We start from the raw sequence: 115,343 nt of genomic DNA on the forward strand, positions 1-115,343 counted from the left end.
CAAGGACAAGAACGATTACCTGATCTACGACGCCAAGAAGGGCGTGCTGTATTATGACGCCGACGGCTCAGGTGCAGGCAAGGCGGTCGAGATCGCCACGCTCAAGAAGGGCCTCAAGATGACCTATGCCGACTTCTTCGTCATCTGAGGCAAAAAGGCCAAAGTATTGGCGGAGCAATATAAGGGCTGCCGGTGAATAACGGCAGCCCTTTAGTCTTCGGAGAGAGAATCGGCCGCTTGCGGCCGAGAAGATTGCAAATTGATAATTGCAAAAATGCAAAATCGATGCCGGGATCGCATTTCCCATTAGGCTGCATGCGAACGAGACTGCCAGAAGTCTTATTTTCCATCGATTGAGGCCATATCGAAGCTTGCTCTAAGGTCAAGACCCTTTATGATATTTCGCAACGTTATATCTTGTGATCGACGTTGCGATCGCACAAAGCGCAGCTAGGGGAACTGAATATGGCTATTACAAAATGGGGCGCATCCGACATTTTCGCCAGCACGACGACCAATAACGCCCGGGGAGATGCCAAAGTCGTCGGTCTGAAGGACGGCACGTTTCTGGTTGTATGGGCCGATGGGAGTGGGGCTTTCGGCTCCCCGGGCTGGAATATCCGTGGTCAGATCCTCCATGCCGATGGGACCAAAAAAGGTGGCGAGTTCCTGGTCAATGGTGTGGTCATAGGAGGCGTTCTCGATACATCCGGCGAGCAGACTGAGCCGGACGTCACGGTTTTGAGCAACGGCCGTTTTATCGTCACATATACAAATTCATCAAAGGTCGGGACGAGTGGCGTAAGCGCAAGAATCTACAATGCGGACGGCACGCCGGTCAGCGACAGCGAATTTTCAATCAAGGCGGAATCCGGCGCTGACAGTGGAGGAAATGCATCCATCTCGGCGCTGTCGAACGGCGGCTTCGTCGTCAGCTACACATCGCCGGATGGTAGTGCCAATGGTATCAGAGCCCAGGCTTTTGATACTGACGGAAAGCCGGTTGGCGGCGAGGTGCCTGTCAATACAACGACGGCAAATTCCCAAAGAGAATCTGCGGTCGTCGGTCTGACGGGCGATGCGACGGGCAAATACGCGGTTTTCTATTTCGATACCAGCTTGAGCCCCGACGACCCGAATCCGACGGTCCGCGGCCGGATTTTCAATGCAGATGGTTCGCAGGCTGTCGCCGAATTCCTTGTTCCAAGCTCCCGTCTGTCCAAAGGACCGCCCAAGGTTACGGCATTGACCAATGGCAAGTTCGTCGTTGTTTGGGAACATGAAAGCCCTGAATCGGGAGATGGCTCGGAAACCTCGATCAAGGGTCAGATTTTCAACGCGGACGGAACGAAATTCCGTGGAGAATTTCTAGTCAATTCGATGACGGATCGACATCAGGACAGCCCGTCCGTCGTAGCCCTGCCGAATGGAGGCTTTGCCGTCTCCTACACGAATGGCTGGTACGATAAGTTTGGCCCAGGGAGCTATTTCGACAGCTATGGCGTTGCCATGTTCAACAGCAATGGCGACCGGATCGGGGATGATTACTATCAGACGCGGGCGACCGGATCTCTATCGTCCCCCGATCTTACATCGTCCCTGGGGGTCCTGGAAGACGGCCGGCTCGTGCTGACATGGGCTGAGATCGGATCGAGCAGCCATGATATCCGCGCGCGAATTCTCGAGCCGCGCGACAAAGGCGTGACCCTGGTCGGCAAGGGTATGGACGATGAGTACTATGGCACGAAATTCGCGGATTCCTTGAGCGGCAAGATTGGTGCCGACCGACTGTCCGGTGATGCGGGAGACGATACGCTCATCGGCGGCGCGGGTGCCGATACGCTCGATGGCGGAGCCGGGATCGATACGGCTTCCTATGCCGATGCCAGCGCTGCCGTGATTGCGAGCCTGGCAACACCGATCGGAAATTCAGGCGATGCGGATGGCGATATCTATATTTCAATTGAGAACCTGACCGGATCGGCTTTTGACGATCAACTCACGGGCGATGACAAGGACAATGTCCTCGACGGTTCGGGAGGTAATGACGTCCTGGCCGGCGGTAAGGGTAATGATGTGCTGATCGGCGGCGACAGCACGCTCTCGGGAGCTGTCAACAACGACACCCTCGATGGCGGCATTGGGGCTGATACACTTGTCGGCGGCAAGGGCAACGATACGTATTACGTCGATAACGCCGGCGATAAGGTCGTCGAAGCAGTCGGCGGCGGCAAAGACATCGTCATTACCTCCATCAGCTATGCCCTGGACGCCGATGCAGAAGTTGAAGAGTTGAGGGCCGCTTCAGGAAGCGCCTCGATCAACCTTACGGGCAATGGCATCGCCAACAAGCTTATCGGCAACGATGCCGCCAATGAACTGAACGGCGGCGCGGGAGCCGACTATATGGATGGCGGCGCTGGCGATGACACCTATGTCATTGACGACGCAGGCGACACCGTTGTCGAAGCGGCAGGTGACGATAATGGATTCGACACGATTGTCATCGGCAAGGACTTTGCCGTCACCCATGAATACAACCTCACGGCATTTGCGAATGTCGAGGCCTTGAAGGCCCTCGACAGCGCGGGCAACGTCACCCTGATCGGCAATGGCATTGCCAATGTCATCACAGGTAATAACGGCGACAATACCCTGGACGGCGGCGATACCAAGGCTATCGATACGCTTGAAGGTGGCAAAGGTAACGACACCTATGTCATCCGCCATCAGGGCGACGTCATTATCGAGAAAGCGGGTGAGGGCACAGATACGGCGGACGTCAGGATCTCCAATTTTACTTTGGATGACGATCTCTCGATTGAGATCTTAAGGGCTGCCGCCGGTTCTGGCATCGCATCGTATACCTTGAAAGGCAACAATCTCGCCAACACGATCATTGGATCGACAGGCAAGGACGTGCTCGACGGCGGAGGTAGCGCAGACGACCCGGCCGACAGGTTGGACGGCGGTGGCGGCGATGACCTTTATCAGGTGCGTCACAAAAACGATGTGGTCGTCGAGGCAAGTGATGCCGGGAATGACAAGATCGTCGCCTATATCAGTTACACCTTGAAGGACGGCGTCGCCGTGGAAACGCTGGCAGCCGCGGCCGGCATCGAGAACCTGATCCTGACAGGCAACAAGTCCGACAATTTCATCCAAGGAAACGACCTTGCCAACACGCTGGACGGTGGCCTTGGCGCCGACGTACTGGACGGTGGCGCAGGCGACGATACCTACTATATCGACAACCCGAGCGACCTGGTGATTGAGGGCGCCGTGACGGGTGGGATCAGTCGGGACGTGATCGTGATCACGGCGGGTATCGACTACGTCCTCGATAACAGCGTCTATGTGGAGGAGTTACGGATCAAGGAAGGCATCGATCTCGTCAGTCTGACCGGCAACGCCCGCGCCAACACTCTCATCGGCAACAGCAGCGCTAACACGCTCGATGGTGGCGGAGGCGGAGATGCTCTCCAAGGCGGTGGCGGGGACGACACCTATATTGTGCGGACCGGCGACCAAGTTTTTGAAGCGTTGGGCCAGGGTATCGACACGATTAAGGCCCGCAGCTCATTTATATTGGCCGAAGGTTCTGAGATCGAGATTCTGCAGGCAGATAGCGCTTCCGGCCTGAAGCTGACCGGCAATAGCCTTGCCAACACAATCATCGGGAATGACGGCAACGACACTCTCGACAGCGGTGGAGGCTCCGACACGCTGCGCGGTGGCAATGGCGATGATATTTATATCATCAATGCTCTTGGTGCTGTCATTCAGGAGGATGCTGGGCCGCAATCTGGCACAGACACGGCGATCGTGTCGATCAACTATGACCTAAGCAGGAATCCACTCGCGAATGTCGAAATCATCCAGGCCAAGGCTGGTACGGATGCGATCAATCTGACCGGCGATAGCGGCGCGAATACGTTGATCGGAAATGCCGGCGACAACATCCTCGACGGCGGTGCCGGAGCCGATAAGCTCGTAGGCGGTGCCGGCAACGATACCTATTATGTCGACGACCAAAACGATCAGATCGTCGAGGCGGCAGGAGAAGGGACCGACACGATTGTCGCCTTGATCAGCTACACCCTTGGATCGGGGGCAGAGATTGAGATCCTGCGAGCCGGCGGCATCAAAGAACCGATCAATCTGACCGGCTCCGCAAGTGCAAACACTCTGATCGGCAATGAAGGTGACAACATCCTCGACGGCGGCGCCGGCGCAGATGTGTTGCAGGGCAATGCGGGCAACGATACATACATTGTCGATAACGTGTCTGACACAATCATTGAGCGGTCCGGAGGCGGTTACGATACGGTCCGGACAAGTGTCAGCTTCTCCATTGTCTCGACTGAAGTCGAGTATCTAGAGGCAACAGGGACCGCTGCTCTGACTTTGGTGGGAAATGCCCTCAACAACCAGATCGTAGGAAACGATAGCGGCAATACCCTCGACGGGGGAGCTGGCAGCGACTGGTTGGTCGGCGGGATTGGTAACGATACCTACTATGTCGACCACCTCCTCGACCAAGTGGCCGATGCGGGAGGAATCGACAAAGTCATCTCGTCAGTAAGTTATAATCTGGGGGCGTCTGTAGAAAATCTGATCGGGGCGGACGGCACCTCTAAGCTGGCACTCACGGGAAACACCCTCAACAATATGATCCGTGGAAATGCCGGAGACAATGCTCTCAAAGGTCTCGCCGGGAAGGACATCCTCTATGGGGGCTTAGGTAAGGATACGCTCTATGGCGGCAAGCATAAGGACGCATTCGCCTTCGACACAAAACTTGGCAAAAAGAACATCGATAAAATCGCTGATTTCAGCGTTAAGGACGACTCGATTTGGCTCGACAATGCTATCTTTAAAAAACTGGGCAAGAAGGGCACGGCAATAAAGCCCGCCAAGATGAATAAGAATTTCTTTGTCAACGGCGATAAAGCCCATGATAAGGACGACTATGTCATCTATGATAACAAGAAGGGCGTTTTGTACTACGATGCCGATGGCTCGGGTGGCGGGGCGGCAATCAAGTTCGCCACTATTAAGAAAGGCCTGAAAATGACGGCAGCAGATTTTTTTGTGATCTGAGGCTTCGTCTTCATGAAATCGTGAAAGGCCCTTCGGCGCAGAAGGGCCTTTCATTTTTGGTAATAGGCTTGATCGATTAGGTTCTTCGCTATTTGTGATATTGGTAACGCGAAAAGTTCCTATATGGCTGAACTGAATCGCGAAATGTCTTCTGCGCGAAACTGGTCAAATACCGCTGCAGCCAAACGGACAAAGGGGCGCCCGATTTCCGTTATTGAGATAGTGTGATTGTTCAGAGTGACGATACCGTCCGATACCAGTGGGCGCAGCAGCGCCAATTCGTCCGCATAGTTATCCTGACCGCTCAGCGTGCTGAGATCTACCCGGAAATTGCACATCAGCGACTCGATGATCGCGCCGCGGGCGCGGTCGTCCAGGGTCAGTCGATAGCCGCGAACTGTGGCTAGGCGTTTCTCCGCGATGCAGCGCAGATAGGTGCCGATATCTGTGGCGTTCTGGACATATCCGTCTGCCAGTTGCGAGATGGCCGAGGCGCCAAACGCGATCAAGGTCGAGCGGTCGTCGTCCGTATAGCCTTGAAAGTTGCGATGCAGCCGGCCTGATCCGCTCGCGAGAGCCAAGGGATCGTCCGGGCGGGCGAAATGGTCTAGACCGATGGCAGTATAGCCATTCCGCATAAAAGCCTCGGCGACCACACGAGCCTGCCGAAAACGTTCATCGAAATCAGGCAAAGCGGTTTCATCGATCAGGCGTTGGTTCGCCTTGCGCTGAGGCATATGGGCATAGCCGTAGCAGGCGATGCGGTTAGGCTTCAAGCTCGACACTTTGGCGCATGTCGCGCGTATAGAGGCCACGCTCTGATGCGGCAGGCCATACATCAGGTCGATGTTCAAGCGCTCGATACCGGCCGTACGCAGGGTTGCTGCCGCCTCGTTGACGATGTCGAAGGGCTGAATGCGGCCTATGGCGACCTGAACGTCGTCATCGAGATCCTGAACGCCGAGGCTCGCCCGGTTGATGCCGATGGCAGAAAGACCTCGAGCCAGCGCTCGATCCACAAAACGCGGGTCGAGTTCAATCGCGTGCTCGAAGTTCTCTTCGAAGGAAGCATGTCGTGAAAGAATGTCGAGGACGGATGCGAGACCTTCGGCGCCGAGGATGCTTGGCGTGCCGCCGCCCCAATGCAGACGGGCGATCTTGAGAGGTCCCGGGAGATGACCGGCGACAAGCGCGATCTCCGCTTCCAGCGCCTCCCGATATCGCTGCACCACATCGTCACGGTGCGCCACTTTCGTGTGACAGCCGCAATAAAGACAAAGCTGGCGGCAATAGGGAACGTGGAAATAGACCGATACACTATCCCGCAGATCGAGGCGATGCAGCCAGGCCTCATACTCCGTAGCCCCCACCGCCGCGACGAACTCGGCGGCGGTGGGATAGGAGGTATAGCGCGGCACCGGCAGGCCGCCGTAACGGCGCACAAGGTCATCGATCATAGTTGACGGTCCCGCTGTTTTTGCAGGCGGTCTTCGCGCATCTCGAACCACATGGCGTTCAGGATGGCAAAGCTACAAGCGAGGCCGATGCCAAGGATCCAGGAAAAGTACCACATGTGTCGTCCTCAGTAGGCGTTGGGATTGCGGCCGATGGTGTCGGCCGTCACGGTGCCACGCATGACCCGGTAGACCCAGGCGGTGTAGGCAAGAATGATCGGCAGGAAGATGCAGGTCGCGAGCAGCATCGTCCAAAGGGTAAGATGGCTCGACGATGCATCCCATACCGTCAGACTCGCCCGGGGATCGAGAGACGAGGGCAGCAGGAAGGGAAAGAGCGACAGGCCGGCCGTCGTGATGATTCCGATGATGGTGGTGCTGGTTCCGACGAGCGCCGTCTTCGGAGCTTTTGCCGTGAGGCCGAACCAGGCCAGGATACAGCCGGCAAAGCCTAGCGCCGGTGCGATCATCGTCCAGGGACGAGCCTTGTAACCGGCAAGCCATGCGCCCGTCGCGGTGGAGACGGATTTGGCCAGCGGATTCGATGGGCCTACCGTATCCTGCACGCTCGTCACCGTGTAGCCGTCAAGACCGAGGGCTACCCACAACCCGCCGATGCCGAACAGGACGGCGGTGACGAGAGTTGCGGCGCGGCCATAGGATCGTGCGCGTTCGGCCGTCGGGCCTTTCGTACGCACGGCGATGACGGCGGCGCCATGCGCCACGATCATCGACAGGCTCACCAGTCCACAGAGCAGAGCGAAAGGCGTCAGGAGACCGAAGAAATTGCCGTCGTAATGCGCCCGCAGGGTATCATCGAAACCGAAGGGCACACCGAGCAGAACGTTACCCACGGCGACGCCGAAGATCAGCGCGGGCACTGCGCCGCCGACGAACAGGGCCCAGTCCCAGGCGTCGCGCCAGCGCTGATCCTCGACCTTGCCGCGGAACTTGAAACCGACGGGTCTCAGGATCAGCGCGACGAGGACGACCAGCATCGCGAGATAGAAGCCGGAGAACGAAACAGCATAAAGCGGGGGCCAGGCGGCGAAGATGGCGCCGCCGCCGAGGATCAGCCACACTTGGTTTCCTTCCCAGACGGGGCCGACAACATTGATGAGAACGCGGCGCTCCTCATCGGTCCTGGCGGCGAAGGGCAGGAGGGCACCGATGCCGAGATCGAAGCCGTCCATGAGGGCGAAGCCGATCAGGAGGATGCCGAGCAGCAGCCACCAGATCACCCGGAGCGTTTCGTAGGAGAGGGGGATGAATTCCATGATGATGTTTCCTGAAGGACCGATCAGCGATCGGCCTGCGCCGCAGCCGTGACGGGGATGTAGGAGCCGGTAGGAGCATCGCTTTCGAGGATCGTTCTGTCGGATGGGCCTTTCCGGATAACTCTCACCATCAGGATCACCTCGATGATCGCCAGCACGGTATAGATGAGGAGGAACACGCCGAGGCTGATGGCGAGATCCATAAGGGTCAGCCCGGATGCCGCGTAGAAGGTCGGCAGAACGCCTTCGATGATCCAGGGCTGGCGTCCGTATTCCGCAACCAGCCACCCGGCTTCGATGGCGATCCATGGCAGCGGCAGGCTGAACAGGGCGATCTTCAACAGGAGACGGCTCTTGCCGAACCGATGCGTGCTCGCAAGCCAGAAAGCGACGGCGAAGAAGGCGATGAGATAGAAACCGATAGCCACCATCAGACGGAAACTCCAGAAGAGCGGTGGCACATGCGGGACCGTATCCCACGCGGCCCTCTCGATCTGCTCGTCCGTGGCCTGTGCGACATCGTCGCGATAACGCTTGAGCAGCAGGGAGTATCCGAGATCCGGCCATGTCTCGCTGAAGGTCTTGCGCGCGGCCTGATCGCTCGGGTTCGAGCGAATGGCCTGCAAGGCCGAGTAAGCCATCATGCCGTTCCTGATGCGCGCCTTGGCATGATCGACAAGCGGCAGAATGCCGGGCACTTCCTTGCTGAGCGAGCGTGTCGAAATCAACCCGAGCGCATAGGGAATGTGGACTTGGTAGGCGTTCTCGCGGGTCTCCTGATTCGGTATCGCGAAGATCGTGAAACCTGCAGGCGCGGGTTCCGTCTCCCACATGGCCTCGATGGCCGCGAGTTTCATCTTCTGGTGCTCGGTCGTCACATATCCGCTCTCGTCACCCAGGACGACGACGGACAGGGCGGAGGCGAGGCCGAAGCTTGCCGCGACCGCCATCGAGCGCTTGGCGAAGTCGAGATGGCGCCCGCGCAGCATGAAATAGGCGCTGACCGACATCACGAACATGGCGCCCGTCACATAGCCCGCGCTGACCGTATGCACGAATTTGGCCTGCGCGACGGGGTTGAAGATTACCGCCATGAAGTCGACGATCTCCATCCGCATCGTCTCTGGATTGAAGGTCGATCCGACCGGATTTTGCATCCAGCCATTGGCGATAAGGATCCACAGGGCGGAGAAATTGGCGCCGAGCGCCACGAGCCATGTTACCGCGAGGTGCCCGACCTTCGACAGACGATCCCAGCCGAAGAAGAACAGGCCGATGAAGGTTGCCTCCAGGAAGAAGGCCATCAGGCCCTCCATGGCGAGCGGCGCTCCGAATACGTCCCCGACATAATGGCTGTAATAGGCCCAGTTCGTTCCGAACTGGAATTCCATTACGATGCCTGTGGCGACGCCCATGGCGAAGTTGATGCCGAAACACGTGCCCCAGAACAGCGTCATACGGCGCCAGATCTCGCGGCCCGTCATCACATAGACGCTCTCCATGATCGCCATGAGGAAGGACAATCCCAGCGTCAGGGGCACGAAAAGGAAGTGGTACATGGCCGTTGCCGCAAATTGCAGCCGCGACAAGTCCACGACGGTGTAATCGATCATGATCGTTGCCTTGTTCGGAACCGGCTCGCGGCCGGGTTGTTCAAGCGGATACGCTCCGCCTCACGGGTCCGCTTTGATCCTAATCAATGCGGCATCCGTGTCCTGCCGGTCTAAGGAGGCATCGGTTTCGAAGGGTGGAGCGGCATGGACGACCGGCTTGCAAAGAGCCAGAGCGAATCCGAGCGAGCGAGGGTTCAGGCGCGCTGGATGATGGAATTGTGGCGTCAGGTGCGCATGTTGGCGGCTGTCGCCGTCTTGGCGCCGCTCCTTGGTGGCACCGTTCTCGTCGCCCAGGCTTACTATCTGTCGAAGATCCTGCACGCAGCCATCGTGGAAGGCATGCCGCGCGAGACCATGCTCCCCGCTGTGGTGCTGATCGCAGGCTTGATCGCTCTTCGCGCGGCCGTCGCCTTCGGGGGAGAGGTGGCAGGAGCACGCGCCGCCGAGGCGATCAAGTTCAGGCTGCGCGAGGCATTGTTCGCGCGCCTGCTTGCGGAGGATCCGTCCTGGTCGGCGTCGCGTGCCTCGGGGGCGCTTGCAAGCATGATGGTCGATCAGATCGAAGTAATCGAAGGATTTCTTGCGCGCTATATGCCGGCGATGGTCGCTGCCGCCGTCCTGCCGCTGGCTTTCGCCGTGGTTGCCATGCCCTTCGAGCCCGTGATCGGCCTTCTCTTTCTTGTGACGGCACCGCTCATTCCGGTCTTCATGGCTCTCGTCGGCTGGGGCGCGGAAGCGGCAAGCCGCAATCATGTTCAGGCTTTCGCGCGCCTCTCTGGCCTGTTCGGCGACCGCCTTCGCGGTATCGTGACGCTAAAACTATTCGGCTGCGCTGAAGCCGAGGCCGATAAGGTCGAAGCGGCGAGCGACGAGTTGCGGCGCAGGACACTTGGCGTTCTCAAGGTCGCGTTCCTCTCTTCGGCTGTGCTGGAGTTCTTCGCCGCGCTCGGCGTTGCCGGCGTCGCGCTCTATGTGGGCTTGACCTATCTCGGGTTGATCGATCTTCGCACGACCCCTCTGACATTACAGGCGGGCCTGTTCTGCCTGTTGATGGCGCCGGAGGTTTATTTCCCGCTTCGCCAATTGGCGATCCATTATCATGATCGAGCCGCCGCGAAGGCCGCGATTGCCGAACTCGATACCTTGTTCGGCAATCTGCCGGAGATCGGACCAGGACGATCCGGAAAGATGGCAGCCGCATCCGTCGAAGGCCCGGCCTTTGTCCCGGTCTCGGTGGTTGGGCTCACGCTGCATACGCCGGATAGCGCGCGCATCGTCCTCGATCATGCGGAATTCGGCGCGAAGCCGGGGGAGCACATCGCGATCCTCGGCGAGAGCGGCATCGGCAAGTCGAGCTTTCTCGAAGCCCTCGCACGACTGCGCGCCTATGACGGCGACATTCACCTGGGAGTGCGGCTCCTCCAGGAGATCAGCGAGGACGAGCTGCGCCGTCGCGTCGCTTTTCTCGGTCAGCGCCCGCGCCTGTTCCAAGGTTCCATTGCCCATAACATCAGGCTCGGGCGCATGAGCGCAACGGACGACGAGGTTCGCATCGCCGCCGATAGGGCCGGCGTCCTGGCCTTCGCGAGTAGGCTCGATGATGGCCTTGAGAGCATCATCGGCGAGGATGGCGCGGGCCTTTCCGGCGGCGAGGCGCATCGGGTGGCGTTGGCGCGGATCTTCCTGCGGGATCCGGAACTGTTTCTTCTCGATGAGCCGACTGCCCATCTCGATGCTGCCACCGAAGACACCGTACTGCAATCCATCCGTGAATTCGCACAAGGCCGCACGTTGATCGTTGCGACTCATTCTCTCCGCGTCGCATCCGCAATGGATTGCATCATGCGTATCGATGATGGCCGCATCGTTCCAACCGGACGGGTATCGGCCAAGCGTATACCTGAGAGGGATGCCGCATGAAAGCACTGCTCTCGTTCCACCCATTCTTCATGCGGCGTTCCGGCCCCTTCCTGGCGGCCTTGATCTTGTCCATCGTGACGCTCGCGGCGGGAATTGCGCTTCTCGGTGTCTCCGGCTGGTTCCTGACGGGGGCGGCGCTTACTACGGCAGGCATCACCTTCAATCTGTTCGGCCCTTCCGCCCTCGTGCGCGGCTTGTCGCTTTTGCGGATCGTTGCACGCTACGGAGAAAAGCTCGTCGGGCATGACGCCACCTTGCGGCTACTGGCCGACCTGCGGGGCTGGCAGTTCCGACAGTTGATCCCACGTGTTCCCTTCAAGACGAGGGAATGGCGGCGCGGCGATCTCGTTTCCCGGCTAACGGCCGATATCGATGCTCTCGACATGGTTTTCCTCACCGCCTTCGGACCTGTTCTCACCGCGCTCGCCGTGGGTTTCACGATGACAACGGTTCTGGCGTTCTCCTTGCCGGGGGGCGGCCTTATCTATGCTGTCGGCTTCTTCTCGGCAGCGCTCGTCACTCCAGTCGTCATGATCCTGGCCGCGTGTGCGCCGGGCCGAGCCTCGATGGCGGTTTCGTCCCAGATGCGCATGACCGTTCTCGACGGGATCGAGGGACATGCAGATCTGCGGGGGCTCGGCGCGTGCGGATGGGCACGGGGCGGCTTTCGTGCCGTGGCATATCAATTGTCCCGTATCAGAACACGGCAGGCTTCCATCAATGCGTTCGGCATCGCGGCCGTGCAATTGCTCGGCGGTCTGACCCTAGTCGGCCTTCTGTGGCGCGGGCTTGGGGCCCATGCCGAGGGTATTCTCGGCGGACCGCTTCTCGTGGGGTTGCTTCTGGCCGCTCTTGCGAGCTTCGAGGCAGCGGCCGCCATCGTGCGCAATGCGAGCCGCCTCGGCGCGGCCCAGGCTGCGGCCACACGGGTGAGGACGCTGTCGCAGATTGTGCCGTCTGTCCATGACCCTGCCATCCCGGTCCCTCTGCCCGATGGCAACGGCTTCTCCTTCGACAGAGTCCGTTTCGGTTACGACCCCGCACGACCTGTTCTAGACGACGTGACTCTAAAGGTTGCTGCCGGTGAGCGTATCGCCATTCTCGGCGCGAGCGGCAGCGGGAAATCAACGATCCTTCACCTGTTGCTGCGCCTCGCCGATCCGGACGAAGGCGTCGTGCGGGTGGCGGGCTGCAATACCGGCGATGTCGTGCAGGCCGATCTGCATCGCCGGGTGGCGCTGCTGACGCAGGACACGCCTGTCTTCCTCGGTACGATCCGCGACAACCTGCTCATCGGAAGATCCGACGCTACCGACGATGAATGCTGGCATGCGTTGAAATCCGCACGGCTCGACGCGTTCGTGCGTGGGCTACCGGACGGGCTCGATACCTGGCTCGGCGAGGCAGGCCGCACGCTCTCCGCGGGGCAGGCCCGGCGCGTGTGTCTCGCCCGCGTCCTCCTGTCATCGGCCGGCATCATTGCTCTGGATGAGCCGACCAGCGGGCTCGACCCTGAAACGGAGAGGGCCTTCCTGGCCGATCTGTCGTCAGCGAGTGACGGCCGGACAGTTATCCTTGTCACTCACGCGGAGCTTGCTCCCGGCATGGTCGACCGGATCTATCGCCTTGAGGATGGCGTTCTTAGTGAATCGTGATGCCTGCGACGGTGGACAGGCGCTCCTTGTCGACGATCTCGACCGCATGCGGATCGGGCAGGCGGATCAACCCTTGCGTCTTCAGCTTGGTAAAAGTCCGGCTGACGGTCTCGATGGTCAGGCCGAGATAATCGGCTATGTCCGTCCGTGTCATCGGCAGATGGACAGGGCTTTCTGGTTGCCCACGGGCGACGGCCCGGCTCGACATGATGAGAAGGAACGAGGCGACCTTCTCGGACGGAGCAAGCCGCCCGAGGATCATCTGCGTCTCCCTTGCCTGACGCAAAGCCGCTCGGGTCATGAGGTGCAGGCGATCCTTGAGGCGGGGGAACCGTTCGACGAGCCGATCCATGTCGCGAACCGAGAACGAGCACAGGCCGGAAGGAATGACGGCCTCTGCCGTCTGCGCGTAGGTGTCATCATCCGCAAGGCCGAGATAATCCCCCGGCATCAGGAAGCCCGTGATCTGGCGGCGTCCATCCGGCAATGCAAGGGAAAGGCGCAGCATGCCCGATGTGAGCGTATAGACCCTGCGGCGCGGTTCGCCTTCCTCGACCAGGGTGTTGTTGGCATCGAGGCCGATGAATGTCATCGCGCGTTCGAGTTCCCCCACCTCGTCGTCCTGAAGCGCGGAGCAGACTGCCATGCGCCGCGTATCACAATTGGTGCAGGCATTGCAGGGCGGGCGATAATGTGAGGTCATGGTTGCCAGCGGGAGATACTTTTTGGTCTGTCAGGCATATTTTCCGATAAAATCCGGCTTTTGTCTCGCCGCAAATCACCGCAGGCCGGCGAGCACGGAGTTGGAGAAATCGATGATGGCTATGGTGCATCCCTTAGGCACCGCGGACATATGGATAATAGAATCCATCAAGCCGGACCAGGGTGAAAGCCCTGGCGGAAACGCTTTTTGTGATACAATACTTCTTTCCCTGAGCCTCCTTTTCCTTATGCCTTCGTTCCGCCTGGACAAGGCGACGCAGGCCTCCTAAGTGAATCGCCATGTTCGAAGCGAAATCCCTCCCCCAGACCGCCAGCAAGCAAGAACTCTACGCTTCCCTCGCCCAGCAGCTTTCCGGGCTGCTGGAGGGCGAGCCCGATGCCATTGCCAATGCCGCCAACATGTCGGCCCTGATCTATGACCTGCTACCCGATCTGAACTGGGCCGGGTTCTATTTCATGCGCGGCCCCGGTCTGGTGCTCGGGCCGTTCCAGGGGAAGCCAGCCTGCGTGCGCATCCCCGTGGGGCGGGGCGTATGCGGCACGGCCGTGGAACGCAAGGCCTCCATCGTCGTGCCTGATGTCCATGCCTTCCCGGGCCACATCGCCTGCGACAGCGCCTCCCGCTCCGAGCTTGTGGTGCCTCTCGCCAAGGATGGGGTGGTGCTCGGCGTCCTTGACCTCGACAGCCCCCATCCGAACCGGTTCGACGAGGCCGACAGGCAGGGATGCGAGGAGCTCGTCCGGATCTATCTGAAAGCTTCGGACCTGTCGGAGTTCCAGGCCTGACGCTGCGCTTGAGTCTTGCGCATCCGGGAGACGGGTCGATCCCTTTTACGAAACGGGTTTCGGCGTGTTACTGATGCGGTAGATCGTCGTTCTGAGGGCAGGCAGCGGAAGCTTCTCATGGATGCAGTGTGATGCGGCAAGCGGAGCGAAAGGCCTTTCTCTGGTCTCTGCAGGCTGTCGTCGCGCTTGTCTTCACGCTGATCGTGCTCTCGATTTCCGGTGCCCTGATCGGCTTCAACCACCAGCAATTGACGGCGCTTACATTCCGTGACGCGGAGGAGGACTTCCAGCGGATCACGGGTAGCATCCGGGACGAGATTTCCGGCAGCCTTAAGGTCGCCAGTTCCGTTCTCGATACAGTCTCGCTCACTGTCGATCCGACGCTCCCTCCCGGACAGCTTGCAATCGTCCTGACCCCCGTCCTCAAGGATCTCGACAGGCTTTTGCCGGCCGCCATGGGCATTTTCATCGGCAGGGGCGACGGCAGCCATATCGTTGTCCAGTCTCTGGACGGAGGGCGGCCCCCGGAGATCGGGACCGGCCTCGAGAACGCGGCGCTCGCCTACATGATCGTGGAACCGTCGCCCGCGGGGCAGATGGCGGAATGGGTTGTCGTCGATAATCAGGGCCGGGAGCTGCGGCGCATCCCGCCCCAGCGGACGGATTTCGATCCGCGCAAACGGCCCTGGTATGAACCAAGCCTGGAGAGCAAGGGCACCATTCTCACGCCGCCCTACCGCTTCGCGAATGTGCCCGAGGCGGGCATCACGCTCGCGCGGCAATCGCGGCAGACACAGGATGCGGTCTTCGGCGTCGACATGACGCTGGCCAGCCTCGACCAGTACCTCGACAAGCTGCGCTTCCCGCCGGAGCTCGAACTTCTCGTCTTTGACAGCTCGGGTGCGCTGATCGCCCATCCGCGCGGTGGCTCGTACCGGCAGATCCGTCAGGCCGACCTGAGCAGTCGGCTCCTGACCGTGGACGATCTCAGATCGCCGCTGCTCAGCGGTATGTTCCACGCCTTTCAGGACACCAGCGGCCATCAAAGGCGGAGCGTGTCGTTCGTGGTCGATGGGGAAAACTATTTCGGCCGCACGGAACAGGTGGGGGAGGGGTTCGACAATCTCTTCATCAGCCTTGCCATCCCCTACCACACGATGTTGGCTCCCGCCGAGCAGATCCGCTCCAGCCTGCTCCTCATCAGCGCGGCGTCCGTGCTTCTCGCACTCCTCATCGTGTTGTTCGCCTCCCGTCGCTTGGCCCTGCCGCTGAGAACGGCGACGGACGATATCCGGCGGATCATGAAATTCGAGTTCGGGCATGTGCGCCGCGCTCAATCGCGCGTCATCGAGGTGCAGGAGCTGTCACGGGCCATCGACACCCTGGAACTCGCCTTGAGCAACTTCATGCGCTATGTGCCGACCGCTCTCGTGCGCGGTATCATCGGGCGCAGGTTTTCCTCGGATCTGGGTGGCACTCGCCAGCCGATCACGGTTCTGTTCTCGGATGTTGCCGGGTTCACGACCATGGCAGAGGCGCTCGATCCGGAAGCGGTCATGGCCAAGACCTCCCGCTATTTCAGCGAGGTTGGAAGCGAGCTGGTGCGCTCGGGCGCGACTATCGACAAATATATCGGCGACAGCATCATGGCGTTCTGGAACGCGCCGGAGGCAAGAGAGGACCACGTGGCGCTCGCCTGTCTCGGCGCATTGCGCGCCGCGCGTCGTCTCGACCGCCTCAATGGAGAGTTCATCGCGGAGGGCGGTGCGCCGATGCGCACCCGCTTCGGGCTTCATACGGGCGAAGCCGTGGTCGGCAATGTCGGTTCCGTCGACCGCATGAACTATACGGTTCTCGGCCACACGGTGAACATGGCATCGCGGTTCGAGAAGCTGAACAAGCGCTATGGTACGACAATTCTCGTCAGCGAGGATGTCCGTGCCGCGGCGGGTAGCGATTACCTCTTCCGCTTCGTCGATCGGACGGTGCCCGAAGGGGCGCATGCCGCGATCGCGGTCTATGAACTTCTCGGTGCGCATTTGCCCAACGAGCCGGAACTGGCACCATTTTCCGAACGGCTCGACACTCTCCCGACGTGGGACGAGGCGCTTTCGCTCTGCGAGGCGGGCGATTGGGAGAAGGCTGCCGCGCTGATCGAGAGACTGGTTTCCATCGCGCCCGACGACATGCTTTTCCAGGTTTACCTTCAGCGGTGCCGTGCTAACCTCCGCGAGCCTCAAGCCAGATGATCATGACGATCCCCGGTCCGGTTCCACCCCCGTCCAACTCCCTCGAAGCGATGTCTCAATCCTATATCGACTGCTATTACAGCCGGACGCTCGCCACATCCGAGACCTATCCAAGCGCTGGCGGCCGCATCGCGGCGGATGTGTGCATCGTCGGCGGCGGTTTGGCCGGGCTGACTGCGGCACTTCATCTGACGCGCGCGGGGCGCTCAGTGGTTCTGCTCGAAGCGCAGCGCATCGCATGGGGCGCTTCAGGGCGGAACGGTGGTTTCGTATCCGCCGGCTATGCGACGGGTTTGTCCAATATCGAGCGGCGCGTCGGGCCGGACCAGGCAAGGGAACTGTATCGGCTCTCCATGGAGGGCGTGGAAATCGTTCGCGGCCACATTGCCGATCTCAAGATCGCGGAGGCGCAGCCGGTGTCCGGGATCGTGAAAGCGGTTCGCTACGATACCCGTGGCGCCATGCGTTCCTCGCGCGACAAGCAGGAGCGTGAGTTCGGCATGAGACTGCGCTACCTGCCGCGCGAAGAGGTGACGGCGATGTTCGCCTCGCCCAAATATCGCGAAGGCGTGCTGGACGAAGGCGCGTTCCATTTCCATCCGTTGAATTATGGCCGTGCCCTCGCCCGTGAGGCCGTGCGCCTCGGCGCGGCGATCTTCGAGAACTCCGCTGTCGTGTCGGTCGATCTCGAGGGAGCGCGCAAGCGCGTGAAGACAAGGGATGCCGAAATCGATGCGGAGCAGGTTCTGTTCACGACGGGCGGTTATACCGGCGCCGTTCTGCCGGCATTGAAAAAGGCCTTCCTGCCGATTGCGACCTATGTGCTTCTCACCGAGCACGCTCCTGATCTTGTCCGAAGCGCCATTCGGACTACGGCCGCCGTTCTCGACGATCGCCGGGCCGGAGATTATTACCGCCTTGTCGATGGCGGAAGCCGCATCCTCTGGGGTGGGCGCATCACGACACGCACGACGGATCCGCGCGACATCGCCGCTTTGTTGCGACGGGAGATGGTCACGACCTATCCGCAGCTCTCCGCCTTGAAGGTCGAAGTCGCATGGTCGGGCCTGATGTCCTATGCGCGGCATCTGATGCCGCAGATCGGACAGTTACGGCCGGGCGTGTGGTTCTGCACCGCCTTCGGCGGACATGGCATGAACACGACCGCCATCGGCGGCACCGTAGTGGCGGAGGGAATGAGCGGCGAAAGCGACCGCTACAAGCTCTTCGCACCGTTCGGGCTGACCTGGAGCGGTGGCGTATTCGGCAAGGCCGCGGCCCAGCTCACCTATTGGAGCTATCAGGCGGCCGACGCGGCGCGGGAATATCGCTCGCACTGAGATGTGAGCGGCTAGGAAGCTGTGCGGAGACGAAAGGGGCAGGGCGATTCGCGCCGATCAGTGCCCCGCTGCTCAAAAAATAGCCTCTTATGGCGGTTCATCGACCATTCTTCGATATTCGGAGCGGTTTCACGAGATCGTCCACGAAGGGCTGCGGTCCCGGCACATCGACGCCCCATTTCGAAGGTCCCCTCGCGGCCTGATTCTTCTGGAAAGGAAGGGCCAACGATGAATCGTCGGAAGTCGCCTCGTATCGCGGAAAGACATCTCGTCGACGGCGCAACGCTGAACGAGCTAAAGGAGGCTGTGCGGAACCTGCGGGCTCTCACGCCCAACAGTGCGCTTGCCGATCTCGTGGAAGCCAGAATCACTGCCATAGAGGAACTCTGGCATCGGAGGGCATCCGAATCGGATTCGGAATAAGCCAAAAAGACGCGCAGGTCTGGGTGGTCAGCCGAAAATTTTATTTTTCAAAGGAAAAGATGGTGCTGCCAGAGAGGATTGAACTCTCGACCTCTCCCTTACCAAGGGAGTGCTCTACCACTGAGCTACGGCAGCATTCTTGGGCGCGCCGGTTACTGCCACAGGGCAGCGCCCGGCGCAAGTTTGAATATCAATTTTATTCTGCGGCCGCCGCTTTCGGCGCCAAAGTCAGGTTCAGCGCCGTCCAGACCTCGACCAGGGCCGCAGCCAGGGCGTCGATATGGGCATCCGTATGGAAGGGGCCGGGCGTAATGCGTAGACGCTCGGTGCCGCGGGGCACGGTGGGGTAGTTGATCGGCTGGATATAGATGCCGTGCCTGTCCAGAAGCCGGTCCGAGGCCGCCTTGCAGGCCTCCGCGTCGCCCACCATCACCGGGACGATATGGGTGGCCGTGTCGAGGAGGGGCAGGCCTGCGCCGGCGAGCACGGATTTGGTCCGGGCCACCTGACGATGCTGCTTTTGCCGCTCCGTTGAGGAGGCCTTCAGATGGCGGACCGAGGCGGTGGCGGCTGCGGCCACGGCCGGGGGGAGGGCGGTGGTGAAGATGAAGCCCGGCGCGAAGCTGCGAACCGCGTCGATCACCGCGCGGGAGGCCGCGATATAGCCGCCCATCACCCCGAAAGCCTTGCCCAGCGTCCCCTCGATCACGTCGATGCGGTGCATGGCGCCCTCGCGCTCGGCGATGCCGCCGCCGCGGGGGCCGTACATGCCGACCGCGTGGACCTCGTCGAGATAGGTCATGGCGCCGTAACGCTCGGCAAGGTCGCAGATCGAATGGATGGGGGAGACGTCCCCGTCCATGGAATAGACGCTCTCGAAGACGATGAGCTTGGGCCGCTCGCCCGCGTTCTTGAGCAGTTCTTCCAGGTGGTCGAGATCGTTGTGCCGGAAGATCGCCTTCTCGCAGCCGGACTGGCGCACGCCCTCGATCATTGAATTGTGGTTGAGGGCGTCGGAGAGGATGAGGCAGTCGGGAATCAGCTTGGCAAGTGTCGCGATGCCGGTCTGATTCGAAACGTAGCCGGAGGTGAAGACGAGGGCCGATTCCTTGCCGTGGAGATCGGCGAGTTCCGCCTCCAGCCCCACGATGGCGTGGCTGTTGCCGGAGATGTTGCGCGTCCCGCCGGCGCCGGTGCCGAGCCGCCAGGCGGTTTCCACCATGGCGCGGGTCACGTCCCGGTTCTGGCCCATGCCGAGATAATCGTTGGAGCACCAGACCGTGATGGGCTTCGGCCCGGCCGGGCCGTGCCAGATCGCGTCGGGATAGCGGCCCGCGAGGCGCTCGATATCGGCGAAGACACGGTAGCGCCGTTCGGCCTGAAGACGCTCGAGCGCCGATTTAAAGAACTCTTGATAATCCATCATCTCACCGGAGGCGGCCACGCGATGCCCCGATCCTGGGGATGCATGAACCAGACGACATTGATCCCAGTCAATGCCGAAATCATTAGATATTCTGGTTGAGGGCCGCTTGCGAAGCCTTTATCTGATTATGGCGACGATGGGTCGCGTGAACCATGTCCAACGTGAAATCGCAAGAGAAAGCCGACCGTCTGAAAGCGGCTTTGAAAGAAAATTTGAAACGGCGCAAGGCTCAAGCGCGGGGTCGGAAGGTTGCAAGCGCCTCCGGAACCGACAATCCTGCGCCGGACGTTTCCAGCGAGCGCGACAAGCCGTCCGACTAGCCCGGATGGGCCATAGACTGCATAGCGCTCGAAAATTTTAACAAGGGGATCCTCATGGACCGCATTCGAATCCGGGGCGGCGCGCCTCTTACAGGCTCGATTCCGATCTCAGGCGCCAAGAACGCGGCCCTGCCTCTCATGATTGCCAGTCTCCTCACGGAAGAGACCCTCGAGCTCGGCAATGTGCCGCGGCTGGCCGATATTTCTTCTCTTCTGCGGATCATGAGCAATTTCGGCGTCGATCACATGATCGCGGGCCGCCGCCCGGGCCAGACCACCGAGACCGGCCAGACGATTCGCCTGACCGCCCGTTCCGTCATCGATACCTGCGCTCCCTATGAGCTGGTCTCGACCATGCGGGCGAGCTTCTGGGTCATCGCGCCCCTGCTGGCGCGCTTCGGCCATGCCAAGGTATCCATGCCCGGCGGCTGCGCCATCGGCACGCGCCCGGTCGACCTGCTCATCATGGCCCTGGCCAAACTCGGCGCGGCTATCGAGATCGACGGCGGCTACGTTGTTGCGACGGCGGCGAAGGGACTGAAGGGAGCCGAGATCGATTTTCCCAAGGTGACGGTCGGCGGCACCCATGTGGCCCTGATGGCCGCGACGCTGGCCGATGGCACGACGGTGATCCGCAACGCCGCCCGGGAACCCGAGGTGGTCGATCTGGCCGAATGCCTCATCAAGATGGGGGCCAAGATCCAGGGCGCAGGCACCTCGGAGATCGTGGTGGAAGGCGTCTCCCGCCTCGGCGGCGCGACCCATGACGTGCTGCCCGACCGCATCGAGACGGGCACCTATGCCATGGCGGTCGCCATGACCGGCGGGGATATCGTGCTCGAAAACACCCGCCCCGAGCTTCTGCAATTCGCCCTCGACGTGCTTCAGCAATCCGGTGCTGAGGTCGTTCCCACCATCGGCGGCATCCGCGTGCGCCGGAACGGCAACGGCATCCAGCCCGTCGACGTGACCACCGATCCGTTCCCCGGCTTTCCCACCGACTTGCAGGCCCAATTCATGGCGCTCATGACCCGGGCGAACGGTACGTCGCGCATCCGCGAAACCATCTTCGAGAATCGCTTCATGCACGTCCAGGAGCTGGCGCGCCTCGGCGCGAAGATCCGCCTCGACGGCGACAGCGCCTATGTGGAGGGCGTTCCCGGCCTCAAGGGCGCGCCGGTCATGGCGACCGACCTGCGCGCCTCCGTGTCCCTGGTGATCGGAGGCCTCGTGGCCGAGGGGGAGACCACGATCAACCGGGTCTACCATCTTGACCGGGGCTTCGAGGCGCTCGAAACCAAGCTCGCCCGCTGCGGCGCAGATATCGAGCGGCTTAGGGGCTGAGGAGGCGCCAAGCCCTAAGAGGATGGCCTGAAATCTTTGCGGCCTCGGCGCGTGGGTAGGACATGTCTTTCACATGTCCACTCCGTGCGGAGGTTGCGCTTGCGGCATGGGCTCTCTACCTAGCCTTCAAAGCTCCACAACCGGTTGTCAGCCCATGGACCTCCTGAAACTCGTCGCTCTCGATCAGGACGATCTCACCGTCATCTCGATGCATCTCCAGGATGCCGTCGTCCGCGTCGGCGATATCGCCTATCTGCCGAAGGAGCGACGCTTCGCCATCGTCGCCCGCCGTTTCGATTGGGAAGCGGGGTCCGACGTGCAGCCGCAGCGCCGCCTGACGGGGATGCATTTCGAGCACGTCAAGGCCGTCCGCGTTCGCGGCATCGACCGGAACGATAAGGATGCGGTCCTCGACCTCCTCGCCATTTCTTTCGAGGAAGGCGATGCTCCCTCCGGCACGGCGACCTTGATCTTTGCCGAAGGCGGAGCCATTCAGGTCGATGTGGATTGCATCGAGATGCAGATGAAAGATTTAGGACCCGTCTGGGCCGCAGAGAGCCGCCCTTCGCACAATGAGCCCTCGGCGGAGCGCATCTGATGGCGCAAAGGCTCGATGCGCGGGATGCCGCTTTCCCGCAGGCTTTCGCCGAACTTTTGTCCGCGAAGCGTGAGATTTCCGAGGATGTGGATCAGGCCGTCCGCGCGATCATCGACGATGTGATCGCGCGCAGCGACGAAGCGCTGATCGATTACACGCGACGGTTCGACCATTTCGATCTTACCTCCGAGACCTTGCGGATTTCGGATGCGGAGATCGACGCCGCCGAGGCGCAATGCTCCAGGGAGACGCTCGACGCCCTCGCTTTGGCGAAGGAGCGGATCGAGGTCTATCACCGGACCCAGCGCCCGCACGATTCCATGACCACGGACGCCGTCGGCGTCACCCTGGGCTGGCGCTGGACCGCGCTCGAATCCGTCGGCCTCTATGTGCCTGGCGGACGGGCAAGCTATCCCTCTTCCGTGCTGATGAACGCGGTTCCGGCCAAGGTCGCGGGCGTGCCCCGCGTGGCCATGGTGGTGCCGACCCCGCGCGGAGAGACGAATCCGCTCGTTCTTGCCGCTGCCCGCCTCGCGGGCGTGGATGAAATCTTTCGCATCGGCGGTGCGCAGGCGGTGGCCGCGCTCGCTTATGGCACGGCCTCCGTGAAGCCGGTCGCCAAGATCGTCGGGCCGGGCAATGCCTATGTGGCGGCCGCCAAGCGCCGGGTCTTCGGGCAGGTCGGTATCGACATGATCGCCGGTCCCTCCGAAGTGCTCATCCTGGCGGATGGCCATGCCAATCCGGACTGGGTCGCCGCCGATCTGCTGGCGCAGGCCGAGCACGATCCGGTGGCGCAGTCGATCCTGATGACGGACGATGCGGCGCTGGCTGATGCGGTGGAAAAGGCCGTCGAGCGCCAGCTCCGGACCCTGCCGAAGGCGGAAATCGCAGGCGCCAGCTGGCGCGATTATGGCGCCATCATCCTCGTCCAGAGCCTTCACGATGCCGTTCCGCTCGTCGACCGTCTGGCGCCGGAGCATCTTGAGATCGAGACGGAGGACCCGGAGGCGCTTGCCGCCAAGGTCCGCAATGCGGGATCGATCTTCCTCGGCAGCCACACGCCGGAGGCGATCGGCGATTACGTGGGCGGGCCGAACCATGTGCTGCCGACGGCTCGCTCAGCCCGGTTCTCCTCAGGACTCGGGGTGCTTGACTTCATGAAGCGAACCTCGATCCTGAAATGCGACCCGGGCGCCCTGCGCGTGCTCGGGCCCGCCGCCATCGCTCTCGGACGGTCGGAGGGGCTGGAGGGACATGCGCGATCGGTGGCGATCCGCCTGAACCTGTAACGGATCGGAGGAGGAATGACGAGCGAAGCGAACGAGCGATGCCGACTGGTCGCCGTCACGCTCGACGAATCCTCCATCGGCCGAGGCAATCCCGATCAGGAGCATGAGCGGGCCATCGCCATCTACGATATCGTCGAGGCGAACTACTTCACGCTGCCGAATTACGAGGGCGGGCCTTACCTGCTGCATATCGGCCTCGTCGAAAAGAAGTTGTGCTTCGAGGTGCGCGCGCAGGACGGCGCGCCTCTCGTCACGCATCATCTCTCGCTCACGCCGTTCCGGCGGACGATCCGCGATTACGAGTTGATCTGCGACAGTTATTACAAGGCTATCCGTGACGCCTCGGCGGCGCAGATCGAGGCGATCGACATGGGACGGCGCGGCCTGCACAACGAGGCCGCGGAACTTCTGATGAAACGTCTCGAGGGTAAGCTCATCCTGGATTTCGACACCGCGCGGCGCATCTTCACGCTGATCTTCGCGCTGCACTGGAAAGGCTGACGGTGGAGGAGACGCAGCCCAGGCGGCTTCATTCTGTCTTGTTCGTCTGCGCCATGAACGCAGTGCGCTCGCCCATGGCCGAGGCGATCGCGCGGCACTATTTCGGCCGCTCGATCTATGTGCAATCCGCAGGTGTCCGCAAGGGCGAGCCGAGCAGCTTCATGGCCGCGGCGCTCGACGAGATCGGCATCGACGGCACCAGGCACAAGCCGCGCACTCTCGGAGAGCTGGAGGAATGGGAGGGGCTCAATTTCGACCTTATCATCTCCCTCTCGCCGGAGGCCCACCACGCGGCGCTCGAACTGACGCGCACCATCGCGGCCGACGTGGAATACTGGCCGACACCCGATCCGACCATCGTTCAAGGCACGCGCGAGCAGATGCTCGACGCCTATCGCAATGTGCGCGACGGATTGGCCTATCGCATCCGCATGCGGCTCAAGCAGGGATCAGAAGCCAATCGCCCTGATCAGGCTGAGAGTCCCTAGGCCGACGGCGAGCCCGGCCAGCTCCGCCCGGATCAGCGCCATCGTCACGATGCCGGTTGCTATGCTCACGATGGCGGGGATTCCGTTATCGATCGTCATGGGCAGGATCGTCGCCAGAATGATCGAGCCGGGCAGGGCGCGCAGACCCCGCTCCATCCGCGGCGTGATCGCGACGCGGCTCATCACCACCGCGCCCACGATGCGGCACAGAAAGGTTGCCACCGCCATGGCGGCGATGGCAAGCGCGGAGCCCCAGGGGCCCGCGGCGACGGCGGCAAGATCTGTCATTCGAGCAGCATCCCCGCGATGACGCCTGCCAGGGCTCCGGCGATGATGAAGAAATAACCGGGCACCAAAGCATGAACGATCAGCGAGACCAGCCCGGCGACGAGCCAGGGCAGCGCGGGTCTGGCGCCTTTCCACAGGGGCACCAGCATGACGCTGAAGAAGATCGGCATTACCAGATCGAGGCCGAAGCGCCGCGGCTCCGGGACCAGAGCGCCGGCGAAATAGCCGATGAGGGTCGAAACGAGCCAGAGCAGCCAGAGAGTCGTCCCCAGGCCGAGCAGCATTCCGGTATTGCGCCCGCCCTCGTTGTAATAGCGGGTGCCGATGAGCCAGCCGGCTTCGGTGACGAGGAAGAGATTGAGGGCGCTGCGGGCCTTGGGCTCATTCTTCAGCCATGGCTGGAGCGTCGCGCCGAGCAGGATCATGCGCGCGTTCACCACGGCGGTCACCGTCATGATGGTGAGGATCGTCGTGGGCGACCAGACCCTTTGCCAGACCTCGAGCCCGACCATCTGTGACGCGCCCGCATAGACGAAGGCGCTCAGGCCCAAAGCCTCGCCGAGGGACAGGCCCTTCTGCGCCGCAGCCGTGCCGAAGGCCATGGAGAAGACGATAAAGCCCGGAAAGGCTGGCAGGGCGGCGCGAGCGCCCTGGGCAAGACCGGAGAGGGTGAAATGGGGGCGAGGAGCGGACATGAGCATTGCGTATCTGGCAGTGCTCTGTGCCCCTCGTCCTTCCTTACGTCAACCGCATCCTTCGTGGCAGACGGGCTTTCAGGTCTTTGCCCCCTGGCCCGCATTGCGAGCGAGAATCCAGCCGACCACGATCACGAAGAGGGCGCCGATGGCGGCGGCGCCGTAGAGCACGGTCCCGATCGGCTTGAGATCGAGCGGCGGATGTCCCGGATCCGGAACGACGAGCTGCGGGTTTGTGGCAATCCAGCCGAGCACGACCGGATCGGTGACGATCATTTCGGCGGCGATATAGCCGAGCAGCGCCGCGCCCGCCCATACGAAGATGGGGAACCGGGTAATCAGGGTCGTGATCAGCGATGCGCCGACCATGATCAGCGGAATCGACAGGAGAAGACCGAAGATAAACAGTTCCGGGTGGCCCCGCGAGGCGGCGGCGATGGCGACCACGTTGTCGAGGCTCATGACGGCGTCGGCGATGGCAATCGTCCGCACGGCTTTCCAGAGAGAGTCGCTGGCGGCAACCTCATGCCCCCCGTCTTCTTCGCCCTGAATCAGCTTGAGCGCGATCCAGAACAGGAGAAGGCCGCCGATGATGCGCAGATACGGGACACCGAGAAGATAGGAGATGACCAGCGCGAAAATGATTCGAAGGCCTACGGCGACGCTTGCGCCGAGCATGATGCCCAGCTTGCGCTGATGCTTCGGCAGCGAGCGGCAGGCCATGGCGATGACCACCGCATTGTCGCCCGAGAGCAGGATGTCGATCCATATGACCTGAAGCAGGGACAGGAGAAACGTGCTGGAAAGAATATAGTCCATGCGTCAGGCCTTGGAGATCTTTGGGATGAGAGAGTCGAGGATGCGACTGCTTAGGTATATATGAAGCATCCGGTTTCAAAGATCTAATTTAACTAAATTTGCGGCAACATCGTCATGTGACGTCCGACTTGGCCAAAGGTCTTATTTCTATAGGCTTCGGTTTCCCGAAAGGGGCCTTGAAAACTTCGCGGGATTGCTTGATCCCATAAGGCGCTTTAGGCACAACTCGATATGAATAAAAAAGGGGAGCGCGCCAAGGCGCTTCATCGGGAGGCCCAATGTCCATTTCTCATGAACGCCGGCGGGGCAGTCGCGGGCTCATCCGTTCCTCGCAGAATTTTGTCGGCGGGCTGTCCCTGGTGGCGCTTGCGGCTTTGGCGCTCTGGCTGACGCAGGCCCTGCCGCAGGGCTCGCTGCGCGCCATGGGCCCGGCGATGCTGCCGGACTGGCTTGCCATTGGCGTCGGCCTGTGCGGCCTCGCCCTGATCGCAGCCGCCGTCCTGAAGGACGGCGAGGCGCTCGAGCGGTCGAGCCTGCGTGGGCCGGTCGTTGTGGTGCTGGCCATCCTGGCTTTTGCCGTTACCATCCGGCCGTTCAGCATCGGCGCCCTGTCGCTCCCGGGCCTCGGTCTCGTGGTGGCGGGGCCATTGGGGATTCTCATCAGCGGCTATGCCACGCCGGAGGTCCGCTTCCGGCCGCTCCTCGTCCTGGCGCTCAGCCTGACGCCGTTCTGCATGGTGCTGTTCGGCGATCTGCTGAACCTGCCGATCCCGCTCTTCCACCAGAGCCTGGCCAGCCTGTTTCCCGACGGCTGGTCGCAGAAGCAAATCCTGCGGCTCACCGCCGCCCTCATGGCCATGGCGGCCCTGGCGGTCGCTCTCACCGGGCGGGGCCGCAGGACCAGCCGCATCGACGTGGCCATCGGAACGGAGCAGGGCTGATGAGCGATCTCTTTGCCAATCTCAGCCTCGGTTTCGGGGTCGCGCTGTCCCTGCAGAACCTCGGCCTGGCCTTTCTCGGCTGTCTCGTCGGCACCCTTATCGGCGTGCTGCCCGGGGTTGGGCCGATCGCCACCATCGCCATGCTGCTGCCGATCACCTTCGGGCTAGATCCGGTCGGCGCGCTGATCATGCTGGCGGGCATCTATTACGGCGCCCAGTACGGCGGCTCGACCACGGCGATCCTGGTCAACATTCCGGGCGAGGCGACCTCCGTCGTCACCACCCTCGACGGCCACCAGATGGCGCGCCAGGGCCGCGCAGGCGTTGCGCTCGGCATTTCCGCCATCGGCTCGTTCTTCGCCGGCACGGTGGCGACCCTGGTGATCGCGGCGCTGGGTGCACCGCTGACCAAGCTGGCGCTGATTTTCGGCCCGGCGGAGTATTTCTCGCTCATGGTCATGGGCTTGGTCTTCGCGGTCGTTTTGGCGCGGGGCTCGATCCTCAAGGCGGTCGCCATGATCCTGGTGGGCGTGCTGCTGTCGACCGTCGGCACCGATCTCGAGACCGGCGAGGAGCGCATGACCTTCGGTCTGGCGTTCCTCTCCGACGGTATCGACTTCGCCGTGCTGGCGATGGGGATCTTCGGCGTGGCCGAGATCCTGCGCAATCTCGACCAGACCGAGACCCGCGACGTGGTGCGCCAGGCCATTGGCCGGCTGCTGCCGAACCGGGATGATCTCCGGCAATCCACGCCTTCGATCCTGCGCGGCACCGTCATCGGCGCGATCCTCGGCATTCTGCCGGGTAACGGCGCGGTGCTGGGGCCGTTTGCTTCCTACACGCTGGAGAAGAAGATCGCCAAAGATCCGAGCCGTTTCGGCCGCGGCGCCATCGAGGGTGTGGCGGGGCCGGAATCGGCCAACAATGCCGGCGCGCAGACCTCGTTCATCCCGCTTCTGACGCTGGGCATTCCGCCGAATGCGGTGATGGCGCTGATGGTCGGGGCGATGACCATCCACGGCATCGTGCCCGGACCGCAGGTGATGACCAAAAACCCGAACCTGTTCTGGGGCATGATCGCCTCGATGTGGATCGGCAACCTGATGCTGCTGATCATCAACCTGCCGATGATCGGCATGTGGGTGCGGCTGCTCAAGGTGCCGTACCACCTGATGTTCCCTGCGATCCTGATGTTCTGTTGCATCGGCATCTATTCGATCAACTCGCTGCCGAGCGACGTGATGTTCATCGGCCTGTTCGGGCTTGTCGGCTACCTGTTGATCAAGTGCGGCTTCGAACCGGCGCCGATGCTGCTCGGCTTCGTCCTCGGCAAGCTGTTGGAGGAGAATCTCCGGCGTGCGCTCATCCTCTCACGAGGCTCGATGGAAACATTCATCGATCGGCCGATCAGCGCGGGCCTGCTCGTGGTGGCGCTGGTTCTGCTGGTGCTCGCGCTGCTGCCTTCTATCCGTAAGGGGAGGGACGAGGTCTTCACCGAGTAGCTTGCCGCCACGGCCTGCTGTTTCACACTTTGTAAGGCGATAAATTTCCAGGGAGGAAACCATGACAAAGATCGCAATCGCCCTTGCCGCAACCCTCGGGATTGCCGCGACCGGCGCCCAGGCGCAAGGAAGCTATCCTCAGCGTCCGATCACGATGATCGTGCCTTTCGCGGCCGGCGGCCCCACCGACGTCATCGCCCGCATCGTCGGCGATCACATGTCCCGTACCCTTGGCCAGCAGATCGTGGTCGAGAACGTGGCCGGCGCCGGTGGAACCACGGGCATCACCCGCGGCGCGCAGGCTCAAGCGGACGGCTACACCATCATGATGGGCCATATGGGCACCCACGGCGCCGCGCCCGCCCTCTATCCCAACCTGAAATACGATCCGGCGAAGGATTTCGCGCCCATCGGCCTGGCCGCCGGCACGCCGATCCTGATCGTTGCCAAGAAGGATTTTCCGGCCAACGACCTGAAGGGCTTCCTGGATTACATGAAGGCCAATGGCGACAAGGTGAACATGGCGCATGCGGGCGTGGGATCGGTATCCCATTCCACGGGCATCTTCTTCAACTCCGTCATCAAGGCGAAGCCGACCATGGTCGCCTATCGCGGCACCGGCCCGGCCCTCAACGACCTGATGGGCAACACGGTCGATTACATGACCGACCAGATCGTCAATGTTGCGCCACAAATCCAGGGCGGCAACATCAAGGCTTTCGCCATCGCCACGGCCGAGCGCTCTCCAGCGCTGCCGAACGTGCCGACCACCAAGGAGGCTGGTCTCGACGGATATGAAGTCAGCGCCTGGAACGCGGTCTTCGCACCCAAGGGCACACCCCCGGAAATCGTGGCCAAGCTCAATGACGCCCTCGCGAAGTCGCTGGACGACGAGAACACCAGGAAGCGCCTCCTCGATCTTGGCGGCGTGATTCCGTCGAAGGCCGAGCGCACTCCCGAGGCTCTCCAGAAACTCGTGGAATCGGAAGTGGCCCGCTGGACCCCGGTCCTCAAAGCCGCCGGCGCTACGGCCGAATAAGCGTCCAATTCATTCTGCGCCTTGAAAACGGCGGGCTTCACGGCCCGCCGTTTGATTTTGGCGCAGAGACGTCAAAGAAGCCTTGAAATTGATCGCTCGGGCGATTACACCCTGCCGCGTGTGCAGCCGTAGCTCAGTTGGTTAGAGCACCAGATTGTGGATCTGGGGGTCCCCCGTTCGAGCCGGGGCGGCTGTACCACTTAAAAATCAATAGCTTAGACCTCGCAGGTTCGAGGGAGTGCTTACCAGAAACAGCTTGTGGTAAGCATGTGGTAAGCAGGAAGTGGTGCTTTCCCGAGTCTGGTAATCTGGTTGTGTCTAAGCAGAAGTTTGATGCCGCGTTCAAGTCGGCCCTCTGGGAAGTTCATGGCAAACGTTGCATTCACTGCCGTGAGCCCAAATTCTTCAAAGAAATAGAAGTAGATCATCTGGTGCCAGAGCGTTTGCTGGATCATCCAGATGAATTTGCACAAGTGCGCCTTGCCTACGGCCTTCCAAACGATTTTGACATCAAAGGCCGTGAGAATCTCGCTCCCTCATGCGATGGGTGCAATGAAACCAAGAGGGCAGGTATTCTGCCTCCGGGCATCCTTGGAATTATGCTCACCAACATTAAGGATGCCCTACCTAAACTGGAGGCCAAGCTCTCCGAAAAACGACAGGAAAAGGACCTCGATGACATCCTAAGGATGATTATGGTGTCTCTGGATAAGCAAAAATTCAGCCGGGAGCAGTTCCAAAATGGTCTCAAGGCCGCGAACCTTATGCACCTCCAGCGATCGGAATTCTCTGACCGAACTGTCTTGCGCGCAATTGTCGAGAATGGGGAAGCTTCGACTATCGTATTCACACGGCATGCCATGGAGAGGATGCGAGAGCGAGGTATCTCCAGCCATGATGTCATCCAATCCTTGAGGCATCCTACCTTTGCTGGCTATGAAGAGCGGATACTCGCCGGGCAGTCGCGCACTGTTTACAGGATCCAGGCTCGCGATGGCCTTGAGATCGTTTTCGCCAACGTAGAGGGCAGAACGGTGGTACTCAGTTGCCTTTGGCAGGATAGAGCTACTCAAAAGTCCTCTTAGTTCGGATAGTGATCGTTATTGGATCAGCCTTTGCTGCAGGGCCTCGGCTCCTGAGTAAGAGCAGCACAGGCGTCCAAATCCATTTTGAAAATCTCTCTTTTGTTGCTCGCTGGCATCGCCATGGGGCCCCAAAGTGGGTGGGGGGTGCGCAACAAAAAATTGCAACGATGTTTGTGGTTTGGGGCGCTTGGGCGACAGCTTATTCCTCACTAATCGAAGGGTGAGAGCCAAAGGTTCAGTTTGGGTATTCTCCCCTCTGCGCCAAATTCGGACTGGTTCAAAAAGGACAGCGCCGCTCAAGCCAAACTAATGTCTCCATTCTATGTGGCCTGAACTGTTCGGTTCCAATAGAGCCTGCCCTTGTGGAACGTTCCACAAGGGAAACTGTGCCGTTCCAATAAAATACTGTTTGACTTTCGGAACGGAACACTGTGGTATGTCTAAGATGCTATTGGAACGATCGAGGCGAAAATGCTTATTGGGTACGCTCGGACCTCAACCTTGGAACAAGAAGCCGGTCTAGAGGCTCAGCTCCGCGATCTCCGAGCTCTCGGCTGCGAGAAGCTCTTCCACGAGCGGACATCGTCCGTTGGTCCACGGCCAGTCCTTGAGCACGCCTTGGATTTCGCCCGAGAGGGCGATGTACTGGTAGTCACGAAACTGGATCGTCTCGCCCGTAGCGTTCCGCACATGTGGGAGATCATGCAGACGCTTCAGGCCAAGGGAGTTGCGGTTCGCATCATCAACATGGGCATCGACTCCAGCACTCCGACCGGCAAGCTGATGCTGAACGTTCTTGGCGGGGTAGCGCAGTTCGAGCGCGAGATGATGCTTGAACGCCAGCGCGAAGGCATTGCGAAGGCTAAAGGTGCTGGCAAATACAAGGGTAGGAAACCTACCGCACGAGCAAAGGCAAGCGAGATCAAAGCTCTAAAACAGCAGGGTCTCTCTATGGGAGAGATTGCCGTGCGTCTTGGAGTTGGCAAAGGCTCTGTCCATCGTGTCCTGAACTCACAGTAACCCTGGTGTCCCCAACTGGTGGGCCTTTTCTCTTGCTCATAAGAATGTAAGAACAAGAGCGGGTGGGGAGGCCATAATGCGTCTTAGTTGGAATGAGATCCGGGCACGAGCAGCACGCTTTGCGGATGAGTGGAGTGAAGCCTGTTACGAGAAAGGCGAAACTCAAAGTTTCTACAATGATTTTTTTGATGTCTTTGGGGTTAAGCGCCGACGGGTTGCAAGCTTTGAGCAGCCGGTAAAGCTACTTGGCAAAAAAAGGGGGTTCATCGACCTATTTTGGAAAGGTGTACTCCTTGTCGAGCAAAAAAGTGCTGGCCGAGATCTGAAGCCCGCTAAGGTTCAGGCGTTAGAATACTTTCCTGGTCTAAAAGAGAGTGAGCTTCCTCGTTACATTCTTCTCAGTGACTTTCAGAATTTTGAGCTGTACGACTTAGACGAAGATACCGAAGTTTGTTTCACACTGGCTGAACTCCCGAAGTACGTTGAAGCCTTCGGCTTTATCCTTGGCGTCCAAAAGAGGACTTTCAGGGACCAGGATCCAGTCAACATCGAAGCATCGGAGTTGATGGGAAAACTCCACGATGCGCTAAAGGCGTCCGGCTACGTCGGCCATGACCTAGAACGGTTTCTGGTACGTCTGTTGTTCTGCCTCTTCGCTGATGACACCGGCATTTTCGAGCCTCGCGACATCTTCGAGACATTAATTCGCGATCGTACCAACGAGGATGGAAGCGATGTAGGGCCTTGGCTCAGCAATCTTTTCGAGGTGCTTAACACACCTGAAGATAAGCGGCAGAAAAAGCTAGACGAAGACCTAAAACAGTTTCCTTACGTTAATGGTGATCTCTTCGCCGAACGCCTGCCTATTCCAGCTTTCGACTCTGAAATGCGGAAACGGCTCATAGAGGCTTGCGAGTTTTCATGGGACGCGATCTCACCGGCCATCTTCGGTTCATTATTCCAGTCCGTCATGAACGCGAAAGAGCGGCGCGCCTCTGGCGCACATTACACGACAGAACGGAACATCCTAAAGGTCGTAGAGCCTCTATTCCTTGATAATTTGTGGGCTGAGTTCAATAGACTCAAAGCTCGCCGTGACAACGGCCGCTCCAATGCACTCCGAGCCTTCCAGGCGAGGCTTGGTGGACTCAAATTCTTTGATCCTGCGTGCGGATGCGGCAACTTCTTGATTATTGCCTACCGTGAACTTCGATCGCTCGAACTCGCGGTACTAAAGGAGCTGAATCCCAAGGGGCAGCGGACACTTCTTGATGTAGCAACTCTCTCAAAAATTGACGTCAACCAGTTTTACGGGATCGAGATCGGCGAATTCCCGGCGCGTATTGCTGAAGTGGCATTGTGGATGATGGACCACATCATGAACAATCACCTTTCACTGGAGTTCGGCGAAAGCTACGCACGCATTCCGCTTAAGGCGTCTCCCCACATCCACCACGGCGACGCCCTAGAGACAGATTGGACGGCCGTGCTTCCGCCGTCAGAATGTTCGTATGTCTTCGGTAATCCACCATTTGTCGGTGCGAAGTACCAGACCGAGCAGCAGCGGGCACAAGTCCGCCAAATCGCCCAGCTTGGTGGGTCCGGCGGAACGCTCGATTACGTATCTGCATGGTTCCTAAAAGCAGGTGCCTATGTCCAAGGTGGTCAGGCATCAATCGGCTTTGTGGCCACTAACTCTATAACGCAAGGCGAGCAGGTGGCTCAACTTTGGCCACAGCTGTTTGATCGTTATGGCCTTGAGATTGCTTTCGCGCATCGAACGTTTGCCTGGGGGTCGGATGCGCGAGGCGTTGCACACGTGCATGTTGTGATCATTGGCTTGGTCCAACGTGCCCAGGAGCCGCAAGCTAAGCGGCTCTTCAGCTATGACAACATCAATAGTGATCCTGTCGAAAGCCAGCACGGAGCGCTCACAGCATACCTATTTGATGCAAGTCAGGTAGCAAATCGCCATCTTGTGGTCGAAGAGCGCGCTCGGCCACTCTGCGATGTGCCCAGGCTCGTGACAGGGACGCAGCCAATCGATGATGGTAACTACATTTTCAATGAGGAGGAGCGGCGCGCATTTCTGGCAGTCGAGCCAGGCGCTGCACGGTTACTTCGCCCTTTCCCTGGAGGGGTGGAGTACATCAACGGCATCAAGAGATGGATCTTGTGCCTGAAGGATGTGTCACCGAAAGACCTGCGCAATCTACCCCACGTCGTTGAGCGTATGCGCAAAGTGAAGGCATTTAGGGCTAAGAGTCAGCGAAAGAGTACACTAGCCATCGCAGATTATCCCGAACGTTACAATGTGGAGCTGATTCCGCAAAGCTCATTTCTTGCAATCCCAGAGGTTAGCTCAGAGCGGCGTGAGTACATTCCGATCGGTTGGCTAAAACCTCCAGCAATTCCGAGCAACAAACTGAGAGTTATTGTGAACGGAGACCTCTGGCTGTTTGGAGTGCTCACATCGCGGATGCACATGGCGTGGACGCGGTACGTTGGTGGAAGACTTAAAAGTGACTTCCAATACTCAGTCGGCGTAAATTACAACGCATTCCCTTGGCCAGAAGCTACGGAAGCTCAGCGCGAGAAGATCCGCAAATTGGCGAAGGCTGTTTTAGATGCACGCGCTAGTTTTGCTGGCGCTACACTTGCCGACCTCTACGATGCAGACGTAATGCGTTCTGAACTGCGCAAGGCGCATCGGGCGTTGGATGTTGCCGTCGATAAACTCTATCGATCCGCAGCATTTAGTAGTGACCGCGAGCGGGTGGAGCATCTCTTTGGCTTGTATGAAGAGTTGGTTTCGCCGCTGACGTCCAGTGTAAAGCCAACTAAGAAGCGCCGAGTGGCATGACTGAAATACACCCATCACAGCGTCAAGCGCTTAAGCAAAAACTGGCCTCGATGGGACTTGGAAATGCAATCCATCTTATTGAGCAAACGCAATTGCTTGGCGATGCTTGCGATCTTGAAGGATGTGTTCTGATTGAGCACCCTGACGGTACACTTCGCCGGATTAATGGACCGCAATTAGCGCAGCTTGCAGAGATCTTGCCGTACTTAAAGGACTGGCGCTTGGATCGTTAAAAGATGGGCTTTGGCTGTCTCGCCTAGTCGCAGGCGTAGCCCACAATGCGTCATTGCTAGTTTTTGGGGACACCAATACTGCGTCTATTCAACAGTCAAGGTTCTTCAGGCATAAAGCGGTGATCATTGGGGGCAAGCGCTTGAAGAAGACACCCTTAGAAAGGGCGGCGGAGTTCGCCCAGGCTTGTGTGGCAAAAACACCTGTAGTTATCCTAGGCAGTGGTGCGTCCGCTGCTCACGGGATTCCGGGAATGGGGCCGCTGGCGAAAAAATTGATGTCGGCTGCCCCGCCGCCAGCCATGACTGCTGAAGAGGCCTCACAATGGGATGCGTTCCTAACAGAGCTTACCTACACAGACCTCGAAAGCGCACTAACAAGAGTCCAATTCACGGAGCGGCAAACGCACCGTGTAGTAGAAGTCACAAGGGATTTTCTCCTTCCCTATGACCTCGAAGTCTTCAATAATGTCCTCTCGGATCGGCGGTGCCTGCCACTTGCGCGCTTATACAGGCATCTCTTTAAGAGCACGCATAAGACGATCGACGTGGTCACACCTAACTACGATCGAATCGCTGAGTATGCTGCGGACGTCGCGGAAGTTAGCCATCATGTCGGCTTCTCCTATGGGTACATGAATAAGCGCGCAAAAGATCCAAACACACGTGTTTATCACGGCGGGCAGCCTTCCAGGACGGTTTGCGTTTGGAAGGTGCATGGATCATTTGACTGGTTCAGAGATGCTGACGAAGTCGTCCTAGGTCTGCCAACTTGTCGTGAGACGCCCGTCGGGTTCACTCCGATGATGATTACGCCGGGCGTAGAGAAGTACCGACTGGCATACGATGAGCCCTTCAGGACAATTATGCGGTGCAGTGATGCTGCAATGGAGCGTGCACGTGCGTTCTTGTGCATTGGCTTTGGTTTCAATGATCAACACTTACAAACAAAGCTTATAGAGCGATGTGAAGCAGATTTGCTTCCCATAGTTGTGATCACGATGGAGCTAACGAAGCAAGCCAAAGCTGTTCTGTTCGGTGGTCGCTGTAGGCAGTTCCTTGCTCTTGAACGCTCAGCCTCCGGTACACGTATGTACATGAAGGATGAACCAGACGGAGTTGAGCTAATCGGCCAAGACATTTGGCAACTTGGGTCTTTCCTGAACATGGCGATTGGGGCTGAAGCATGAGTATCCTGAATTTCGAGGACGCAGAGGCCCTTGGCCATGTACTATCGGTCGACACGGCCACGGTTATCGTTAAGGTCGCCGATGTGGAAGCGCTGCGGTCATTACAAGTCAATCGGCTTGTGGCTCTCCAAAGCAGCCTGGCCGGACAGCACTTGATTGGCATTATCCAAAAAATTACCCGGACAGCGGTTGAAGAGCGAACTGAGGCGGCCGACGTCGAAGGGGCCGGAGGTGACCAGGCTCATCCTGAAGTGAATCTTGTGCGCATCACACTTATCGGCACGCTTATTGATCTAGCTGGTGCGAAGCCCAACGTATTCCGTCGTACGCTTGAGACAGTGCCCGAGATTGAGGCGAACTGCTTTGCTCTAGAGGGAGAGAGACTTACAAAGTTTATGCAAGTGATTTCAGCGGTCAGTGGTGACGGTCACCGTTTGTCATTGGGGCGGTACACGTTAGACGAGAAAGCTGAAGCCTTCTTAAATGGAAACAAGTTCTTCCAAAGACATGCAATTGTAGTTGGAAGCACCGGCTCTGGTAAGTCATGGACCACAGCTCGGATCCTCGAACAAGTGGCAGGTTTAGATAACGCCAATGCAATCGTGTTTGATGTGCATGGCGAATACCGCTCACTCGATGGTGCTGGTTTCCAGCATCTGAAAGTGGCAGGCCCGGCTGACATTGAGGCAGCCAGGACGATTGCTGATGGTGTGCTGCATCTGCCCTATTGGCTGATGGGTTACGAGTCTCTGATCTCGATGTTCGTGGATCGCAGTGACCAAAATGCGCCGAACCAATCAATGATCATGTCTCGCGCAATCACTCAAGCAAAGAGAAACTTTTTAGAGAGCGGCGGACACAGCGAGGTTCTTGCTAACTTCACGATTGACAGCCCTGTGCCATTCTCGATCGATGAACTCTTGGCGGAGTTGAATCGCCTGAACGAAGAAATGGTACCAGGAGCACGTGGCGAAAAGCAGGGCGACTTCCATGGTAAGCTCAGCCGTCTGATACAGAGGCTCGACAGCAAGCGGACAGACCGTCGACTTGGGTTCCTCTTTCCAGCCTCTAGCGAGGTGATGGCATACGGTTGGCTCGACAAGTTAGTCAGCACTCTGCTCGCTGGGAAGGCGGCGCTGGGAGGTAAAGGAGGAGTCAAAATTATTGACTTCTCTGAGGTGCCCTCTGACATCTTGCCGCTAATCGTTAGTATGGTAGCGAGACTGACTTTCTCGGTCCAGCAATGGGTAAGTATCGATCATCGCCACCCAATAGCTCTGTTTTGCGACGAAGCCCATCTCTACTTACCAGAGCGCGTTGAGTCTAGCGCTGCAGAAAATTCAATCTCTGTATTCGAGCGTATCGCTAAAGAGGGGCGCAAGTATGGTGTCGGGCTGGTTGTTATCAGCCAAAGACCGGCAGAGGTTAACCGTACAGTGGTCAGTCAATGCAATAATGTCATTACAATGCGATTGACCAACGGGGAGGACCAGGCAGTCGTTAGGCGTCTCCTTCCCGACAGTTTAGGCGGTTTCGGCGACCTACTCCCGATCCTAGATACAGGCGAAGCGCTCGTCGTTGGCGATGCCATCCTGCTCCCGACACGTATTCGAGTTATGCCGCCGGTTAATGAGCCTAGGAGCGGAACCATCGACTTTTGGGACAAGTGGGCAGACGCCAGCAATGAAGGGCAACTCAAGAGTGCTGTTGAAAGCTGGAGGCGGCAAACGATGGCATCTCCAAAGGCAGCGTGAGATAAGATCTCCAGTGGTGAGATCTAATCTCGGTCACTGGAGATCGTAAGCGCTTAAGAGAGCTTATCTACAGAAGTAGAACAGTATCGGTAGGCACCGTGAGCTTGATACGCCTGCCGGAAGTCTCGTCGCGGAGTGTCAGGACGGTGAAAGGCTCCGACTCAGGCTTGAGCTTCCCGTCTCTTGCTGCCCGCATCGCCGCCCATGTGGCCTGCCTTTCGGCAAGAGCCTTAGCAAAGGCCTGTCGCACATCCATGATTGCCTGGCACAGGCGCTCAATTTCAGTCTGCGGTTCGCGCGGGTTCTTCGACCATGCTGAAACGATGTCATAGGCTGCCGATAGGCAAAGGTCTCGTGAGCCGCGATGCCCCCAGTTAAGGCCTCGCTTCTCAGCCAGGCTCTTCGCGATTTGCTCGTTGAGATCCTTCTCTTTGACTTCCTGCTCGTATCTGTTCATGCGGCCACACCTGCCTGTGCTTTGAGCTTCGCGGCCAAGTCTTTGTCGAGGTTTTCGATGCGCATTTGATTGGTCAGGTTGCGCGTAGCCTTGCCCCAAGGGTTGCCCTTGGTAGCAATCTCGGCGGCCTGCTGTTTCCGGCCGTCGGTAGAACTCCGGGCCGCCACTTCAGCCATCATCTTGTCCGTGAACGTCATGCTCTGATGGCCGGAGGATGCCGCTTGCATGGTTTGCTTGATGTCCGGCTTCTGTGCCGGTGCATCCTTGAAGAGTTCGGGCCGCTGGCTCTGAATCTCGCCAAGTAACTCGGCAAATGTCATAGATTCACCGGCAGCACTCTTGCGGACACTGCCATAAGCGTCGACGACGCTAACGCCATCATTTGTGCGGCGGATGGAGTGCTCTACAATAGAAGAGAGTACCGCTTGATCGTCTGGATCGCCGTTTGACTTGGATAGGACCAAGGCAAGGATTTGCTCGATTGTTGGTGCTGACATGGTTACTTTCCTTCTGTTGGTTTGCTCTTAGCCAGCTCTTTGAGGATGGCGCGACGGAGCCAGCTTGCCCGGCTTATGAGTTCTCGATCTGCAAGCCGGTCGATTTCTCGAATGAGGGCAATGGGAAGGCCCAGGCCAACAACCTGTGTAGGTTCTGTCCTCATGAGGTTTGCTTTCGTGGCAATTGATAGGATGGGCCAAGGAGGGGCAGGCCATCGGCGGCGAGCTGCTTTAGGATTGCGGTTCGCACATACTGCGATGGATGAAGGCCTTGATGAGCCGATGCTTCAGCCACCCGCTTTTTCGTGCCGTGCGGCATTCGAGCAATGATGCTCTCGACAAGGAATTGCATGGTGTTCTCTGCGATGGACGCGAAGGGGCGTTCCGGCACCCGTCGCAGGGTGCAGGCTGTGATGGTCTGGCGATGTTGGAAGGCTTGAGTTCAGGCATCAAAAAAGCCGCCATGAAGGCAGCTTTATTTGTGGATACACCACTTTCAGTATGCCGTTTGTATAGCACGAAACCGACGAAATTGTCCAGAGTACAGTATAGCATACGGCGCATGGCCGTCATGTGCACAAAGCATAAACGTTTGAAGGGTAGCGGGTGCGTCTCGCGCGCCCGCGTTCTCTCTAGAGATTCTTCTGGTGGTTCTACTGATAGGTTAGGCGGCACGACGTGCCGGTGGTTTTTGGAACGACGTGCCGCTGGCTGCGGAATGACGTGCCGGTGGCTTCCATGCTCCATCGGCATGAGGTGCCGGTGGGTGCAGATCGGATCTTCGTTGAACTGCAGAAGGACGGTTGTAGAACCGTCTGACTGGCTCTTGGCTGGGGTAGTAGCTGGCCGCCCATCGAAGGGCATCAGGTGGCGAGATTTGCTGCCCTGTTGCGCCTGGATGTTGGCCGATGTTCTCGGTCAGATTGCGACGCGCTTTGTGCGCTCCTGCTTCTTCCGCTCCGTCTCCCGTCTGGTTGCCTCGATGCACCATGCCTCCCACGCAGCGAGCCAATCAGCATTCCGAGTGTCCTTGCTCCTGTGATGCGCTACGAAGGCAGCGTGAGTCGTCTCCAGCATGCTCCGATTCAATCCGGCCTTTGCTGCGATGTCGGCTTTTTCTTTGTCGAGGGTCCAATTATCAGGGAGTGACGTGAACGTGGCGCGCTTGGTCCTCCCAGGGGAGGATTTCTCTGTTTCGCCGGAGAAAGAGAGTTTCTTTCTAGTGTTAGAAGGATTCTGGTGTTTGTGGGAGGTATCCTTCCCTTCTGTGATGGGAAGTCCACTTCCCTTCGGGTGAGAAGTATAATTCCCATCATTGCCACCGGACCTCTGCCCCTCCGTTATCTTGACCTTATTCAGACGGTAGTTGCTGCTCCGGCCGGTCTTGGTGATCGTGATCCACCCAAACTCTTTGAGATTTGCGATAGCCGGAACGATGCTGCGCCGATCCAAGCCCAGGCCTTTGCCCAGAGTTTCAAGCGACGGATTGCACTGGCCGGTCGTGGCGTTGTGGTGATGGAGCGCTAGTTTAGTGACGACTGCCTTCGCTGTCGTAGTCAGCGATTTGTCAGCGTAAACATCTTTCAGCCACTCCACCTTGTCGAACAAGCCAGGATGAGAGTCGCCGCGTCGGATCTCTGAGGTGTTTACTGGGTCGGCGCTGTAGTCTTGAAATTCAGAGGTATAGTTGTTAGATGTATCGAGCATTCGTTATGTGTCCTATTTGCCCAAGGCGCGACGATTTCTTAGCCCCAGTCCTTCGCTGCATGATGGGCAGGGGCTTTTCTTTTGGGGCTAGTGTCTTCAGACGAGCTGAATCCTGTTTTCGTCTGCGGCGACCTCTGCCTTTATTTAAATGACAAATCCAGGGTGGCTGAAACCCTTGCTGTGCAAGGGAATCCCTGCTGCCAAGTGCATCAAAGGAAATTAATTCATTTCCTTTTTCAGCGACGAAAGCAGGCGTGTCACAGGCCTCTAAGCCAATGCCGCCGTTGATGCTGTCAGCCTGCCGGTACTCAGCTCGCGTAGCTGGTTCGTGTTTCCAGCCAGTCGATTAGATCTCCGACTCTCCATCCCAATTTCCGCGCGCCCAACTTGAGCGGGGTAGGGGCCTTGCTCTCGCGGTACAGGCGGCGCCAGTGGGGCACGGAGATGCTACAGAAGCGCGCCGCTTGTGCGGTGTCGAGGACGCGATGGCGAGCCAAGTCAGCAGGTAAAGATTCGATTGCAGACATTTATGAGTTTCCTGGTCATGCTGATCACAGTTGATCCGGCATGATCAGCAACTCATGATCATCCATGAAGGTTCGCATCTATGGTGGTCGCCGCACCTGCCCCTCTAGATGATAAGTCTTTGATCAAAAACGCATTCTTTTGTTTGAAAGAATTTGGCTGACAAGGCTGTCTCTTCAGCATCTAGGTAGTTTCTAGAGCGATCTAGGGGCCCCCTTAAGGGTCCCTAGCTGTCTCAACTGCGCACTAGTGATTATGAGATAGCATGGTCTGGAGATGCGATGCCCAATCCTTGAGCGCGTCCCGCTTTTCGACTGCATAACTGGCCCTGTTATAGATGCCAGCAACACCAGCCTTGTGGCCCGAAACGTGATTGATCACAGCTTCAATGACGTGAGGTAGGATGCCCAAGTCAGCCATGCGGGTTGCAGCGGTGCGGCGAAGGTCGTGGAGACGCCAGGGCCTAACCTGTGTGCCTGCTTTCGCGATCCGATTATCCAATCGCGTCTTCGATTTGCTCCAGCCGCTGAAGCCGCCTTCCCCTTCTCCAAAGACAAGCTCGCGGCCCTCCCGGCGGGGTACGCTCCGCAGGATTTCGACGGCCAAGGGCGATAAGGGCACTTCATGAGTTAGGCCGTTCTTGGTTCTCTCTCGCGGGATGGTCCAAAGGGCTTTATCGAGGTCTAGCTCCGACCACCTCATGTCGCCTACTTCATCGCGGCGCTGACCCGTCAGGATAAGAAGGCGAACGATACGCCCGTGATCATCCTCCCGGCATGCCTTCCAGATGGCAGCAAGCTCATTATCGATGATGATGTGATCGCGAGAAACTTCGTCCGCCAGTTTAACGGCTCCAATCACAGGGTTCTCTTCCGTGATTCCGGCCTTCATCGCCCAAGTAAAGAGGCCCGACAGGGCCGACCTTGCCCGATTGGATGCGGTTGGCCCGCTACCTTCTGCGATTTCCTCAAGCCGGGTGGCGATGAGGGCGCGGGTGATCTTGTGGAGAGGCAGAGCATGAAGCGGAGCCCAATGCTTGTTCAAATGGCGCTCGACTTCCTCATAGCTTCGCGGTTTGAGCCGGTCCTTGGCGTTTTTGAGATACCGCTCGGACACTATCTCCAAGGTAAAGGCTGCACGTGCCTTCTCTTCCGCCTTGGCGGCATGGGGGTCGCCGCCGAGTTGGACATGAGCAAGCTTACCCTTTGCCGTTTTGCGAGCATCGTCCAGGGTGACCGTACCGACGCGCCCAAGGGTCTCTCGCTTCGACTTGCCGGAGGCTCGGTACTGCACCACCCAGACCTTGTTCGTTGGGTTTACCCGGACGCCAAAGCCCGGAAGGTCATCATCCCAAACGATGTTGTACGGCTTGCCTTTTGGGATCTTGAGGGCAGCAACGGATTGGCGAGTTAAGCGCATTCAGGTCTCTTCTGGTAAGCGACTGGTAAGCAAAAAGGCGCTTACCAGTGGTCTCTCATGATCACAATAAACTGAGAGTACCAGATCTAAACGGCTGTAAACAGTCACCTTTTGATAGCTTGAGATAGCTTCTGATCACATAGGACACCAGATTGTGGATCTGGGGGTCCCCCGTTCGAGCCGGGGCGGCTGTACCATTTAAATCAAGGGTTTGAGTATTATATGCTTGGGCCCTGCTTTCCAGACGGTCGCCGCATTGGGAAGCAGAATAACGGACGTGCCCCTCAACCTTAGCCTCAAAATTGCTATGCCACGTTCCTCTCAAGAGGGGGCGCATGGTTGGGATGGGTCGCTCACAGGCAGGTTGACTGAAAGTCCTGCCCACACTCAATCGAAACCATCCTGACGATATCGCCTGGAAGGCCGGGCTGAATCCGCTCGTGTCGCCGATGGACCGCTCTGAAAGTGTCGCGGGAGACACCGCAGAGCAAAAGAACGTGATCGACGGCGGGAAGGCTCTTTTATCGCACCTGCCGGTCAGGAACGACCTCTGGTCGCCGCTCCTTATCTCCATCGGAGGGATTATGCGGAGTTTTCCTATGTGTCACGTTATATTCACCACCTTAGCGGCCACGGCAATCGGAGCAGCATCCGTCCTCGCTGGTGCAGTCACTCCCGCCAAGGCACAAGCCCTGTCACCAAGCGAGATGTCGGTTCTGCTCCAGACGGCAGGCTACACGGCTGGCTACGCACGCCAAGATACATATTCCTATCATAGAGCTGTTCCGCACCGGCGTGTAGTCCACCGCAGGGCCGTGCCCTACGAGCCGGGCGTGACAGGGGCCATTGGAGGGCCCGGCGTCCCTTATTACGAGCCGGGTGTGACCGGTGCGATCGGCGTGGCGCCGGCTCTTACCGCCGACCCTAATTTCCAATGGCCTGCCTGTCTTCAGGGGCCGCCCGTGTGTACTGCCGCCGGTTACCCTAATCTTCGCTGGTTCCGCGAGACCCAGGGCGTCGGCTATTGAGCCTCGAACCGTCGCCGCACTTGGTTCTGACGTATCCGTCAGCTAATGCTTCCCGCCGCTGAAGAGCGGCGGGACTTGGATTCCTGCAGCCGCCTTGAAATGATGTCTGCTTGTTGCATCGTCACCCACGGATCTAACGCCGGTGGCGAAGCAATGGTCCTGTGCCGGTCCTGATCTCCACGGGCTGCGCAGATCGTAAGCTATCAAGTTTGAGTGGGGTCGAATTTAAGGTTTCTGCGCGTATCGGCGCACCTACTTGCAGGTCACGTCGCGCATCCAACATCTCTGGCCACGAATGAGGCCAGAGATGAACACGAGCGACCTTCTGACCATATGGCATCCTCGGATGCGCGCCGTTCTGCGCATCATGGTAGGGCTTCTCTTCCTGGAGCATGGCACCCAGAAACTGCTGGGCTTCCCGCCTGCGCCTAATCCCGGTCCCGCTCTGCTTTCGTTGCTCGGTGTTCAAGGGATCATTGAATTGGTCGGCGGGGCATTGCTCGTCCTCGGCTTCCTCACGCGGCCGGTGGCGTTAGTTCTGGCTGGCGATATGGCTGTGGCCTATTGGATGGTGCATGCGCCGCGAAGTTTCTTCCCAGTTTTGAACGGTGGCGATGCGGCCATCCTGTACTGCTTCGTGTTTCTCTATCTGGCGGTTGCCGGGCCAGGCGCATGGAGCCTTGATACGACCATGAGAGACAGAGGCTTCGGCAGGGTATGATAGGAATGCTGGCTCGTCGGCTATTGTGCCGTGCCCTCGTTGAGAAAATATTTTCCTGATCGCTTGTGAACAATTTGAGTCCCGGATGACGGATCTGGGTTTCCGTTCAAGCCGAGGCGGCTCTCCCATGCCATGTGGCGTCATCGGCTCTGCGCTTGAACCTCTGCTTTACCTGAGACTCAAATCAAAAAGCTTGGCCGCTAAATCACCGCATTTGAGATCCAGTATTACAGTTTCAAAATCCGTTTTCGAAACTTCTTTTTTGTCCCAATATGATTCAGTCCGACGAGACCAAAAGTGACGATGCGGTCGCCTGCAAACTGCGCCTGCTTCATGAAAGCCGTGTGCTTCACGCTCAAATCAAGGGTTTGAATGCACTCCTCCAACTCCAGAAGTGGCAGGTCGCAGCACTTGAGGACAGGCTTCATGCCCAGACGCCGGGCGGTGTTGCCGCCAGACGATTGCTCGCTCTCAAAAATTCCGAGCGACCATAATCATGCTCTAGATTCTTTTTATGGCGCATTGTGTGGTCGCAAAACCGGACCCACTTTTGCGCACGATGCTCTAATCGTCATTGGAGGAGTTGAGTTCGTCGGGCTTCATGCCTTCGTCGATCTCCGTATCGTGCATCCTGACGAGCCATTCGAGTTGCTCCTGCACGAAGTCTGGATCGCTGTGAAAGCGCATGGCACAGGCGACGAGAAAGATTGCGATTTCAGGAAGGTCCTCATCGCCGACATCGGGAAGAACCAGTTCCAGCTCAGTCATGTTGCTGGCTGTTACGATTGCGGCCTCTGTCGGAGGAATTGTCTGGGCGGCTTCAGTTTGCTTGCTCATTGACATAACATCTTTAGGCGACGGCGGGGAGCCGACAATCGGTGCGTCGCCGAGGGCGAGCGCCATCTCTCACTATCATAACGCCCAAGCTTCCATAGGGTTCTGAAAAACAGGAAGCGTGACTGCAGTCTGCGGAGAACCGCATTGGCGAATGGCTCCTTGCCAGCCATGTTCCAGGGCCCTTGATCGGCTCTCCCGCATAGAACCGGAGGAGGGAGGCGCCCCAGCCGGCGTGTCGGAAAATCCATCGGCCAGGGCGCTGCAGAGAGAGAACGACTCCGCAGGCCGAACTTAGCGCCTCCGCTTATGGTTCTGAAGTCGGCTGCCCGGCTTAGATCATTTGGCCTAGAGCGGAGGACGCTTTCACGGAATCGCCCTCCGCTCCAGATTCTTTTTATGGCGCATCGTGTGGCCGTAAAACCGGATCCACTTTTGCGCACGATGCTCTAAGGCAGTCGCGCCGGCGGATCGGGGAGGGCACAGTCGCATCCCCTTGTGATCGGCGATGCGGTCACCGAATGCCGACAGGACGCGTTGCCGATTCAGATTTTCGCCTTGCTCCCAAGCTTCTGAAGAATCTGACAGCGCAGCAATCTCGCAGAGGCAACTGTTCAGTGCGCCGTTTCGGCAGGTGGCGGAGTCGTGGCAAGGTGTTCACTCAGGAATTGGACCACGCCGGACAGTTGGTCCCTCGGCAGAACAAAGCCAACCGGGCCGAAGCTCGGATGATAGAAGGCGAAAAGAGCGCCGCCGTTCGGATAGGATTGAATATACCAGCTCGTGTTGGCGGCGGTGCTGATGGTTGCGCCCGTCAGGCTCGGGCTTGGCTGCCCTTGCACCATCTGGCGTCTTGCCTCGCCAAGATGGGTGATCAGGCTTGTGATTTGATCGAGGGTCAGATCGATCGGGTGGGATGTCTCGTCGACGGGCTGGATGGCCACCGTCTGTCCATCGTCGGCAATGCGGACCCCAATGTCTGCGTGAGGCATGGTTCCTGGCCTTTCAAGTTCATGGCTCGTTTCGATTATCACGCGAACGGCCGGACTTCGCATCACACCCAAGAGGATGAGTTGCTCTAATCCGGGGTCGTATATGCTCTACCAGCAAAGACGTTCGCGGTAGGGTCCCCGGGAGCTCGGCCGCCAGTGATATTCGCAATGCCGCCATCCGGGTGGACCGTAATAGAACTCCCGTCCCCGAGGACCGCGCCAGATGCATTGATGGTAGCGGTTGCATACCCATCTGGCCTGGGTCAGCATATTGTTTTCCGTCTGCGCGGGAGATGGGCTGAACGGGATGGCGGCGGCGGGAGCGAGCGCACTGCCGGCGCATGTCAAACCCGCTGCCATCGCGAATGCTGCAAATAAGGTCCTCATAATAGCCCTCCTTGCAGACAGGACAGGGCGTACGAACCGCGAAGTATAGCGTGTCGTTGGATTTCCGCCCCTGACGCGAAATGGCGCAGATGGCCGCACCCCGCAATCCGGTTGCCGCTATGGGGCACGGCCAACTCCAGGCGTTTTAAGGAAACACCCGTGGCTGCCTGATCACGACCGAGGTGCGCTCCTTAAGGGCGTGCTCATGAGGAATTTTCCTCGGGCGCTGAAATCAGACCCCGCTAAAAAGGCGATTATACCGCGACCTGTCTAGACGGAGTGCGTCAATCTCCGGCGAGAATGAAAAGAAGCTCGCCAGTATTCAGCTTCTCGCTCTTGGAGAGAGCGATCTCGCACAGCGCCTTCGCGTTCGGGTCGATTTGCCGGAATGTACAGTGGACGAAAGTGGCGCTCGCCTTGCACTGCTTCGGATCTCCCGACCAATAACTGCATTTGTTCAACGAGCAAAGGCTGTCGCTGCAATTGGCCCAGGTCTTGTAGTTCCAGCGCGCGAGCTGAAGCGCCTCCGGATCGTTGCGAAGGTTGTGGATTGACAACAGGGCCGCTGCCATTCCTGCCATGTGATCTTCCGTTCGGGTTTTCTCCCCCGGTTTTATGGCCCATTGCGGGTCCAGAGCGCCGAGATAGCCCTGATTGCCCATGCGCTGTTCGAATGATTCAGCAGCGACGCTTCGCTTCACAAGCGACCAGTCCTTATCGTTCTGGGCAACGGCGGCGGCGCCAAGGCTCAGATAGATGTTTGTGTTCCGAACGTAGCGGTTGCGGTCATCCGCGTTGCCGCTCGACCAGAAGTAAAGGCAATTTCCGCAAGCTGCGGGGCTCGACGCTCGTTTTGCCCAATAGGGCAGGCTTCCGTTGCCCAGCTTCTGAAGATCCTGCCGGCCGAGTACTTCGGCGGCCCGTCCGAGACAGGTGAGAGCGAGGCCGCTTTGAAACGCATACGGCGTGCCGGGGGGATCGCAGGTCCCATCGCCGAAGGCGTCGATGCCGCCTGCGGGGCAACGCTTCAGATCATTGTCTTCCTTGCGGCGGCTCCAGGTCGGACCGCCGCTCTCGGTTTGCGAGGCGAGCTTCAGAAGGGCATCGACGCGTGCCTGCAGATAGGGCGTGAAGCGCTTATCCCCCTGCCTCACCAATTCCGCGGCGAACATGCAATCTACCGCGAGGGAGTTTGCCGGACGGCCTTCAGCCTTGTCGGCGGCTCGAGTCTGCGCGTCTATAGCCTTGGAGACAAGCTGCTGCGCCGAGGGAGAGAGCCCTGAGCCGATGGTGGCGGATTTGCGGGCAACATAGGCGGAGACGTGGGATGTTGACAGCAATCCGAAGGTAAAGACGGCCATGCCCAGGACGGACCAGCGCTTGAGGCCTGAAGACCAGCAATTTTCTGTCATGCAATTCACCATTCAAACGATGTTGCCCATCTCGATCGAGGGCACTCGAAATACGGAATACACCGTATGCTACCTGGATAATGTTGCTTTGATAAAGGCACGCAAGAACTAACAAATCCTTATGGCGAGCATAGCCTGGACTGACGGCAGGTTCGGTTCTCGCCGCGCCGTGTCCGTCATTAATGCAAGCCCAAGAGGGTGGTTTATCGCATCACGTTACGACGTCCACGATGATGCGCTGGTCTAGCGGCGTGGCATCGGAGGGGGCGCGGACGATGAAGGTTCCACGGCAGGTTGTCGTCATCGCGTAGACGGGCGTGCGGTGCTTATCGACTCTGACCAAGTAGTTCGTGGTGTAATAGACGGCACCGCCGGATAGCGTCGTCGTCTTCGCCACAAAGGTGTACCCGACTCGAGTCGGGCTGAGCCGGACCACCGTTTGCGGTGGGCCGAAGGCCGCGATGCGATCGGAGATTGGCTTGCCGATGAAATCGGTGCATGTCATCGCGAGCTCTCCCTGCGGTGGAAGCACACATCCGGCGGTCTGCAGCGCCAGTCCGGCAACGGCAATCAACTTCTTCACGACAATCTCCCTAGCGATATCACTATCGCTCGTGTTGCGGGCGTGAGCAACGATCCGAACGCGACTGCTCGATATCAGCTCAGGCTGGGCGGCGCATCACGGTCGAGGGCGAAATCGTCGAACCAGGGTCGGGTTTCTCCGGCAATCATCGCAACCAGCATGCGCGATGCCATATCTCAGCTCCCGGTTGTCCTGCGTGAGCACATCGTTCAAGGCTCCATCCTGGGGTCAGCCGTCCGGGCCGCCGCCTTCGTTCGTTCGAAACTCCATATGGAGCCGTTCAACGCGAGCCGCGCGTGACCGCTCCCACGATGTCCTGCAGACCGGGCGATGATCGCGCCATGAACGAAAAGGCCCGGTGTTGCCACCGGGCCTTGCGTCGTCCGATCGAGGATGAGGGATCAGTTGAACTTGTAGTTCACGCCCGCGCGGATCACGCCGAACTCAGTGTCGCGGCGGATAGCCTGGTAGGAGCTGGTGGAGTAGTTGCTGCGCGTGTCGAGGTTCACGTACAGGCCTTCGACCTTGGCGGTGATGTTGTTCGTGACGCCATATTCGACGCCGCCACCCAGGGTCCAGCCGCCATTGGTGCTGTCGTTGCGGCGGGCGCCGAGCAGCGGATCGTAGGCGTTGTTGCCGCCGATATCGCCATAGGCGAAGCCGCCGGTAGCGTAGACGAGGGCGCGGTCGAAGGCGACGCCGGCGCGGGCGCGGATCGTGCCGAAGAAGCCATCCGAGTTGCCCGGATAGTAGACGGTGCCGTAGGACGAGCCCTTGTTGCCGACGGCGGCGTACTGGATATCGGTCTCGGCGCCGAGCACGAACATGCCGAACTGGTAGTTATAGCCGAGCTGGCCACCGCCGACGAAGCCGCCGCTTTTGCCGCTGCCGATATAGCCGAAGGCCGGGTCGTAATAGCGGCTGGTGCCGGTGCTCCAGCCATAGCCGGCATTCGCGCCGACATAGAAGCCGGTCCAGGTGAAGGCAGGCATCGCGTTATAGACCGGCGCGGGCGAATAGCGCGAAGGCAGGTCTGCGGCCTGGGCGGCCGAAGCGACGAGAGCCAGGGTGGCGGTTCCGGTGAGCAGTCCGAGGAGAGAGGTGCGCATAATTTTTTTCCGTGATTAAGGACTCAATAGCACGAGGCTTCAAGGCCTGTCGAAGTCATGATTAACGTAACTGCGAAGAATGTTGCAATAGTCGATGGCCTCGCTCTTGATCATATGCTTTCTCGTTTATGAACATTTACTTTTCATAAACCATGCGGTGACCGAAAAGCTTGACCTGGTTGTCGTCCACATGCGCAGATCGCGTGGCATTGGGGCCTCCAGCCCGCAGTAAGAGACAACGAGACCTTGGCCCTGCCTTCCCGGCAGGGCCCTTTCGTCTTGCGGGCGAGTTCATGGCTGTCACTGAGCGTGAAGGCGCTTTGTCGGTGTGCCGCATGAGTTCGTCGGTGTGCCGCATGAGTTCGGCGGCGACGGCTCTTGCCGATCCGCTTCAGGTCGGGCAAAGCAGGGCCCATTCCCCTGATGTCAGCAGGATGCTGGTGCGAACGATTTCGCCGAGGATATTGGTTTGGGTTTCTTCGCAATCGGCACATCCATATGCATCGCGCTTGCCGGCCTGATCTCGGCGGAGGTGCTGAAAGCAGTCGGCGGACCGATATCGCTCTCGCGCTGGCGCATGATCGTCGGTTTCGTCATGCTTTCGCTCGTAGCGACGGCGACCGGGGGCTGGAGCACCCTGCGTACCGGCCACCTTCCCTTCATTATCCTTTCCAGCCTTGCGGGGATTGCGATCGCCGATCCCGCTCTCAATGGAGGTATCGCCCGGATCGGCGCCCGCCGGGCGGCCCTGATCTTCTCCCTGAGCGCCCCATTCGCGGCGATCCTCGGCTTTCTTGTTTTGGGTGAGACCATCGGCTTTGCCCAGGTGATGGGCTGTGCCCTGGTCGCCTGCGGGATTGCCGTTGCCGTTGGATTCGGAAAGACGCTCACGGTTGCCCCGGCGGCGGATCCCGAACTCGTGCGGAACGAATCTGTCCATGCGGAGGACAAGGCGTCTCTTACGGGCCTCCTGCTCGTCGTGATCGCCGCGCTCGGTCAGGCGGTCGGCATTCTCGCCATGCGTCCGGTGATGCTGGATCACGTCGATCCGTTCGGCGTGATGGCCGTTCGCGTATTGGCGGCCGGAATCGTCATGTGGACCCTTTATCTGGCTTCTCCCCGAACGCTCAAACATGGTGTCGGCATCCCTGATCGACGGTCGCTGGCTCTCCTGTCGCTCGGCATGTTCGTCGGTTATGTCGTCGGGATGTCGATGCTGATGATCGCCCTTTCCGCGACCAGTGTCGCCATTACTTCGACGCTCGCCTCGATGGCGCCCGTTGCCATTCTTCCGATGCTCTGGTTTCGGACCGGGACCAGACCTGCCTGGCAGGCATGGTGCGGAGCATTCGTGGCGGTGACCGGCACCGCCATCATCTTCTGGCGTTAAGGCATCGAGCCGTCAGGAAGCGTGTGAGTCCGGGATCGGTCTTCGCCGAGCACCAGTTCCTGGGCACGCCGGGCGATCACATCCACGTCGGCGCTCAGGGCTATCCGCTCCGGGACAAGCTCCGCAAGCGGGACCCAGCGCGCCTCCATGGCGTCGTCGCCGGCCACGGGATCGCCCGACAGCCACAGGCACCGGACGGCAATTAGGATGAAGTGATATCTCAGGCAGCCGGCATCAGCGCGGTCGAGGATGTCAAGGCTGGTGATGATGTCTCGCGCCTCCGCCTCGACAGAGGTTTCTTCGCGCAGTTCGCGGATGGCGGCCGCCGCGACCGTCTCGCCGTAGTCGATCTTGCCGCCGGGAAAGCCCCACAACCCGGCATCGGGCGGGTTGGCGCGCCTCACGAGCAGAACCTGCTCGTCACGGATCACGACGGCGATCACGGCCGGAACAGGAGAGGGGGAGGCTTGGCCTTTCATGGCCAAGCCTTATCGCATCGAATGGCTTGTCGATAGGGCGGGCTCAGCGACTCCGGTCGCTCAACATCACATGCAGGGGTTGGAGGCTCCCGTTGAACCAGCGCGCCGTTGTCTCGGCGATGTCCTTCCATTGCGCGGATGCGGTTTCATAGGCGTGGCGGGTGCCCGTTGTCTGAAGGCGGAGCGCCTCCGACAGATGCGGCGCAGCGATCGTCGAGCGCCAGAGATCGATGGCGACGTCGCTCTGGGTCTGGAATGCCTCGATGATCTTTTCGTTGACCTCGAGAGCGCCGCGGGCCGTCGCCGACACGGCTTCGCGCATGGCCTGCCGCAGGGCGTCCTCTCGCTTCGGTGCGAGGCCGGAGAGTTGCATCGGTTCTGCCAGAGGGGCGTGGGTCTTGCGCACGCGGGGCTGGGGCTTCGTTTCAGCCCGCGGTGGGAGCGGCAGGGTTTCCTGGGCCGCCTCTACTTGCACTGCTTCCTGCGCTGCCGGAGTCTTCTTCGGCGCGGCTCGCTTCTTGGCACGCGTGGTGCCGACTTTCTTCGCTTCGGCCATAGTCACGTCCTTACGAAAACCTCAGGTCGGATCTTACTTCTTGGAAGTTGTCTGCTTCATGGCGGTCTGGGCCAGGGAGCCGAATTCCTTCATCTGCGCCTGCATGGCTTCCAGTTGCGAGCGCACGTATTCGGCCTGATATTGCATGGCTTCCTGCACGTTCTTGGCGCGCACCATCTTTTCTGCGAGGTCGAAAGCGGCTGCGATGTTCTGTTCCGCATAGGTGAACGTCTTGCGGGTGACATCCTTGGCACTGGTCTGAGCCGTATTCGCCGATCCCTCGAAGGTATCGACCGTCTTCTGCGCGGCACCCATGAAACCGTCGATGGCCTTACGGGCCTGCTCGACGCTCTTCTCCGCGAAATCACGCATTTCAGCCGGAATCTCGTAACCCGTCGTCTGGTTCGTCGCCATGGATCACTCCTGTTAGAGGCTCTTGTGCAGTGCAATATCATATTGTGCACCGCAAAATCAATTCAATGCCTACTCATTAAGGTTATCACGAAGTAAAAATATTTAGGAGTTCCACTATGCAGGCGCATTTGCCGATAATGCGCTAGAAATCGGGTCAGTAGGGCTATCAGGTGTTAAAGGGTCGAGACCGTTCATGACGGATGCTCCGAACCAGTTCGAAGCGATGATCGCGCGGCTTGCCGCCGATCCGGCTCTGGCGATGCTCGCCAAGCCGGAAACAGGCACGCTCGTCTGGGACCGGATGATCGAGCGACTGCTCTGGGTCTCCCCTGCTGCCGAGAGGCTCCGCCATGTCTTTGCCGATGAGTCCGGGCGCGTCGCTTCCGATTTGCGCGCGCGGGATCGGCTGAAGGCTTTGGCTGCCGGCATCGCGCCGCGTGAGGGCATGCGCCTGGAGCGCCTCTGGCTCGATCCCACCCGCCTGTCGCCGCCCGTCACCGTCGCCTGCCGCCTGGTCGAAGGGGAGAACGGCGAAACCGTTCTCGTTACGGGGATCGTCGGCGCCGTGCCGCGCCTGCCGGGGCGCCTGCGTCCCGTTCGGGTAGCCGATCCGGCAGGCGGGCAGAGCCCTCCGGTCGCGGTCTCCGCGGAGAGACCTTCCGCTTCCCGGGAGAAGCCGCGCAGCACCATCCGCTTCGTCTGGCAGACCGATCCGCAGACGCGTTTCCTGCATGTCTCTTCGGGCCTCGCCGAGGCGGTCGGCCCCGTGGCCTCGGATATCGTCGGGCAGAGTTGGGACGAGGTGTCCCGTTCCGTGGTCGAGGATCCGGGCGGTGAGATCGCTTCCCTGTTCGCGCGGCGCGAGACCTGGAGAGGCCGGACCATCGCCTGGAACATCGAAAACTCGTCTCTGCAAGTGCCGGTCGATTGGGCCGGCATGCCGGTTTTCGGCGCTGGCCGCAAGCTCCTGGGCTTCCGGGGCTTCGGGCTGCTGCGCATGGATGCCGTGCGCGAGCGGTCGGCTCCCGAAGGGATCCCGACCGGCGGGCATTCCCTCGAAGGGACATCTCAGGAACAGTCGTCACACGCTCTCGGGGACAAGGCACCTGAGAATAACCCGGCGGGCGCCGAAGACGCGCTGAGCCAGGAAGAGAGCCTGTTCGAGCGCCTTCGCGAAACCGTCGCGGCCACCCTTGCCGAGGCCGTTCCGCCCGAGCAGCAGGTCGAGGCCGCGTCCATTCCGTCCGCGCCGCCCGAAAGGCCACGTCCGGTCGACGCGGCCTTCGGTCTGTCCAGCACGGAGCGCAACGCCTTCCGTGAAATCGCTCGTGCCCTGGGCGCGCGTTTCGAGCCCGATATTTCTCCGGCCGAGACCGTGGCACCGGCCATCGAGGAGGAGACGCCTTCTTCACCGCCGAGTCCGCCCTTCGTCGCCAACGGCGACCGGGTGCTCGACCGCCTGCCCATCGGCGTCCTCGTCCATCGCGGCGAGGAAATCCTTTTCGCCAACCGCCTCCTGCTCGACCTCACGAGCTATGAAGATACCGGCCAGATGAATGCGGAGGGTGGCCTTGTCCACCTGTTCCGCGGCTCTCCCGTTCTGCAGGGAACTGAGGAGGGCGGGCCGCCGCTGGCGCTCACGACCCGCGCGGACGAGAGCATCGCCGTCGATGTCCGTCTCTCGAATGCCGAATGGGACGGCGCGCCGGCGAGCCTCATGACGATCCGTAAGATTCCCGATACGGATGCGGGACAGCGCCTGCGTATCGTCGAGATGGATCTGCGCCAGCGCGAAAGCCGCGTGCATGAGCTGGAATCGATCCTCGATACCGCCACCGACGGGGTCATCGTGCTCGACGAGACCGGGCGCATCCTGTCCCTCAACCGCTCGGCGGAAGCCCTCTTCGGCTACGATCAGCGCGAGGTGGTGGGGGATGCGATCACCGTGCTTCTCTCTCCCGAGAGCCATATCGTTGCGCTCGATTATCTCGAAGGCCTGCGCTCCCCCGGCGTTAAAAGCCTGCTCAATGACGGCCGCGAGGTTCAGGGCCGGGTGCGCCAGGGCGGCACGATCCCGCTCTTCATGACCATGGGCCATGTGAATGACGGCCCGGACCGGAAGTTCTGCGCGGTCCTGCGCGACATCACCGCCTTCAAGAAGGCGGAGGGCGAACTCATCGGCGCCAAGCGTGCGGCGGAGGAGGCGAGCGCCCAGAAATCCGATCTGCTCGCCAAGATCAGCCACGAGATCCGCACACCGCTCAACGCCATCCTGGGCTTTGCCGAGGTCATGCTGGAGGAGCGTTTCGGTCCCATCGGCAACGAACGCTACAAGGAATACCTGAAGGACGTTCACGCCTCCGGCGCGCATGTCATCAGCCTCGTGAACGACCTGCTCGATCTCGCCAAGGTCGAGGCTGGGCGGATGGAATTGTCCTTCACGAGCGTCAACCTGAACGATCTGGTTTCCGCCTGCTTCACCCTGTTGCAGCCGCAGGCGGCGCGGGACCGCATCGTCATGCGCACCAGCTTCCCCGCGAAACTGCCGCCGGTCGTAGCCGACGAGCGCTCCGTGCGCCAGATAGTGCTCAACCTCGTCTCGAATGCCATCAAGTTCACCGATGCGGGCGGGCAGGTCATCGTCTCGACGGCCCTGACCGACCGGGGCGAAGTCGCCTTCCGCGTGCGCGATACGGGCATCGGCATGACGGAGAAGGAGGTCGAGGCCGCCCTCGAACCCTTCCGCCAGCTCGCCACGGCGCGCAAACGCGGCGGCACGGGCCTGGGCCTTCCCCTGACCAAGGCGCTGGTCGAGGCGAACCGCGGCGCCTTGCAGATCACCAGCCATCCCAACGAGGGCACGCTCGTCGAGGTGATCTTCCCGCCGACGCGGGTTCTGGCCGAGTGACGGCAGGCCTCGTACTGCGCCGTGCCGAACTCTCCGACATGGAGGCCGTGGCGCGGCTGCATCGCCGCGTTCGTGCGGAATGCCTGCCCTATCTGCCCGATCTTCATACGCCGCAGGAGGATCTGACCTTCTTCCAGGAGCAGGTCTTCCCCAAGGGCATCGTCTGGCTGGCGGGGGAGAAAGGACTTCTGATCGGCTATGCCGCCACAAGCGAAGGCTGGCTCGATCATCTTTATGTAGAGCCGTCCCGGCATGGTCGGGACATCGGCTCCGCCCTGCTGGCGAAGGCGAAGGAGAGAGTCGCGAGCCTCGAGCTTTGGACCTTCCAGAAAAACGATCGCGCGCGCCGTTTCTACGAGCGACACGGTTTCGAATGCATCGAACTCACCGACGGCGCGGGCAACGAGGAGAAGGAGCCCGATGCGCGCTATCGCTGGCGGGCATGATCCGGACCGGCCGTGACCGTAGGCTTGCGGTCCGTGTGAATGTGCTAGATTGCGCGCGATTGTAGATAAGGGACAACATCTTGACCGGATCGCACATGGTTTCCGACATCAGCCTCAGCACTCTGGTGCGTCCTCTCGAACCGCCGGATGTGCAGGCCTATCGGGATCTGCGGCTCGAAGCGCTCGCCGGTTCTCCCGCAGCTTTCGGGTCGAGCTATGAGGAAGAAGCCCCGCGCTCCCTCGAGGATTTCAGCGCCCACATTTCGCTCTCCGGCCCCGATGCGATCTTCGGAAGCTTCTCGGGTAATCGGCTGACGGGCATGGCAGGCTTCGCGGTTTATGGGAAGATGAAAGCCCGCCACAAAGGGGTGATGTGGGGCGTGTATGTGCAGCCGGAATGGCGTGGGCGCGGGCTCGGCAAGGTGCTGGTCCAGCGCGTGATCGATCACGCGTCGAGGCATGTGATCATGCTCGAGGCGGCGGTGGGCCTCACCAATGACAGCGCCCGGCGCACCTACCACAAGCTCGGCTTCAAACCCTATGGGATCGAGAGAAAGGCGATCCGCATCGGCGATGTGTTCTACGACGAAGAGCTTCTCTGCATCGACTTCGAGAAGACCGATCCGTGACTCCCATCGCTCATGCGCGCCCCGTCATGACAACGATCGCCCGGAGCACTTTCGGACTCGGAGAAGTCTGAAAGTGCTCTAGGTTCGTATTCTTGGTTCGCACTCCACGAGACGAAGGATCGCCATGTCCACCTATCGCCTCGACAAGCTGTTCTCGCCCCGCTCCGTCGCCGTGATCGGGGCAAGCCCGCGTCCCGGTTCGCTCGGCCTGACCTTTCTGCGCAACCTGATCGAGGGCGGATTCGATGGGAAAATCTACCCCGTCAACCCGCATCACCGGGAAGTAGAGGGCAAGCGCTGCTTCTCCTCCATCGCCAAGCTGCCAGAGGTGCCTGAACTCATCATAATTGCCGTGCCCCCTCGAAGTGTCCTTGGCGTGATCGAGGAAGCGGGGCAGTGCGGCGTGGCGGCTGCCATCATTGCAACGTCGGGGCTCGGATACGGACCGGGTTCTCTCTCCGACCGGACCCGATCGGCCGCCCGCCGGCACGGCCTGCGGATTGTCGGCCCCAATTGCATCGGCGTGATCGCACCGCGGGCGCGGCTCAATGCCAGCTTCGCGGCGCGCAACGCCTTGCCTGGGGACTTGGCGCTGATCTCCCAATCGGGTGCGGTCGCCGCTGGCCTTGTGGAATGGGCGGCGCAAAGACAGGTGGGCTTTTCGGCCATCGTGTCTCTCGGCGACAAGATCGATGTGGATTTCAGCGACTGCCTTGACTTCTTCTCCGGCGATACCGGCACCCGCGCGATCCTGCTCTACATCGAATCCATCGACAACGCGCAGAAATTCATGTCGGCGGCCCGTGCCGCCGCGCGCACCAAACCGGTGGTCGTCATCAAGGCGGGCCGGCATGCACAGGGCGCGCAGGCGGCCGCGACCCATACGGGAGCGATGGCCGGGTCCGATGCGGTCTACGAGGCCGTCTTCCGCCGCGCAGGTTTGCTGCGCGTGCTCGATCTCGACCAGCTCTTTGCGGCGGCGGAAACGCTCGGCCGGCAGAAGCCGTTTCCCGGAAACCGTCTCGCCATCCTTACCAATGGCGGCGGCGTCGGTGTTCTCGCGGTGGACAGGCTCATCGATCTTGGCGGCAAGCTCTCCGGGATATCGGACGAGACGCGAAAGCAGCTCGACGCCATCCTGCCGCCGACATGGTCCCACGGGAATCCCATAGACATCATCGGCGATGCGGATCCCGCCCGCTATAAGGGTGCGCTCGAGGCGCTGCTTGCGGATCCGGAGAACGACGCGATCCTCATCCTCAACGTTCCCACGGCCGTTGCAGGCGCGCCGGAAGCGGCCGCCGCCGTAGCGGACGTGATCAAGCGCGACCGTGCAGAGGGAATGCGCAAGAAACCCGTCTTCGCAGCCTGGATCGGCGAGGATGCGGATTCGGCAAGAGTCTTCGAGGATGTTCACATTCCGCATTTCGCCACCGAGGCGGATGCGGTGCGCGGCTTCCTGCAACTCGTGCGCTACCGTGAGGCGCAGAGCGAACTCATGGAAACGCCGGACAGCCTGCCCCACGATTTCGTGCCGGACACGGCAGCCGCGCAGGAGATCGTCGCGACGGTGCTGGCCGAGGGCCGTCACTGGCTCGATCCGCTCGAGGTCAATGCGTTGCTGCGAGCCTACGATATTCCCGTCGCTCCCGTGACCCTGGCCAGGACGCCCGACGAGGCGGCCGAGGCCGCCCGGCCCATCCTTGCCGAAGGCGGTACGGTGGCGGTGAAGATCCTCTCGCCCGACATCGTGCACAAATCCGATATCGGCGGCGTGAAGCTCGATCTGCCGACGGAAGAGGGGGTGAGGAAGGCGACCGCCGACATCTTCGAACGCGCCGCCCGCCTGCGCCCCGACGCCGCGATCAAGGGCGTCACCATCCAGCCGATGATCCGGCGCGCCAAGGCGCGGGAATTGATCGTGGGCCTTGCCGACGATCCGTCCTTCGGGCCTATCGTGCTGTTCGGGCGCGGTGGAACGGCGGTGGAGGTCATCAACGACAAGGCACTTGCCCTGCCTCCGCTCGATCTCAAGCTCGCCGACGACCTGATCTCGCGCACCCGCGTGTCGCGCATCCTGAAAGCCTATCGCGATGTTCCTGCTGCGGATGAGCGGGCGATCGCGCTCGTCCTGGTGAAGCTCGCGCAGCTCGCCGCCGACCTGCCGGATGTCCGCGAGGTCGATATCAATCCGCTCCTCGCCGATCAGGACGGGGTGATCGCCGTAGATGCCCGCGTGGCTGTCGCGCTCGAGACGCGAAAGGGCATGGGGCATCCCCGGTTCGCCGTGCGGCCGTATCCGAAGGAATGGGAGCGCACGATCACGCTGCGTAGCGGGCGCAAAGCCTTCGTGCGTCCGGTCCGGCCCGAGGACGAGGAAGAGTTCCGGCGTTTCTTCCAGCACGTGACGCCCGAGGATCTGCGCCTGCGCTTCTTCGCGCCGGTGCGGGACTTCAGCCACACCTTCCTCGCGCGCCTCACGCAGCTCGACTATGCCCGCGCCATCGCCTTTGTCGCCTTCGATGCTCAGACCGGAGACATGATGGGCGCCGTGCGCCTCCATGCGGACGCCAACCATGAGACCGGGGAATATGCCATTCTGTTGCGCTCGGACCTCAAGGGCCTCGGCCTCGGCTGGGCTCTGATGCGCCTGATGATCGAGTGGGCCAAGGTCGAAGGCTTGCGCGTGGTCGAGGGGCAGGTGCTGCGCGAGAACGTCACCATGCTCGACATGTGCCGCCAGCTCGGTTTCTCCATACGCAACGATCCGGACGACCCGGAGCTGCGGGTCGTGACGTTGCCGATCGCGGCGATCGATCAGCCGGAGCATCTTTTCGAGGAAGCGTGAGCCTCAGACATGATGGAGGCGGCATCCCGCATGAAGCAGGGGAGTGCCGCCTTGAAGAGACAGATGCGTTAGAGCATCGTGCGCAAAAGTGGCCCCGGTTTTGCGGCCGCACGATGCTCTCATCAGAGGAGAAAGCATCGGATGATCCTAAAAGTGGAAGCCACTTTTAGGTCCGAGGCTTTAGTGATCGTCGCTCTTCACATCGCCCACATGCTTCTGGGCGTAGAGCTGGTGGCCGAGCTGCTCGATGAGGGAAATCTGGGTTTCGAGGAAGTCGATATGGCTTTCCTCGTCCTTCATCAGCTCTTCGAACAGGTTCTTCGACACCCGGTCGCCGACGCTTTCGCAATAGGTAGCGGCTTCCCCGTAGAGTTCGCGGGCGTCGTATTCCGCCGCGAGGTCGCAATCGAGAATTTCGCGGACATTCTGGCCGATCCGCAGCGGGTCGAGCACTTGGAGGTTGGCGAAGCCGTCAAGGAAGATGATGCGCTCGACGAAACGGTCGGCGTGGTGCATCTCCTCGATGGATTCCTTGCGCCAGGCCTTGGCGAGTTCCTTGTAGCCCCAATTGTCGAGAAGCCGGTAATGCAGCCAGTATTGGTTGACGGCCGTCAGCTCGCTGCGCAGGCCGCGATTGAGATATTCGATAACTCTTTGATCGCCCTTCATCCTGACCCTCGTCTCGAGCCGGCATCCTTCAGCCCCGCGCCACCTTATCTAGAGGAATTACAAACGAGGAAAAGATGTTTGTGATTCAAAGGGTGGGTTCGGCGGCGGCCTGCTCGGGCAATCCAGGGCAGCAACCGCGCCGACAGGCGGAAACCGGCTCGACGCCCGCATCGGCCAGCGCCTTGTCCATGATGGCGCGGATCGTCCGGACGCAGCGCCCACAATTCGGGCTGCACCCCAGGCAGCGATAGACCTGTGCCGGCGTGCGCGGGCAATCCGGGCCCGGCGTGAGACAGGCCTTCACGTCGCCGTCGGAGAGGATGTTGCAGGAGCAGACGATCATGACAATCAGTTTAGAATCGTTAAAAACTATAGATCTATCAATTAGTTAATCTGATGCGGCCTGCTTTGCAAAGGCTTCAGGCTGCGCCCGGTTGTCACGGCGCTCTGCATTCAGGCGAGGCGTTTGAAGAGACCCGGATAATCGAGAACGAAGCCGTCCTCATCGACGGGGAGATCCGCCGTGAAGGCACTCTCAAGACTTTCGAAGCGATAGAGCTTTCGCGGTTCGACCGCCGTGTAGCGTTGCTCCCGCGGCGATACCTTCAGGCTCGGGACCTCGATGTAGCACAGGCGGATTTCCGCCGACTCATCCTGTTTCGGATCGAGCCGTCGGATGGGTAACGTATTGGTGATGGGAGAGGCCTGAATGTCGATGTCGATGCAGCCCTGGAGCGCAGGCTGCTCCACACCGTTCTCCCGCCAGGTACCTTGACCGTTGGTTTCCAGATGCAGCGCCCGCCCCGAAACGCTCCGGAGGCGGGCCTCCCGCATGCGCCACGCGGAATCGACCTTAAGCCGATAGGTCAGGCCGAAGCGCGATCGGTCATCGTTGCCGATCATGACGCCGGAAAGTTCGATGCCGCCATCCGAGGGGCTGATTTCCACGTGCTCCATTCCCGCCTCGCAACCTTCCCAGGCTGACCAGCGGATTGTGCGGGCGATGAAGTTGGATGGCATGCAGGGCTCCCCGTCCGGTCGTTCAGGCTCCCAGGAGAGGAGCTGGGCTCATTCCTTCACCACCACCACATGCAGCCGTCTCGGCCCATGCGCGCCGAGCAGCATGGTCTGCTCGATATCGCCGGAGCGGGAGGGACCGGTGATCCAGTTGACCGTGCGTGGCATGCCGCCCTTGCCGAAGGCGAAGCGGACCTTGTTCCACACGGTCTCGTAATCGCCCGCGATGTCCTTGGCCGACACGACGACGATGTGGTTGTCGGGCAGGAAATTGAGGGTCGAGGGATTCTCGGATCCTGAGACCAACACAAGGGTTCCGGTTTCGGCCACGCCGCCGAAGGCATGGCTGACGGCGTTGAGATCGCCGCCCTCGCTCGGCCCGTGCGAGATGTCCAGGGACGTCTCGCCCCAGGGCATGGCGGTCAGGCGCAAATCGCGTCCCATGCGCAGGGTGGCGGGCAGGTTGTGGTCGCGCAGGAAGGCGGCGACGGATTGCGGCACGTCGGCAGATGTCTCGACCTCCGTCACCGTGGCGAGCGCGGCTTCCGCCTGCAGCTTGAACAAGGCCAAACGCTGTTCGCCCGAGACCTGTCCGCGCGCCGGGACCAGCCCCCTCGGCGCACGCTCCAACCGCTCTGTCGCGATCTGCCGCCGGATCGTCTCCTTGCCCGATACGCCGAGGGAGCGGCGGATATTGGCGAGAATCTCGTCACGCGCGCTCATGCGGCTCTTCCTTTGCGTTCCCTTTTCCAACGGTCCTGGAAGGTTTCTCCCTGTGGCGTCGGGAAGTCGCGATATTTCGTCCAGCCCCGGGCGAAGGGCAGCCATTTGAACCGACCGCGATTGCGGCCTGCAAAACCCAATGCGCCCATGGCGGCACGGGTTGCGAGCCGATAGAGGGCGGGGCGCTTGGCGAAGAAGCCCCAGAAGGCGAGCCCGGAGCGGAAGGTGGCGGGCGTCAGGTGATGCTCGAATTCCCGCTCGCGCCAGTGGCGCATGAGTTTGGGAAGGGGAATACGTACCGGGCAAACGCTTTCGCAACGCCCGCAGAAGGTGGTGGCATTGGGCAGATGGCCCGCCTTGTCGACGCCGATCAGGGCCGGAGTGAGCACAGCGCCCATCGGGCCGGGATAGACCCAGCCGTAAGCATGCCCGCCGACGGCGTGATAGACCGGGCAATGGTTCATGCAGGCGCCGCAGCGGATGCAGCGCAGCATCTCCTCGAAGCTCGTGCCGAGCATGGAGGAGCGCCCGTTATCGAGAAGGACCACGTGGTAGTTCTGTGGACCGTCCGCATCGCCGAGATGGCGCGGGCCGGTGGAGAAGGTGGTGTAGACCGACATCTCCTGGCCCGTGGCCGAGCGGGCGAGAACGCGCAGGATCTGGCTCACGTCTTCGAGCGTCGGCACCAGCTTCTCGATGGAGGCCAGCACGATATGCGTCTTCGGCAGGATCTGCGTGAGATCTCCGTTGCCCTCGTTGGTGACGATGACCGACGTGCCGGTCTCCGCCACGAGGAAATTCGCGCCCGTGATGCCGACATCGGCAGTAAGAAAGCGCTCGCGCAGGACGGCACGCGCTTCGGTGAGCAGCTTCACCGGTTCCGAGAGATCGCGCTTGGGATCGAGGTTCTTGTGAACGCGGCGAAAGTCCTGCTCGACCTGCGTCGCGTTGAGATGCACGGCGGGCGCGATAATGTGGCTCGGCAGCTCGTTGCGGAGCTGGATGATGTATTCGCCGAGATCGGTTTCGACCGGCGTGATGCCATGTGCTTCAAGATGGCCGTTGATCTCGATTTCCTCGGCGATCATCGACTTGCCCTTGGTCACCGTCTTCGCGCCGGCCTCGCGGCAGATAGAGAGAATGACGTTGCGGGCTTCCTCGGCATTGCGGGCGAAATGCACATGACCGCCCGAGGCTTTGACCTTCCCCTCATAGGCTTCGAGATAGAGATCGAGATGTTCGAGCGTGTGGTTCTTGATGTCCCGCGCGGAATCCCGCAGGGCCTCGAATTCCGGCAGCTTGTCGGCAGCCTTCTGGCGCTTGTCGATGAAGCCCTGCTTCACATTGCCCAACGCCTTCTGCAACTGCGTATCGGCCAGAGCCCGGGCGGCATTCTGCTTGAACTGGGGAGAGGTGGTGTGAACGGTCATGGCCTTGCCCTATCGTCCGGCTTCATTTTTCGCCATGCCGATGGGCGGCTCGTCCGTCATGCCGGCGAGAATCTCCGCCACGTGGCGCACTGCGATCGGCTTGCCGTCGCGGCTGAGCTTGCCGGCCATGTTCATCAGGCAACCGAGATCGCCGGCGAGCAGGGTCGGCGCATGGGTCGCCTCGATGTTCTTCGCCTTGGCGTCGACGATGGCTCCGGAAATATCGCTGTACTTCACCGCGAAGGTGCCGCCGAAGCCGCAGCAGACGTCGCTCTCGTCCATCTCCACGAGGGTGACTCCCTCCATGCTGGCGAGCAGCTTGCGCGGCTGGGTCTTCACCCGCAATTCCCGCAGGCCCGAGCAGGAATCGTGGTAGGTCACGGCGCCGTTGAAGGCGGCGTCGACCTTGGTGACGCCGAGAACATCCACCAGGAAACTCGTCAGCTCATAGGTCCTGGCGGCAAGCTCGTTGGCCTTGGGCAGCCAGTTCGGATCATCGTCGAAGAGTTCCGGATAATGGGCCTTGATCATTCCGGCGCAGGAACCTGAGGGGGCGACCACGTAATCGTAACCGCGAAACGCTTCGATGACCTGCTCCGCCAGATCCCGCGTGGTGCCGCGGTCGCCGGAATTATAGGCCGGCTGGCCGCAGCAGGTCTGGACCGGCACCTCCACGGTGCAGCCCGCATCCTCCAGAAGCTTCACCGAGGCGAAGCCTATGGAGGGGCGCATGAGGTCGACGAGGCAGGTGACGAAAAGGCCGACGCGGGGCTTTTTGCGGCCGGTCGCAGCCGGGGACGCCGTGCCGCTCATTGGCTGACCTTTTTCCCAGTGGCGTCGAATTGTTTCAGATAGGCGAGAAGGTCGTCGATCTTCTTATCGTCCTTGATCCCCGCAAAGATCATCTTGGTGCCCGGGATCTTGGCCCGCGGATCCTTGATGTATTCCCGGAAGGTCGCATCGTCCCAGGTGATGCCGGAATTCTTGTTGGCGGGGGAGTAGGTATAACCTTCATAGGTGCCGGCCTTGCGGCCGATGACTCCGTTGAGCACCGGGCCGACGGCGTTCTTCGCGCTTTCGCCGATCTGGTGGCAGGCCTTGCATTGGGTGAACAACTTCTCTCCGGCGGCGGGGTCTCCGACCTTCGCCGGGGCCTCCTGGGCGCTCGCCATGTCGAGGCCGGTCAATGGCCAGGAAAGGAGAACGGCGGTTGAGAGAACGAGCAAGCGCATTAGAATCTCCTTTGCATGCATGGCTCGGCCATTTTAGAGACATTCCACATTATTGGAAAAAGTCTCGGAGGGCAGCTACCATTCTCAGGTAGGCGGTCATGCGCCCAACGCCACCCCACGAGCCGCCAGGGAGAGACGTCATGTCGATCGCATTCCCCAAGCCGGACGGGGCTATCCTGTCGCGCCGGAGCGAGATCGTCGCGGGCCTTCGCCGCCTTGTCGCGCCTGAAGCCCTGATCATCTCCGAGGACGAGCGCCGGGCGTTCGAGACGGATGGCCTGACCGCCTATCGCCAGATCCCCCTGGCGGTGGTACTCCCTTCCTCGACTGAGGAGGTCGCGGCCGTTCTGCGCTTCTGCAACGAGCATGGGGTGAAGGTCGTGCCGCGCGGGGCTGGCACGTCCCTGTCGGGCGGGGCGATTCCGCAAGAGGATGCCATCGTGCTCGGCGTCGCCAAGATGAACCGGGTGCTCGAGGTCGATTTTTCAAACCGCATCGCCCGTGTGGAATCCGGCATCACCAATCTCGGCATCAGCCAGGCGGTGGCCCATGAGGGATTCTTCTATGCCCCCGACCCTTCGAGCCAGCTCGCCTGCACAATTGCGGGCAACATCGCCATGAATTCCGGTGGTGCGCATTGCCTGAAATACGGGGTTACCACCAACAATCTGCTCGGCGTTACCCTGGTGCTTCTTGACGGCACGATCGTGCGGCTCGGCGGTGAGCATCTGGACAGCGGTGGCTACGATCTTCTCGGCCTCATCTGCGGCTCGGAAGGGCAGCTCGGGGTCGTCACCGAAGCGACGGTGCGGATCCTGCGGGCCGCGGAAGGGGCGCGCCCCGCGCTCTTCGGTTTCGAGCATGTGAACGATGCGGGCGCCTGCGTCGCCGCCATCATCGCTGCGGGCATCATCCCCGTCGCCCTCGAATACATGGACCGCCCCGCGATCCAGATCTGCGAGGCCTTCGCCCATGCGGGCTATCCGCTCGACGTGGAGGCGATGCTGATCGTCGAGGTCGAGGGATCGGACGCGGAAATCGACGATATGCTCCGGCGCATCGTGGCGATCGCCGAACCTTTCAATCCGAAGACCATCAAGGTCTCGCAATCGGAGGCCGAGAGCGCGGCGATCTGGAAGGGGCGCAAATCCGCCTTCGGCGCTACGGGCCGTGTGGCCGATTACATCTGCATGGACGGCACCATTCCGACCGGACAATTACCTTACGTTCTCAAGCGCATCGACGAGATCGCGAAATCCTACGGACTCGGCGTCGCCAATGTCTTCCATGCGGGTGATGGCAACCTGCATCCCCTCGTAATGTTCAACACCAACAAGCCGGGCGAGATGGAGAAGGCGGAGGCCGCGGGCGAGGACATCCTCAAGCTCTGTGTCGAGGTCGGCGGCTGTCTCACGGGCGAGCACGGGGTCGGAATCGAGAAACGGGATCTGATGACTTATCAGTTCAATGCTGTCGATCTGGCGCAGCAGATGCGTGTGCATGGCGTGTTCGATCCGCTCTGGCTGCTCAATCCCGCCAAGGTCTTTCCTCTCGAAGGAAGGCTTGTGGAAGGGAGGCTTGCCGCGTGAGCGCCTATATACCCCGCGACGAGCAGGAAGCAGCCGCCGTCGTCACAGAAGCTGTGGCCAAGAGGACAAAGCTTACCATCGCAGGCAGCAATACCAAGGCAGCTGTCGGCAGGCCTGTTCAGGCCGATGCAAGCCTGTCCTCGACCGCATTGAAAGGCATCACCCTCTACGAGCCGGCTGAACTCGTCATTTCCGCGCGCAGCGGCACGCCGCTGTCCGAAGTGGTGCGGACATTGGCCGGAAAGGGACAGGAACTGCCCTTCGAGCCGATGGATTACCGCCCGCTTCTCGGGTCGAAAGGCGAGCCGACGATCGGCGCCGTCGCGGCGATGAACATCTCCGGCCCACGCCGGATCATGGCGGGCGCCGCCCGGGACAGCCTGATCGGCGTGCGCTTCGTCAATGGGCGCGGCGAGATCGTGAAGTCCGGCGGGCGTGTGATGAAGAACGTCACCGGCCTCGATCTGGTGAAGCTCATGGCCGGATCCTGGGGTACCCTCGGTTTGCTCACCGAGGTCACTTTCAAGGTTCTGCCGAAGCATGAGCGCATGTCGACCCTCCTGATGCGCGGCCTCGACGATAAAAGCGCCATCGAGGCCCTGTCGCAGGCTCTCGGCTCTCCCTTCGATGTCACCGGCGCGGCGCATCTGCCGGCGCCGGACCGGCAGGGTGCGCGCACGCTGATCCGGCTCGAAGGTTTCTCGGTATCGGTGGATTACCGTCTCAACGAGCTGCGCCGTCTCCTCAAGCGCTTCGAATCCGCCGACATCCTTGAAGGCCGGGGAGCTGAAGCTCTCTGGCAATCGGTGCGCGATGCGACCGTTCTCCACAATCGCGGCGACCAGGCCATCTGGCGCGTCTCGACGGCGCCCATGAAAGGGCCCGATTTTACGGCTCGTGTGGCCGCTGCCGTCGATGCCCGGTGGTTCTACGATTGGGGCGGCGGCCTCATCTGGATCGCGACGCCTTTGGACGGCGATCTGGGCGCGGCGGCCATCCGTGAAGCCACCAAGGCTTTCGGCGGTCATGCGACCCTGGTGGGCGCTCCGGAGGAGCAGCGCTCGACGCTCGACGTGTTCGAGCCGCAGGATGAGGCCGTGATGACATTGACGCGCAGTATCAAGGCGTCGTTCGATCCGTCCGGCATTCTCAATCCGGGCCGGATGTATGCGGGAGTTTAGAGTGACAGGAAGCGTAGCCGTTGCGTTGCAGGACCCGAAACCCGGCCGGTCGGGGCTCTATGCGGGACTTGCAGTCGCGCTCGTCATTCTCACCGCGATCATTCTGTTGAGCATGGGGCGTCTGCCGATCTGCAAATGCGGGACGGTGGAATTCTGGCATGGAACAGTGAAGGATTCCGGCAATTCCCAGCACCTGACCGACTGGTATTCGTTCTCCCACATCATCCACGGCTTCCTGTTCTATCTGGGCGCGTGGCTCATCGGCCTCGTCCGTGGCAGGCCGCTGCCGCTCGGCATCGCGTTTCTGCTGGCGCTCGGGGCCGAATGCGCGTGGGAGATCGTCGAGAACACCAACATGATCATCGACCGTTACCGCGCGACGAACATCGCGCTGGACTATTACGGCGACAGCGTCATCAACTCCCTGTCCGACATCCTGATGATGAGCGCCGGCTTCTTCCTGGCGCGGGTCTGGCCGGTCTGGCTGACGGTTCTTGCGGCCATTCTCATGGAAGTGATCGTCGGCTACTGGATTCGGGACAATCTTGCTCTCAATATCATCATGCTGATCCATCCCTTCGAGGCCATCAACCAATGGCAGGCAGGGAGCTGAGTCGAACCCATGCAGACCAATTTCACTCCCGATCAGCTGAAAGACCCGGCCATGGCGAGTTCGGAGAAGATTCTCCGGACCTGCGTCCATTGCGGCTTCTGCACGGCGACCTGCCCGACCTATCTGCTGCTCGGCGACGAGCTCGATTCGCCGCGTGGCCGCATCTACCTCATCAAGGACATGCTGGAAGGCGGAAAGCCTGCCACGCCCGAGGTGGTCAAGCATATCGACCGCTGTCTCTCCTGCCTTTCCTGCATGACCACATGCCCCTCGGGCGTGCATTACATGCATCTCGTGGACCATGCCCGCGCCTATATCGAGGCCACCTATACGCGGCCTTGGCACGACAGACTCATGCGGTCGATCCTGGCTGCGATCCTGCCCTATCCGAATCGCTTCCGCTTCGCCATCGGAGCGGCTTTGCTGGCCAAGCCTTTCCAGGGAGCAATCGGTGCGTTGCCGCTGTTCGGCAAGCGGCTGCAGGCCATGATCGAGCTGGCCCCGGATCAGGTGCCCGCCCGCTCGCCCTTCGATGCGCCGGGCGTGTTCAAGGCCGAAGGACAGCGCCGGGGACGGGTGGCGATCCTGTCCGGCTGCGCCCAGCCCGTGCTGAAGCCCGGCTTCAACGAGGCGGCTTTGCGTCTGCTCAACCGCCATGGGGTCGATGTGGTCCAGCCCAAGGGCGAGGGCTGCTGCGGCGCGCTCGTCCACCATATGGGCCGCGAGGAGGAGGGGCACGCCTTCGCCAGGCGCAATATCGATGCCTGGATCGCCGAGATGGACGGGGAGGGGCTGGATGCCATCATCGTCACCGCTTCCGGCTGCGGTACCACCATCAAGGATTACGGCTTCATGTTCCGGGAAGACCCGGCCTATGCCGAAAAGGCGGCCCGGGTTTCGGCTATCGCCAAGGATATCACGGAATATGTCACCACCTTGAAGCTCACGGAGCCGGTGCGCGAGACCGACCTCGTCGTCGCCTATCACTCGGCCTGCTCCATGCAGCATGGCCAGCAGATCCGCACCGAGCCCAAGACCCTCCTGAAGCAGGCCGGCTTTACCGTTAAGGATGTGCCGGAAGGACATATCTGCTGCGGCTCGGCGGGCACCTACAATTTGCTTCAACCCGAAATCGCGGCCCAGCTCAGAGCGCGCAAGGTGGCCAATATCGAGCGCACCAGGCCCGACCTTATCGCCACCGGCAATATCGGCTGCATGACCCAGATCGGGAAGGGCACCGGAATCCCCATCGTCCATACGGTCGAGCTTCTCGACTGGGCGACGGGCGGCCCGATGCCCGAGGCCCTGGAGGCGGCAGGTTTCGAGAAACGCCTCTCACGGCCGTTAACCATCGCGGCTGAGTAACTCTGTCACGCTGCCATGTAGCGAAATTTTGTTTCCACCCCCGCCCGCTCTAGGCTAAAAGGTGTCCAAAGTATGAATTTTTAGGTCAGAAGGGGGCGGCACCATGTCTTCCGGTTGGACGTCTTTCAGGAACCGTTTTGGTAAGAAACCCGAGGAGGTCTTTGCAAACCTCCCGCTGCAAAAGGCCGAATCCGCAACATCAGGCCTGCCAATTCCGCCTGCAAAGGACGAGCCGGTCCTCGCTCGGCCCAACGGAGCGCTCGATTCCGTCGGCCAGAAGAACGAACTGATCCGCGTCCGTTTTGCCAATCTGATTGACCGGCTTGAGGAAATCCGCAGCCTCAAGGACGATTTCACCCTGCTGAGCGAGCCGGTCTACGACCTCATCCGCAATTATCCCCAGCTCCAGTCCCGCCTCATGGAAACGGAGGCCGTACTGAAGCAGGAGACCGAAATGACGGTCGCCCTTCGCCGGGAGCTGGCTGATCTCACCAGCATCCAGGCGCGGATGTCCGACGATCTGTCCGCCACTGTCTCGCAGCTGCGCAAGGCTGAAACCAAGGTCCGCGATCAGGAATCGGCCATCGAAGACCTTCGCCTCAACATGAAGGACAAGGAGGCGATCGTCGCCGATCTCGAAAACCAGCTGACTATCGAGACCGAGCGCGCCCGCAACATCACGGAAGAAAATCAGGCCCTACGGCTCGAAGCCCAGGAGGCGGACCAGACGGTGGCCCGCGCCGAGCGCGAGCTGATCGAAACCCGTGAGCGCAACGGCCTCCTCGACCATGAGGTGAAGCGCCTGCAGAAGGTTGCGGAGGAGCAGAATTATCGGCTCTCCAGCCTCACCAACCGTTACGGTGAGCTGGAAACCCAGCTCGAGGGCACCCGCCAGCGCGCCTCCGAGCTCGAGACCAAGCTGATGAGCGAGCAGGTGCTGCGCCAGCGGCTCGAGACTCAGCTCGATTCCGAGCGTTCCGCGCATCAGACCGATCTTTCGGCCCTCGACATGAAGATCGAAGGTCTCAATTCCCGTCTTGGCGCCACGGACAAGATCCTGGCTCATACCCGCGATCAGCTCCGCGACAAGAACGAGGCGCTACGCGGCGTCGAGCGCAGTCTGAAAGAGACGACCATCGAGAAGAACACGGTCGACCGGCGTCTGGAGGCGACCCAGCAGGAGGTCGAGCGTCAGGTCGCCATGGTCAACGAATTGCAGCGCTCCCGCATAGAACTGCAGGAGCGCGTGGAGATGCTCAACAAGGCCATCGCAGCCAAGGACTTCCAGATCGAAAGCTCCGACAACAAGGTGGCAAGTCTCTCCGAGCGCATCGACCAGCTCACCAAGCGCTTCGAGCAGGATCGCAGCACGCTGGAATCCACCAATCGTCGCCTCACGGAAGAGCTGCAGAACGAGAAGGCCGAGCGCTCGCTCATCCAGGGCGCGCTGGAAATCGCACGCGAGAGCCGCATCAAGATCCAGAAGAAATACGTATCCCTGCGCAAGAAGACGCGCCTCGATACGCAGGAGGACGACCCGACCCTCTTCGACGAGGAGGAGGTCGAGACGAATGTCCGGCCGCTGAAATCCTCGGACGCGGAGTAAGGAACGCTCGAGAAGCCCCGCAGCATCGCGGGGCTTTTGTTTGATAGGGCAGCCTCGCAGCCGCAATCGACGATCCCCCGACCTTGGCAGGCATCGCCTTGCCTTGAGGGACGGGTGCGTGAACCCGGAAGGCCCGGTTCTCAGGCTCCCTCATAAATGATCCGGCAAAACGGGCATCTGGAGCCGAAAAGATCGTGCAGCATCAGAGGTTCGGGCCCTGATGAATTAGCCTCTCACCCATTGATTCACATCAAGATCGGAGCTTCCCGCATCGGATAGGCTCTTGCCGTATTGAAATCTCGTGGCTGCCTGTCAAGCCTGTGCGAAAGGCTGTACCTGGGAAGAGGCGGAAGGCACCGGATGCCGTGCCTCAACCGTCGGGCCAGGCGATTGCTTCGCGATTGAGCGATCCCGGCCAACGATCCACCCTTGCTTTGGAAGGCAGTCTTGAGGGAGGAGAACATGGAGATCCGCAAGTATCTCGCCGAGGCCATCGGTACGTTCTGGCTTACCTTTGCCGGGTGCGGCAGCGCCGTCATCGCGGCGGGCTTCCCTCAGGTTGGCATCGGGCTGCTCGGGGTTGCGCTCGCCTTCGGCCTGACCGTTCTCACCATGGCGTATTCCATCGGCCACATCTCAGGCTGCCATCTCAACCCCGCCGTCACCGTCGGGCTTGCCGCGGGCGGCCGTTTTCCGGCCAAGGATATCGTGCCCTACATCGTGGCGCAGGTCGTCGGCGCCATCGTCGCCTCGGCCGTTCTCTATGCCATCGCGCGCGGCGCGCCCGATTTCGATCTCGCCAAGGGGTTCGCCGCCAACGGTTACGGCGATCATTCGCCCGGGCATTACACCCTGCTATCCGGTCTCATCGCCGAAGTGGTTCTGACGATGATGTTTCTGTTCATCATCATGGGGGCCACGCACGGCAAGGCGCCGGTCGGGTTCGCGCCGATCGCCATCGGTCTTGGGCTCACGCTGATCCATCTCGTCGGCATTCCGATCACGAATACATCGGTGAATCCGGCCCGCAGCACCGGACCGGCTCTGTTCGTCGGCGGATGGGCGCTCGCACAATTGTGGCTGTTCTGGGTGGCGCCGCTGATCGGCGGAGTTCTGGGCGGGATTCTCTATCGTTGGCTCAGCGAGGAGCCGGCCGCGCTGGTCACAGGCATACCGCGGGCTCCCGCGCACTAAAGCATCGTGCGCAAAAGTAGACCCGGTTTTGCGGCCACACGATGCTCTCATCTGATGCGCTAGGTCCCGGTGTAATTTCGCGTGTGTCCGCCAAACCTGCGGACACACCATCACGTATCTTCAGCAGCCTCTTTCACAAGCCGGTAACTGAGATAAGAAGGGTCTCGACGGGAATCGCGGCGGCCTGATCCGCTCCCATGCCAAACCGATGGAGCGGATATCCGTGAGCTTCGATCCAGTAGCGTTCCGGCGCCGGGTGCGCCTTCTTCTCGACGATCATGCGAAGGCTTTCGCTCGTCCCGTGGAGGATCACGCCCTGCTGCGGAGCCAGATCGAGCGGGGCGAAGATATCCATTCCCGCCATACCTTTCCCGGCCATGTGACCACGTCGGCGATGATCCTGGACGAGACGGGACGGTACACTCTCCTCATCCGCCACCGCTCCCTCGGGCGCTGGCTGCAGCCGGGCGGGCATTACGAGATGCCGGACGATCTGGAAGCCTCCGCTCTGCGGGAAGCAGTCGAAGAGACGGGATTGCAGGATCTCGCCCTCGATCCCTGGCATCGGGCGACCGGCCTTCCCATCGATATCGACAGCCATCGCATTCCGGCTCGCCCTGAGCGGCAGGAGCCGGAGCATTGGCATCACGATATCCGCTATGTGGTGCGGGCGCGAAGCGCCGATGCGCTCCGCCCGGACTTCGACGAGGTCGAGCAGGCCGCCTGGCACCCTCTTTCGATCCTGCAGGACATTGCCCCGGCGGCGGTGAGGAATATGCAAAGGCTCGGCCTCGTCGGAATATGAGGGCCCGTCAGGGCAAGACGATCCGGGATTGCATCGTCATGGGCGAAATAAAGATCGCTTGTACAGACTGCATCTTCCCTAGAGCATCGTGCGCAAAAGTGGACCCGGTTTTGCGCTTAGAACGATGCTCTCATCCGATGCTTTAGCGTCGATATGGATCTGATAAAATTTGCGCCAAGTATTTTTCGGACAAATGCAAAGATTGGTCTTCTTATTACGCTAAGTCATCGTTAACGGATTAGGCGACATTGTGTCCGCATTGCGGTGTGCGGAGATTCGGGACAATGTTGTCTCTTGCTCGTTTGCGGTGGCCTTCGGTGCGGATTCGTATCGCCGCGCTGAGTGGCGTGATGGTGCTGGGGTTCGGGATCGTCGGTGCGGTCTTCCAGGCCGGTCGTGTGGACGTGGAACGGGCGCTCGACGTCCAGCAGACCTATGCGGCTCTGGCCGAGAAGGCCTACCAGTTCCGGGTCCGCGCCGACGCCTTGAAGATTACCGCCCGGGCATGGACCGCATCCCGCCTTGGGCATCACGGCCAGGCCTTCAACGAACAGCACAGCGCCCTCGTCGAGCAACTTGTCGCCATGAACGCTGCGCCGGGCGCGACCCTGATCGCGCAGGAAGTGGCGGAACTCGTCCAGCGTTCAACAGGGTTGATCCAGCAGGCAAGGATCCTCGACAGCCTCTATCTCAGCATCGGCTATCAGGCCGGGGAGGGGGCCCGCGGACGTCTCATGTCGACCGCGGCAAACCTCGAAAAACTGGCCAGGCCCCTTGCAAGTGGCGGCGAGGCTGATCCCTTGCGCCTATGGGCGGCTACGCTCGGCATGTTCCATCAGGAGGCCAAGGCCCGCGCCTCGCTCGAGGACAGCAGCATCCTGGGCGCTTTCGAAGTGGAGCAGGGACGCTTCACACGGGCACTCAACCGGCTCGGTGGAGATGCCGCCGAGGCGAAGCCCGCCCTCGCGGAGGCCGGTGAAGCCTATACGGCCGCCTTCAACGCCTGGGCTGGCCTGGAACAGAAGGTCTCCGGGGAGGGTGAGCACCTTACCGGGCAATTCGATCTGCTTGTGCCGATACTCGAACAATTGCTCGCCAAGGTGCGGGCCGAGGCGCAGGAAACCGATACACGTCTGATTGCCTCGCAGCAGCACACCTTCACGCTGATCCTCTGGGTGATGGGAGGCGCGCTCGCGCTCGGCCTGATCCTGACCCTGCTCGTCGGGCGCTCGATTTCCCTGCCGCTCAGCCGCCTTCAGCAGGCGATGCAGCGTTTGGCCGATGGCGACGCGACCACAGAAATCCCCTCCACCAGATCCTCCGATGAAATCGGCGCGATGGCGCGCACGGTCCTGGTCTTCCGCGACAACGCCCTCGAGCGCGAGCGCCTCACCGGCGAGCGCGAGGGAATGGCGGCTGTGGAGGCACAGCGTGCCGCCGCAATCACACAGGCGATCGGTGACTTCGATGCATCCGTCGATCAGATCCTGGCCGAGGTCCGGCGGGCCTCCGGCGATCTCGCGACGGCAGCCGGACAACTTCAGGGATCGGCCCATCATGTCACGCAGCAGGCGCAGGCCGCGGGCGATGCTTCGAGCCGCGCATCGATGAACGTGTCGGCTGTGGCAAGCGCCGCCGAGGAACTCGATGCCTCGCTTGCGGAGGTCGCAGCCCGGACAAGCGCATCGGCGAAGGCTTCCGAGCGCGCTGTCCTCGAGGCCAGGGGCGCATCCGGCAGCATGTCGGCCCTGTCCGCAGCCACCTCGCAGATCGACGAAGTGGCGGGCCTGATCCGCACGATCGCGTCGCAGACCAATCTTCTCGCTCTCAATGCGACGATCGAGGCGGCGCGCGCCGGAGAGGCGGGCAAGGGGTTTGCCGTGGTGGCGAGCGAGGTCAAGACGCTCGCAGCCCAGACGACGCGGGCGACCGAGGATATCGCCCGGCAGATCGAGGCCGTGCAGGCGGCCTCGCGCGATACGCTGGGCGCGCTCGGCTCTGTACAGGGCAGCGTGGAGGATCTTGCGACGGTCGTATCCGCCGTTGCCGTTTCTGTGGGCCAGCAGACGATGGCGGTGTCGGAGATCGCCCGCTCCGTCGCGCAGGTTTCCGATGAAGCGCAGGCAGGTGCGGCGGCCATCCAGACCACGGAAGCCGTCGCCGTGCATTCCCTGGAGGCGGCCCAGGCTGTTGCGGACCTCTCCGTCGCGCTGGAGCGGCAGGCGGAGCGTCTCGGGGCGGAGATCGGCCAGTTCCTCGACAATGTCAGGGCCGCCTGACGTTCCCTTTGCGAGAGGCACTGGCGATCCCCCTAACAAACGCCCTGGCCATGCTTACATCTCCTTCCGACGCTTGAGGCGTGTGAAGGAGATTTGTCATGAACGACCAGGAACGCCAGGTCATCGCGGATATTTTTCGCCGCTTGGAACAGGTCGCAAACCAGCCGCGCGATCCGGAGGCGGAGGCCTTCATCGCGGATAGAGTGCGCCAGCAGCCCTATGCGCCCTATGCCATGGCGCAGGCCCTTTTCGTCCAGGAGCAGGCGCTCGCCAATCTTCACGCCGAGAACGAGGCTCTTCGCACCGAGCTTGAGAATGCCAGACGTCAGCCGCAGCAAGGCAGCTTCCTGTCCGGCCTTTTCGGCGGCGGTGCCCGTCCGCCCGAGCCGGATTATCGGGAGCCGCCGCGCCAGGCCTCACCCTGGGGTCAGCCGAGCCCGCAGCCGGTGCAGCAGCCCTTCCAGCAACCACCCTTTGGCGCGCCGCAGGGTGGCGGCATGGTGGGCGGCGCTCCCGGTCCGTGGGGCGGCATGCAGCAGCGTAGTGGCGGCGGTTTCCTGCAAGGCGCGATCTCGACGGCGGCCGGCGTCGCCGGCGGCGTGATGATCGCCAACGCCCTGTCGCATGCCTTCGGCGGAGCAGGAGCGGCGGCACAGAGTGCCCTCGGGGACAAATCGGCCCTGGCCGATCTGGGTGGTACCCAAGGCAATGATGCCGGCAATGCGAGTAATGCCAGCATCACGGACGCACTCTATCCGGGCCAGCAGGACGATCAGAACAATCAGAACAATCAGGATGATCAGGACGATCAGGACGATTGGGATATGGGCGGCGATAATGGGGATGGGGGCGACTGGACCTGATCTCGTCCTCATCCGGTGACGGCAGAGCGCCCGCCAATGACGGGCGTTTTTTCGAGAGCACGATCAAATTTTAGGGCTTCGGCTGGATCAGGTCCCAAAGATTGCCGTAAAGGTCCTCGAACACCGCCACCGTGCCGTAGGCCTCTTCGCGCGGCGTTTCGTGAAAGGCCACGCCGCAGGCGCGCATGTTCTCGTAATCGCGCCGGAAATCATCCGTGTAGAGAAACAGGGCGACCCGGCCGGCCACCTGATTGCCGATCCGGGCTTCCTCCTCCGGCGTCGCCGCCTTGACGAGAAGCAGGCCCGCCCCGGTAGAACCGCGCGGTGCGATCCGTACCCAGCGTATCATGTCGTCGAGCGGCGTGTCTTCGATAAGGTCGAATTGCAGCGCCGTGGTGTAGTGGCGGATCGCCTCGTCGTAATCCCTGACGATGAGGGTCACCAATCCGATATTCTGCTTCATGGATCTCTGCCTTGCCGGAATCAGTGTCCAGCCGTGCGGGAAAACAGGTTGATCACCAGCACGCCGGCCAGGATGAGCGCGATGCCGAGGATGGCGGGTAAATCGAGGGCCTGGCGGTAGAAAAGCCAACCGGCGAGGGCGATCAGCACGATACCAATGCCTGACCAGAGCGCATAGGCGATGCCGACCGGGATCGTCCGCAGGGTCAGCGACAGGCAATAGAAGGCCAATCCATAGCCGACGACCACGATGATCGACGGCCAGAGGCGGGAAAAGCCTTCGGAAGCCTTCAGGGCCGAGGTAGCGACAACCTCGCTCAGGATCGCAACGAGCAGATAGGCGTAATTCATGAATCCTCAGCATATGGGAGGGGGCTTGCGATGCCGTAACGCAAACCTGGCAGTCGAGGGCATCATCCTTGCAGGGGAGGGCGTTCGGTCGAAAATGGCAGGAATGTCTGCGAATGATGTATAAAGATAACCTATATATTCATATAGGGAGATGAACGAAGTGTTGTTCAGAGGAATATTTTGCCGTTAACCTATATGAATGAATAGTATTTTATGTTATATTAAATTATGTACGGAGTTTGTTTCCGTATTATTGACGGTTTGTTCCAAGATTTTTATCCATAAGTGTATAAAACTATCCATAAGTGTTATCTGCCATTGAACAAAAAGCGAACTTAGGGACGTTGTCCTCGCTTCCCCTGAATACATGTCTCGGAAAAGGCGTTGCAGGAAAAAAAGCCGGATCCTTTGCAGATCCGGCTCTCATCGACAGCCCGCGCGAGGGCTCGCCCAGCCCTCTTTCAAGAAGATCAGATGACGACCACCGGCGCGCCGACCGGGACGCGGTTATAGAGGTCTATCACATCCTTGTTCAGCATGCGGATGCAGCCGGAGGAGACCGCTTGGCCGATGGTATGCGGCTCGTTGGTGCCGTGGATGCGGTAGAGCGACGAGCCGAGATAGAGCGCCCGCGCGCCAAGCGGATTGTCGAGGCCGCCTTCCATGTGCCTGGGCAGGTCGGGACGGCGCCTCAGCATGTCGGAGGGCGGGCGCCAATCGGGCCATTCCCGCTTCATGCTTACCGTCTTGCGGCCGGCCCATTCGAAGCCGGGCCTGCCGACGCCGATGCCGTAGCGGATGGCCCGGCCGCCCGCTTGGACGAGGTAGAGATATTTGGATGGCGTGTCGATGATGATGGTGCCCGGCTTTTCCGGCCCCCGATAGGCGACGACCTGCCGCTCATATTGAGGGCGGATCGCATAATCGAGCGCGTCATCCGCGCCTGTCTCGTAGCCATAATCTCCCGGCAGGGACGCGACCGTTCCGCCATAAGCCGGCCGGGTGCCGTAGGCATAGCCGGTCATGGGGTCGACCTGCCGGTAAGCCTGTGGGCGCGATGCTGGACGGGTTACGCTCGGGTAGGTTTCGGAATAGCCGTCCGCCGGGTATCCGGGTGGATAGCCATAGTTGGGCACCACGAGCAGGTTGCCATAGGCGTCCCGTGGGGCGCCATAGGGTCCGATCGGCTGTGCGAAGGCTGAGGCGGAAAGGAGCAGGGTGAAGAGGGCAGCGGTGCAAGGAAGCAAAGGGCGCATCGAAGCATCCTGTCGTATGAAGTTCTCGAATTCCCCGAATTAACGGAAAGCGCGGTGATTGTTTCCGAGAAATCGGCCGAACTGGGACAAATCGGGCGGCTGGAATTCATGTCGACATGCAAAAACCGATGGTGATTAGCCCGGCGAATTGCTGTATGAGCCGGCTCTTACGCCTGCGGTAGCCTCCATTCCGGACGTCGCCCTTCATCATCGAGACATCATGCAGTTCGGTCCCGCCCTGCGGGCTGCCGCGGGCATCGCGGTTTTGTCCATCATGGATGCGGTCATCAAAGGGATGGCCGCCCACTATCCGACATTCCAGGTCGCCTTCCTGCGCTTCGCCTGCGGAACCCTCATCGCCACCGGCGTGGTGACGGCGCTCCGCCCGGGTTGGCCGACTCGCGCGACGATCGTCGCGAACCTGATGCGCTCCGTGGCCGCGGTGGTGACGGCAGTCAGCTTCTTCTATGCGCTCGGCCAGTTGCCGCTTGCCGAAACCCTCGTCCTCTCCTTCCTCTCCCCCATGTTCATCGCCCTGTTCGGCCTGCTTCTGCTGCAGGAGAAAGTCGATGGACGGATCGTTCTCGCGATTGCTGTCGGGTTCGGTGGCACGCTCATCGTGGTCCTGGGCCAGACGGAAGGCGCCCAGGCCGCGCGCTCCTGGTCGGGCGTCGCGGCGGCCTTGCTCTCCGCTGTCACCTACGCCTTCAGTCTCGTCCTCCTGCGCCAGAGAGCGCAGCGGGACAAGTTCATGCATATCGTCTTTTTCCAGAATATCGGCCCGGCGCTCCTGGTCTCACCCTTCGCATTCTGGTTCTGGCAGCCCCTGAACCTGGAGCATCTGGCCTGGTTCATGATCATGGGGGTGCTGGGCGTCATCGGCCATATCCTGATGACGACCGCCTATGCCAAGGCCGAGGCGGCCCGCCTCGCGCCTCTGGAATATACGGCCCTGATCTGGGCCGCCGCCATTGGCTATGGAGTCTTCAGCGAAGTTCCGACCTGGGCGACGCTCGGCGGTGGAGCTCTCATCGTCGGGGCCGCGTTGCTGACCTCCCGCCGCTGAAATTCTTAGGCTTTCAAGCAAAGCTTCAGTCGGGCGGCGTCGTTTTCGTCCCGTTCACGATATCCTTCGGGGGTGTCTTGACTCGTTCTTGCGTCGTCCTTATCTCGCGGCAGGCGCTGGCACTCGTCCTCGGACAGTGCTAACAGCCAAGACCAGGACGTGGCCATTGGGGGCTACGCTAACAGTCAAAGAGGAAGTTCCATGAAGTTCCGTCCGTTGCACGACCGCGTCGTCGTCCGCCGCCTCGAGAGCGAAGAGAAGACGAAGGGCGGCATCATCATCCCCGACACCGCCAAGGAGAAGCCGCAGGAGGGCGAAGTTGTCGCCGTCGGTTCCGGCGCCCGTGACGAGAGCGGCAAGCTCGTTGCCCTCGACGTGAAGCAGGGCGACCGCGTTCTTTTCGGCAAGTGGTCCGGCACCGAGGTGAAGATCGACGGTCAGGATCTCCTGATCATGAAGGAATCCGACATCATGGGCGTGATCGCGAAGTAATTATCGCGCCGTCCTCCCTTCCATTTCATTTCCAAGTCAACTGGAGGCAAAGCCCATGGCTGCCAAAGACGTAAAGTTCTCCTCCGACGCCCGTGAGAAGATGCTGCGCGGCGTCGACATCCTCGCCGATGCGGTCAAGGTCACGCTCGGTCCGAAGGGCCGCAACGTGGTGATCGAGAAGTCATTCGGCGCGCCGCGCATCACCAAGGACGGCGTCACCGTCGCCAAGGAGATCGAGCTGGCCGACAAGTTCGAGAACATGGGCGCGCAGATGGTGCGCGAGGTCGCCTCGAAGACCAACGACATCGCCGGCGACGGCACCACCACCGCGACGGTTCTGGCCCAGGCCATCGTGCGCGAAGGCGCCAAGGCGGTGGCCGCCGGCATGAACCCGATGGACCTCAAGCGCGGCATCGACATGGCCGCTGCGGAAGCCGTCAAGGACATCCAGGCCCGCGCCAAGAAGGTGAAGTCCTCCGATGAAGTCGCCCAGGTCGGCACCATTTCCGCCAACGGCGATTCTTCGATCGGCGAAATGATCGCCCATGCGATGCAGAAGGTCGGCAACGAGGGTGTCATCACGGTCGAGGAAGCCAAGACCGCCGAGACCGAACTCGATGTCGTCGAAGGCATGCAGTTCGACCGCGGCTACCTCTCCCCGTACTTCATCACCAATGCGGAGAAGATGGTCGCCGAGCTGGAAGACCCCTACATCCTCATCCACGAGAAGAAGCTCTCCTCGCTCCAGACGATGTTGCCGATCCTCGAGGCCGTGGTGCAGACCGGCAAGCCGCTGCTGATCATCGCCGAGGACGTGGAAGGCGAAGCGCTCGCCACCCTCGTGGTCAACAAGCTGCGGGGCGGCCTGAAGATCGCCGCCGTCAAGGCGCCGGGCTTCGGCGACCGCCGCAAGGCCATGCTCGAGGACATCGCCGTCCTGACCGCCGGTCAGGTCATCTCCGAAGATCTCGGCATCAAGCTCGAGACCGTGACCCTCAATATGCTCGGCCGCGCCAAGCGGGTGCGCATCGAGAAGGAGAACACCACGATCATCGACGGCGCCGGCAAGAAGAAGGACATCGAGTCCCGCGTCGGTCAGATCAAGGCGCAGATCGAGGAGACCACCTCGGACTACGACCGTGAGAAGCTCCAGGAGCGTCTGGCCAAGCTCGCCGGCGGCGTCGCGGTGATCCGCGTCGGCGGCGCGACCGAGGTCGAGGTGAAGGAGAAGAAGGACCGCGTCGACGATGCGCTCAACGCCACCCGCGCGGCGGTCGAGGAGGGCATCGTTCCTGGCGGTGGCACGGCCCTGCTGCGCGCCAAGGCGGCGGTGGCCAAGCTGAAGACCGACAACCCCGACGTCCAGGCCGGCATCAAGATCGTCCTGCGCGCGCTCGAGGCGCCGATCCGTCAGATCGTCGAGAACGCCGGTGTCGAAGGTTCGATCGTGGTCGGCAAGATCAACGAGAACAAGTCCGACACCTTCGGCTTCAACGCCCAGACGGAAGAGTACGTCGACATGCTGAAGGCCGGTATCGTTGATCCGGCTAAGGTCGTGCGCACGGCGCTGCAGGATGCGGCCTCGGTCGCTGGCCTGCTCGTCACCACCGAGGCCATGGTCGCCGAGGCGCCCAAGCGCGAATCCGCTCCGGCCATGCCGGGCGGTGGCATGGGCGGCATGGGCGGCATGGACTTCTAAGAAGTCCATAAAAAGCTGCCCATCATCAAGAAAGCTCAAGTCCGGCGGGCCGGACTTGAGAGGCGGCATGGACTTCTAAGAAGTCCATCGCTCAACGCGAAGAAATGAAGAGGCCCCGGAGCGATCCGGGGCCTTTTTCGTTGGGATCGGGGTGGAACGGAATCCTCAGGCTGGTCCGTCCACGCCTCTTTATGGCACCGCAGCCAAGCGGTTCCGATTATGGAATACTGCGCTTCCGGCACCTTTGGGCCATCGAGGGAGAGAAATATGACCGAGCAGTCAGACAAGCCGTCAGAAGGTCCGGTGCAGACATGTCGCGTCGCCGTCATCGGGCTCGGCTCGATGGGCTTCGGCATGGCGTCCTCTCTGAAACGCGCGGGCATCGATGTCGTCGGCTGCGATGTCGATCCTGCCGCGGTCGAGCGGTTGGTCGCCGAGGGTGGGCATGGCGCGGCATCCCCCGCGCAAGCGGCGGAGGGCGCGGATATCGTGGTATCCGTCGTCGTGAATGCGGCGCAGACGGAGGCCGTCCTGTTCGGGCCGAACGGCGTTGCGGAAGCCATGCCCAAGGACGCGGTGTTCATCTCCTCGGCCACCATGGATCCCGAGGCGGCCCGCCGCCTTGCCCAACGTCTCGAGGCCAGGGGCCGCCATTATCTCGATGCGCCGATCAGCGGGGGCGCCCAGAGGGCCGCGGAAGGGGCGTTGACCATTCTCGCTTCCGGCAGACCTGCGGCGTTTGCCAGGGCAAGGCCCGCGCTCAAGGCCATGGCCGCGAAACTCTATGAACTCGGCGACGAACCCGGGCAGGGGGCCGCCTTCAAGATGATCAATCAGCTGCTCGCGGGTGTGCATATTGCAGTCGCCTGCGAAGCGATTGCCTTTGCCGCAAAACAAGGGCTCGATCTCAAAAAGGTCTACGAGGTGATCACGGCTTCGGCAGGCAATTCATGGATGTTCGAGAACCGTATTCCGCATGTGCTCGACAGCGATTATGCACCTCGCAGCGCCGTCGACATTTTCGTCAAGGATCTCGGGATCGTTCAGGATATGGCGCGGAGCGCCAAATTCCCAGTGCCCGTGGCGGCCGCGGCGCTTCAGATGTTTCTGATGACATCCGGTGCAGGAATGGGCCGCGACGACGACGCCTCGGTGGCGCGCCTCTACGCGCAGGTGACGGGAGCGAAGCTTCCCGGAACGGATGCTTGACGCACATGCGCTGGCGTTGCTCCTTAACTAACTCGGGCAGGTTTGGACTCCACCTCATGCATGGGCGTCAGGCCCCCTGAGGGCTTGAGCGAGTGGTGCCGGATCGGCTGAATATGCGAAGGGCGAATGGGATTGCATACCATAGCCCAAGCAGAACGATCAGCGATGCAACCGCTGCGGTCAGGCCTGCCATTTCCGAAGATAAGCTCCTGGATACGACCACGTAAAGATCGGCGGCGATTCCGATCGCGAGCGCGCCGCTGGCAGCAAGAATGAAGCGGCTGCCGGTGACTAGGAATTCCTGTGAATCTTCCCCGTTATAGACGATGCGGTGGAATGCGGCTGGCGCCATCAGGAAGATGACGGAAAACGTGATCGCTGCCAGCGCGCCAAGGTGAATGAGCTTTGAGTCGAACGACAGTTTCTCGAACGTTTCCGCGAGTGTGATCACGAGCTGAAAACCAAGCAGAGCCTGCACCCCCGGCAGCATGACGCGGGCCTCAGTCAGCATCTGGTCGATCTTGACATCGAGAGGGGTCTGTTCCTGGGAGGTTTTCTGCTGAGCCATGGCGCGCTCCATATGGCCGGATGTCCGCTTGCGAATGATTTCGAGCCCGTACCAAAACAGCATGGCAAGTCCAAAGAAGAGGCTGCCGATCAGGAGGCCGCCTGCGGTTCCGAGGATACGTTCGGTGGCCATGAAGATTCCGATCCCGAGCGCCGCTGCGAAGGGAGCAAGTGCCAGACTGGCATATCGGCCGATGACTTGGATGATGCGATATGTGTCGTCGCCTTCCTCCACGATCTGATGCTGCATGGATGGTGCGATCAACAGGCCTATCGTCAGCGTGATCAGCAGCAATGCGGCAACGTGGAGGATGCGATCATAGAAGGGAAGTTGCTCGAAGACAGGGCGAAAGGTGCCTTGCAGCTGGAAGCCGAGAAGAATTTGAGAGCCGAGCACCAGCATCCGTGTTTCGTCCAGTGCGACTTTTACTTTTCTGAATAAGGACATACCAACCTGATTTCGCCTCTTCGAGGACGTGAACGGCCTCGCTCGCGGCAGGTTCCATGATTGCCGTCAGGTTCCCGGCAATATGCCCTGCGTTGCGACATTCGGGGGCTTCATTCCACAGGGCTGAGGCGGACCTGCACCGTTTAGGCCGATACGCGTATGCGCGAGCTTCACTTTTCGCGCATCAAAGCAACGGGCTTACCAGCCGTGCAATATTTTCGATGGTTTTTGCCGCCAGCGACCGGGTGTTCCAAGCCTCCAGGGATAGAAGCTCGCTCGCTGCGAAATAGCGCTCCTGTTCCGCGTGAAGCTGCGCGGTGACGTCCCGGTCGAACAGGATCAGGCTGATCTCGGAATTCAGAACGAAGGAGCGCATGTCGATATTGCTGGAGCCGATCAGCGATATCCTGCGATCCACGCTCAGATGCTTCGCGTGGAGAAGCTTGTCCCTGTAGAGATGGATCTTGATGCCGGCGGCGAGCAGCTCGGCATAATAGGAGCGCTGCGCCAGATTCACCAGAACCTGGTCGACAGGCTTCGACAGGACGAGATGAACGTCGACCCCGCGCAGCACGGCGGTCTCCAACGCATGGAGCAGGGCCTCGTTCGGGATGAAGTACGGCGTCGTGATGACGACGCGCTTGCGCGCACCGTGGATCAGCGCTTCGATCAGGCGCTCGACGGCCGCCTCCGGATAGTCCGGGCCGCTCGGCAGAACCTGCGCGACGACGTTTCCCGTATGGTGCGGCTCGGGAAAAAGCCCAGGCGCATCGAGCACTTCCTGCGTTTCGAGAAACCAATCCGTCACAAACACGCCCTGCAGTTCGAGCACGACGGGACCGGTGACGCGAACGACGAGCTCCTGGTTCGTGATGCCCGGCTTGAAATCGAAATCGACAATGTTCTGCGAGCCCACATAGCCGATCTCGCCGTCGATCACCGCGATCTTGCGGTGATTGCGCAGATCGGCGCGGGCGGATTTCCGGCGCAGCAGGCCCACGGGCAGGACGAGGTGAGCCGATACACCGCGTGCCTCGAGCGCCTCGACGACACTTGGCGCCCAAGCGCGTGAGCCCAGGGCATCGATGAGAACCCGACAGGTCACGCCGCGCTCGACCGCGCTGGCCAGCGCCTCGATCACCTTCCAACCCGTGGCATCATCCGCGAAGATGTAGAAAAGCAGGTGAACATGCGCGTTCGCCCGGTTGATATCGGTCACCAGCCGCTCGATCGAGCCGTCATAATGCGAGAGCAGCTCCGCATGATTGCCATCGAGACTGGGAAAGCGTCCGAGATTCTGGATCAGGGTCGCGGCCTGTTTCAGGTTCTCGGGCAGTTCAGGCTCCTGACGGGCCGTCACGTCCTTGAGCCTGTCCGCTACGACCTTGAACACCAGGGGCAGCCGTGCGAAGCGCTCTCGCCGCCAGCGCGGGTAGGCCGGGCGTCCGATGAAGAAATAGACCACCAGCGCTGGCCAGGGCAGGAAGAACACGAACAGAAGCCAGCCCTTCGCCGCTTCCGGTGAGCGCCGGAACGGCACGACGATCAGCATCACCAGCCGGATGATCCACTCGGAGGCCAGATAAAGCGAGGCCCAGGAGATGCTGCTGAGCAGGCTCATGCAGTCAGCCGCGGAATGATGAGCGAACGGTTGCCGCCTATGGCGCGGGCTCGCTCATGCGAAGGGCAGGGACCGTGGGGGCGATGAACCGGCATGGCGCATCTTGAGCAGGCAAAATGAAGCTGTCCAGTTCGGAGTCGAGATCTTGCCGATATGTCGCCGGCCAGCGTGCCATCCGGTCTGTCGCGGCCCTATTCCCCGATCGGCACCGGGCTTCGTGCCTTGCTCACCCCTTTGTGGCCCGACAGTTCCTTCAGGAAGGAATCAGCCCACCATGAGACATCGTAATCCTGGAGCGTCTTCATCATCCGCTGCCAGCGCGCCACCCGTTCCGCCCGATCCATATGGAGCGCGTCGCCGATGGCCTCGGCCACTTCGAACTTGTCGTTGGGATTGACGATGAGCGCGTCGTTGAGCTGCTGGGCCGCTCCGGCGAACTTGGAGAGGACCAGGACGCCAGGGTCCTCCGGATTCTGAGCGGCAACGAATTCCTTGGCGACGAGGTTCATGCCGTCGCGCATGGGCGTGACGAGGCCGACGTGGGCGATCCTGTAGAGGCCGGCGAGGACGGATCGCGGATAGGTGCTGGTCACGTAGTGGATCGGCACCCAGCCGGGCTCGCCGAGCGAGCCGTTGATCCGCCCGAGGGTCTCGCTCACGGTCCGACTGAGCGAAGCGTATTCGGGAACCTCGCTACGGCTCGTCGGGGCGATCTGGAGATAGGTCACATGCCCGCGCTGGTCGGGGTTGCTGACGAGAAACCGCTCGAAGGCTTCCATCCGCTCGGGGATACCCTTCGAATAGTCCAGGCGGTCGACGCCGATGATCAGACGGCGCGAGCCTAGGTTGGCGATGGTCTGCTTCACCAAGCGGTGCGTCGCGGGGCGGCGGGCGGCCTGCTGGAAGCCGGCTACATCGATGCCGATGGGAAAGCCTTTCACGCGGGACTGGCGGCCGTTGAGGGAGATCAGGTCGGATTTGCGCTGGGTGGCACCGAGTTCCTGAACGATGCCGCGGCGAAGGTTGTCGGCATCCCGTTCCGTCTGTACGCCGACCAGATCGTAATCCGTGATGGTGCGCAACAATTCCCGGCTTCCGGGCAGGGTCCCGAACACTTCCGGCGCGGGCCAGGGAATGTGGTGGAAGTACCCGATCCGGTTGGTGAGGCCGAGAGCCCGCAACTCCGCCGCCAGAGGGATCAGGTGGTAATCGTGCACCCAGATGAGATCGTCGGGCCGTATCAGCCGGGCCAGGGCATTCGCAAAGCTGCGGTTGACCCGCAGATATCCGGCATAATCGGCTCGCGAGAACTCCGACAGGCCGAGCCGGTAATGCATGATGGGCCAGAGTGCGCGGTTGGCGAAGCCGTTGTAATATTCCTGACGGTCGATGGAGGTCAGATCCATCAGGGCGTAGTGGACATTGCCCTTGTCGACCATCTTCGGCTCAGTGGAGGGATGGGCCGAAACCTTTCCACTCCAGCCGAACCAGAGACCCTGATAGGCCTGAAAGGCCTCACGCAATGCAACGGCCAAGCCGCCGGCCGAACCTTTACCGGTAGGATCGGGTATCGAGACCCGATTGGAAACAACGACAAGTCGAGACAACAACACCCTCCGAATTGTTCTCGTGCAAACATCCCATAGTGATTGTCCCGCATTAACTAGAGCGGCTCGGCCCGATGACAGCCTCGACCGTTGCACAAAGTCCGGTCCTGGACGCTGATCGGCGCAATGGGACCTGCTTCAACAGGCCGTGAGGAGGGGGTGATATCGGTAGAATATTTGGCCGCTTTGCCACAGCATGATCCGGTTCTGTTGAAACTCGATCATGCTCTTGGCCTTTGATTTTGCATGATCTTTTCGGGAAACCGGGTCCCGCTTTTCCGGATCATGCCTGGACCAGGACTTGATGAGCCCCTTACCCAAGCAACAATCTCTCAATGGTGTCGACAATGGTGCGATCCGCCTGCGCGAGATCCGCCTGGCGTCCGGGCTGGTTCTCGGCGCGTTTCTTCTGACGCATTTCAGCAACCATGCCCTCGGGCTGTTCTCCATCGAGGCGATGGAGCGGGGACGGCAGGCGTTCAATCTCCTCTGGCGCAACCCGCTCGGGACCGCGCTGCTCTATGGGGCATTGATGCTGCATTATGTGCTCGCCCTCACGGCTCTCTTCCGCCGGCGGACCCTGCACATGCCGGCAAGGGAGGCGGCCCAGCTTGCGCTGGGGCTTTCGATTCCCTTCCTTCTTCTTTCTCACGTGACCGGAACGCGCCTGGAATTCTCCCTGACCGGCCGGGAGGTGGGATATCCCGACGTGCTGCGCGGTCTCTGGATCACGGCTCCGGAGAATGGTGTCAGGCAGGCCCTGGCGCTTATCGTCGTCTGGCTTCATGGCTGTCTCGGACTCTATTTCTGGCTCCGCTCGAAAAGCTGGTTTCCGCGCTACGCGACCCTTCTCTACACATGCGCCCTGCTCGTTCCCGTGCTCGCACTCCTCGGCTTCGCGGAGGCCGGCAAGGAGATCGCCGCCGATCCGGCACGCTTCCCGCCGACGCCGGCCATGGCCAGTAGCGCCGATCTCCTCACCGATATCCGCACGAGCCTTTATGTCTTCTTCGCCGCCTCGATCGGCGTCACGCTCGCAGCGCGCGGGTTTCGCGCCTACAGGAATCGGAATCGGCGGATCCGCATCACCTATCCGGGCGTCGAGGTCGTATCCATTCCGCTCGGCTTCAGCGTCCTGGAAGGCAGCCGGATCGGCGGTATCCCCCATCAATCGGCGTGCGGCGGGCGCGGCCGCTGCTCCACGTGCCGGATCCGCATCGTCGAAGGTCTCGAGGCCCAGCCCGCGCCGACGGCACAGGAGCTGGCGACGCTCAGAAGGATCAGCGCGGGTCCTGATATCCGGCTCGCCTGTCAGCTCAGGCCGACCCATGATCTTTCCGTCATCCCGGTTCTGTCTCTCGGTCCGGGCGGAATGATCACGCTCCTGGCGAGCAGTCGCGTGGGACGTGGGCGGGAGCGCGAGCTCGCCGTCCTGTTTTGCGATCTGCGCGGTTTCACGCGCCTGACGGAGCACCGTCTTCCCTTCGATACCGTCTTCATCCTCAATCGCTATTTCGAAGTGGTCGGGCGGGCCATCGAGGATGCGGGGGGGCATGTCGACAAGTTCATCGGCGATGGCGCTCTGGCTCTGTTCGGGCTTACCCAGCCTCCGGAGAAGGCGACGAAGCAGGCCTTCGATGCCGCGCTGCGAATCCTCAAAGGGGTCGATCATCTCAACAGGGTCTATGCCAGTGAGCTGGATCAGCCACTGCAAGTCGTCGTGAGCCTGCATGCGGGGCCGGCGATCATCGGAGAGATGGGATATGGTCAGGCCACGAACCTGACGGCCGTCGGCGATACCATCAACGCGGCCAGCCGGCTCGAAAGCCTGGCGAAGGAGCGGGGCGCGCAGCTCGTGGTCTCGGCCGAGCTGGCGAGGAGAGCGGGGCTCGACCTGACAGGCCATGAGCGGCAGACCGTCCTGGTACGAGGCCGCGAGGCGCCGATCGATGCCTGGATCATCCAGGACGTGCGCGAAATCACATCGGTTGGCTGATCCACGCCTCTAAACCTCAATCTGAGCCGACGAGTTAGCCCATTCGTATGAAGGCGCGACGGCTGGCAGGTCAGAGATTTTGTGTTATTATATTTCGAAAATCAGCCTTCTGTGGCATTAAGAACGTTCCTTCTGTGGCATTAAGAACGTTAAAGCGAGCGCCCATACGGGGAGAGGCATGCCGAAGTCGGGAGCCCGGAAGCTTGGTCAACGGAAGCCCGGCCGCGCTTTCGGCGGAGCATCTGGACAGAACTATCGTATCCTGATCGAGCTCAGCCCCGATGCCCTCATTCTCCATGATGGCGAGCGTGTCATCCTTGCCAATCGGGCGATGGCCCGTCTCGTCGGGGCGGGATCGATCGACGACATGCCAGGTTGGGCATTGCTGGATTTCGTGGCGTCATCGTCTCAGGCCCTCGTGGAGGAGCGCATTCGCCATATGCACCATGTGGAACGGCCGCCCCTGGTCGACGAAACCTGGAGGCGCGTCGATGGGTCGGAGGTCCAGGTCGAGGTGGCCGCGGCGCCGATGCCCTGGGTCGGCCCGCGAGCGGCGATGGTCATCGCCCGCGACGTCACCGAGCGGCGCCGTCTGGAAGCGGAGCGGGAGGCGTTGCTGGCTGAAAAGGAACTCCTGATGCGGGAGGTGCATCACCGGGTAGCCAACAGCCTGCAGCTCGTGCAGGGGATGTTGGCACTTCAGGCCCGCGGCGCGGAGAGCAAGGCCGTGCAATCCCAGCTTCGCGAGGCCTCCGCCCGCATCGGCACCATCGCCACCCTGCACGGCAGGCTTCAGAACGACAGTTCCGCCGTCGAAGGAGAGGCTAGAGCCTATCTCGAAGGCGTGGTCGCCGACCTCCGCGTTGCGATGGGAGAGACTTATACGCGTCAGATCATCCTGGAAAAATCCGATGCTTCCCCTGTGACCCTGAAGGCGGATTCTCTGGTCGCCCTCGGCCTTATCGCCGCCGAAGCCGTCACGAATTCCATCAAGCACGGAGAGGGGAATATCAGGATTCGACTTGCCAGAAGCTCTTCCGATCTGGAACTGACCATCGAGGATGAGGGAACGGGGTTTCCCATGGACTTCGATCTTGCAAAAGACGGGCGAGGCCTCGGCATGCAGATGATCGCCTCCCTCATTCAGGCGCGCGGCGGCAAACTTGCGATAGGTCCTTGCAAGGCGAGCGCCGCTGGGCCGCTGAGCCGCATCGCGGCAACGCTTCCTCTCCAGGAAGGCTGATGGGGGCGGGCTCTCTTTCGCAAAACCGATATCCCTTTTGCGGGAAATACCTCCCATCGCCGGTCCGGAACAAAGGGAGAGCGGATCACGTTCCAAAGCCGAGCTGACGGTATCGAATGTGAAGGAATGTGTTTTGCCAGCCCCAGAACCGCGCAAGGGAACGCCGGATCCCACATTGACCGAGGATGAATTCCGCAGGCGGTTTTTAAGCCAATTCCGCGATCCCGCCTTCGGTCCGCTTGCCGGTGAGCTCGACCGCGTCGCCGCTGCCGCCTGGGATGCCTACAACCATAATCGCAAAAGCCCGCTGACCCGAAAGGCAGGGCCGGGTTTCGCCGACCCGGATTACGATCTCGCAGTCGATTGGATCGCCGCGCGGGACGCCATCGGCGCGGCGCAGCAGCGGCATGAGGATGCGAACGGGCCCGCGCGCCTCCTGCTCATCAGCTCATCCTCGCGCAGCGAGCACACCTGTCCGGGCGAGATGTCCAAGACCTATCGTCTGGTCGAGATCGCGCGGGATGTTTTTGCCGGCACGGCAAATATCGAGATCGAGGTTCTCGAACTGAGCCGGCTTGCGGCCGAATACGGTCGCCATATCCATCCGTGCAAAGCCTGCTTTTCGACGGCGGCTGCGCTCTGTCACTGGCCGTGCTCCTGCTACCCCAACTACGCCATGGGTCAGACGCAGGATTGGATGAACGACATCTACCCGAAATGGGTCGAGGCACACGGGATCATGATCGTCACGCCCGTGAACTGGTATCAGGCCCCTTCGCCGCTGAAGCTGATGATGGATCGTCTCGTCTGCGCCGATGGCGGCAATCCGGATCCGACACGCACGCACGGCAAGGATGCCGGACGCGCAAAGGAGATCGAGCTGGAGGGCTGGGATTATCCCAAGCACCTCGCAGGGCGTCTCTTCTCCGTCGTGGTGCATGGCGACGCCGCCGGTGTGGAGAACGTTCGCCGCAGCATCGCCGACTGGCTCACCGACATGGATCTCATCCCCGCAGGCGTTTCCGCCGAACTCGACCGTTATATCGGCTACTGGAAGCCTTATGCCACCAGCCACGACGATCTCGATCAGGATCTCGCCGTGCAGGAAGAGGTGCGCAACGCAGCCCGCACGCTGCTGGAAGCCGTGACGGCGAAGAGGGCGGGGGCGTTGGTATCGGCTGGAGAGGATCTTAAGGAACCGCGCCAGAAATGAGAAAGGCGCCATGGCATTGAAGCCATGACGCCTTCATTGAATCGTGATGTTTGGTGCTTATTTCGGAGCGGACTTCACCTCCGCATCCCACTTCTTCAAGAGGCGCGTGCGCTCGGCCACAGAGCCGTATTTGGCGGTGTCGTAGTTGATCAGCTTCATCTCGGAGAGCTTCGGCGCGTCGGGTGACACCGGAGCCTGCTTGTTGGATGGGATCGAGTAGATCTTGAGATCCGCGCCCACGAGCTTCTGCGCCTCGGCGGAGAGGGACCAGTCGACGAATTTCTGCGCGGCTTCCATGTTCTTGCCGCCCTTCACGACGGAGACGGAACCGGTTTCGTAGCCGGTGCCTTCGCAGGGCGCGATGGTCTTCACGGGCGCGCCATCGGCGATCATCGTCACCATGTCGTGCATGAAGGCGATGCCGATGGCGGTTTCGCCGAGCGCCACGGCCTTCACCGGAGCCGCGCCCGACTTGGTATATTGATTGATGTTCTTGTGCAGGTTCTTCATGTAGTCGAAGGCCTTGTCCTCGCCCATGAGCTGCACGAGGGAGGCCAGGAACACATAGGCCGTTCCGGATGAATTCGGATCGGAGATCTGCACCTCGTCGCGATATTTCGGATCGAGCAGATCGGCCCAGCATTTCGGTTCCGGCAGGCCGCGGCTTGCGAGGACCTTTGTATTGTAGCCGATGCCGAGCGCGCCGAGATAGGTGCCCGTGGAGCGATAGCCCGATTGTTCCGCAAAGTGCGCGGCCCAATCGTGCAGTTGCGGCAGCGAGGACGATTTGTATTCAGCCGTCAGCCCTTCCTCGGCTGCCTGGATATGCGAGTCGCCGGGGCCGCCCCACCACACGTCCGCGCGTGGATTCGATGCCTCTGCGCGGATCTGCGCCAGTGTCTCGCCTGTGCTCTTGCGCACCATCGTTACCTTCGTGCCCGTCGCCTTTTCAAAGGCGGCCACGCCGGCGCGGCACTGCTCTTCGAGAATGGAGCAATAGACGGTGAGCGGTGCTTGAGCCCGTGCGGCAAGCGGTGCGGCGCATACAGTCGCGGTGAGAGCCAGACCGAGAAGTGAAAGGCGCATCGTGTTTCCTCCTTGGGATGCGGATGTCTAGAGGTGACTTATCTGGATTGGGCGATGAAGGAGCTTAGCCGGCTTCTTGTCAAGGCGATGCGATGCGTCGGGCTTGATAAGTCGAACAATCGCCATGAGTCGCAATGAATTGCGCGGTCGGGGAAGGGCATTCCAATCGTGATGGCCGGGACAAGCCCGGTCATGACATCGGAGAAGCAACAAAAAAGCCGGGCTCAGAGGCCCGGCTAAGTCAGGAAGAAATGGAGAAGGAACGGCTTACCAGCTCGTCAGCACCGCGCCCTTGAACTTCTCCTCGACGAACTTCTTCACTTCGGAGGTGTGATAGGACTCGACGAGAGCCTTCACCCACGGCTTGTCCTTGTCCTCTGTGCGCACGGCGATGATGTTGACGTAGGGGCCCTTCGGGTTCTCGCGGGTCAGCGCGTCCTTCACCGGATCGAGGCCGGCCTGGGTGGCGTAGTTGGTGTTGATGACGGCGGCGTCCACGTCGTCGAGCACGCGTGGAGCCTGCGCGGCATCGATCTCGACGAATTTCAGCTTCTTCGCGTTCTCGGTGATGTCGAGGATCGTCGGCTTGAAGCCGACGCCGTCCTTCAGCTTCACGAGGCCCTTGTCCTGCAGCAGAAGGAGCGCACGGCCGCCATTGGTCGGATCGTTCGGGATCGAGATGGTCGCGCCGTTCGGCAGGGCATCGAAAGCTTTGTGTTTCTTGGAGTAGATGCCGATCGGGAAGTTTACCGTCGTGGCCGCGGTCTCGATCTTGTAGCCGCGGTCGGCCTTCTGGTTGTCGAGATAGGGCTGGTGCTGGAACGAGTTCGCCTCGAGCTCTCCGGAGGCTAGCGCCGCGTTCGGCACCACGTAATCCGAGAACTCGACGATCTTGATGTCGAGGCCCTTCTGTGCCGCGATCGGCTTCACTGCTTCGAGGATCTGCGCATGCGGGCCGGGCGTTACGCCGATGCGGACAACCTGCGTCTGTGCCGCGGCGGGCAGGACGGCGAGGGAGAGAAGGGTGGCGAGGCCCAGTTGCTTGAGGGACATGTCGTTCTTCCTTATTGGACGTGTGTAAAGATCAAACGTGGCGGATGCGCTTGTTGAGGCGGCGGGCGAGGCGGTCGCCGATGCTCTGCAGGGCCTGTACGAGCACGATCAGCACCACGACGACGGCCAGCATCATCTCGGGCATGAAGCGCTGATAGCCGTAGCGGATGCCGAGATCGCCGAGACCACCGCCGCCGACTGCGCCGACCATGGCCGAGAAGCCGATGAGCGAGACGACGGCGAGTGTGAGCCCGAGCACGATGCCGGGTAGCGCCTCGGGGATCAGAACCTTGAGCACGATCTGCAGCGGGCTCGCGCCGAAAGCGCGCGCGGCCTCGATGAGCCCCTGATCGACCTCGCGGATCGCGCCCTCGATCAGACGCGCGATGAAGGGCGTGGCGGCCACGGTCAGCGGCACGATGGCGGCGTTGGTGCCGATCGAGGTGCCCGCAATCAGCCGTGTGAACGGAATGATGGCGACGACGAGGATGATGAAGGGCGTCGAGCGCGTGGCGTTGACGACGACGCCGAGCACCCGGTTGATCCAGGGCGCGGCGAAGAGTTCGCCCTTGTCGCTGGTGGCGAGAAATACCCCGAGGGGCAGGCCGAAGAGGGTGCCCAGGCCCGCCGAGATGGCGACCATGAGGAGCGTTTCGCCGGTTGCTCCAGCGATGAGGCGGATCATCTCAGGCGACATGGCCGAGAACCTCCGTGTCGAGTCCGTAATGTTTCAGGAACGCGAGGGTCTTTTCGAGGGAGACTTCCGGCACGCCGATGACGAGGGTGCCGCAGGGCCGGCCCGCAATTTCGTCCACGGAGCCGGCGAGGATGTTCGCCTCGATATTGAGATCGCGCGCCAGCCGCGCCAGAACCGGGTCGGTGGCGTGCGGTCCGCGAAAGCCGATGCGGATCACCGCCTGGCTGCCGGGTGTGGCGACGGGCTGCAGGCGGCTGGCGACATAAGGCGGCAGGGCGCGGCCGGTCTCGTCTGCGAGGAAGGAGCGCGTCACCTCGTGTTGCGGGCGGGTGAACACGTCGAACACGTCGCCCTTCTCGACGATACGCCCGGCCTCGATCACCGCCACTTCCTTGGCGATGGAGCGGATCACCGCCATCTCGTGGGTGATGAGCACGATGGTGAGCCCAAGCTCCGCATTGATCTTGGCGAGCAGGTCGAGGATCGAGCGGGTGGTTTCCGGGTCGAGGGCCGAGGTCGCCTCGTCGGACAGCAGAACCTTGGGCTTGGTGGCGAGCGCGCGGGCGATGCCGACGCGCTGCTTCTGTCCGCCGGAAAGCTCGGAAGGATAGCGGTTGCGCTTGTCGGTGAGCCCGACCAGGGCCAGAAGCTCGTCCACCCGCGCCTTGATCGCGGCCTTGTCGTAGCCCGCCACTTCGAGCGGCAGGGCGACGTTCTGGGCGGCCGTGCGCGAGGAGAGCAGATTGAAATGCTGGAAGATCATGCCAATGGAGCGGCGTGCGTGACGCAGGGCCTTCTCGGGCAGGGCGGAGATATCCGCGCCATCCACGATCACGCGTCCCGATGTCGGCTTCTCGAGCCCGTTCACGAGGCGGATCAGCGTCGATTTGCCCGCCCCCGATCTGCCGATGATACCCAGGACTGAACCTTGTGGCACGGCCAGATCGATGTCATTGAGCGCGGAAACCGGCGCTCCCTGCCGTCCGGGATAGACCTTCGATACGTTCTCCAGCCGAACGATCTGTTCCGCAGGGACGAGCCGCTGCAGCGGGTGACCGCCGTAATATCCAAGAGGTGCGTTCATTCCAGTCCGTCTCTTTCTAAGGAGGGAGAAATGACTGAGAACGTTCTCTATGTCAACTTTTTCGTTCGTTAAATAGGAAGCATGCGATTTTCAGAACGGTCAAGTTCGCTTGAGCCTTTCAATTCAAGGCTTTCTGCTCATTACGAAAATTTCAGTCGCAACAAAGTAGAATTCTGTCCATATCTTTGCCACGGGTCCGTCGGATCGGCTGGCGAAAGCCGATCCAGCCACGATTTGTGTCGTTCGAGGATGATTTGATGTTGAAGGCCAGCCTTGCGGCGGGACTTGCGGGTCTTGCTCTTTTCGCAATCCAGATGGGCGGGGCGTCCCTTTCCCTCCTGCTGCCTCTGTCCATGCTGGGATTGGCCGCAGCCCTCTTCCTGGCCCGGGACATGCCGAAATTCCTCAAGGTCTTTGTCTACGTCCTGGCCGTGGTCGAGGCGATCATGGCAATGATGCTGGTGGCGGACGCCTTCGGCTTCATCTCCGAGGATCTCGGCGGCTATGTGCCGCCCGCCTCCATGCCGGTCGGCGCGACGATCTTCGCCTTCGTGATCCACGGCATCTCCCGCATTCCGGTCATCCGCACCATCATGGGGATCGCCGACCGCTATTTCGATTCCGGGGCGTCGAGCGAAATCCGCATCCCCCTCATCGGCACGGTGCGCGCCTCCGAGGGTACCATCGGCACGGCGCTCCTCGCTCTTCTCATCGCCGTCAACCTGTTCCAGGTGGCCTTGAGCGTCAGGCTCAACTTCTTCGGCCGCGACATGTTCAACGCCCTGCAGGGCAAGGACGGTCCGGCCTTCTGGTATCAGCTGTTCTGGGTCTTCGTGCCGCTGGCGACGATCTATGTCTCGGTGGCGCTGGTCGAGATCGTGTCACAATACGTGCTGCGCATCCGCTGGCGCGCCTTCCTCAACGGGCTTTATGTCACCGAATGGCTCGGCGACGGCACCCATTACCGCATGCAGCTCGTCGGACGCGAGGCGGACAACCCCGATCAGCGCATCGCCGACGACCTGCGCAATTATGTCGATCAGACCTACACGCTCTCCATCGGCCTCATGAACCAGTCGGCGACGCTGGTCTCCTTCGTCGCCATTCTCTGGGCTCTGTCGCGGGACTTCACCCTGCCGGGCACGGATATCCCGGTGCCGGGCCTTCTGGTCTGGGTCGCCATCCTCTATGCCCTGGTCGGCACCTGGCTGACCCATGTCATCGGCCGTCCGCTGATCGGCCTCTATTTCCAGCAGGAGAGGGTGGAGGCGGATTACCGCTTCTCCCTGGCGCGCTTGCGTGAATATACCGAGCAGGTGGCTCTTCTCGGCGGCGAGGAGGCGGAGAAGCAGGCGCTCGGCCGGCGCTTCGGCATGATCGTCGAGAATTTCATGCAGATCGTCCGCCGCGTGATGAATCTCACGATCTTCCAGTCGGCCTACTTTCAGGCCAACGTGGTCGTGCCCTACATCCTGACCGCGCCCTACTACTTCATTGACAAGATCACGCTCGGCCAGATGCAGCAGACGGTCGGCGCCTTCTCGAGCGTTCAGGGGGCCCTGACCTTCTTCATCACGTCCTATTCCACCATTGCGAGCTACAAGGCCGTCATCGACCGTCTGACCACCTTCGAGGGGGCCATCGCCGCCGTTCACAGGCGCGATACGACGGGCAAGCACGTCTCGCTTGCTCCATCCCCCAACGGCGATCTGCAGGTGTCCGATCTCACGGTCTCCCTGCCGGACGGGCGCGCGCTCATGCGGGCGGACGATGTGGCCTTCCGCCAGGGCGAGACGACCTTGCTGACCGGGCCCTCCGGCTCCGGCAAATCCACCCTGTTCCGCGCTATTTCCGGTATCTGGCCCTTCGGGCAGGGCGAGATTCAGGTTCCTGACGGGCAGAGCATGATGCTCCTGCCGCAGCGGCCCTACATCCCCATGGGATCCTTACGCGCCGCCGTGACCTATCCCGGCATGCACGGCGTCTATGACGATGCGTCGATCAAGGATGCCTTGCGTGCGGCCAAGCTGCCGGCGCTGGCCGACCGGCTCGATGAGGAGCGCGCCTGGGCGCAGACCCTGTCGCTCGGCGAGCAGCAGCGCCTTGCCATCGCCCGCGCCCTCCTGGCCAAGCCCGACTGGCTGTTCCTCGACGAGGCGACGGCGGCTCTCGACGAGCCGACCGAGGCCGATATCTATGGGATGCTGAAGAAGAACCTACCGGAGACCACCATCGTCTCCATCGGCCACCGCTCGACGCTTTCCGCGTTCCATGATCGGCGTGTCGACATGCAGAAGATGGAAGACGGCCTCTTCGCCCCGGTCGACAGGCGCCAGACCGAGCCCGAGCCGACGGCTTGAAAGAAAGCGGCCTCCGATTCCGTGGAATCGGAGGCCGCCTCAAGTTTCTCTCATTGCAGCGTTGTCAGCGAAGCGGAATCCGCATCCTCTGAAATGCCTTAAATCGCCCGCTCGAACTTCAGTTCGCCGTTCTGAGTGCGGATGGTCAGGATCGGGCCGGAGATATCCCACTTGGCCGCCGTGCGAAGCGCTACGAGAAAGGCCTGTTCGACGGACATCACCGCCTTGTCGCAGGTCTTCTTGGTGAGCGCGAAGGGGCCGACCGCGAGACCCTGCTCGCGCAGGGGATAGGCCGTCGCCGAATAATTGTTGCAGCCGCCGAAACCCCGGGCGCGCAATTGGTCGTCCAGCGAGAAGCTGGGACGATCGCCCGTGAAGGGCTTGCCGTTCAGGCTGACGGCGGTCCAGGTGGCCCCGAGCGGGAAGATCTTGTCCAGCTGGCCCGGCTGCGGGACCTTGGTGTCCACTTGGCGCGTCGGGCCTGCCGGCCGGCCGGGAACCGTCGATGTCTGGGCATAGGCTGCCGGCACAGCGGCAAAAGCGGCCAGGAGCGCCGCAATTCGAAGCGCGTTCATCGGTACCTCATTCATCGAAAACGCCGGGACAATAAGGGGCCTTTGCCGCAGAGGCAACGCCCCAATGACTTTGTTCTTTGTATCGTGCGATTCAGCATGCTGAATCTGAAGCTAGGATTAAAAGAAGCGCGGCAGCATGTGGGAACAGCCGTAAGAGAGGACCACGGAACTGCAACCATGGTCCCTCTCCACAGGGGATAGAGCGGATGTGCCCTCAGCCGATCCGCTTCAGCAGCCGCTCGGTCAGGGTATTGGTGGGGCGGAAGAGATAATCGAAGGCCCTCACCGTGACATCCTTGGCTCCGAGGCCCTGGAGCGCGGCCACGATGTCGAACACGGTCGAGGCCTTGCAATGGATGACCGCTTCCCGCCCTTCCGGTTCGCCATAGGGGAGGGTGGCGCCGAAATCCTGCAGGATCGCGGAAAGTCTCGATGCGCGGGACGGATCGAGTGCGGCCCGCACCTCCCGGCTCGTACGCGCCTCTTCCTCCGCGGCGATGCGGTTCAGGACGGCGGTGGCCGCTTCCCGCGTCCGGGCGGACCAGGGCGCGCGCGCGGAGGCGACGAGATTGGCCTCCGAGCGCAGGATCAGCCCGTCGTCGAGAATTTTCAGCGCATTGGCCTTCAGGGTCGCGCCCGTCGTGGTGATGTCCACCACGATCTCGGCCGAGCCCGCGCCCGGTGCCCCTTCGGTCGCACCGAGGCTCTCGACGATGCGGTAGTCGGAAATACCCTTCTCGGCGAAGAAGCGGCGGGTCAGGTTCACATATTTGGTGGCGACCCGCATCTTCTGGCCATGGCGGGCGCGCAGGTCGGCGGCGACCTCGTCGAGATCGGCCATGGTGCGCACGTCGATCCAGGCCTGCGGCACGGCGACGATCACATTGGCATAGCCGAAGCCCAGGGGCGTCAGAAGCTCGACCGCCTCGTCCGCGTCGGCGATCTGTTCACGGATCAGGTCCTCGCCCGTAATGCCGAGATGGGCCGCGCCGGTGGCGAGCTGGCTGACGATCTCGGAAGCCGAGACGAAGGCGACTTCCACATCCGGCACGCCGGATAGCGTGCCGCGATAATCGAGCGCGCCGCGCGATTGGCTGAAGACAAGGCCCGCGCGGGCGAAGAACGCGGCCGCATTCTCCTGCAGCCGGCCCTTCGAGGGGACGGCGAGGATGAGAGGGGTTTCGGTCATCAGGGCCTCCCCACGATGCGATCGAGCCAGAAGGAGCAGCCGACAGCCGGGATCGGCGCCGCGGCGCCGAGATGCTCCAGCAGACGGTCGTAGCGCCCGCCGCCGACGATGGGCTTGCCATCGCTGCGGCCTGCATCCTGCACTTCGAAGATGAAGCCCGTATAGTAATCGAGATTACGCGCGAAGGTGGCGGAGAAGGAGAACGCGGCCACGTCGAGCCCGCGCGCCGCCATGAAGCCGGTGCGCTCCTCGAACGTGTTCAGCGCCTCCGACAGGTCGAGACCCGCATCCTTGGCGAGCAGCCTGACCGCATCGGCGGCCTGATCGGGATCGCCCGAGATCGACAGGTAGCGCTCCAGCACGGCACGTGCCGCGTCGGGCAGGCCTGTGCGGTTCGCTGCGCGGGCGAGGAACCGCTCGGCGATCTCCCCGGCACTGCGTCCGCCGACACGGGCGATGCCCGCGATGGAGAGAATATCCTCCACGAAAGCCTTGGCCGCCTGCGGCGCTTGACCCTCGATGGCGGCAAGCAGGCCCGCATGTTCCTGCTGTCCTTGAGCTTCCGGCTCGCCGAGGCTTGCCAATCCCTGTCCCGACACGATGGCTCGGATCACCCGGCGTTTCGCGGCGGGCGCGATGCCGAGCGCATCGATGAGCGCATTGAGTAGGCCCATATCGCCGAGCCGCACCCGGTGGGCTGTCAGGCCGATATGCTCGAGGCCTTCCAGTGCAAGGCCGAGGATTTCCGCATCCGTGGCGGAGACGTCCGCCCGGCCGATGGATTCGAGACCGGCCTGGAGGAATTCGCCCGCTTCGCCGGGCCGCATGCGGAAGACGGGGCCGCCATAGCAATAGCCCGCAGGCTCCGCGCCGTGTTCGCCCAGATGCCGGAGGCAGACGGGAATGGTGTATTCGGGCCGCAGGCACAGCTCCGTGCCGGAGGCATCCTGCGTCACGAACATCCGCCGCCGGATATCCTCGCCGGACAACTCGACGAACACATCCGCCGGCTGCAGAACCGGCGGTTCGACATGCGCGTAGCCCTCGCGCTCGAAAAGCGCGATCAGCGCAAGAATGGCATCCGTCTCCGTCACTGGCGTCGCTCAAGTCCTTGTGTTCGCATGCTCTCTAGCAATGCTTGGCAGGGAAGGCGACCGTTTTTGGCGGGAAGGGTGAATGAGGGCGGTAAATGTAAATCTTGTGCCATCCCGGGGCGAGCGGCAGCAAGAACCTGCGGCGTCCCGGAATGACAGGCGCGGGATACCCTCATCCTGAGACGCTTCGCTCCTCAGGATGAGGGTGGAATCACGGAACCCGAATGATGGGCGCTGTCAGTGCGGCTTTTCGGCTTTCGCTGCCTTTGTGATCTTGCGGGTAGTCTTGCGCTTGCTGTGATCGCTGGCGAGATTGGCGTATTGCGGCTTCTTGCTGCTCGCCGGTTTAGCGCGGCGAGGGGCCTCCTCTTCCTCTTCTTCGCCCATGAGAGAGGATGGCAGGAAATGACGGGCGGTATCGGTCACGACCCCGGCTACCGCTCCGGCTGCCGTCTGCACGGCTTCCCTAGTGGCGCCAGCGGCCAGGGTTCCGGCCTCGGCGGTCGCGGAGCCGGCCTTGCGCACGGTGCGCTTGGTCAGGGCGGCGGCGGCGGCAGCGGCGGCGGCGATCAGGGCATCGGCCAGAAGCTCGCGGCCGAGATCGGAATTCAGCATATCCTTCAGCGGCGCGAAATTGCTGAAGGCCTTCGCCAGCTTCGTGCTCGAATCCTTCTTCGCCTTGGTCTTGCCCGAACTCTTCTTCGATTTGGCTTTCGCCATGGTTACCTCCTGATGGTCAAGCTTGCAGGAACAACTGTGAAACCATGCGTCGGTTCCGAGCGGCACACAATCGCTGTCCCTCTCCTTTGCCGGGAGGTGCGAAGTCGGAGTGCTTTGTTGGATGGGGGCCGATATCGGTGCTTGGCTTATTCGGTCGAACCACTCTTTACCCCTCCCCGCAAAGGGGGAGGGGGATATGGAGCTTTAACCGAAATGCCTGCCTAAAACCTCGCGCACGGCTTCGACGAGTTTGCTCTCGGGAACCGAGAACTGGGCCGGACGGACGGCTTTCCATTCCTCGTTGGAGGTGATCGCCTCGGCAGCCTTGGCGCCCTCGATCAGGTCCTTGATCTCGACCTCGCCGCGCTCGCGCTCGTTCGATCCCTGGATGATGACGCAGGGACTCTGCCGCTTGTCGGCATATTTCATCTGCGCCTTCATGCCCGACGAGCCGAGATAGAGTTCGGCCCGGATGCCGGCCTGACGCAGGGTGGACACCATGCGCTGGTAGGCGGCGATCTGGTCCTTGTCCATGACGAGAACCACGACGGGGCCGGGCTGCTCCGCCCCAGAGACGATGGGGCTTTTCACCATGCGCAGGGCCGAGAACAGTCGCGAGACGCCGATGGAGAACCCGGTCGCGGGCACCGGCTCGGAGCGGAAGCGCCCAACGAGCCCGTCATACCGCCCGCCGCCGCCGACCGAGCCGAAGCGAACGGGGCGGCCGTCCTCGTCGGTGACGGTGAAGGTAAGGTCCGCCTCGTAGACGGGGCCGGTATAGTATTCGAGGCCGCGGACTACCGAAGGATCGATGATGATGCGGTCCTCATATCCAGAGGTCCCGACGAGCGCCGCGATCTCGGACAATTCGTTCACGCCCTCGGCGCCGCGCGCCGAGACGCCGATGACCTTGCGAAGATTCTCGACCGTCGCGGCGTTCGTATCGCCCCTGGCCTCGGTGAAAGCGAGAACGCGGTCGATATCCTCCGGTTGAAGCCCCGCACCCTTGGTGAAGTCGCCGCTCTCGTCCTTGCGGCCCGGCCCGAGCAGAAGGCGCACGCCCTCAGGCCCCAGCCGGTCGAGCTTATCGATGGCGCGCAGCACCGTGAGCCGTTGGCCTGCTTGTGTCTCGCCGCCGAGGCCGATGGCTTCCAGCACGCCGTCGAGCACTTTGCGGTTATTGACCTTGATCACGTAGTCGCCGCGCCTGATGCCGACTTTTTCCAGCGTATCGGCGGCCATCATGCAGATTTCCGCATCCGCCGCGACGGAGGCTGCGCCGACCGTGTCGGCGTCGAACTGCATGAACTGGCGGAAGCGACCCGGACCCGGCTTCTCGTTGCGGAAAACCCAGCCGGCGCGATAGCTGCGATAGGGCTTGGGCAAGGCATCGAAATTCTCGGCCACGTAACGGGCGAGCGGCGCGGTCAGGTCGTAGCGCAGGGACAGCCACTGCTCGTCGTCGTCCTGGAAGGAGAACACACCCTCGTTCGGGCGGTCCTGATCGGGCAGGAATTTTCCCAGCGCGTCGGTATATTCGACGAAGGGCGTTTCGACGCCCTCGAAGCCGTAGAGTTCGTAGGATTTACGGATCGCCGCGAGCATCCGCTCGGTCGCCGCTAGCTCGGCGGGGCCACGGTCGGCGAAGCCGCGCGGCGCGCGAGCCTTCAGTTTATCGGCCTTGGACATGGGTCAGACGCAGTCTGTTGGTGAGGAAACGTGCTCGGGTCCTAACCCGCAACGCCGTGAGGGGCAAGGTTTGCTTGAGGCCTCAGTTCGCCTCCGGCGCCTCAGGCCCCAGGTCGATCTGCCGTCTGGTTTCGAGAATGCGGAAGCCTGCGGCCTCATAGGCGCGGCAAGCGGCGGCGTTATCCGCTGTGGTCGCGAGGACGAGCGTCCGAACCCCTTCCTGCGCGAAGACCCAGCCGAGATGATGGGCGAGGCGGCGGGCATGGCCGCGTCCCCGCTGGTCGGGCCGTGTCAGGAAATCGCCGATCAGGGCGATGTCCGCATGGCGCGCGATGGTTCCCGCCGTGGCGACGATGTCGCCCTTATGGAGGAGGGCGGCGAACGGCATGGTCAGCATCCATTCGGAAAACGCGTTACGCGGATAGTGCTCCTCCATGAAGCGGGTCACGACTGGCGCATCCTCTATCCCCAGACGTCGCGCGTCGGGGTCGGCGGCTTCCGTTGCGAGCGCCCGTCCGTAGATCCGCATGTCACGCGCTTCGATGAGCCGGTTGCCGAAACGGGGACGCAGCACGGCTTCGTGGTCCGGCTCGATATGCAGCTCGGTAGCAGACGGCGCTGTCAGGCCGAGGGCCAATTCCTCCGGTCGCAACTGCCCGATAGCCGTTATGACGACAAGCTGATCGAAGGCGATCCCGAGGAGGGCTCCCGCGCGGTCCTGGCCGAGATAGGCCGAGCGGTTGTCGATACCCTTGTCGAGATCCGCCAAGGCGGCCTCGAAATACAAACGAAACAGTGGCTTGTCCCGCAGGAACGAGCCAAGCCACTGCCTGTCGTGAGACGAGAGGGCGGAGGTCGGACGCAGCATCGGCTCCGCGTCTTCCTCGTTATGCCACCTTCTTGATGACCCGCGCGACCTTGTCGGCGATCTCGCCGATCTGCTCCTCGGTGACGATGAGCGGCGGCGAGAGGGCGATGGTGTCGCCGGTGATGCGCATCATCAGGCCTTCCTCCTGGAAGCCGCGATCCATGGCCTCGAACGCACGGGCGCCGACCGCGTCGGGACGCGAGGCGAGGTCGATGGCGCCCACGAGCCCGATGGTGCGGATGTCGAGCACGTTCGGCAGGTCCTTCAGGGAGTGGATCGCATCGGCCCAGACCGGCTCGAGCGTCTTGGCGCGCTCGAACAGCTTCTCATCCCGATAGATGTCCTGCGCCGCCAGCGCAGCCGCGCAGGCGAGCGGGTGACCGGAATAGGTGTAGCCGTGGAACAGCTCGATCATGTTCTCCGGCCCCTTCATGAAGGTGTCATAGATGCCCTTGCGCACCATGACGCCGCCCATGGGCACCGTGCCGGAATTCACGCCCTTGGCGAAGGTGATCATGTCCGGAATGACGCCGTAGCGCTCGGCGGCGAATGCCGTGCCGAGGCGGCCGAAGCCGGTGATGACCTCGTCGAAGATCAGGAGGATGCCGTATTTGTCGCAGATCTGGCGCAGGCGCTGGAGATAGCCTTTCGGCGGCGCCAGCACGCCGGTGGAGCCCGCCATCGGCTCGACGATGACGGCGGCGATGGTGGAGGCGTCGTGCAGGGCGACGATGCGCTCCAGATCGTCCGCCAGATGCGCGCCCCATTCAGGCTCGCCGCGAGAAAAGGCCTGCTCAGCGCGGTTATAAGTGTGAGGCAGGTGGTCGACGCCCGCGAGCAGGGTACCAAAGAACTGGCGATTCTTGACGATGCCGCCGACCGAGATGCCGCCGAAGCCGACGCCGTGATAGCCGCGCTCGCGGCCGATCAGTCGCGTCCGGCCACCCTGGCCCTTCACGTTCCAATAGGCGAGCGCGATCTTCAGCGCCGTATCCACCGCCTCGGAGCCCGAATTGCAGAAGAAGGCGTGGTCGAGATCGCCGGGGGCAAGCTGGGCGAGGCGCGAGGCCAGGGCGAAGCCGCCGGAATGGCCGAACTGGAAGGCGGGGGAATAGTCGAGCTCGCTTGCCTGGGACTGGATGGCGGCGGTGATCTCGTCCCGGTTATGGCCCGCGTTGCAGCACCATAGGCCCGCCGCGCCGTCGATCACTTCTCGGCCTTCCGGGGTGTAGTAATACATGCCCTTGGCGCGGGCGACCATGCGCGGGCGCTGCTTGAAGGAGCGGTTCGCCGTGAACGGAAGCCACCAGGCCTCCAGGTCGTTCGGGGCGGAAAGGTCGTTGGCGGCTCTGGATGGGTGAGCGTTCATGGCGTTCCTCGGAATAGAGATTCGAGGATAGCCTAGCAGCCGCCTCACAAGCTGCAAAAGGACTTTTGCAGCGGGAGCCCTGCAAAGTAAGCGTGGCTGTCAGCCCGTCATGGCATGGGCTTCGAAGCCTGCCGCGTCGAGCGCCTGCGCCACTTCGACGCTCTGCGCCTTCGTCGTCACATGGACGCGGCCGTGTTCGAGATCGACCTCGACCCTGGCGCCGGGGTCAAGGCGCTGAATGGCCTTGGTGACGGCGTTTACGCAACCCTGACAGGTCATGCCGTCGACCTGCATCAATAAGTCCTTGCGGGGTTCTTTCATCGCTTGGGATCCTTTCATTTCCAGGTCGTCCGATCCCGGCCGATGGCTGAAAGCCGGAACAGGCGCAGGAAAATATGCCGTTACGGAACACTAACGCTTGCGAACGTGGTCCGCGTCGGACAACAATGTTTCACATCTGATTCGACGATTTCCGCGTTGAACCACGGGAGCGGGGGCACCCATGGTCGAAATGGCCAAAAGGCTGGATTTGTTCAAAGGCAGGCAAGCGAAATTGTTCGCTCTCGGCCTGTGCGCCGTTGCCGTCTTGGCCGCTGTCGCGGTGGAGGCCGAAAGCCTCGTGCCGGTCGCCGTCCTGCTGCACGTCGCTGCCTTGTCCGGCATCGCTTTCATCTGGCTGCGGATGGAGGCGTCGGCACAGGAGGCCCGGAAAGCGTCGGCCGGCATTGCCGTCCTGGCCGGCCGCCTGGACAGGCTCGAGCAGCAACTGCGCCTGCCCGGCGCCACGGCCAATCCCGCCCTGCGCACCACGATGGCCGAAGTCACCGGCACGGTTGGGCTGCTCGGCGGCGTGGTGCGGGAGCTTGCCAAGAATGTCGCCGCGCAGCACCGCGATGTCGCCGACCTCAAGAGCAACCTTCAGCATTCCAGGAAAACCCGCAACGACGAGCAGTCCGCCCTCAGGATCGCGCCGGAGCCGCGCCTCGCCGAGCACCGTTCCCTGGACCGGCCGAGCGCACAGCCCGAACCGTCCCTTCTCCCGCTTCCGCAAAGGGGCATGGAAGACGACGACATGCACCGCGCTCGTCTGATTTCCCAGGCTTTCGAGGCCGATCGGATCGAACTGCATCTCCAGCCGGTGGTCGCTCTGCCGCAGCGCAAGGTCCGTTTCTATGAGGCGCTGGCCCGGCTGCAGCTCGAAGACGGCACCATCATCGGCCCGGCCGAGTTCCTGCCCCATCTCGAGCGTCTCGGCCGCGCGCCGGACTTCGATCGCAGGGTCGTCGGGCAGGCTATCGCCATTGCCCGCCATCTGGTCGCCCGCGGCAGCGAGGCCATCGTCACCGTCAACCTCTCGCCTCGCTCGCTGATGGTGCCGGGCTTCCTGTGGTCCCTCGTCCGCCTGCTGGAGGCCGCGCCTGAGATCACGGGCAAGGTCGTTCTCGAGTTGCCGCAGCAGGGCTGGCGGATGCTCGATGCCGAGCAGCGCGAGGCGGTTCTCGCTCTGCGCGATCGAGGCGTTCCTTTATCCCTCGATCAGGCATCGGATATGGGCTTCGATGCGAGGATGCTCGCGGAGTACGGCATACGGTTCGTGAAATTCACCGCCGATATGATCCTGGCCGAGGCGGAGCGCGACGAAGGGCGGGAAATCGGCGTGCGCGATTTCGCTTCGCTCCTGCGCCGCGCCGGCATCAAGCTCGTCGCCGAGCGCGTCGAGCGCGAGGAAATGGTGCCTGCTCTCATCGAACTCGGCGTGCCCCTCGCGCAGGGCTTCGTCTTCGCGGCTCCCCGTGCGGTTCGTGCCGAAGTGCTTGCGGCGGCGGATTCGAAAAAGGCTGTTCCGGCTGAAGGGACCCGTTCCGCGATCCGCCGCGCCGGTTGACTTCGGGGCCTCCAGGGCCTACCCGCCCGGCTCATCCGGTTATTTAACGAGCGCGTGTCTTCATCGGCGAAAAGGTGTCCTCTTCGCAAAAGACATGCTTCAACGCTGTGAGATCTCATGACCGCCTCGACCCGTCCCGCTCTCGTCGATGGTCTGCAACCCATTGCCGACCGTTATGATCTCCTTCTCTGCGATGTGTGGGGCGTCCTGCATAACGGCATCAAGGCCTATGAACCCGCCAGCGAGGCGCTGACGCGCTTCCGCGAAGGGGGAGGGCGGGTCGTCCTGGTCTCCAATGCGCCGCGTCCGGGCACGTCGGTGGGGATCCAGCTCGATGGTTTCGGCGTGCCGCGAACGGCCTACGATTCCATCGTCACCTCAGGGGATCTGACCCGGCTTTCCATCGAGGAACGTCTCGGTCAGGTCGTGCACCATATCGGCCCGCCCCGCGACATGCCGATCTATGACGGGCTCGATATCCGCTTCGGCGGCATCGGGGAGGCCGATTACGTGGTCTGCTCCGGCTTCACCAACGACGAGAAGGAGACGGTCGAGGATTATCGCGCGCGGCTCGAAGCCATGCTCGCGCGCCGGCTCCTGATGGTCTGCGCCAATCCCGATCTCATCGTCGAGCGCGGCAACGTGATCGTCCCCTGCGCCGGAACGCTCGCGCTCGCCTACGAGGAAATGGGCGGCGACGTCTATTACGCCGGCAAGCCCCATGCGCCGATCTACGAGTGTGCGATTGCGGTCGCGGCGAGGCTGAGCGGTCGGGACATCCCCAAGGACCGCGTGCTCGCCATCGGCGATGCCATCCGCACCGACATCGCAGGCGCCGCGGGCTACGGCATCGATTCCCTCCTCATCGCGCGCGGCATTCACGCGGAGGAGCTGAAGGCTCATCAGGGCCCGCTCGTGTCGCAGCACGTGCAGGACTGGGTCGATCTCCAACCCGTCAAGCCACAGGCCATCACCGACGCCCTGTCCTGGGCCGCGTGAGATTTTATCCGTTACGGGTTCACGCAATCCCCTGTCATTCCCGGCCGGGAATGACAGGGGAGGGATGGCAGGGATGCAACGATTCATCGCCGAGTGCTCACTTCCCTTGACCCCCGCTCCGGTTTTCGACAGGGTCGCGGCCGCTGAAGCCCGTCCCTGATCCCATGCTCCCTGACGCTCACGCATCCATCCCGTTCACGATCTGCCGCGACGGCGAACCCGTGCCGCAGCGCCTGAAAGGCGCCACGGCCGCCATCGGCAATTTCGATGGCGTCCATTGGGGGCACCAGCAGCTGATCCGCATGGCTCTTGCCACTGGCCGTCCCGCCGTGGTCGTCACCTTCGAGCCGCATCCGCGCACCTTCTTCCAGCCCGACAATCCGGTCTTCCGCCTCACGCCGGAGCCGGTGAAGCTCGCAATTTTCGCGCGAATGGGCCTGACGGGCGCGTTCGTGAGACGTTTCGACAGGAGCCTTGCCGCGTTGAGCGCGGAGGAATTCGTCGAGCTTCTCGCGCGGGATCTCGATGTCTCCGGTGTCGTGATCGGCCACGATTTCCGCTTCGGCCACGGCCGCGAGGGCAATCCGGCGCGGATGGAGGAGATGTGCCGCGCGCGTGGGCTCGAATGCCTGATCGCGCCCGCTGTGACCTCCGGCACGGAGCCTGTCTCGTCCAGCGCCATCCGGGCGGCCCTGGAGGCGGGCGACATCGCTCAGGCCAACAGGCTCCTCGGCTATCGCTGGTTCGTTCGCGCTGAAGTCCGCCATGGCGACAAGCGCGGTCGGGTGCTCGGCTATCCCACCGCCAATATGCGCCTCCCCGACGATTGTCGCCTGCGCTACGGCATCTACGCGGTGCGGGCCCTGGTCGACGGCAGGCTGGTCGACGGCGTCGCCAGCTTCGGCCGCCGCCCCACCTTCGACAATGGCGCGCCGCTGCTCGAAGTGCACCTCTTCGATTTCGAGGGCGATCTCTACGGGAAGAATATCGATGTGGAATTCATCGACTGGATCCGCGGCGAGGAGCGCTTTGACGGCATCGAGGCGCTGATTGCCCGCATGGACCGGGATTCCGAGGAGGCGAGGCGGATGCTCGCTGAGGACCGGATGCGGTCGATGATCGGCTGAGGATGGTCATTCCCGGTCCTGCGGACCGCCGGGGATGACAAAGGGGACCGCTGCGCATCACCCCAACCCTCCCTTCAACGCCCGCGCCGCCATGGCATAGCCGCCCATGGCGCCGTCGACGAAGTGGATATGGTCGCTGCGGGTGGCGGAGGGGACGAAACAGGTCATGAGCGCGGCGTCCTGCCGGTGCAGGCCGTAATGGGCGATGCCTTGCCGCTCCGCCTCGGCGAGCATCGCCTCGATCCGGTCCGCGAGGGCGGGCGTGCAGTCGAGGGTCATGCGCAGGCCGTCGTCGAATTTGCGGAAATCGGTGTTCTCCACGAGCTGGTGACGGTAGCGGGCCGGGTCGAACCCGCCCACCCGCAGGCCGAGCCGGAAGATGGCGAAGGAGATGAGGCGTCTCGCGCCGAGCCGAAGGGCGGCCCATAGGCGCGGCTCATTCTCGCCCCGCACGGTCTTGGTTTCGAGTGCGAAGCCGTTGAACGGCGAGTGCAAGGATGGCCCGTTCGCCGGAATCGGCCGTCCGGCCTCGTTGCGCCTCTCGGTGAGGGCAAGAACATCCCCGACGAGCGCGTTGAAGGCGGGCGCATCCGTGCCCATGGCCGGGACGACGATGAGGGAGAGAATGACGCCATGCTTCGCCCGGATCTCGTCGAAGCGGCAGGACAGGCCGGTCAGGTCGGGATGGGTACCGCGCTCCGCCGGCGGCACGGCGAAAGCGCCGGCCTTCATCTGCCGCTCGGCATAGGCCATGCCGCCGCCGCTGAACATGGCATAGGCCACGTCGGGCGAGGCGGCGAAGCGAGCGATGCGGACATCATGCCCGGCCTCACGCACCGCTGCGACCGGAACGAGGGCGATGCGAAGCTCCAGGCCGAAATCGTCCCGCACCCAGGCGGCGACGGCGGCAAGGGATTTGCGCGCCAGATCGGTCTTTGCCGCCGGAAGGGCGAAGCTTGCCCCGTCTCCCCCGAAAACGAACGGAAAATCGTTGCCGTGAAGGGCGTTTGCAGCGGCCGCGATCACGGCGGCGGCGGCCGTGTTCACTTCCTTATAGCGGCCGGCCTCGATGGCGGCGGTGGACTGGACGATATCGGCGAGCCCGAGCACCCAATCCTCGGGCAGGGGCGTGTAGATGGAGGGATCGGTGAGCTGGGAAAATCTGCCGAAGACCGGCAGCCGGTCATAGAAGCCGGATGCTTCGACAGGGTGGATTTCCAGCTCGCCCGTTTTCATGGTCTCCCATTCCGGTCGAAGGATTCCTCGAAACTTAGCCGAAAGGCGCCTTAGGCAACCGTTTCGCCTTCCGGTGCGCCCCGGCCGAGAGCGTCGGGCAGGGGATCGCCCTCCGCGACGAAGCGCATCGAGATCGAGTTCATGCAATAGCGCTCGCCGGTGGGCGGCGGGCCGTCGTCGAAGACGTGGCCGAGATGGCCCTCGCAGCGGGCGCAGCGGATCTCGGTACGGATCATGCCGTAGCTCGTGTCCCGCACGAACGCGATATGCTCACGGTCGATGGGATCGAAGAAGCTCGGCCAGCCGGTGCCGGATTCGAACTTGGCGCCTGACTTGAAAAGGGGCAGGCCGCAGAGACGGCAGGCATAGGTGCCCTTCGCCTTAGCGTCGTTGAACACGCCGCAGAAGGCGCGCTCCGTGCCGTGTTCGAGAATGACCCGGCGCTCCTCGTCGTTCAGATCGGCCACGAGGCTGTCGAATTGTTCGGGAGAGGGGGGCGTCAGGTCGAAGCCTGCCTTGGAACGCTGCCCTTCCGCGGTGGTGGAGTGATCCATTGTCGATCCTTCTCGCAATCCTTCTTGGGATGCATATATGGTTGGTTTCCCGCGCAATAAGAAGCTCTCCCGAGCCGCCACGCTTTATTCTCGGCGCCGGCGCTGCTAAAAGGCAGACGATGTCCGTATTTTTCCAGGCTTCGAGCGTGGCTTTCGCCCGCATTCCGCGAATTATCGGCCCGGCCCTCGCTTGACTGCGAAGGTCCGGGATCAAGCCGTTTCGCCCCGATACTACCCGATTTCAGATGCCTGGTGTGCCGCGTTCAAGCGGACTGTCCGAGACCCGTTGACTGCCATGACCGATAAAACCGACGCCCCCGCGCGCGACTATTCCGAGACGCTCTTCCTGCCGCAGACCGAGTTCCCCATGCGGGCGGGCCTGCCGCAGCGCGAGCCGCAACTCCTACAGCGCTGGAACGAAATGAAGCTCTACGAGCGCCTGCGCGAGGTCCAGAAAGGGCGGTCGCGCTTCGTGCTGCACGACGGGCCTCCCTATGCCAACGGCAACATCCATATCGGGCATGCGCTCAACAAGATCCTGAAGGACATGGTCGTCCGGTCCCAGGGCATGCTGGGCTTCGATTCCAACTATGTGCCCGGCTGGGACTGCCACGGCCTGCCGATCGAGTGGAAGATCGAGGAAGAATATCGCGCCAAGGGCAAGAACAAGGACGACGTGAACGTCGTCGAGTTCCGCCGCGAGTGCCGCGCCTTCGCCGAGAAGTGGATCGACGTGCAGCGCGAGGAGTTCAAGCGCCTCGGCGTCGAGGGCGATTGGACCAACCCTTATCAGACCATGTCCTTCGATGCGGAAGCGCAGATCGCCCGCGAGATCATGAAGTTCGCGACGAGCGACCAGCTCTATCGCGGCTCGAAGCCGGTGATGTGGTCCTCCGTCGAGAAGACCGCGCTCGCCGAGGCCGAGGTCGAGTATCATGAGAAGACCTCGACCACGATCTGGGTGAAGTTCCCGATCACCGACACCCTCGACGGCGATCTCGAAGGCGCATCCGTCGTCATCTGGACGACCACCCCCTGGACGATCCCCGCCAACCGCGCCATCGCCTTCGGGTCGGATATCTCCTACGGCCTCTTCAAGGTCACGGAAGCGGCAGGCGACAACTGGGCGAAGGTGGGCGACCGCTCCGTGATTGCCGACAAGCTCGCGGCGGACGTGTTCGCGGCCTCCCGCGTCACCGGCTACGAGCGCATCAAGGACGTGCTGCCGGTGATGATCGAGCGCTGCGCGCATCCATTCCGTGGGCTTGAGGGCGCGAACGGCTATTGGGATTTTAAAGTCCCGATGCTGCCCGCCGATTACGTCACCGACGATGCGGGCACGGGCTTTGTGCATACCGCTCCCGGCCACGGCGCGGACGACTACAACACCTATATCAAGCACAAGGCGGTGTTCGAGGCCTGCGGCATGAAGGAAGTGCCGCACACGGTCGCGCCGGATTCGTCCTACTTCCCGAACATCCCGCTCTTCGCGGGCGAGCGCATCTATGACGACAAGGGCAAGGATGCGGGCGCCAACGAGGCGGTGATCAAGAAGCTCGTCGAGGCCGGCGCGCTGATCGCGCGCGGTCGCCTGAAGCACCAGTACCCCCATTCCTGGCGCTCGAAAGGTCCGCTGATCTTCCGCAACACGCCGCAATGGTTCATCGCCATGGACAAGCCGCTCGACGACAAGGGCGATACGCTCCGCCAGCGCGCGCTGCATGCGATCAGGACGGTCGAGTGGGTTCCGGAATCAGGCGAGAACCGCATCACCGGCATGATCGAGAACAGGCCCGACTGGGTCGTGTCGCGCCAGCGCGCCTGGGGCGTGCCGATCGCGGTCTTTGTCAGGAAGGGCACGAACGAGATCCTGAAGGACGAGCGCGTCAACAACGCCATCGCCGACGCCTTCGAGAAGGAAGGCGCGGATGCGTGGTATGCCGATGACGGCGCGCGCTTCCTGAAGGCCGGCGGCTATGACGTGGCCGATTTCGAGAAGGTCAACGACATCCTCGACGTGTGGTTCGATTCAGGCTGCACCCATGCCTTCGCCCTCGAAAAGCGCGACGATCTCAAGGTGAAGCGCAAGGTCGATGGTGGGCCGGATCAGGTCATGTATCTCGAGGGCTCGGACCAGCATCGCGGTTGGTTCCACTCCTCGCTTCTGGAAAGCTGCGGCACGCGCGGACGCGCGCCTTACGACATCGTGCTCACCCACGGCTTCGTTCTCGACGAGAAGGGCCAGAAGATGTCGAAGTCGCTCGGCAACGTGGTCGCGCCGCAGAAGGTGATCCAGGATTCCGGCGCAGATATCCTGCGTCTCTGGGTGGCGGCGTCCGACTATTCGGATGATCTGCGCATCGGCCCGGAGATCCTGAAGACCTTCGTCGAAACCTACCGCAAGCTGCGCAACACCATCCGCTGGATGCTGGGCTCGCTTGCCCATTTCCATGAGGCGGAGAAAGTGGCGGTGGCGGAGATGCCGGAGCTGGAGCGCTTCGTGCTTCATCGCCTTGCCGAGCTCGATGGTGAGATGCGCGAGGCCTATCGCAGCTTCGACTACAAGCGCGTGGTCGCGCTGCTCAACTCGTTCCTGACCACGGATCTGTCGGCTTTCTATTTCGATATCCGCAAGGACGCGCTCTATTGCGATCCCTTGTCGAGCAAGGTCCGCAAGAGCGCGCTCACCGTCATCGACATGACCTTCCGCGCCGTTGCGACCTGGATCGCGCCGATCCTGGCTTTCACGGCGGAGGAGGCGTGGCTCGCGCGTTATCCGAACGCCGAGTCGGTGCATCTCGAGACCTTCCCGGAGCTCCCGGCGGAGTGGCGCGACGAGGCTCTCGCCGAGCGCTGGGCCAGGATCCGCCGCGTCCGCCGCGTCATCACCGGCGCGCTGGAAATCGAGCGGGCGCAGAAGCGCATCGGCGCGAGCCTGGAGGCTGCTCCCATCGTCTACATCAACGATGATAGCCTGTGGGAGGCTGTGCAGGGGCTCGATCTGGCCGAGATCGCCATCACGTCCGGGATCAGGGTGGAGCGGGGCGAGGGCCCGGGCGACGCCTTCCGTCTCGACGATGTGAAGGGCGTTGCTGTCGTGCCGGCCCTGGCCGAAGGCCGCAAATGTGCCCGTTCCTGGAAGGTCTCGGCTGAAGTCGGCTCCGATCCCGACTATCCGGACGTGACCCCGCGCGATGCGGAGGCCCTGCGTGAATGGGATCGGTTGAGGACGGCCGCGTGATGGACAAGGCAGACGAGTCGGAAGCCTCGCTTCCGGAGACCGCCGCTCCGGAGAGGGCGCCGCCCCGGCGTCCCCACTCTCCTTCCAGCCCTTCTTCATCGAGGGGCGGAGGAAAACGCCGGTCGAAGAAAAACGGCCTTTCTGTCGCCGCCACGATCGGCTTCAGCCTCGCGCTCCTCACCCTGATCCTCGACCAGGCCACGAAGCTTTACACCCTGTTCGTGTTTGAGCTTCCGGTGAAAGAGCCGGTGGCGCTGAACCCGTTCGTGAACCTGATCGTGGTCTGGAATCGCGGCATTTCCTACGGTTTGTTCCAGCAGAACAGCAATCTGGGCCGGTGGATCCTGATCGTCGTATCCCTCCTGGCCGCGATCGGCCTGTCCTTCTGGATCCGCCGGACGAAGGGGAAGCTCCTGGCGGCTTCGCTCGGGCTGATCGTGGGCGGGGCCGTCGGCAATGTCATCGATCGCCTCGTCTACGGGGCGGTCTTCGATTTCATCCAGTTCCAGCTCGGAGACTGGTCCTGGTATGTGTTCAACGTGGCCGATGCGGCCATCGTTGCGGGGGTGGTCGGTTTGCTTTATGACTCCTTCGTGCTGGAGCGACGCCGAAAGGTGTGAATTGACGCGCGAGAACGTCGGGCGGCCATATGTTCGCCAGAATGAGCAATCAGGCGTTCCCGCGAGAATGGAACAGTCAGGTGGGTACCATGAAGGGATTGAAGGTCTTCGGTTGCGCGGGTGCTCTGGCGCTTCTTGTCGCCGCCTCCGGTGCTTCGGCGCAGGAGGGCGAGGCCGTGAAGAGCCTGCTCGGCAGCATCGGCATCATCCCCAAGGAAAAGCCTCCCATCATCTACAATGAGCGTGCCCCGCTCGTGCTGCCGCCCAAGATGGAGCTGCGCGCTCCGGCGCCTGGCGGCGGCGCCGAGGCCCGCAACGGCAACTGGCCCAAGGATCCGGACGTGATCGCGGCCCGCAAGGCCGCCGCCGACGCCAAGACACCCTATACGAGCTCGGAACTCTACAAGAACAGCAACGCCAGGCCGCTTTCCATCGAGGAAATGCGCGCCGGCCGCGATCCGAACAACTACGTCCAGGGCGGTCCGCCGGCCCCGGTCGGCCGGCAGGCCGACAAGAGCGTCATGAGCCCCGACGAGCTTCGCTCGTTCAGCACGAAGAACGACGACGTCAAGCTTTCAGGCGACGGCCTTGAGCGGCGTTACCTCAGCGATCCGCCGGGAGGTCTTCTGAAGGCCGCGGCCGGTGCGCCCCTCCAGGCTTCCGTCGAGCCCCGGCCGGTGGTCGATCCGGACAGTCCGCTGGGCTTCATCCAGCAGCAGCAGAGGCGGTAAGGCGGCCTTGCAAGACGGTGTTTTCAGGCGAACGGACTCCCCGTTTCGCCTGAAGTCGCTTTAAGGCCAAGCTGTTCGAAGCCGGCTCTTG

At 61.6% G+C, this 115,343-nt stretch carries 98 protein-coding genes, 2 tRNA genes and 1 pseudogene; 51 read left to right on the forward strand and 50 right to left on the reverse strand.

The genetic code is table 11. From position 1 onward, the window contains the following. Positions 1-465: 465 nt before the first annotated feature. Positions 466-5,103 carry a beta strand repeat-containing protein gene (locus AB4Y97_RS13085; RefSeq protein WP_441999485.1) on the forward strand — a complete coding sequence of 1,546 codons (4,638 nt, stop codon included), beginning with the start codon at positions 466-468 and terminating at the stop codon, positions 5,101-5,103. 119 nt (positions 5,104-5,222) lie between these two features. Here AB4Y97_RS13085 and hemN read toward each other — a convergent pair whose 3' ends face one another. The 4 genes from hemN to AB4Y97_RS13105 are packed head-to-tail and all read right to left on the reverse strand — an operon-like array spanning position 5,223 to position 9,447. Continuing rightward, entirely contained in the window at positions 5,223-6,560 is a 1,338-nt protein-coding gene (gene hemN / locus AB4Y97_RS13090) for an oxygen-independent coproporphyrinogen III oxidase (protein WP_441999594.1), read from the reverse strand. Beyond that, positions 6,557-6,676 carry a cytochrome bd-I oxidase subunit CydX gene (cydX, locus tag AB4Y97_RS13095; protein WP_441999486.1) on the reverse strand — a complete coding sequence of 40 codons (120 nt, stop codon included), beginning with the start codon at positions 6,674-6,676 and terminating at the stop codon, positions 6,557-6,559. The genes hemN and cydX overlap by 4 nt, the downstream gene beginning before the upstream one ends. Before the next feature lie 9 nt (positions 6,677-6,685). Then, positions 6,686-7,834 carry a cytochrome d ubiquinol oxidase subunit II gene (gene cydB / locus AB4Y97_RS13100; RefSeq protein ID WP_441999487.1) on the reverse strand — a complete coding sequence of 383 codons (1,149 nt, stop codon included), beginning with the start codon at positions 7,832-7,834 and terminating at the stop codon, positions 6,686-6,688. A 23-nt stretch (positions 7,835-7,857) separates the two neighbouring features. After that, complete coding sequence (locus tag AB4Y97_RS13105) at positions 7,858-9,447, reverse strand: cytochrome ubiquinol oxidase subunit I (protein WP_441999488.1); 1,590 nt, start codon at positions 9,445-9,447, stop codon at positions 7,858-7,860. Between the two features lie 144 nt (positions 9,448-9,591). Here AB4Y97_RS13105 and cydD point away from each other — a divergent pair, with 144 nt between their 5' ends. Next, positions 9,592-11,367 (forward strand): thiol reductant ABC exporter subunit CydD, encoded by a 1,776-nt coding sequence (gene cydD / locus AB4Y97_RS13110; RefSeq protein WP_441999489.1) that lies wholly within the window; start codon positions 9,592-9,594, stop codon positions 11,365-11,367. Continuing rightward, positions 11,364-13,022 (forward strand): thiol reductant ABC exporter subunit CydC, encoded by a 1,659-nt coding sequence (gene cydC, locus AB4Y97_RS13115; RefSeq protein ID WP_441999490.1) that lies wholly within the window; start codon positions 11,364-11,366, stop codon positions 13,020-13,022. The genes cydD and cydC overlap by 4 nt, the downstream gene beginning before the upstream one ends. Here cydC and AB4Y97_RS13120 read toward each other — a convergent pair. Beyond that, a complete protein-coding gene (locus AB4Y97_RS13120; RefSeq protein WP_441999491.1) occupies positions 13,009-13,725 on the reverse strand; it encodes a Crp/Fnr family transcriptional regulator in 717 nt (238 codons plus the stop codon). The two genes, cydC and AB4Y97_RS13120, sit on opposite strands and share 14 nt — an antisense overlap. Before the next feature lie 299 nt (positions 13,726-14,024). On the opposite strand from AB4Y97_RS13120, the gene AB4Y97_RS13125 reads away from it, so the two are divergent. From AB4Y97_RS13125 to AB4Y97_RS13135, 3 genes are all read left to right on the forward strand, one after another. Beyond that, on the forward strand, positions 14,025-14,531 hold the full coding sequence (locus AB4Y97_RS13125; protein ID WP_441999492.1) for a GAF domain-containing protein: 507 nt from the start codon (positions 14,025-14,027) through the stop codon (positions 14,529-14,531). A gap of 131 nt (positions 14,532-14,662) precedes the next feature. Then, positions 14,663-16,780: an adenylate/guanylate cyclase domain-containing protein gene (locus tag AB4Y97_RS13130; protein ID WP_441999595.1), complete on the forward strand. Its 2,118-nt coding sequence runs from the start codon at positions 14,663-14,665 to the stop codon at positions 16,778-16,780. 2 nt (positions 16,781-16,782) lie between these two features. Further along, positions 16,783-18,120, forward strand: coding sequence for an NAD(P)/FAD-dependent oxidoreductase (locus AB4Y97_RS13135; RefSeq protein ID WP_441999493.1), 1,338 nt, complete (start codon positions 16,783-16,785; stop codon positions 18,118-18,120). 483 nt (positions 18,121-18,603) lie between these two features. Here AB4Y97_RS13135 and AB4Y97_RS13140 read toward each other — a convergent pair. Both AB4Y97_RS13140 and hemA read right to left on the reverse strand, forming a co-directional pair. Further along, positions 18,604-18,678: transfer RNA gene (locus AB4Y97_RS13140), tRNA-Thr, on the reverse strand. 61 nt (positions 18,679-18,739) lie between these two features. Further along, the gene (gene hemA / locus AB4Y97_RS13145) at positions 18,740-19,966 is read right to left on the reverse strand and encodes a 5-aminolevulinate synthase (RefSeq protein WP_441999596.1); all 1,227 of its coding nucleotides are present in this window, start codon (positions 19,964-19,966) and stop codon (positions 18,740-18,742) included. Positions 19,967-20,343: 377 nt separating this feature from the next. On the opposite strand from hemA, the gene murA reads away from it, so the two are divergent. The 5 genes from murA (at position 20,344) to AB4Y97_RS13170 (ending at position 24,512) form a co-directional block, all read left to right on the forward strand. Further along, positions 20,344-21,633 (forward strand): UDP-N-acetylglucosamine 1-carboxyvinyltransferase, encoded by a 1,290-nt coding sequence (gene murA, locus AB4Y97_RS13150; RefSeq protein WP_441999494.1) that lies wholly within the window; start codon positions 20,344-20,346, stop codon positions 21,631-21,633. A gap of 154 nt (positions 21,634-21,787) precedes the next feature. Further along, complete coding sequence (locus AB4Y97_RS13155) at positions 21,788-22,231, forward strand: DUF2948 family protein (protein WP_441999495.1); 444 nt, start codon at positions 21,788-21,790, stop codon at positions 22,229-22,231. Further along, on the forward strand, positions 22,231-23,523 hold the full coding sequence (gene hisD, locus AB4Y97_RS13160) for a histidinol dehydrogenase (RefSeq protein ID WP_441999496.1): 1,293 nt from the start codon (positions 22,231-22,233) through the stop codon (positions 23,521-23,523). The genes AB4Y97_RS13155 and hisD overlap by 1 nt, the downstream gene beginning before the upstream one ends. A gap of 15 nt (positions 23,524-23,538) precedes the next feature. Then, positions 23,539-24,024 carry a UPF0262 family protein gene (locus AB4Y97_RS13165; protein ID WP_441999497.1) on the forward strand — a complete coding sequence of 162 codons (486 nt, stop codon included), beginning with the start codon at positions 23,539-23,541 and terminating at the stop codon, positions 24,022-24,024. Beyond that, entirely contained in the window at positions 24,012-24,512 is a 501-nt protein-coding gene (locus AB4Y97_RS13170) for an arsenate-mycothiol transferase ArsC (protein ID WP_441999597.1), read from the forward strand. The genes AB4Y97_RS13165 and AB4Y97_RS13170 overlap by 13 nt, the downstream gene beginning before the upstream one ends. Here AB4Y97_RS13170 and AB4Y97_RS13175 read toward each other — a convergent pair. From AB4Y97_RS13175 to AB4Y97_RS13185, 3 genes are all read right to left on the reverse strand, one after another. Beyond that, positions 24,474-24,800 (reverse strand): AzlD family protein, encoded by a 327-nt coding sequence (locus AB4Y97_RS13175; RefSeq protein ID WP_441999498.1) that lies wholly within the window; start codon positions 24,798-24,800, stop codon positions 24,474-24,476. The two genes, AB4Y97_RS13170 and AB4Y97_RS13175, sit on opposite strands and share 39 nt — an antisense overlap. After that, on the reverse strand, positions 24,797-25,495 hold the full coding sequence (locus AB4Y97_RS13180; RefSeq protein WP_441999499.1) for an AzlC family ABC transporter permease: 699 nt from the start codon (positions 25,493-25,495) through the stop codon (positions 24,797-24,799). The genes AB4Y97_RS13175 and AB4Y97_RS13180 overlap by 4 nt, the downstream gene beginning before the upstream one ends. Before the next feature lie 78 nt (positions 25,496-25,573). Next, on the reverse strand, positions 25,574-26,314 hold the full coding sequence (locus AB4Y97_RS13185; protein WP_441999500.1) for a TerC family protein: 741 nt from the start codon (positions 26,312-26,314) through the stop codon (positions 25,574-25,576). A 278-nt stretch (positions 26,315-26,592) separates the two neighbouring features. Here AB4Y97_RS13185 and AB4Y97_RS13190 point away from each other — a divergent pair, with 278 nt between their 5' ends. The 10 genes from AB4Y97_RS13190 to AB4Y97_RS13235 all read left to right on the forward strand — a co-directional run bounded on the left by AB4Y97_RS13190 (position 26,593) and on the right by AB4Y97_RS13235 (position 37,938). Next, the gene (locus tag AB4Y97_RS13190; RefSeq protein ID WP_441999501.1) at positions 26,593-27,255 is read left to right on the forward strand and encodes a tripartite tricarboxylate transporter TctB family protein; all 663 of its coding nucleotides are present in this window, start codon (positions 26,593-26,595) and stop codon (positions 27,253-27,255) included. Then, on the forward strand, positions 27,255-28,757 hold the full coding sequence (locus AB4Y97_RS13195; RefSeq protein WP_441999502.1) for a tripartite tricarboxylate transporter permease: 1,503 nt from the start codon (positions 27,255-27,257) through the stop codon (positions 28,755-28,757). The genes AB4Y97_RS13190 and AB4Y97_RS13195 overlap by 1 nt, the downstream gene beginning before the upstream one ends. Before the next feature lie 61 nt (positions 28,758-28,818). Further along, positions 28,819-29,796 carry a tripartite tricarboxylate transporter substrate-binding protein gene (locus AB4Y97_RS13200; RefSeq protein ID WP_441999503.1) on the forward strand — a complete coding sequence of 326 codons (978 nt, stop codon included), beginning with the start codon at positions 28,819-28,821 and terminating at the stop codon, positions 29,794-29,796. A 122-nt stretch (positions 29,797-29,918) separates the two neighbouring features. Further along, positions 29,919-29,995, forward strand: a tRNA-His gene (locus AB4Y97_RS13205). A gap of 115 nt (positions 29,996-30,110) precedes the next feature. Beyond that, entirely contained in the window at positions 30,111-30,881 is a 771-nt protein-coding gene (locus AB4Y97_RS13210) for a DUF4258 domain-containing protein (RefSeq protein ID WP_441999504.1), read from the forward strand. A 471-nt stretch (positions 30,882-31,352) separates the two neighbouring features. Then, positions 31,353-31,901 carry a recombinase family protein gene (locus tag AB4Y97_RS13215; protein ID WP_441999505.1) on the forward strand — a complete coding sequence of 183 codons (549 nt, stop codon included), beginning with the start codon at positions 31,353-31,355 and terminating at the stop codon, positions 31,899-31,901. Positions 31,902-31,977: 76 nt separating this feature from the next. Beyond that, entirely contained in the window at positions 31,978-34,764 is a 2,787-nt protein-coding gene (locus AB4Y97_RS13220; protein ID WP_441999506.1) for a class I SAM-dependent DNA methyltransferase, read from the forward strand. Next, positions 34,761-34,997 carry a hypothetical protein gene (locus AB4Y97_RS13225; protein WP_441999507.1) on the forward strand — a complete coding sequence of 79 codons (237 nt, stop codon included), beginning with the start codon at positions 34,761-34,763 and terminating at the stop codon, positions 34,995-34,997. Before AB4Y97_RS13220 ends, AB4Y97_RS13225 begins: the two co-directional genes overlap by 4 nt. 140 nt (positions 34,998-35,137) lie before the next feature. Then, positions 35,138-36,184: an SIR2 family protein gene (locus tag AB4Y97_RS13230; RefSeq protein WP_441999508.1), complete on the forward strand. Its 1,047-nt coding sequence runs from the start codon at positions 35,138-35,140 to the stop codon at positions 36,182-36,184. Beyond that, positions 36,181-37,938 (forward strand): ATP-binding protein, encoded by a 1,758-nt coding sequence (locus AB4Y97_RS13235; RefSeq protein WP_441999509.1) that lies wholly within the window; start codon positions 36,181-36,183, stop codon positions 37,936-37,938. The genes AB4Y97_RS13230 and AB4Y97_RS13235 overlap by 4 nt, the downstream gene beginning before the upstream one ends. A gap of 67 nt (positions 37,939-38,005) precedes the next feature. On the opposite strand, the gene AB4Y97_RS13240 is transcribed toward AB4Y97_RS13235, so the two are convergent. The 4 genes from AB4Y97_RS13240 to AB4Y97_RS13255 all read right to left on the reverse strand — a co-directional run bounded on the left by AB4Y97_RS13240 (position 38,006) and on the right by AB4Y97_RS13255 (position 42,543). Next, entirely contained in the window at positions 38,006-38,395 is a 390-nt protein-coding gene (locus AB4Y97_RS13240; RefSeq protein WP_441999510.1) for a hypothetical protein, read from the reverse strand. Then, entirely contained in the window at positions 38,392-38,892 is a 501-nt protein-coding gene (locus tag AB4Y97_RS13245) for a hypothetical protein (RefSeq protein ID WP_441999511.1), read from the reverse strand. The genes AB4Y97_RS13240 and AB4Y97_RS13245 overlap by 4 nt, the downstream gene beginning before the upstream one ends. Positions 38,893-39,810: 918 nt before the next feature. Next, positions 39,811-40,599, reverse strand: a complete 789-nt coding sequence (locus tag AB4Y97_RS13250) for a helix-turn-helix domain-containing protein (RefSeq protein WP_441999512.1) — start codon at positions 40,597-40,599, stop codon at positions 39,811-39,813. Positions 40,600-41,370: 771 nt separating this feature from the next. Next, positions 41,371-42,543 (reverse strand): tyrosine-type recombinase/integrase, encoded by a 1,173-nt coding sequence (locus AB4Y97_RS13255; RefSeq protein ID WP_441999513.1) that lies wholly within the window; start codon positions 42,541-42,543, stop codon positions 41,371-41,373. A gap of 599 nt (positions 42,544-43,142) precedes the next feature. Between AB4Y97_RS13255 and AB4Y97_RS13260 the strand changes: the two genes are divergently transcribed. Together AB4Y97_RS13260 and AB4Y97_RS13265 are read left to right on the forward strand one after the other, a co-directional pair. After that, a complete protein-coding gene (locus AB4Y97_RS13260) occupies positions 43,143-43,571 on the forward strand; it encodes a hypothetical protein (protein ID WP_441999514.1) in 429 nt (142 codons plus the stop codon). Between the two features lie 307 nt (positions 43,572-43,878). Then, entirely contained in the window at positions 43,879-44,292 is a 414-nt protein-coding gene (locus AB4Y97_RS13265) for a DoxX family protein (protein ID WP_441999515.1), read from the forward strand. 227 nt (positions 44,293-44,519) lie between these two features. On the opposite strand, the gene AB4Y97_RS13270 is transcribed toward AB4Y97_RS13265, so the two are convergent. The 6 genes from AB4Y97_RS13270 to AB4Y97_RS13295 form a co-directional block, all read right to left on the reverse strand. Beyond that, entirely contained in the window at positions 44,520-44,720 is a 201-nt protein-coding gene (locus AB4Y97_RS13270; RefSeq protein WP_441999516.1) for a hypothetical protein, read from the reverse strand. Positions 44,721-44,856: 136 nt separating this feature from the next. After that, positions 44,857-45,195 carry a hypothetical protein gene (locus AB4Y97_RS13275; RefSeq protein ID WP_441999517.1) on the reverse strand — a complete coding sequence of 113 codons (339 nt, stop codon included), beginning with the start codon at positions 45,193-45,195 and terminating at the stop codon, positions 44,857-44,859. A gap of 545 nt (positions 45,196-45,740) precedes the next feature. Continuing rightward, complete coding sequence (locus AB4Y97_RS13280) at positions 45,741-46,118, reverse strand: hypothetical protein (protein ID WP_441999518.1); 378 nt, start codon at positions 46,116-46,118, stop codon at positions 45,741-45,743. Positions 46,119-46,789: 671 nt separating this feature from the next. Continuing rightward, positions 46,790-47,917: a hypothetical protein gene (locus tag AB4Y97_RS13285; protein WP_441999519.1), complete on the reverse strand. Its 1,128-nt coding sequence runs from the start codon at positions 47,915-47,917 to the stop codon at positions 46,790-46,792. Positions 47,918-48,128: 211 nt separating this feature from the next. Next, positions 48,129-48,500 carry a hypothetical protein gene (locus AB4Y97_RS13290; protein ID WP_441999520.1) on the reverse strand — a complete coding sequence of 124 codons (372 nt, stop codon included), beginning with the start codon at positions 48,498-48,500 and terminating at the stop codon, positions 48,129-48,131. Between the two features lie 401 nt (positions 48,501-48,901). Next, positions 48,902-49,609, reverse strand: a complete 708-nt coding sequence (locus tag AB4Y97_RS13295; RefSeq protein WP_441999521.1) for an outer membrane protein — start codon at positions 49,607-49,609, stop codon at positions 48,902-48,904. A gap of 469 nt (positions 49,610-50,078) precedes the next feature. Between AB4Y97_RS13295 and AB4Y97_RS13300 the strand changes: the two genes are divergently transcribed. Next, positions 50,079-50,999, forward strand: coding sequence for a DMT family transporter (locus tag AB4Y97_RS13300; protein WP_441999522.1), 921 nt, complete (start codon positions 50,079-50,081; stop codon positions 50,997-50,999). On the opposite strand, the gene AB4Y97_RS13305 is transcribed toward AB4Y97_RS13300, so the two are convergent. The 3 genes and pseudogenes from AB4Y97_RS13305 to AB4Y97_RS13315 all read right to left on the reverse strand — a co-directional run. After that, positions 50,996-51,478 (reverse strand): NUDIX hydrolase, encoded by a 483-nt coding sequence (locus AB4Y97_RS13305; protein WP_441999523.1) that lies wholly within the window; start codon positions 51,476-51,478, stop codon positions 50,996-50,998. The two genes, AB4Y97_RS13300 and AB4Y97_RS13305, sit on opposite strands and share 4 nt — an antisense overlap. A gap of 43 nt (positions 51,479-51,521) precedes the next feature. Beyond that, the gene (locus tag AB4Y97_RS13310) at positions 51,522-52,034 is read right to left on the reverse strand and encodes a phasin family protein (RefSeq protein WP_441999524.1); all 513 of its coding nucleotides are present in this window, start codon (positions 52,032-52,034) and stop codon (positions 51,522-51,524) included. A gap of 48 nt (positions 52,035-52,082) precedes the next feature. Then, a pseudogene (locus AB4Y97_RS13315) lies at positions 52,083-52,448 on the reverse strand (phasin); the annotation flags it as partial. 193 nt (positions 52,449-52,641) lie between these two features. Between AB4Y97_RS13315 and AB4Y97_RS13320 the strand changes: the two are divergent. The 4 genes from AB4Y97_RS13320 to AB4Y97_RS13335 all read left to right on the forward strand — a co-directional run bounded on the left by AB4Y97_RS13320 (position 52,642) and on the right by AB4Y97_RS13335 (position 59,279). Continuing rightward, entirely contained in the window at positions 52,642-55,356 is a 2,715-nt protein-coding gene (locus AB4Y97_RS13320) for a PAS domain-containing sensor histidine kinase (RefSeq protein WP_441999525.1), read from the forward strand. Next, the gene (locus AB4Y97_RS13325) at positions 55,353-55,802 is read left to right on the forward strand and encodes a GNAT family N-acetyltransferase (protein ID WP_441999526.1); all 450 of its coding nucleotides are present in this window, start codon (positions 55,353-55,355) and stop codon (positions 55,800-55,802) included. Before AB4Y97_RS13320 ends, AB4Y97_RS13325 begins: the two co-directional genes overlap by 4 nt. Before the next feature lie 80 nt (positions 55,803-55,882). Continuing rightward, a complete protein-coding gene (locus AB4Y97_RS13330; protein ID WP_441999527.1) occupies positions 55,883-56,431 on the forward strand; it encodes a GNAT family N-acetyltransferase in 549 nt (182 codons plus the stop codon). A 124-nt stretch (positions 56,432-56,555) separates the two neighbouring features. After that, complete coding sequence (locus AB4Y97_RS13335) at positions 56,556-59,279, forward strand: bifunctional acetate--CoA ligase family protein/GNAT family N-acetyltransferase (RefSeq protein ID WP_441999528.1); 2,724 nt, start codon at positions 56,556-56,558, stop codon at positions 59,277-59,279. Between the two features lie 180 nt (positions 59,280-59,459). Here the strand turns inward: AB4Y97_RS13335 and bfr are convergent, their stop codons facing one another. The 7 genes from bfr to AB4Y97_RS13370 form a co-directional block, all read right to left on the reverse strand. Further along, positions 59,460-59,948: a bacterioferritin gene (gene bfr, locus AB4Y97_RS13340; protein ID WP_441999529.1), complete on the reverse strand. Its 489-nt coding sequence runs from the start codon at positions 59,946-59,948 to the stop codon at positions 59,460-59,462. 85 nt (positions 59,949-60,033) lie between these two features. Continuing rightward, positions 60,034-60,291: a (2Fe-2S)-binding protein gene (locus AB4Y97_RS13345; protein ID WP_441999530.1), complete on the reverse strand. Its 258-nt coding sequence runs from the start codon at positions 60,289-60,291 to the stop codon at positions 60,034-60,036. A 110-nt stretch (positions 60,292-60,401) separates the two neighbouring features. After that, a complete protein-coding gene (locus AB4Y97_RS13350; protein WP_441999531.1) occupies positions 60,402-60,968 on the reverse strand; it encodes a putative glycolipid-binding domain-containing protein in 567 nt (188 codons plus the stop codon). 48 nt (positions 60,969-61,016) lie between these two features. Further along, positions 61,017-61,688, reverse strand: coding sequence for a LutC/YkgG family protein (locus tag AB4Y97_RS13355; protein ID WP_441999532.1), 672 nt, complete (start codon positions 61,686-61,688; stop codon positions 61,017-61,019). Then, positions 61,685-63,118, reverse strand: coding sequence for a LutB/LldF family L-lactate oxidation iron-sulfur protein (locus AB4Y97_RS13360; protein WP_441999533.1), 1,434 nt, complete (start codon positions 63,116-63,118; stop codon positions 61,685-61,687). The genes AB4Y97_RS13355 and AB4Y97_RS13360 overlap by 4 nt, the downstream gene beginning before the upstream one ends. A 9-nt stretch (positions 63,119-63,127) precedes the next feature. Beyond that, the gene (locus AB4Y97_RS13365) at positions 63,128-63,931 is read right to left on the reverse strand and encodes a (Fe-S)-binding protein (RefSeq protein ID WP_441999534.1); all 804 of its coding nucleotides are present in this window, start codon (positions 63,929-63,931) and stop codon (positions 63,128-63,130) included. Next, positions 63,928-64,350 (reverse strand): c-type cytochrome, encoded by a 423-nt coding sequence (locus AB4Y97_RS13370; protein WP_441999535.1) that lies wholly within the window; start codon positions 64,348-64,350, stop codon positions 63,928-63,930. Before AB4Y97_RS13370 ends, AB4Y97_RS13365 begins: the two co-directional genes overlap by 4 nt. 140 nt (positions 64,351-64,490) lie before the next feature. On the opposite strand from AB4Y97_RS13370, the gene AB4Y97_RS13375 reads away from it, so the two are divergent. The 9 genes from AB4Y97_RS13375 to AB4Y97_RS13415 all read left to right on the forward strand — a co-directional run bounded on the left by AB4Y97_RS13375 (position 64,491) and on the right by AB4Y97_RS13415 (position 75,845). Beyond that, positions 64,491-65,939 carry an FAD-linked oxidase C-terminal domain-containing protein gene (locus AB4Y97_RS13375; protein WP_441999536.1) on the forward strand — a complete coding sequence of 483 codons (1,449 nt, stop codon included), beginning with the start codon at positions 64,491-64,493 and terminating at the stop codon, positions 65,937-65,939. Beyond that, positions 65,936-67,120 (forward strand): glycolate oxidase subunit GlcE, encoded by a 1,185-nt coding sequence (glcE, locus tag AB4Y97_RS13380; RefSeq protein WP_441999537.1) that lies wholly within the window; start codon positions 65,936-65,938, stop codon positions 67,118-67,120. Before AB4Y97_RS13375 ends, glcE begins: the two co-directional genes overlap by 4 nt. A 1-nt stretch (position 67,121) precedes the next feature. After that, on the forward strand, positions 67,122-67,733 hold the full coding sequence (locus AB4Y97_RS13385; RefSeq protein WP_441999538.1) for a DUF2585 domain-containing protein: 612 nt from the start codon (positions 67,122-67,124) through the stop codon (positions 67,731-67,733). A gap of 9 nt (positions 67,734-67,742) precedes the next feature. Further along, positions 67,743-69,098 (forward strand): glycolate oxidase subunit GlcF, encoded by a 1,356-nt coding sequence (gene glcF / locus AB4Y97_RS13390; RefSeq protein ID WP_441999539.1) that lies wholly within the window; start codon positions 67,743-67,745, stop codon positions 69,096-69,098. Between the two features lie 103 nt (positions 69,099-69,201). Then, complete coding sequence (locus AB4Y97_RS13395; RefSeq protein WP_441999540.1) at positions 69,202-70,704, forward strand: chromosome partitioning protein ParA; 1,503 nt, start codon at positions 69,202-69,204, stop codon at positions 70,702-70,704. Positions 70,705-71,166: 462 nt separating this feature from the next. After that, complete coding sequence (gene aqpZ / locus AB4Y97_RS13400; RefSeq protein WP_441999541.1) at positions 71,167-71,898, forward strand: aquaporin Z; 732 nt, start codon at positions 71,167-71,169, stop codon at positions 71,896-71,898. A gap of 223 nt (positions 71,899-72,121) precedes the next feature. Then, a complete protein-coding gene (locus tag AB4Y97_RS13405) occupies positions 72,122-72,703 on the forward strand; it encodes an NUDIX hydrolase (RefSeq protein ID WP_441999542.1) in 582 nt (193 codons plus the stop codon). A 317-nt stretch (positions 72,704-73,020) separates the two neighbouring features. Further along, the gene (locus AB4Y97_RS13410) at positions 73,021-74,982 is read left to right on the forward strand and encodes a methyl-accepting chemotaxis protein (protein ID WP_441999543.1); all 1,962 of its coding nucleotides are present in this window, start codon (positions 73,021-73,023) and stop codon (positions 74,980-74,982) included. A gap of 98 nt (positions 74,983-75,080) precedes the next feature. Continuing rightward, positions 75,081-75,845 (forward strand): DUF2076 domain-containing protein, encoded by a 765-nt coding sequence (locus AB4Y97_RS13415; RefSeq protein WP_441999544.1) that lies wholly within the window; start codon positions 75,081-75,083, stop codon positions 75,843-75,845. 70 nt (positions 75,846-75,915) lie between these two features. On the opposite strand, the gene AB4Y97_RS13420 is transcribed toward AB4Y97_RS13415, so the two are convergent. From AB4Y97_RS13420 to AB4Y97_RS13430, 3 genes are all read right to left on the reverse strand, one after another. Further along, entirely contained in the window at positions 75,916-76,308 is a 393-nt protein-coding gene (locus AB4Y97_RS13420; RefSeq protein WP_441999545.1) for a VOC family protein, read from the reverse strand. Between the two features lie 20 nt (positions 76,309-76,328). Further along, entirely contained in the window at positions 76,329-76,658 is a 330-nt protein-coding gene (locus tag AB4Y97_RS13425; protein WP_441999546.1) for a DMT family transporter, read from the reverse strand. A 470-nt stretch (positions 76,659-77,128) separates the two neighbouring features. After that, positions 77,129-77,914 carry a L,D-transpeptidase gene (locus tag AB4Y97_RS13430; RefSeq protein ID WP_441999547.1) on the reverse strand — a complete coding sequence of 262 codons (786 nt, stop codon included), beginning with the start codon at positions 77,912-77,914 and terminating at the stop codon, positions 77,129-77,131. 220 nt (positions 77,915-78,134) lie between these two features. Between AB4Y97_RS13430 and AB4Y97_RS13435 the strand changes: the two genes are divergently transcribed. The 4 genes from AB4Y97_RS13435 to ltnD all read left to right on the forward strand — a co-directional run bounded on the left by AB4Y97_RS13435 (position 78,135) and on the right by ltnD (position 82,380). Continuing rightward, entirely contained in the window at positions 78,135-78,980 is an 846-nt protein-coding gene (locus AB4Y97_RS13435) for a DMT family transporter (protein ID WP_441999548.1), read from the forward strand. Positions 78,981-79,181: 201 nt separating this feature from the next. Then, on the forward strand, positions 79,182-79,472 hold the full coding sequence (gene groES, locus AB4Y97_RS13440; protein WP_441999549.1) for a co-chaperone GroES: 291 nt from the start codon (positions 79,182-79,184) through the stop codon (positions 79,470-79,472). Between the two features lie 55 nt (positions 79,473-79,527). Continuing rightward, positions 79,528-81,171, forward strand: a complete 1,644-nt coding sequence (gene groL, locus AB4Y97_RS13445; RefSeq protein ID WP_441999550.1) for a chaperonin GroEL — start codon at positions 79,528-79,530, stop codon at positions 81,169-81,171. Between the two features lie 267 nt (positions 81,172-81,438). Beyond that, on the forward strand, positions 81,439-82,380 hold the full coding sequence (gene ltnD / locus AB4Y97_RS13450) for an L-threonate dehydrogenase (RefSeq protein WP_441999551.1): 942 nt from the start codon (positions 81,439-81,441) through the stop codon (positions 82,378-82,380). Between the two features lie 67 nt (positions 82,381-82,447). On the opposite strand, the gene AB4Y97_RS13455 is transcribed toward ltnD, so the two are convergent. The 3 genes from AB4Y97_RS13455 to otsA all read right to left on the reverse strand — a co-directional run bounded on the left by AB4Y97_RS13455 (position 82,448) and on the right by otsA (position 86,623). After that, the gene (locus AB4Y97_RS13455) at positions 82,448-83,395 is read right to left on the reverse strand and encodes a DUF6328 family protein (protein ID WP_441999552.1); all 948 of its coding nucleotides are present in this window, start codon (positions 83,393-83,395) and stop codon (positions 82,448-82,450) included. A 184-nt stretch (positions 83,396-83,579) separates the two neighbouring features. Further along, positions 83,580-85,016 (reverse strand): cardiolipin synthase, encoded by a 1,437-nt coding sequence (gene cls / locus AB4Y97_RS13460; RefSeq protein ID WP_441999553.1) that lies wholly within the window; start codon positions 85,014-85,016, stop codon positions 83,580-83,582. Between the two features lie 191 nt (positions 85,017-85,207). Continuing rightward, the gene (gene otsA, locus AB4Y97_RS13465) at positions 85,208-86,623 is read right to left on the reverse strand and encodes an alpha,alpha-trehalose-phosphate synthase (UDP-forming) (protein ID WP_441999554.1); all 1,416 of its coding nucleotides are present in this window, start codon (positions 86,621-86,623) and stop codon (positions 85,208-85,210) included. A gap of 304 nt (positions 86,624-86,927) precedes the next feature. Between otsA and AB4Y97_RS13470 the strand changes: the two genes are divergently transcribed. The 3 genes from AB4Y97_RS13470 (at position 86,928) to AB4Y97_RS13480 (ending at position 91,075) form a co-directional block, all read left to right on the forward strand. Further along, entirely contained in the window at positions 86,928-88,619 is a 1,692-nt protein-coding gene (locus AB4Y97_RS13470) for an adenylate/guanylate cyclase domain-containing protein (protein WP_441999555.1), read from the forward strand. Positions 88,620-88,797: 178 nt separating this feature from the next. Further along, on the forward strand, positions 88,798-89,862 hold the full coding sequence (locus AB4Y97_RS13475) for a sensor histidine kinase (protein ID WP_441999556.1): 1,065 nt from the start codon (positions 88,798-88,800) through the stop codon (positions 89,860-89,862). Between the two features lie 133 nt (positions 89,863-89,995). Next, complete coding sequence (locus AB4Y97_RS13480) at positions 89,996-91,075, forward strand: flavodoxin family protein (RefSeq protein ID WP_441999557.1); 1,080 nt, start codon at positions 89,996-89,998, stop codon at positions 91,073-91,075. A 57-nt stretch (positions 91,076-91,132) separates the two neighbouring features. Here AB4Y97_RS13480 and AB4Y97_RS13485 read toward each other — a convergent pair whose 3' ends face one another. The 4 genes from AB4Y97_RS13485 to AB4Y97_RS13500 form a co-directional block, all read right to left on the reverse strand. Beyond that, positions 91,133-92,161, reverse strand: a complete 1,029-nt coding sequence (locus tag AB4Y97_RS13485; RefSeq protein ID WP_441999558.1) for an ABC transporter substrate-binding protein — start codon at positions 92,159-92,161, stop codon at positions 91,133-91,135. A 267-nt stretch (positions 92,162-92,428) separates the two neighbouring features. Beyond that, positions 92,429-93,214: a MetQ/NlpA family ABC transporter substrate-binding protein gene (locus AB4Y97_RS13490; RefSeq protein ID WP_441999559.1), complete on the reverse strand. Its 786-nt coding sequence runs from the start codon at positions 93,212-93,214 to the stop codon at positions 92,429-92,431. Positions 93,215-93,245: 31 nt separating this feature from the next. Continuing rightward, positions 93,246-93,911, reverse strand: a complete 666-nt coding sequence (locus tag AB4Y97_RS13495) for a methionine ABC transporter permease (protein ID WP_441999560.1) — start codon at positions 93,909-93,911, stop codon at positions 93,246-93,248. Then, entirely contained in the window at positions 93,901-94,995 is a 1,095-nt protein-coding gene (locus AB4Y97_RS13500) for a methionine ABC transporter ATP-binding protein (RefSeq protein WP_441999561.1), read from the reverse strand. The genes AB4Y97_RS13495 and AB4Y97_RS13500 overlap by 11 nt, the downstream gene beginning before the upstream one ends. 257 nt (positions 94,996-95,252) lie before the next feature. On the opposite strand from AB4Y97_RS13500, the gene AB4Y97_RS13505 reads away from it, so the two are divergent. Next, positions 95,253-97,355, forward strand: coding sequence for an ABC transporter ATP-binding protein/permease (locus tag AB4Y97_RS13505; RefSeq protein ID WP_441999562.1), 2,103 nt, complete (start codon positions 95,253-95,255; stop codon positions 97,353-97,355). A gap of 98 nt (positions 97,356-97,453) precedes the next feature. Here AB4Y97_RS13505 and AB4Y97_RS13510 read toward each other — a convergent pair whose 3' ends face one another. From AB4Y97_RS13510 to AB4Y97_RS13545, 8 genes are all read right to left on the reverse strand, one after another. Continuing rightward, positions 97,454-97,930, reverse strand: coding sequence for an META domain-containing protein (locus tag AB4Y97_RS13510; protein ID WP_441999563.1), 477 nt, complete (start codon positions 97,928-97,930; stop codon positions 97,454-97,456). A 214-nt stretch (positions 97,931-98,144) separates the two neighbouring features. Further along, positions 98,145-99,119: an ATP phosphoribosyltransferase gene (gene hisG / locus AB4Y97_RS13515; RefSeq protein ID WP_441999564.1), complete on the reverse strand. Its 975-nt coding sequence runs from the start codon at positions 99,117-99,119 to the stop codon at positions 98,145-98,147. Continuing rightward, entirely contained in the window at positions 99,119-100,213 is a 1,095-nt protein-coding gene (locus tag AB4Y97_RS13520) for an ATP phosphoribosyltransferase regulatory subunit (protein WP_441999565.1), read from the reverse strand. Before AB4Y97_RS13520 ends, hisG begins: the two co-directional genes overlap by 1 nt. 237 nt (positions 100,214-100,450) lie before the next feature. Beyond that, positions 100,451-100,933 (reverse strand): hypothetical protein, encoded by a 483-nt coding sequence (locus tag AB4Y97_RS13525; protein ID WP_441999566.1) that lies wholly within the window; start codon positions 100,931-100,933, stop codon positions 100,451-100,453. Positions 100,934-101,137: 204 nt separating this feature from the next. Next, the gene (hisS, locus tag AB4Y97_RS13530; protein WP_441999567.1) at positions 101,138-102,622 is read right to left on the reverse strand and encodes a histidine--tRNA ligase; all 1,485 of its coding nucleotides are present in this window, start codon (positions 102,620-102,622) and stop codon (positions 101,138-101,140) included. Positions 102,623-102,704: 82 nt separating this feature from the next. Further along, positions 102,705-103,490 (reverse strand): GNAT family N-acetyltransferase, encoded by a 786-nt coding sequence (locus AB4Y97_RS13535; RefSeq protein WP_441999568.1) that lies wholly within the window; start codon positions 103,488-103,490, stop codon positions 102,705-102,707. 19 nt (positions 103,491-103,509) lie between these two features. Beyond that, positions 103,510-104,859: an aspartate aminotransferase family protein gene (locus AB4Y97_RS13540; protein ID WP_441999569.1), complete on the reverse strand. Its 1,350-nt coding sequence runs from the start codon at positions 104,857-104,859 to the stop codon at positions 103,510-103,512. Between the two features lie 99 nt (positions 104,860-104,958). Further along, positions 104,959-105,180, reverse strand: a complete 222-nt coding sequence (locus tag AB4Y97_RS13545; RefSeq protein ID WP_441999570.1) for a heavy-metal-associated domain-containing protein — start codon at positions 105,178-105,180, stop codon at positions 104,959-104,961. Positions 105,181-105,412: 232 nt separating this feature from the next. Here AB4Y97_RS13545 and AB4Y97_RS13550 point away from each other — a divergent pair, with 232 nt between their 5' ends. The 3 genes from AB4Y97_RS13550 to AB4Y97_RS13560 all read left to right on the forward strand — a co-directional run bounded on the left by AB4Y97_RS13550 (position 105,413) and on the right by AB4Y97_RS13560 (position 108,870). Continuing rightward, on the forward strand, positions 105,413-106,744 hold the full coding sequence (locus AB4Y97_RS13550) for an EAL domain-containing protein (RefSeq protein ID WP_441999571.1): 1,332 nt from the start codon (positions 105,413-105,415) through the stop codon (positions 106,742-106,744). A gap of 117 nt (positions 106,745-106,861) precedes the next feature. Then, positions 106,862-107,743 (forward strand): TIGR01459 family HAD-type hydrolase, encoded by an 882-nt coding sequence (locus AB4Y97_RS13555; RefSeq protein WP_441999572.1) that lies wholly within the window; start codon positions 106,862-106,864, stop codon positions 107,741-107,743. Positions 107,744-107,907: 164 nt separating this feature from the next. Next, entirely contained in the window at positions 107,908-108,870 is a 963-nt protein-coding gene (locus AB4Y97_RS13560; protein WP_441999573.1) for a bifunctional riboflavin kinase/FAD synthetase, read from the forward strand. Between the two features lie 57 nt (positions 108,871-108,927). On the opposite strand, the gene AB4Y97_RS13565 is transcribed toward AB4Y97_RS13560, so the two are convergent. Further along, complete coding sequence (locus tag AB4Y97_RS13565; protein WP_441999574.1) at positions 108,928-110,106, reverse strand: DUF3095 domain-containing protein; 1,179 nt, start codon at positions 110,104-110,106, stop codon at positions 108,928-108,930. 50 nt (positions 110,107-110,156) lie between these two features. Continuing rightward, entirely contained in the window at positions 110,157-110,660 is a 504-nt protein-coding gene (gene msrB, locus AB4Y97_RS13570) for a peptide-methionine (R)-S-oxide reductase MsrB (RefSeq protein WP_441999575.1), read from the reverse strand. 295 nt (positions 110,661-110,955) lie between these two features. On the opposite strand from msrB, the gene ileS reads away from it, so the two are divergent. From ileS to AB4Y97_RS13585, 3 genes are all read left to right on the forward strand, one after another. Next, a complete protein-coding gene (gene ileS, locus AB4Y97_RS13575; protein WP_441999576.1) occupies positions 110,956-113,901 on the forward strand; it encodes an isoleucine--tRNA ligase in 2,946 nt (981 codons plus the stop codon). A gap of 155 nt (positions 113,902-114,056) precedes the next feature. Beyond that, entirely contained in the window at positions 114,057-114,521 is a 465-nt protein-coding gene (gene lspA, locus AB4Y97_RS13580; RefSeq protein ID WP_441999598.1) for a signal peptidase II, read from the forward strand. Between the two features lie 89 nt (positions 114,522-114,610). After that, positions 114,611-115,252, forward strand: coding sequence for a hypothetical protein (locus tag AB4Y97_RS13585; RefSeq protein ID WP_441999577.1), 642 nt, complete (start codon positions 114,611-114,613; stop codon positions 115,250-115,252). The last annotated feature ends 91 nt before the right edge of the window (positions 115,253-115,343 follow it).

Origin of the sequence: Microvirga sp. 2TAF3 (assembly GCF_052114965.1) — a bacterium.
Lineage (GTDB): Bacteria > Pseudomonadota > Alphaproteobacteria > Rhizobiales > Beijerinckiaceae > Microvirga.

Bases quoted from the DNA above. Each gene is read 5' to 3' on its own strand.
- AB4Y97_RS13085 (WP_441999485.1), top strand. From the start codon at position 466: ATGGCTATTACAAAATGGGGCGCATCCGACATTTTCGCCAGCACGACG.
- hemN (WP_441999594.1), bottom strand. From the start codon at position 6,560: ATGATCGATGACCTTGTGCGCCGTTACGGCGGCCTGCCGGTGCCGCGC.
- cydX (WP_441999486.1), bottom strand. From the start codon at position 6,676: ATGTGGTACTTTTCCTGGATCCTTGGCATCGGCCTCGCTTGTAGCTTT.
- cydB (WP_441999487.1), bottom strand. From the start codon at position 7,834: ATGGAATTCATCCCCCTCTCCTACGAAACGCTCCGGGTGATCTGGTGG.
- AB4Y97_RS13105 (WP_441999488.1), bottom strand. From the start codon at position 9,447: ATGATCGATTACACCGTCGTGGACTTGTCGCGGCTGCAATTTGCGGCA.
- cydD (WP_441999489.1), top strand. From the start codon at position 9,592: ATGGACGACCGGCTTGCAAAGAGCCAGAGCGAATCCGAGCGAGCGAGG.
- cydC (WP_441999490.1), top strand. From the start codon at position 11,364: ATGAAAGCACTGCTCTCGTTCCACCCATTCTTCATGCGGCGTTCCGGC.
- AB4Y97_RS13120 (WP_441999491.1), bottom strand. From the start codon at position 13,725: ATGACCTCACATTATCGCCCGCCCTGCAATGCCTGCACCAATTGTGAT.
- AB4Y97_RS13125 (WP_441999492.1), top strand. From the start codon at position 14,025: ATGTTCGAAGCGAAATCCCTCCCCCAGACCGCCAGCAAGCAAGAACTC.
- AB4Y97_RS13130 (WP_441999595.1), top strand. From the start codon at position 14,663: ATGCGGCAAGCGGAGCGAAAGGCCTTTCTCTGGTCTCTGCAGGCTGTC.
- AB4Y97_RS13135 (WP_441999493.1), top strand. From the start codon at position 16,783: ATGACGATCCCCGGTCCGGTTCCACCCCCGTCCAACTCCCTCGAAGCG.
- hemA (WP_441999596.1), bottom strand. From the start codon at position 19,966: ATGGATTATCAAGAGTTCTTTAAATCGGCGCTCGAGCGTCTTCAGGCC.
- murA (WP_441999494.1), top strand. From the start codon at position 20,344: ATGGACCGCATTCGAATCCGGGGCGGCGCGCCTCTTACAGGCTCGATT.
- AB4Y97_RS13155 (WP_441999495.1), top strand. From the start codon at position 21,788: ATGGACCTCCTGAAACTCGTCGCTCTCGATCAGGACGATCTCACCGTC.
- hisD (WP_441999496.1), top strand. From the start codon at position 22,231: ATGGCGCAAAGGCTCGATGCGCGGGATGCCGCTTTCCCGCAGGCTTTC.
- AB4Y97_RS13165 (WP_441999497.1), top strand. From the start codon at position 23,539: ATGACGAGCGAAGCGAACGAGCGATGCCGACTGGTCGCCGTCACGCTC.
- AB4Y97_RS13175 (WP_441999498.1), bottom strand. From the start codon at position 24,800: ATGACAGATCTTGCCGCCGTCGCCGCGGGCCCCTGGGGCTCCGCGCTT.
- AB4Y97_RS13180 (WP_441999499.1), bottom strand. From the start codon at position 25,495: ATGTCCGCTCCTCGCCCCCATTTCACCCTCTCCGGTCTTGCCCAGGGC.
- AB4Y97_RS13185 (WP_441999500.1), bottom strand. From the start codon at position 26,314: ATGGACTATATTCTTTCCAGCACGTTTCTCCTGTCCCTGCTTCAGGTC.
- AB4Y97_RS13190 (WP_441999501.1), top strand. From the start codon at position 26,593: ATGTCCATTTCTCATGAACGCCGGCGGGGCAGTCGCGGGCTCATCCGT.
- AB4Y97_RS13195 (WP_441999502.1), top strand. From the start codon at position 27,255: ATGAGCGATCTCTTTGCCAATCTCAGCCTCGGTTTCGGGGTCGCGCTG.
- AB4Y97_RS13200 (WP_441999503.1), top strand. From the start codon at position 28,819: ATGACAAAGATCGCAATCGCCCTTGCCGCAACCCTCGGGATTGCCGCG.
- AB4Y97_RS13215 (WP_441999505.1), top strand. From the start codon at position 31,353: ATGCTTATTGGGTACGCTCGGACCTCAACCTTGGAACAAGAAGCCGGT.
- AB4Y97_RS13220 (WP_441999506.1), top strand. From the start codon at position 31,978: ATGCGTCTTAGTTGGAATGAGATCCGGGCACGAGCAGCACGCTTTGCG.
- AB4Y97_RS13225 (WP_441999507.1), top strand. From the start codon at position 34,761: ATGACTGAAATACACCCATCACAGCGTCAAGCGCTTAAGCAAAAACTG.
- AB4Y97_RS13235 (WP_441999509.1), top strand. From the start codon at position 36,181: ATGAGTATCCTGAATTTCGAGGACGCAGAGGCCCTTGGCCATGTACTA.
- AB4Y97_RS13240 (WP_441999510.1), bottom strand. From the start codon at position 38,395: ATGAACAGATACGAGCAGGAAGTCAAAGAGAAGGATCTCAACGAGCAA.
- AB4Y97_RS13245 (WP_441999511.1), bottom strand. From the start codon at position 38,892: ATGTCAGCACCAACAATCGAGCAAATCCTTGCCTTGGTCCTATCCAAG.
- AB4Y97_RS13250 (WP_441999512.1), bottom strand. From the start codon at position 40,599: ATGCTCGATACATCTAACAACTATACCTCTGAATTTCAAGACTACAGC.
- AB4Y97_RS13255 (WP_441999513.1), bottom strand. From the start codon at position 42,543: ATGCGCTTAACTCGCCAATCCGTTGCTGCCCTCAAGATCCCAAAAGGC.
- AB4Y97_RS13260 (WP_441999514.1), top strand. From the start codon at position 43,143: ATGTGTCACGTTATATTCACCACCTTAGCGGCCACGGCAATCGGAGCA.
- AB4Y97_RS13265 (WP_441999515.1), top strand. From the start codon at position 43,879: ATGAACACGAGCGACCTTCTGACCATATGGCATCCTCGGATGCGCGCC.
- AB4Y97_RS13270 (WP_441999516.1), bottom strand. From the start codon at position 44,720: ATGAAGCCTGTCCTCAAGTGCTGCGACCTGCCACTTCTGGAGTTGGAG.
- AB4Y97_RS13275 (WP_441999517.1), bottom strand. From the start codon at position 45,195: ATGGCGCTCGCCCTCGGCGACGCACCGATTGTCGGCTCCCCGCCGTCG.
- AB4Y97_RS13280 (WP_441999518.1), bottom strand. From the start codon at position 46,118: ATGCCTCACGCAGACATTGGGGTCCGCATTGCCGACGATGGACAGACG.
- AB4Y97_RS13285 (WP_441999519.1), bottom strand. From the start codon at position 47,917: ATGACAGAAAATTGCTGGTCTTCAGGCCTCAAGCGCTGGTCCGTCCTG.
- AB4Y97_RS13295 (WP_441999521.1), bottom strand. From the start codon at position 49,609: ATGCGCACCTCTCTCCTCGGACTGCTCACCGGAACCGCCACCCTGGCT.
- AB4Y97_RS13305 (WP_441999523.1), bottom strand. From the start codon at position 51,478: ATGAAAGGCCAAGCCTCCCCCTCTCCTGTTCCGGCCGTGATCGCCGTC.
- AB4Y97_RS13310 (WP_441999524.1), bottom strand. From the start codon at position 52,034: ATGGCCGAAGCGAAGAAAGTCGGCACCACGCGTGCCAAGAAGCGAGCC.
- AB4Y97_RS13320 (WP_441999525.1), top strand. From the start codon at position 52,642: ATGACGGATGCTCCGAACCAGTTCGAAGCGATGATCGCGCGGCTTGCC.
- AB4Y97_RS13335 (WP_441999528.1), top strand. From the start codon at position 56,556: ATGTCCACCTATCGCCTCGACAAGCTGTTCTCGCCCCGCTCCGTCGCC.
- bfr (WP_441999529.1), bottom strand. From the start codon at position 59,948: ATGAAGGGCGATCAAAGAGTTATCGAATATCTCAATCGCGGCCTGCGC.
- AB4Y97_RS13345 (WP_441999530.1), bottom strand. From the start codon at position 60,291: ATGATCGTCTGCTCCTGCAACATCCTCTCCGACGGCGACGTGAAGGCC.
- AB4Y97_RS13350 (WP_441999531.1), bottom strand. From the start codon at position 60,968: ATGCCATCCAACTTCATCGCCCGCACAATCCGCTGGTCAGCCTGGGAA.
- AB4Y97_RS13355 (WP_441999532.1), bottom strand. From the start codon at position 61,688: ATGAGCGCGCGTGACGAGATTCTCGCCAATATCCGCCGCTCCCTCGGC.
- AB4Y97_RS13360 (WP_441999533.1), bottom strand. From the start codon at position 63,118: ATGACCGTTCACACCACCTCTCCCCAGTTCAAGCAGAATGCCGCCCGG.
- AB4Y97_RS13365 (WP_441999534.1), bottom strand. From the start codon at position 63,931: ATGAGCGGCACGGCGTCCCCGGCTGCGACCGGCCGCAAAAAGCCCCGC.
- AB4Y97_RS13370 (WP_441999535.1), bottom strand. From the start codon at position 64,350: ATGCGCTTGCTCGTTCTCTCAACCGCCGTTCTCCTTTCCTGGCCATTG.
- AB4Y97_RS13375 (WP_441999536.1), top strand. From the start codon at position 64,491: ATGTCGATCGCATTCCCCAAGCCGGACGGGGCTATCCTGTCGCGCCGG.
- glcF (WP_441999539.1), top strand. From the start codon at position 67,743: ATGCAGACCAATTTCACTCCCGATCAGCTGAAAGACCCGGCCATGGCG.
- AB4Y97_RS13395 (WP_441999540.1), top strand. From the start codon at position 69,202: ATGTCTTCCGGTTGGACGTCTTTCAGGAACCGTTTTGGTAAGAAACCC.
- aqpZ (WP_441999541.1), top strand. From the start codon at position 71,167: ATGGAGATCCGCAAGTATCTCGCCGAGGCCATCGGTACGTTCTGGCTT.
- AB4Y97_RS13415 (WP_441999544.1), top strand. From the start codon at position 75,081: ATGAACGACCAGGAACGCCAGGTCATCGCGGATATTTTTCGCCGCTTG.
- AB4Y97_RS13420 (WP_441999545.1), bottom strand. From the start codon at position 76,308: ATGAAGCAGAATATCGGATTGGTGACCCTCATCGTCAGGGATTACGAC.
- AB4Y97_RS13425 (WP_441999546.1), bottom strand. From the start codon at position 76,658: ATGAATTACGCCTATCTGCTCGTTGCGATCCTGAGCGAGGTTGTCGCT.
- AB4Y97_RS13430 (WP_441999547.1), bottom strand. From the start codon at position 77,914: ATGCGCCCTTTGCTTCCTTGCACCGCTGCCCTCTTCACCCTGCTCCTT.
- AB4Y97_RS13435 (WP_441999548.1), top strand. From the start codon at position 78,135: ATGCAGTTCGGTCCCGCCCTGCGGGCTGCCGCGGGCATCGCGGTTTTG.
- groES (WP_441999549.1), top strand. From the start codon at position 79,182: ATGAAGTTCCGTCCGTTGCACGACCGCGTCGTCGTCCGCCGCCTCGAG.
- groL (WP_441999550.1), top strand. From the start codon at position 79,528: ATGGCTGCCAAAGACGTAAAGTTCTCCTCCGACGCCCGTGAGAAGATG.
- ltnD (WP_441999551.1), top strand. From the start codon at position 81,439: ATGACCGAGCAGTCAGACAAGCCGTCAGAAGGTCCGGTGCAGACATGT.
- AB4Y97_RS13455 (WP_441999552.1), bottom strand. From the start codon at position 83,395: ATGTCCTTATTCAGAAAAGTAAAAGTCGCACTGGACGAAACACGGATG.
- cls (WP_441999553.1), bottom strand. From the start codon at position 85,016: ATGAGCCTGCTCAGCAGCATCTCCTGGGCCTCGCTTTATCTGGCCTCC.
- AB4Y97_RS13470 (WP_441999555.1), top strand. From the start codon at position 86,928: ATGAGCCCCTTACCCAAGCAACAATCTCTCAATGGTGTCGACAATGGT.
- AB4Y97_RS13475 (WP_441999556.1), top strand. From the start codon at position 88,798: ATGCCGAAGTCGGGAGCCCGGAAGCTTGGTCAACGGAAGCCCGGCCGC.
- AB4Y97_RS13485 (WP_441999558.1), bottom strand. From the start codon at position 92,161: ATGCGCCTTTCACTTCTCGGTCTGGCTCTCACCGCGACTGTATGCGCC.
- AB4Y97_RS13490 (WP_441999559.1), bottom strand. From the start codon at position 93,214: ATGTCCCTCAAGCAACTGGGCCTCGCCACCCTTCTCTCCCTCGCCGTC.
- AB4Y97_RS13495 (WP_441999560.1), bottom strand. From the start codon at position 93,911: ATGTCGCCTGAGATGATCCGCCTCATCGCTGGAGCAACCGGCGAAACG.
- AB4Y97_RS13500 (WP_441999561.1), bottom strand. From the start codon at position 94,995: ATGAACGCACCTCTTGGATATTACGGCGGTCACCCGCTGCAGCGGCTC.
- AB4Y97_RS13505 (WP_441999562.1), top strand. From the start codon at position 95,253: ATGTTGAAGGCCAGCCTTGCGGCGGGACTTGCGGGTCTTGCTCTTTTC.
- AB4Y97_RS13510 (WP_441999563.1), bottom strand. From the start codon at position 97,930: ATGAACGCGCTTCGAATTGCGGCGCTCCTGGCCGCTTTTGCCGCTGTG.
- hisG (WP_441999564.1), bottom strand. From the start codon at position 99,119: ATGACCGAAACCCCTCTCATCCTCGCCGTCCCCTCGAAGGGCCGGCTG.
- AB4Y97_RS13525 (WP_441999566.1), bottom strand. From the start codon at position 100,933: ATGGCGAAAGCCAAATCGAAGAAGAGTTCGGGCAAGACCAAGGCGAAG.
- hisS (WP_441999567.1), bottom strand. From the start codon at position 102,622: ATGTCCAAGGCCGATAAACTGAAGGCTCGCGCGCCGCGCGGCTTCGCC.
- AB4Y97_RS13535 (WP_441999568.1), bottom strand. From the start codon at position 103,490: ATGCTGCGTCCGACCTCCGCCCTCTCGTCTCACGACAGGCAGTGGCTT.
- AB4Y97_RS13540 (WP_441999569.1), bottom strand. From the start codon at position 104,859: ATGAACGCTCACCCATCCAGAGCCGCCAACGACCTTTCCGCCCCGAAC.
- AB4Y97_RS13545 (WP_441999570.1), bottom strand. From the start codon at position 105,180: ATGAAAGAACCCCGCAAGGACTTATTGATGCAGGTCGACGGCATGACC.
- AB4Y97_RS13555 (WP_441999572.1), top strand. From the start codon at position 106,862: ATGACCGCCTCGACCCGTCCCGCTCTCGTCGATGGTCTGCAACCCATT.
- AB4Y97_RS13560 (WP_441999573.1), top strand. From the start codon at position 107,908: ATGCTCCCTGACGCTCACGCATCCATCCCGTTCACGATCTGCCGCGAC.
- AB4Y97_RS13565 (WP_441999574.1), bottom strand. From the start codon at position 110,106: ATGAAAACGGGCGAGCTGGAAATCCACCCTGTCGAAGCATCCGGCTTC.
- msrB (WP_441999575.1), bottom strand. From the start codon at position 110,660: ATGGATCACTCCACCACCGCGGAAGGGCAGCGTTCCAAGGCAGGCTTC.
- ileS (WP_441999576.1), top strand. From the start codon at position 110,956: ATGACCGATAAAACCGACGCCCCCGCGCGCGACTATTCCGAGACGCTC.
- AB4Y97_RS13585 (WP_441999577.1), top strand. From the start codon at position 114,611: ATGAAGGGATTGAAGGTCTTCGGTTGCGCGGGTGCTCTGGCGCTTCTT.